The organism is Corynebacterium stercoris, assembly GCF_024160105.1.
In the GTDB taxonomy this organism is placed as follows: Bacteria; Actinomycetota; Actinomycetes; order Mycobacteriales; family Mycobacteriaceae; genus Corynebacterium; species Corynebacterium stercoris.
In genome coordinates, this window is sequence record NZ_JAMFTQ010000008.1 from 1 (window position 1) to 82,958 (window position 82,958).

Here is an 82,958-nt window from a genome sequence, read left to right on the forward strand (position 1 = left end):
CGGCATACACCCCCTCACCCGCTTCAACCCTGGCCAGCGCAGCCTGGCGCACATGCATAGGCGTCGAACGTCGACCCACAACAACCTCCCGGTCAGGTGGCGCATTCACCACATGACACCGCCATCGACTTTTTCACCATCTGACTGTGGGGGTATAGGCCAGCGGCCTCCGGGGCTGGCCAGCACTGGTCGCTGAGTCGGCAGGGCTCGCGCGTCCTCGGTCCCCTTGGTGCTCCGGGGCAGGTATTCCGGGGCAGGTATTCCGGGGCATACGTTTAGGGGCATGGGTTCCGGGGCATACTTGCTGGCAGAAGTTTTATTCAGTTTTCCGTAGACAATTGACCAATAAGCTGTCTACCAGGTGTTATGCCCCGGAACACCTGCCCCGGAGTTGACCTGCAGTTATGCCCCTGAGTGGCGACCCTTGTTGACCAGCGGAAACGCGGCGGCCGGGGACGGGCGCCGCGAGCCGCCAAGCCCCGCCGAGCCGCCGAGCCGCCCCGCCGCGCCGCGCGCCGCCCCGCCGAGCCCCCCGCAACGCCGCGCCCCAACGCCCCCCGCTGCCTACAACCCCAGCGCCGGCTTGATTACCTGGTCCCAGGACACGGCCAGGTCGTCGCGCCACAGCGGCCAGGAGTGCGTGCCCACCGGACGCTGGTTGAAGGTCACCGGCACGTCGAGCGACTTCAGCTTGGTGTGCAGGTCGTGGGAGCAGGCGTTCATCGCGCCCTCGATCGCGCCGCCCTCCACGTTGAGGGTCAGGGAGTTGGAGAGCGCCTGCGTCGAGGTCAGCTTGCGTACGTTTTTGAGGTAGCCGACCATGTCGGTTTCGGCGGCGAGGCCGGTACCGGACGACATGTAGATGTGGGTCCCGGTGCCGGCGAGCTTGTCAGCCATGACGAGGGCATCGTTGTAGCGGTTGTACTCGGAGCCGCGCGGACCCCACAGGTTCTCCGGGGTGATGTTGCCCTTGCCGGCGCTGCCGCGGTTCACGGTTAGGCCGACGAAGAAGCTCGGCAGCGGGGTGGAGGTCGCGGCGCAGCCGGAGAAGGAACCGACGGCCGCGTAGCGGTTCGGGTAGTGCTCGGCGAGCAGCAGAGACGAGGTCGCGGACATGGAGAAGCCGGTCACAGCGCGCAGGTCGTTGGCGCCGAGGTAGTCCTCGATGGCGTAGGGGAGTTCTTCGCCCAGGAATGTGGTCCACAGCTGCTTGCCGCGGTAGTAGATGTTCTCCTCCGGCACGGTGAGCCAGTCGATGTAGTAACTGAACGCGCCTTCCATCGGAATGACCACGTTCACGCGCTGGCCCTTGAACACGTCGCGAACGTTCTCCGGCGCCTGCACCAGCCAGTCAGTGTTCTGCTCGGAGCCGCCCGCGCCGTTGAGCAGGTAGTACGTCGGCGCGCCCTCGACACGCTGGCCGAATTCGTCGCGCGCCGGCAGCACCGCAACCGGAATGTCGCGCTTCATCGAGTCGGAGTACACGGACACGGCCTCGCCGCCGAGGGCGCGCACCTGGTTGAACCACGCCTGCGGCTTGTCCTGGTAATCCTTCGGCGCCTCGAACAGCCTGCTGACGTGCTCCTTGGTGGGGCGCTTGGAAGAATCGTCGGCAAGCGTGGGCATGTTCTCCATGGCGCCCTCGGGGGTGTCGCCGGTGAGCGCCTCGTCGACGGCGTTCGCGATCGCCTGCAGGTCCCCGTCCGGCACGGACGCGCCGTTGGGCTCCTTGCTTGCCGACGTCTGGGTTGCCACCACCGGGCTCGGAGCAGCCGCGCTCGTGGCCGAAACCGCGCTCGACGAAGCGCTCGTCACCGCGGCGGTCGTCGGCTGCGGCTGCAGCGAGGTGGTGACCGCGCTGCTCGCCGCCTGAACGAGAGCGGTGCGGGGCGCCTCGTCGCGGGACTGGGTGACGGCGGGGATGGCGACCGCGGCGAGGGCCACGGTGGCGACGGCAGCGGCGGCGGGGCGGGTCAGCTTCATGGGGCTTTACATTACTGTGCGGCCACCTCACCCGCCCTCGATCCCCGCAATGACAGTATCCTTATGGGCGTGACTAAGGAACATTTTGACGTTGTTGTCCTCGGCGCGGGCCCCGGTGGTTACGTCGCCGCTATTCGTGCAGCTCAGCTCGGCAAAAAGGTGGCCGTGGTTGAGAAGCAGTACTGGGGCGGTGTCTGCCTGAACGTGGGCTGCATCCCGTCCAAGGCGCTGATCAAGAACGCCGAGGTGGCGGAGATCTTCAACCACGAGGCGAAGACCTTCGGCATCAAGGGCGATGTGGAGTTCGATTTCGCGGATGCGCACAAGCGCTCCCGCAAGGTCTCCGAGAAGATCGTCGGCGGCGTCCACTACCTGATGAAGAAGAACAAGATCACCGAGATCCACGGCCTCGGTGAGTTCAAGGACGCCAAGACCATCGAGATCACGGACGGCGACGATAAGGGCAAGACCGTTACTTTCGACGATTGCATCATCGCCACCGGCTCTGTCGTCCGCACCCTCCCGGGCATTGAGCTTTCTGAGAACGTCGTGTCCTACGAGGAGCAGATCCTCAACCCGGAGGCACCGAAGACCATGGTCATCGTCGGTGCTGGCGCCATCGGCATGGAGTTTGCCTACGTGCTCTCCAACTACGGCGTCGACGTGACGGTCGTGGAGTACATGGACCGCGTCCTGCCGAACGAGGATAAGGACGTATCCAAGGAGATCGCGAAGCGCTACAAGAAGCTCGGCGTGAAGCTGCTCACCGGCCACGCCACCACCGCGGTGCGCGACAACGGCGACTCCGTCGAGGTGGACATCAAGAAGAACGGTTCCGAGGAGACCCAGACCCTCACCGTCGACCGTGTGATGATTTCCGTCGGCTTCGCCCCGCACGTTGAGGGTTACGGCCTGGAGAACACCGGCGTTGAGCTCACCGAGCGCGGCGCCATTGCTATTGACGAGCGTATGCGCACCAACGTCGAGCACATCTACGCCATCGGCGACGTGACCGCGAAGCTGCAGCTCGCGCACGTGGCTGAGTCGCAGGGCATCATCGCCGCCGAGACCATCGCGGGTGCTGAGACCCTCGAGATCGAGGACTACATGATGACCCCGCGCGCCACCTTCTGTAACCCGCAGGTTGCGTCCATGGGTTACACCGAGGAGCAGGCGAAGGAGAAGTGGCCGGACCGCGAGATCAAGGTAGCAACCTTCCCGTTCTCCGCTAACGGTAAGGCTGTCGGCCTGAACGAGACTGCTGGTTTTGCCAAGCTGGTCGCGGACGCGGAGTTCGGTGAGATCTTGGGCGCCCACTTTGTCGGCGCGAACGTCTCCGAGCTCATCCCGGAGGTCGTTCTGGCCCAGCGCTTCGACCTCACCGCAAGTGAGATCGCCCGCAGCATCCACATCCACCCGACGCTGTCCGAGGCGGTCAAGGAGATCGCGCACGGCATCGAGGGCCACATGATCAACCTGTAAAAGCGTTCGCTTTCCGCGTACCGACGTTCCATGGGAGCGTCGGTACGCTTGTTTTTATGGGCTTTTTCGATACTGTGCCGGCGCAACCGGCTGGCGGGCTTGAGCCCCTGGCAATCGACCGGATCCGCGCGATCTTCGACCGCAGCGGGATCAAGTACGGCGTCGATGATGACGGGGATCTGTTCGGCAGCTGGGAGCACGGCTTTTTCCACTTCATCGCAGCTGGCGATGGTAAGAACGTGTTCTGCCTTCGCGGGACATGGTTCGGGGAGCTGCCGCACGAGCGCCTCGACGAAGTGAACGCGTTCACCGCCGATTGGAACCGGGACCACTTCTGGCCGAAGGCATACCCGGTGGTGACGGAGGAGGGCATGGTCCGTGTGCTCTGCGAGCACGTCGTGGCCTACTCGTTCGGCCTGACGGTGGATCAGCTGGAAGACCACCTGGGCTGCGGCATTTCGACGGGTTCCGCGCTGTTCGAGGCGCTGAATGAGGCTTTCCCGGAGGCCAAGCGCGAGGACAATCGAGAGTGACCATGGACGCGATCGCTGAAACTCGCCGCGCCCTGCGGGCGCTCGACGAGATGCCGGACAGCGCCGCTCGCGTGCTGGCAGCCGATACTCTGGTGCGCCGCGTGCGCGAGCAGGGGCCGGAGGAGATGCTGCCGAAAGCTCTCCTGCAGCTGGTCCGCGCCTACGTCTTTGGCGCGGACGGCCAGGAGGTGTTCACGCCGTTCGCCGAGGTCTTGCGACTCTACGACACTCACCCCGAGTACTTCGACGAGGACGATACATTCAATCTGTTCTGGGCGTTCAAGTGGATCGGTGATTCGCTGACGCTGTTCCCCGAGGTTGACCCGGAGCTCGCGCGATGGCTTCTCGACGAGATGGAGCGGCGCTTCCGTCTCGCCGGGTACGGCATGGCCGCGGTCGCGAAGGCGCAGTACTCGTGGTCGGTCATGCACGGCGACCAGGCCGAAGCTGAGCGCGCGTGGAACGCGTGGAGCTCGGCTGGCGACGACATGGATTGCGCTCACTGCCGTCGCGCCGAAGCCCTTCACCGACTGGTGCGCCAGCAGCGGTACGACGAAGCGATTGCGCTCGGTGTCCTTGAAGGTGCGAGGTGTAACCGTCAGCCCGCCGGCATGCACCTCGAGCTGGCGAAGGCGCATCTGCACGTCGGCAACGCTGCCGCCTGCGACGCGCATCTTGGCATCTCCATGGCCACGCACGACTCCACCCTCCGGGACGTACAGCGCATCGGCGACTGGTTCGAGCTCCTTGCGCGCGGCAACAGGCTCGGGGACGCGCTCGGCATGCTCCGCACCGTTGGTGCCGGGGCCGTGAACGGGGAGGGTTCGCCCTTCCACCGGCTCAAGTTCTGCCTGGCGGTGCTGCGGGGCTTGCGCGCACACCCGGGCGCAGGCGAGCTGGGGACCGGCATCGCCGCGCTGCCCACCGTCGCCTCGCTTGCCGACGCTTGCGGGCGCGAAGCCGCCACCCTCGCCGCCGCCTTCGACCGCTCCGCCGGCAACTCGCGCTGGGCGGATGCCCTGGCCGCGACGCGGAAGTCGAGGGTGCTGCTGGACTTGACGGGGGTCGACGTTGCTGACACCGCAGTTAGGTCGCAGGCCGCGGAGGATGCGCAGGGCGCAGCGGTTGCAAGTGACCCGTTCACCGCAGCGGAAGTGCTGGCTCAGCAGGAGCTGTGGGACGAAGCCTCGTTGCTGTACAGGCAAGCCGCCTTCAAGCGCGAGACTGCCGGCGACATCCTGGGGGCCGGCGTGGCGTACGCGGAGGAGGCGCAGGCAGCGGCAATGACCGGGCACGTCGAAACAGCTGCCGCAACGTTCTACCGCGCATGGGAAAACCTCACCGCCGCGGGAGCCGACCCGGGTCTGCTCATCCAGGTTGCCTACGCCTGGGCAAACAGCGAGGCCCAAGCAGTGCAACGCCGCGGCGCGAACCTGATACCGGCGGGGCACAGCGTGCTGGATGCGATTGATCACCTCGCCGACGTGGACACCGATGCTGAATCTCAAGATGACGCGTTCCGCAGTGCGCAGGTCCACGACATCCGCGCCCGGTACCTGGCCTCCCGCGGCGAAACAGCCGAGGCCGCGGCGGAGGCAGTCGCAGCCGCAGAGCAATTCGGCACCTCCGGCGCGATCCGCGAGGCGGCGGATGCGTTCCTCATGGCGGCCCGGCTCCAGCGCGCGCTGGGCCGATACCGCGATGCCGAGTGGTCCTACGAGTCTGTGATCGAGGCGCGTGCGGCTACCGCGCAACGAAGCGCCGTGCCGGCAGTTCTCGAGGAATTCGTGGCGTTCCTCAAGGACACCGGCCAGCACGACCGTGCCGAGCGCGTGCTCAAGGAGCACATGGGGCTGGACTGAAAACGCAGGCTCTCGGGCACGGCGCATGCATGTGCGGCGTGCGGTTTCAGGCGGCCTTGAGATCCGCTGCGTACAGTGCGCTGCGGCGCTAGGCTCAAGCGGGAAAATACCCCGCAGAACACCCAGCCGTAACCACCAAAAAGGAGTATCCCATGGGCTTCTTCGATGCCGTGCCGGCGCAGAACGCGAACGGGCTCACCCCGCTGTCCATCGATCGCATCCGCGAGATTTTTGATCGCAGCGAGATCAACTACGGTGTCGACGATGAGGGCGATCTGCTCGGCGGCTGGGAGCACGGCGGGTTCAACTTCGTTGCCATCGGGGATAACAAGGACATCCTGTGCGTGCGCGGCACCTGGTTCGGCGAGCTGCCGGAGGAACGTCTCGGCGAGGCCAACGCCTTCACGGCCGAGTGGAACCGCGAGCGCTTCTGGCCCAAGGCCTACCCGGTGGTCACTGAAGAGGGCACCGTCCGCTTACTGTGCGAGCACGTGGTGGCATACCCCTTCGGGCTGACCCAGGAGCAGCTGGAGGACCATCTGAACTGCGGCCTGATGACGGGTAACTCGCTGTTCGAGGCGCTGAATGAGGCGTTCCCTGAGGCCGTCGAGGAAGCCCAGGTCGAAGAGAGCGGGGAGTGACGCTCGACCGCTTCCAGGTCAACCTGGGCGGGCTCGTCGAGGTGCTGTCGCAGCACCTGTATTCGGGGCCGCAGGTTTATCTGCGTGAGCTGGTGCAGAACGCGGCTGATGCGGTCGCCGCGCGGCAACTTGAGGACCCGGACGCGCCCGCCATGGTGCGGCTCGAGCCGTGGGTCGACGAACCTGGGCTGACGGTGACGGATTCAGGCATCGGCATGACGTTCGCGCAGGCTGAGGAGCTGCTGGCGACCATCGGACAGTCGTCGAAACGCGATGCTGTGTTCGGTGAGGGGCGCCAAGAGTTCGTCGGCCAGTTCGGTATCGGACTGCTTGCGGCGTTTCTGATCAGCGACACGATCGAGGTGCGCAGCCGCGCCGTAGGCCACCCGGCGATCCGCTGGGAGGGTCACAGCAATGGCACGTTCCGGCTCACGGAACTCGACGGCGATGAGCAGCCGGTCGGCACCCAGGTGCGCCTGCGCGCGTCGCAATACATGGAGGACTGGGTGGCCACGGAGACGGTCGTGCGCCTGGCCGCCGAGTACTGCTCGTTCCTGCCCGTCGATATCGCGGTGAAAGTGCCGGTGGGTGCGGGTCGCCAGTGGCGCCGCATCACAGAACCGGAGCTGCCCTGGTTGGCCGCATACACCTCGACCGGGGAGCGCGAGCGCGCATTGCGCGCCTATTGCGAGCGCACGTTTGGGTTCACGCCGCTCGCTGCGATTGACCTGGAGGTAGGCGTCACGGGCACCACCGGCGTGGCGTTCGTCTTACCGCACGCGGTGTCACCGAAGTCGGGCAGGCACCGCGTGTACACAAAGCGCATGCTTGTCGACGCCGCTGCCGATGCCGTCCTTCCTGAGTGGGCCTTCTTCGTCCGGGCGGTGCTCAACTCCGATGCACTCTCCCCGGTCGCATCGCGCGAGCAATTGCGTGACGACGCCACCCTAGCCCTGACCCGGGACGAACTCGGTGAGCAGTTGAAGCGGTGGGCGCAGGACACGCTCGTCGACAAGCACGAGCGGGCGAGACAGTTTCTTGAAGTGCACCACTTGGCGCTGCGGTCGATGGCGCTGGTGGATGACGACATGCTGGAGCTCGCCGCGCGGGTGCTGCCGTATGAGACGACGCTGGGCGCGATGACGCTCGCGCAGCTTTCCGCTGAGTCGGGTGTGGTGCGCTATTGCCCGACGACGGAGGCGTACCGCGCTGTCGCGCCGGTGGCGCGAGCGCAGCAGCTGGGCGTAGTCAACGCAGGGTACGTCTACGATGCGGACCTGCTCAGTCGGCTGGCGGCAAGGCCAGGCTGGAAAGTTGAGGTGCTGTCGTCGAAAAGCATGCACCAGGCGTTTACACCGGTGGGCCCGGTGCGGGAGGCGGAAACGCTGCTGGCCATAGACCGAATGACGGCAGAGCTGGGCGCTGATGACTGCGAGATCACTCTGCGCGAGTTTGCGCCCGCCGACGTGCCCGCGGTGCTGCTGCGTGACCCCGAGGCGGAGCGACGCCTTGAGCGCAGGCGCGAGCAGGCCGAGGCCGAGGGTGGGTGGCGTGCGCTGCTGGGGAGCTTCGACCAGGGCGACGAGCCGATTGTGGCCCGCACCTTGGTGCTCAACGACGCGAACCCGACCGTGCGCACGCTGCTCGCTGCGCACGACAGCCCGGAGCTGCCCGCGGCGTTTCGCACGATCTATTACTCGGCGGTGCTGCTTACGGGTGAGGGGCTCACGGCAAGCGATGCGGCGAGCCTGTCGGCTTCCCTCGGCGTGCTGCTCACCGCCGCGTTGACCGACTCGCAAGAAGGAACTCACGATGGACACGAGAACTGAAACCCGCAACGCGCTGAACACTCTGAACGGAATGCCGGACGGCCCCGCCCGCGTGCTCGCAGCGGAAGTGCTCGCGCGCCGGGTGCGCAACCAGGGCCCCGACGAGATGCTTCCAGAGGTGCTGGAGCATTTGGTGCGCGCCTACACATTCGGCGTGGACACCCCGGAGGCATTCGCCACGTTTTCTGAGCTGCTGCGCCTCTACGACACCCGCCCGGAGTACTTCGACGAGCACGACACCCACCTCCTGTTTTGGCAGTTCAAGTGGATCGCGGATGATTTGCCGGTCTACCCAGAGATCACCCGCGAGGTCGCGGAGGCACTGCTCGACGACATGGAGGCGCGCTACCGCCAGGCCGGCCACAGCATGGCCGCCGTGTCACGGGCGCGTTTCGCGTGGGCTTCCGCGAACGGCGACGAAGAGGACGCGGAGCGCTATTGGACGCAGTGGAACGCCATCGCCGGCGACGACCTGGACTGCGAGGCATGCCACCACAGCGACCTGATCCACCGCATGGTTTCCCTCGGGCGTTACGACGACGCCGTCAGGCTTGGTCCCCAAGACGCCACCTGCAACCGCGAGCCCGCCGGCATGTTTCTCGAGCTGGCGATGGCCAACCTGCACACTGGTGACGCCCGCGCCTGTACCGAGTACCTGCGATCATCAATTTCCCACCACGACCGCACCCTGCGCGACCCGGAGCGTATCGCCGGCTGGTTCGAGATCTTCGCCCGCGGCAATCAGCTCGATGAGGGCCTCGCGATGCTGAGCACCATCGGCCGCGACGCCGTGGAAGGCCAAGGCGCGCCCATTCACCGCCTGCGCTACTGCCTGGCGATGCTTCGGGGGCTGAGCGCCCACCCAGACGCCGGCGAACTCCCCACCGGTCTCGAGGCGTTCCCCACCGTCGCAGCGCTTGTCGACGCTTGCGAGCGCGAAGCCGCCGACCTTGTCGCCGCCTTCGACGCGCGGGCTGGCAAACCCCACTGGGCTGGTGTTCTGGCCGAGGCACGCCAAGCCCGTGTGCTGGCCGACCTCGGGGAGGCAGAAGAGCCGGTGGAGGCCGTCGAACCAAGTGCGGTACCTGATGACCTGAGCGCTGAAATCTCCCGATCCGCTTCCGTCCCCGACCCGTTCGCCGCCGCCGAGGAGTTTGCGAGGCGCGAACAGTGGCATGACGCCGCGCCTCTGTACGACCGCGCGGCGATGCAGCGCGAAGCGGCCGGGGACATCCTCGGTGCCGGCCTTGCTTACGCCGAGTCCGCGCAGGCCCAAACTATGGCGGGCCGTTACGTCGACGCCGTGAGTGTGTTCCAGCGAGCCTGGGATCGACTCATCGCCAGCGAAGCTCACCCGAATCTCTTGGTGCAGGTCGCCTACGCATGGGCAGCCAGCGAGGCGGAGCTGGAAGAAGCCGACGCGACCGGGGCCACCGTACGCGACGCTCTCGTCGGGATCCCGGACGTGGACACCGCCACCATGACCGGCGAACTGGCTGAGCAGGAGCAACGTGGTAACGCTGTGCGTCGCGCCCGGATCCACGACATTCTCTCCCGGCTCGCCGCCGCCCGCGGGGACGCGGCCGGAGCCGCGGAAGAGGCGATGCGCGCCGGCGAAGGATTTGGTTCAGCTGGTGAGATTCGCTTGGCTGCTGAAGCATTCCTGCTCGCCGCCCGCCAATTACACGAGGCGAAGCGTTACGACGACGCCGCGTGGGCCTACGAGTCCGTTATCGAAGCGCTCGTCGCTACCTCGCAGCGCAGCGCCGTGCCGTCGGTGCTCGACGAATTCGTGGCGTTGCTCAAAGCAACCGGCCAGCACGAGCGCGCCGAGCTCGTGCTCAAGGAGTACATGGGACTGAATTAAAGAGGCCGGCCCTAAGGGCCGGCCTTCAAACGTCGTCAAGCGTGGGCTTAAGCGCCAGCAACCGCCTCGGCGAGGGAGTCGAGGGACTTTGCCAAGAAGTCGTCGTCGAAGTTCTCGCTCATCTTGCGCACGTTGTCCAGCTCGATCTCGTCGCGCTGGTAGGTCAGGGTCACGCGGGTGTGGTCCGCGTCGACCGGCTCGAGCTCGTAGAGCCACTTGGCGCCGACCTTCACCTCGGCGGTGATGTTCTCGACGTTCTTCCAGCCGATCACGCGGTCCTCCTGGAAAGCGAAGACCTCGTTGACCGTCTGGTAATCGCCGTCCTCCTTGGTCATGTTCATGGTGAAGGTGTCGCCGACGGCCTTGATGCGCTCGCCGTGGTCGGCGGAGACGACCATGCCGGAGTTGTCGGTCTCGGCGTGGCGCTCCGGGTTGGAGAGGATGTCGAAGATCTCCTTGGCTGGAGCGTCGATCTGGCGGGATGCGGAGTTGTTGATGTTGTCAGTCATGGCGCCCACGATACAGAGATTTGAGTCACGCCGTCGTCGGCAAGCAATTGCCCCCGAAGCCCACGCAAACGCCCAGGTAAGGGCGTACTTACCAACCAAAGTTTGACACCCAAAGGGGTAGCGGGGGTGGCCGACGCGGTCCGATCGGAAATCGGTGGCGAACATCACACTTGGCGACGCGGCGATGTAAATCCCGTCGATACGCAATACTCCCCGCGCGCAGCTGGGCGCTCGCTGGGAGCTGACGCTTCTCGACGCACGCTGAAAATACGTGTAAAGGAGCCTGCAACCTTAAAGTGAAATCGACACTGGAGGTGCCATGACTGTACAAAACGCAGACCGTGAAGCCATTCGTCACGGAAAAATCACTGAGAAGCCGCTGCGCGAGCGGCCGTCCTACCCAACTTGGGCCGTCAAGCTGACCATGGCCATCACCGGCCTGATCTTCGGCCTGTTCGTGCTCGGCCACATGGTCGGCAACCTGAAGATCTTCATGCCGCTGAACGCGAACGGCGTGGCACCGATCGATGAGTATGGAGAGTTCCTCCGCACCATCGGCGAGCCGCTCTTCCCGCGCGAGGGCTTCCTGTGGATCCTCCGCATCATCCTGCTGGCCTGCCTCGCACTCCACATCTGGGGCGCGTTCACCCTGGCCGGCCGCTCCAAGCGCTCCCGCGGCAAGTTCGCCCGCACCAACCTGATGGGCGGCTGGCAGTCCACCGCGACCCGCTGGATGCTCGCCACCGGCGTCATCCTCCTGCTGTTCCTCGTCTTCCACATCCTCGACCTCACCATCGGCGAGGTCGTGGCTTCCGACGAGTTCGTCCACGGCGCTGTCCGCGACAACCTGCTCGCCACCTTCGCTCCGCACCGCTGGCCGGTGACCCTGTTCTACGTGCTGGCGATGGTTGCCCTGGCGCTGCACCTCACCCACGGCGTGTACCTCGCGGTCTCCGACCTGGGCTGGCTGGGTGAGCGCGGCCGCGGCCTCATGATCTTCCTGGGCTACGTCCTCCCGTTCATCGTCGTGATCGGCAACATCATCATGCCGATCGCCATCGCCCTCGGCTGGGTTCCGGGATTCACTCGGTAAGGCTGATTAGGAGAAACATCAATGACTACCGCTATTAACTCGAACACGGGCTCCGCAGGCGCTGAGCAGCAGACCGTGTCCGCTACCCAGGGTGCCGATGTCAACACGGGCTTCCGCCAGCCGGAATCCGTCGTCTCCGGTGTCACCCCGGGCGAGATCCTCGCTAACGCCGAGCCGAACCGCGACAAGGTTCGCATGCGCGACATGTGGGAGTACCAGAAGGACCACATGAACCTGGTCTCCCCGCTGAACCGCCGCAAGTTCACCGTCATCGTGGTGGGCACCGGCCTCTCCGGCGGCGCTGCCGCAGCGGCCCTCGGCGAGCTGGGCTACAAGGTCCAGGTTTTCACCTACCACGACGCTCCGCGCCGTGCGCACTCCATTGCTGCACAGGGTGGCGTGAACTCCGCCCGCGGCAAGAAGGTCGACAACGACGGCGCGTACCGCCACTGCAAGGACACCGTCAAGGGCGGCGACTACCGCTGCCGCGAATCCGACTGCTGGCGCCTGGCTGTTGAGTCCGTGCGCGTCATCGACCACATGAACGCCATCGGCGCTCCGTTCGCCCGCGAGTACGGCGGCACCCTGGCCACCCGTTCCTTCGGTGGTGTGCAGGTGTCCCGCACCTACTACACCCGCGGCCAGACAGGCCAGCAGCTGCAGCTGTCCACCGCGTCTGCGCTGCAGCGCCAGATCCACCTGGGCAACGTGGAGATTTTCACCCACAACGACCTGATGGACCTGATCATCACCGAGCAGGACGGCAAGAAGCGCTGCAACGGCATTGTCACCCGTAACCTGATTACGGGCGAGATCTCGCCGTTCACCGCTCACGCTGTGATCCTGGCCACCGGTGGTTACGGCAACGTGTACCACAAGACCACCCTGGCGAAGAACTCCAACGCATCCGCCATCATGCGCGCGTACGAGCGCGGTGCCTACCTGGCTTCCCCGTGCTTCGTGCAGTTCCACCCGACCGGCCTGCCGGTCAACGCGCAGTGGCAGGCGAAGACCACCCTGATGTCGGAGTCCCTGCGTAACGACGGTCGCATCTGGACCCCGAAGGAGAAGGGCGACGACCGCGATCCGAAGGACATCCCGGAGGAGGAGCGCGACTACTTCCTGGAGCGCCGCTACCCGGCTTTCGGTAACCTCGTGCCGCGTGACGTGGCGTCCCGCGCCATCTCCCAGCAGCTCAACGCCGGCTACGGCGTGGGCCCGCTGCACAACTCCGCGTACCTGGACTTCTCCGACGCCATCGAGCGCCTCGGCGAGGACACCATCCGCGAGCGCTACTCCAACCTGTTCGAGATGTACGAGGACTCCACCGGCGAGAACCCGTACCAGGTGCCGATGCGTATCGCCCCGACCGTCCACTTCACCATGGGCGGCCTGTGGACCGACTTCAACGAGATGACCTCCATCGACGGCCTCTTCGCCGCCGGCGAGTGCTCCTGGACCTACCACGGTGCGAACCGCCTGGGCGCGAACTCCCTGCTGTCCGCTTCCGTCGACGGCTGGTTCACCCTCCCGTTCACCATCCCGAACTACCTGGCTGACCACCTGGGCGAGGCGCTCATCGACATCGATGCGCCGGAGGTCCACGAGGCTGTCACCCGCACCCAGGACCGCATTGAGTTCCTGATGCGCATCGATGGTCCGGACCCGCACGGCCCGGAGTACTACCACGAGCAGCTCGGCGCGCTCCTCTACGAGTTCTGCGGCGTTGCCCGCACCGTTGAGGGCCTGCAGGAGGGCATCCAGAAGATCCGCGCACTGCGTCAGGAGTTCCTGGCGAACGTGAACATCCCGGGCAACCCGAATGACATGAACCAGACCCTCGAGGCTACGCTTCGTCTCTGGGACTACATCAACCTGGGCGAGCTCATGTGCGTGGACGCACTCGACCGCGACGAGTCCTGCGGCGCCCACTACCGCATGGACCACCTCACCGACGACGGCGAGGCCGAGCGTGACGACGAGAACTGGTGCTTCGTGTCGGCGTGGGAGCCAGCCGGCGAAGGTGAGTTCATCCGCCACGCAGAACCCCTGTACTTCGATTCGATCCCGCTGATGGCAAGGAACTACAAGTAATGAAACTGACACTTGAGATCTGGCGTCAGGCCGGACCCGACACCGACGGTAGCTTCGAGACCGTCCAGGTGGACGACGCTGTGCCGCAGATGTCCATCCTGGAGCTGCTCGACCACGTGAACAACAAGTACGTGGAGGCCGGCAAGGAGCCGTTCACCTTCGCGCACGACTGCCGCGAGGGCATCTGCGGCACCTGTGGCCTCTCCGTCAACGGCCGCCCGCACGGTGCCGGCCAGAACACCACCGCCTGCCTGCAGCGCCTGCTGAACTACAAGGACGGCGACACCCTGAAGATTGAGCCGTTCCGCTCCGGCGCCTTCCCGGTGATCAAGGACCTCGCGGTTGACCGCTCCGCCCTCGACCGCGTGATGCAGCAGGGCGGCTACGTCTCCGTCAACGCCGGTACCGCACCGGACGCGGACACCCTGCACGTCAACCACCACGACGCCGAGCTTGCGCTCGACTACGCGGCCTGCATCGGCTGCGGCGCCTGCGTGGCCGCCTGCCCGAACGGTGCTGCGCACCTGTTCACCGGTGCCAAGCTGAAGCACCTGAAGCTGCTGCCGCTGGGCAAGCAGGAGCGTGCACGCCGCGCCCGCAAGATGGTTGACGAGCTGGAGACCAACTTCGGCCACTGCTCCCTGTACGGCGAGTGCGCGGACGTCTGCCCGGCAGGCATCCCGCTCGACGCTGTCGGCGCGATCAACGCCGAGCGCGCTCGCGCTGCCTTCAAGGGCGGCGACGACTAAAACAAGCGCCAACTACCTCGCGGCAACTGGTGACCGCGCCCGCGCGGTGCCGTATAGTTGCCGTAAGTAGATGGTGTGTAATCCCACCCACCCCAGGAAAAGATTAAAGGACCTCAGTATGGCTTCCCACGCGGTTGCAGATATCTCCTCGGAGTCGTTCCCGGAGTACCAGTCGTCGATCCACGATTCCTACATCGAGGGTTATGATCCGGTCTCCCTGGCCGCGCCGCACTCCTCCCTGTCGCGCTACGCCACCTGGGTTGCCATGGGCTTCATCCTGGCCACCCTGTTCGGCCTGGGCATCCTGGTGTGGGGCCTCGGCGCCCACTTCGTCGGCTGGGGTGCACAGTCCCAGGACGCCTCGAACATCCTCATGATCCTCGGCGCAGCCGAGATGGTCGTTTGCATTGTCGCGGCAGCTATCCTGCTCGCCGTCGGCCGTAAGGATTACAAGAACTACCGCAAGACCACCGGTCGCGTGAACTAGTTCTAGCGGGCGTCGGCACGCATCTCCCTGCCCCTTGTGGGTGGGGAGATTTTTTGTTGCTTTAATCGTCGGTATGGCAACACCGCTCGCACCTATGCCCGGTCCCGCCAACGAGGCGGAGCGGCGGGACACGCTGCGCAAGTACAAGATCACCATGACCAGCCTCCTGGGCGTCATGGCGGTGATCTTCCTCGGCTGCTCCTGGTGGCAGTCCCACGGCACCGCGCCGCTGTGGGTGGGCTACGTGCGCGCCGCGGCCGAGGCCGGCATGGTCGGCGGTCTCGCGGACTGGTTCGCCGTCACCGCGCTGTTCAAGTACCCGATGGGCATCAAGATCCCGCACACCGCGATCATCCCCTCCAAGAAGGACCAGGTGGCGGATGCGTTGAGCGGCTTCGTCAGCGAAAACTTCCTCAACGCACGCACCATCACCGACAAGGTGATGCAGGCAGGCATCCCGGAAAAGGTCGGCGCATGGCTCAGCAAGGAGCAGAACGCCGAGCGCGTGAGCGCGGAGGTAGGCACCTTCGCCGTCCGTGTGATCGAGGGCATCGACCCGGAGGAAGCCGAGGCGGTGATCAACACCCAGGTCATCTCCCGCGTGGGCGACCCGGTGTGGGGCCCGCCGCTGGGCCGGATGCTCGAGGGCTTCATCGCGGACGGCAAGGTCGAGCCTGTCGTCGACGACGTTGTCGCCTGGGGCCGCCGCAAGCTCGGCGGGATGCAGCAGAGCATCATCACCATGATTGATGAGCGCATGCCCAAGTGGGCCCCGCAATTCGCCAAGGAACTGGTGGGGGAGCGCGTCTACCGCGAGCTCGTCGCGTTCATGGCGGAGGTGGACACGAATCCGGATCACGAGGCGCGCAAGGCGATCCGCCGCACCATCTACCAATTCGCCCAGGACCTGCAGTTCGACGGCGCCACCATCAGCCGCGTCGAGGAGCTCAAGGCGGACATCATGGGCTCGGACGCGGTCACTTCCGCCGCGTCCGGCATCTGGGAGCAGGTTTCGGCTTCGCTTATCGACGCTTGTTCCGATCCGGCCTCAACCTTGCGTCGGAAAGTGGCGGCGTCCGCCGCCGAGTGGGGCCGCAAGCTGGTGGACGACCCGGAAGTGCGCGCCACCGCCGAGCGCAACCTGGAGCGGGCGACGCACTTCGCCGCGACGAACGGCGCCGACCAGATCGTGGGGATCATCGCCGAGACCATTCAGCGCTGGGACGGGCAGGAAGCGTCGGAGAAAATCGAGCTCATGGTGGGCAAAGACCTGCAGTTCATCCGCCTCAACGGCACGATTGTCGGTGCGCTGGCGGGCCTAGTTATCTACACTGTGTCGCAACTCCTATTCCACTAAAACTGTGCCCGAGGAGGCCACCATGACTGAGACCCCGAACCACGACGAGAAGCTCAACGCCGAGGCTGCCGCAGCAGCCGCCAACGCCGCTGCCGCAGACGCGAACGCTGAGGCGAAGGAGGAAGAAGCCAAGGAGGAGGCCAAGGTCGCGCGCGACAACCTCCGCGAGGCGGGCGACGCTCTCCTGGCCGCCGGCTCCGCGCTGGGCGCGGCTATCGGCAAGTTCGCCGAGGGCCTGCCGGACCGTTTCAAGAGCGCGTCCGACACCGCGCGCGAGACCCTGAACCAGGCCACCACCGAGGGCGAGGTCCGCTCCGTGGCCACCAACTGGGTCAACGAGGCAGAGAAGGTGTTCAACAACCTCCGCGAGCGCGACCTGAAGTTCACGGACGACGCGAAGGAGTCCCTGCGCCGCTCCGTGGCTGACATCCGCGAGTCCTTCAACGAGCGCCTGGACAACGCCAACACCGACGGCGTTGAGAAGACCGTGGATGACCTCCGCTCCCGCTTCGACACCTTCGTGGACCGCCTGCAGAACCAGTTCGCCGCCGAGCCGAAGCCGACCGACACTGAGGCTGCCCAGGCTGACGCCGACATCATCGACGGCGAGGTCGTCGAGTCCGAGGCTCCGTACGTGGACACGGACGCGGACATCGCAGAGGACACCAAGTAGACTCCCCTGCATGGATTCATCCGCCGTCGAACAGGTCGTCACCATTATGCGCGTCCCTGGTCTGATCCAGGACGTGCTGTTCCGGCTCGTTGCGGCAGCCGGCATCGTCGGCGCCGTACTGGCCGGCACCACGCGTGCCGACGCATTCGAGGCGGCCAACCGCCAGCCGAAGATGGTGTGGGTAGCTATCCTCGCCTTCTCCGCGCTGGCGCTTTTGATCCCGCTGCCGTTCATCGCCTGGTTCGGCGCGGTGGCAGTGGGCATCTACTACTTTGATGTGCGCCCGCAGATCAACGATCTGCTGCGCGGCAACTACTACTAGTACGCCTGACGCAGTTCGCGCTGCAGCTCGTTGAAGTTCACGTTGCTGCCGCCCATCTCTAGGCGCAGGCCGCCGGGGATCACCGTCACGTCACGCACCTGCATGTTTCCGGTAACTTCTTGGCGCATACCTTCCGCCATCGCGCCCGTCAGAGCTTCGGCGACGCCGTCCGGCAAGTCGACACCGAAGAGCTGGGTGCTCGCGGCGGTGAAGCTCAGCTGACCGCCATTCGTCGAGGGGCGCAGCTCCACACCAGCAATGCCGCTGGTGAACATGATTGTGAAGGTGCCGTCAGTCGGATTCGTCACCACATCGGACACGCTGATGACGTTCTTTAGGAAGCGGTTGTCCCCGATCTGCTTGCGAATCTCGTGGTTGAGCACGGCGCGGAGGAAGTCATTGGGAAGCTCCGTCGTCACGTGAAAGCTCTCCGCAACGGGCTCGCCGCCTGCGATACGCACCTTGTCCAGCACTACCGTCGCCGCCGGGTCGCCGCTCACCTCGTCGCCGTTGACCTGCAGCGTGGACGGGGTGGTGATGGTCATGTGCGGGAAGGAGCCGCCGAGCAGGCCCAGGGTGATGGGCTGAGAGCCGAAATCAACCTCCGGCTCGGCCGTGGCCACCACACCGGGTTGCAGCGCTGCCTGCTCCTGGTAGGTCGAGGTGATCTGGTTCGCCACGAACATGCGAATGCCAGCCTCGGCGACGAGCAGGAGCACCAGCAGGGCGGCGAGCACCCCGACTATGACCTTCCACGCTTTATTCATGCGGCCTAGTCTACGTTCGGCGCGACGGCCTCCCAACCGACCGTGAACGAGTTGTCGCGCAGGCGGCGCCGCTGCGGCTCGAGCGGCCAACCCCGCCGGATCAGCTCCGCATGCGCTTCGCGCCAGCGCACCCGCGGGCCGTGGGGCGCCCAGCCGGCGGCGTGGTCCCAGGCGGCGTCGGCGTCGGCAAGCAGTGCGTGGATGCGCTCGCCGGGCACGTTGCGGTGGATCAATGCCTTGGGCAGGCGCTCCGCAACGTCGCTGGGGCGGGAAACGTCGTGCGGATCCCAGGAGAGCGTGAGCGTTTGCGGACCGGTTGCGTCGAGCAGCACCCAGGCGGCGCGGCGGCCCAGTTCGTCGCAGGTGCCCTCGATGAACACGCCGCCGGGTGCGAGCCGCGAGGTCACGGCATCCCACGCGGCCTCAACCTCGGCGACGTCGTACTGGCGCAGCACGTTGAACGCGCGCACGAGGTGCGGGGTGTAACCGGCGAGCTCAAACCCCCCGAGCTCGAAGCGGACGCCGTCGCGGGGAGGCAGGACGCGCGCCGGATCGATTTCCAGCCCAACGACCTCAACGCCCGGGTTGACCTGGCGCAGCCAGCGCGCCCACTCGACGGTGGTGGTGTGGGACGCGCCGTAGCCGACGTCGACCGCCAGCGGCGCGTCAACCGAGCGCAGCAGGCTGTTGATGCGCGGGTGGTACCGGGTCCAACGATCGCAACGGCGCAGGCGGTTCACCCCGGTCGTGCCGCGGGTGATCACCCCGTACGGCTTGCCCTGGCCCGCCTGCGCCCGCAGGTTGTGGTAGTGCGCCACGTATGTCAGCCCCGCCCGGCTCACGCGGGGCCGGGCCCTAAGAAGTTAGAGGTTGTCGGTGATCCACTGCTCGGTGAGCTTGGCCTCGTTTTCCACGATCTCCTCGAGCGCCTCGGCCACCTTCGGCTCGAGCGCGGCGCCCATGAACGGGATATCCACCTTGACCTCGTTGTCGTACGCCAGGATGGTGGCGTCGCCCTCGCCGGTCATCACAATCTCGCCGGAGAAGTCCACCGGGGTGCCCTTGATGTCGCCGGTGAAGGAGTGCTCCGCCTTGCCGTCTGCCAGCTCGCCGATGGTGACAACGCGCTTCAGCTTCAGGTCCTGAGAGATCAGCGCCTGCGCAGCTGCCGGGATGATGGACTTCGGCAGCACCTCGAACAGGGTCACGGTGGAGCCGGCGAACTCGTTCAGCTCGCCCGGCTCGGGGGAGAGGGTGGCAGCGATGTGCTCCCAGTACTCCTTGGATGCGTACGCCTCGGCCACCTTCTCAGCGGGGTGGTTGATGGTAACCGTAACTTCGCTACGTGCAGTCATGCCTAAGAGACTACCGTTAGTGCCGTGCCTGACTCATCATTCGCCTCCCTTACCACGCTGCGTGTTGGCGGTGCGCCGGCTGAGCTGATTCGCTGCACTACGGCTGCGGACATCGCCGCGACCGTTGCCCGGCTCGATGCGGCGGGCACCCCGCTGCTCGTCGTCGGCGGGGGTTCCAACTTGGTGGTGGCGGACGGCGCGCTCGACCTCACGGCTGTGCTCGTGGCCAACGAGGGCATTGAGCTTATCGACGACTCCACTCTCCGCGTCGCAGCCGGCACCACCTGGGACGAGGTTGTGGCCTACGCCGTTGCGCAGGGCCTCGGCGGCATCGAGACCCTCTCCGGCATTCCCGGTTCCGCCGGTGCCACCCCGGTGCAGAACGTCGGCGCCTACGGTTCCGAGATCGCCGACGTGCTCACCCGCGTGCGCCTCTACAACCGCGAGACCGGCGCCGACGAATGGGCCCCCGCTGACTCCCTCGAGCTGGCCTACCGCTACTCCAACCTGAAGTTCACCAACCGCGCCGTGGTGCTGGAGATCGAGCTCGCCCTCGAGCGCACCGAGCTTTCCATCCCGCTGCGTCACCTCGGCGGCGAGCGCCTCCCGTTGGCTGAGGCGCGGGAGAACATCCTCGCCACCCGCCGCGCCAAGGGCATGGTGCTTGACGACGCTGACTGCGACACCTGGTCCGCAGGGTCCTTCTTCACAAATCCCGTGGTGCCGTCGGCGCTCGCCGACGAGATCGAAGCGAAGGTCGGCGAGGCCGGCATGCCCCGTTACGCCGTCGGCGGGACTGAGGAAAAACTTTCCGCCGCCTGGCTCATTGAACACGCCGGGTTCCCCCGCGGCTACCCGGGGGAGGGTGCCCCAGCCCGCCTCTCCACCAAGCACACGCTGGCGCTGACGAACCGCGGATCGGCGACCGCCGCGGACATTGTTGACCTGGCCCGGGACGTGCAGGCGGGTGTGGAGGAGCAGTTCGGCGTGCGCCTCGTACCGGAACCAGTCTGGATCGGCTTCTAGGGTTCTACTTCCCGTCTGCGAGGCAGTGGAGCGCTGCCTCCAACTGGGGCAGGTGATTTTCAACGACATCTCGGATCACACTGATGTCGATGGAAAAATACTGGTGAACGAGGATATTTCGGAACCCGCGAATTTGCGTCCAAGGAACCTCGGGATATCGAGACGTCATCTCCACAGGCAGATGGCTTACCGCTTCTCCTAAGACTTGGAGGTTTCGCTCGATGGCATCCTCCGCCATCAAGGTTAAGGCGGGCTCCGCTTTTAGTTGGTCGTTGAACAATCGGCATCTTTCGATGGCCGTCAGTGCGTCGCTGATCCGGTCTTGAGGGTTGCGCGTCATAGTGCCTCCGCGTCCAGGCGGACCGACGCAGATACCTCTCGACTAAGCAGCTGCTCCGGGAAAATATCGACCGTCACGCCAGCGAGGAGACCTCGTACCTCTTCAGCAAGTCCCGACGCACGCATGAGGACATTTCCGTCCGCAGGGTCCATGTCGACGAGGATGTCGATGTCGGAAGCATCGGTGGCGGTACCGCGAGCGACTGAGCCGCACAGGCGCGGATTTTCAGCACCGTAAAGATCGAAGAGTTGCTGGAGTCGCTCGCGATACTCACCAAGAACATCCCGCAATCTTCGGGATGCGTGACTTTGCACAACGCTGGACATGCAACCCAGCTTAATAACGGGCTCAGATGCTGGCTAGCGCCCTACTTGCCGTCGGCGAGGCGCTCCAGGAGGGAATCGCGCACTTCGCGGCGGCGCACCTTGCCCATCTGGTCGCGGTCGAGTTCCTCAAAGTGGTAGAAGGTGCGCGGCACCTTGTAGCGCGTGAGGTTCTTGCGGGCGAAATCCTTCAACCCGTCCGGGTCGAGGGCCGCGCCGTCTTCGAGCACGACGCAGGCCACAACGTCCTCGGATCCGTCGTGGCGCGGGCGGCCCACAACTGCGACGTCGGTGATGTCCGGGTGCTGGCGCAGGACTTCCTCCACCTCGGCGGGGTACACGTTGAAACCGCCGGTGATGATGAGCTCCTTGATGCGGCTGACCAGCTTGATAAAGCCGTCTTCCTCCATCACGCCCATGTCGCCGGTGCGGAACCAGCCGTTGTGGAATGCGCGCTCGGTGGCTTCGGGGTTGTTGAAGTAGGTGGAGAACACCTGCGGGCCGCGGGCCAGGATCTCGCCGGCCTCGCCGTAGGGCATGAGCTCGTTCGGGTTCTCCGGGTTAACAATGCGGATCTCGGTATCCGGGAACGGCAGGCCGATGTAGCCCGGGCGGCGGTCGGCGGAGCGCGGGTTGCCGATGAGGATTGGCCCCGTCTCCGTCAAGCCGTAGCCCTCGACGAGGTAGCCGCCGGTGAGCGCCTCCCAGTCCTCGATCACCGAGGCCGGGAGCGAGGACGCGCCGGAGAAGCCGATCTCCACCTTGGACAGGTCGATGTTCTGCTGCTTCGCAGTGTCCACGATGCGCTCGAACAGGGTGGGCACGCCGGGAACGAAGGTCGGCTTGTCGTTCTTCAGCGCCTTCATCACCAGGTCCATCTTCGGTGCCGGCAGCAGGATCAGCTCAGAGCCGATGAGCACCGGCAGGGTGAGCGAGAACGTCAGGCCGTAGGCGTGGAAGAACGGCAGTGTAGCCAGCATGCGCTGGTCCTCGGTCTGGAGCTCCTTCACCCACGCGGCGCCCTGCACCGGGTTCGCCAAGAGGTTGGTGTGGGTGAGCACCGCACCCTTCGGGGTGCCCGTCGTGCCGGAGGTGTAGAGGATGAGCGCCGGGGACTCCGGGGTGATGCTCTCCGGAATCTCAAGATCCTCGCCGTTGCCGCCGATGGCGGCGCTGGTCAGCGCCTCCCACGGCACGGTGTTCTTCACCGACGCGGTGAGGGAGTTGCGGGCCTCCATGAGTTTGGGCAGCGGGATGCGCAGCGCGAACTGCTGGAGGCGGGGCATCGCCTTGGTCATGTTGACGCTGACGAGCGTCTCCAGCGCCGTGTCGCCGCGCAGCTCCTCGAGCGTCGCCGCAGTCTTGTCCCAGACGATGGCCACGCGCGCGCCGTGGTCAGCGAACTGGGGGCGCAGCTCGTTGGCTGTGTAGAGCGGGTTGTGCTCCACCACCACGCCACCGAGCAGCTGCACCGCGTAATAGGCGGCGACGTGCTGGGGGCAGTTCGGCAGCATGATGGCAACCCGGTCGCCCGGGCGCACGCCGAAGGCCTTCAGGCCCGCAGCGGCGCGGCGCACTTCGCGGTCCAGCTCGGCGTAGGTCTGCGATTTGCCGAAGAATTTCGTGGCCGGCTTCTGCGCGTTGCGCTCCAGGTTGGCCTGGTACATCTCCGGCAGCGTTGCGTCCCCGTACGTCAGCGGGGGCTTCGTCCATTCGGAGTAGTACTGAAGCCAGGGTTGAGTCTCGTTCGGGTCCGACGCAGTCATACGCACCACCCTACGCGCCCTTGTCCTTGCGAACGCTGCTACGCCAGGTCGCGCAGCAGGGCATCGCGCACCTCGCGGCGGCGGATCTTGCCGGTCTGGTCGCGCTGCAGCTCCTCGAAGTGGTAGAACGTGCGCGGCACTTTGTACCTGGTTAGGCGCTCGCGGGCGAATGCCTTCATGCCTTCGGGGTCGAGCGCTGCACCGTCGCGAAGCGTGACGCACGCGACCACATCCTCGGAGCCGTCGGGGCGCGGGCGGCCGACGACGGCGATGTCGACGACGTCCGGGTGCTGGCGGATGATGTTCTCCACCTCGTCCGGGTACACGTTGAATCCGCCGGTGATGATGATCTCCTTGATGCGGGCGACGAGGCGGATGAAGCCGTCCGGTTCCATCACGGCCATGTCGCCAGTGCGGAACCAGCCCTCGTGGAAGGAGCGCTCGTTGGCTTCCGGCTTGTTCAGGTAGCCGGCGAAGACCTGGGGGCCGCGGGCGAGCAGCTCGCCCGGCTCGCCGTCCGGCATCGTCTCGGCCGGGTTGGCCGGGTTGGCGATGCGGATCTCGGTGTTGGGGAAGGGCAGCCCCACGTACCCCGGGCGGCGGCGGCCGTCGAGCGGGTTGGCGGACAGAATCGGCGCAGTCTCGGTCAGGCCGTAGCCCTCGATGAGGCGCCCGCCCGTCGCTGCCTCCCAGCGCTCGATGGTGGAGGCCGGCAGCGTCGCTGCGCCGGAGACGGAGGAGTGGATGGAGGAGAGGTCGACACCGGTTTCCAGCGCCCAGTCGGTGATGCGGTCGTAGAGCGTCGGCACGCCCGGCAGCACCGTGGGGCGGGTCTTCACAATCGCCTTCTGGTACAGCTCCGGCTTGGGTGCGGGCACGAGCACCATCTGGGCGGCGTCGGTGAGCGCGAGTGCGTAGTTCAAGGTCAGGCCGTAGATGTGGAACAGCGGCAGCACCGCCAGCACCTTCTCCTCGACGGCGCCCCAGTTCTCCAGCCACTGCAGGCCGCCCTTGAGTACGGCGACGATGTTGCGGTGCGTGAGTGGCGCACCCTTCGGCTCGCCGGTGGTGCCGGAGGTGTAGAGGATGAACGCGACATGGTCCTGGGTGATGGACGGGCCCTTCACCGAGCCGCGGGCGTGTGCCAGGATGTCGGTCCACGCCAGGGTGCCCGGGGCGGGCTTGGACAGCTCCGCGCGCTTCTTCTGGATCGGCGGCAGCGGGAGCGAGAGCGTGGCTTGAAGCGTCCACGGCATCTCGTCGATCATGTTGACGGTGATCACCGTCTCCAGCGGGGTGTCCTTTGTCAGCTCGAGGAAGGTGTCCGCGCTGCGGTCGAAGACGATGGCCACTTTCGCGCCGTGGTCGAGGAACTGGCTCTTCAGCTCGTACGAGGTGTAGAGCGGGTTGTGCTCCACAACAGTCGCGCCGAGGCGCAGGATCGCGGTGACGGCGATGACGTGCTGCGGGCAGTTGGGCAGGGCCACGGCAACGCGGTCTCCCTCCGTCACGCCGAGGCGGGTCAGGGCGGACGCGGCGGAGCCGACCTTCTCGTTGAGCTGCTGGTAGGTCATTTCCTTGCCCATGAACCAGGTAGCGGTGTTCTTCGGCTCGGTGGCCACGCACTCGTTGAAGAGGCTCACTAGTGTGTCATCGCCCAGCTCAGGGTAGGGGTCAGTCCATTCGGCGTACTCGTTGATCCAGGCCTTGCTCTCAAACGCGCTCATGCGGCTCCTTCTTCATCCCACAAGGTTCGTATTGCAAAAGTAAGCAAAACTATAACCTACGGATTGGTAACTTCGCGTCGCCGCGCGCGAATCCGCATCGCAGACTAGGCTCAACCACGGGAAATTCGGGGAAAATTTTTTTTGGGGGGAATCCAACCTTGACCACGTTTCATGATGCCCAGCGGGACTCGCTCGACCTCGTGCCGCCGGCCGCACTCGACCAGAGCAACCTTGTCAATCCGGTGAAGCCGCCGCCGCGCCACGGGTGGCGCAAGCTCGTCCACGCGGCCAGCGCAGGCCGCATCAACCCCGGCGGCTCACGCAAGGAGCAGGAGGAACTTTCGCTTATCGACGCCATTTGTGCACCCCTTCGCGGCGACTACCGCATCGCGGTCATGAGCCTGAAGGGCGGCGTGGGCAAGACGACGACCACGGTGGCGCTCGGCGGCATCTTCGCACAAACGCGCGGCGACCGCGTCATCGCCATCGACGCCAACCCGGATCTGGGCACCCTGGCGCAGCGTTCCGCCGCGGGGACATCCGCAACCATCCGTGATCTGCTCGCCGCCGACGACACCACCCGCTACCCGCAGGTCCGTGCCTACACCACGCAGGCCGCGTCCCGGCTGGAAGTGATCGCCTCCGAGCGCGACCCGGCAGTCTCGGAGGCGTTCTCGGAGCTCGACTACCGGCGCGCCATCGACATCCTGCAGCACCACTACAACGTGATCCTCACCGACTGCGGCACTGGTCTCATGCACTCCGCAATGGCGGGCGTGCTTGACCTCGCCAACGCGTTGGTGCTGGTCACGTCCCCTGCGCTCGACGGGGCGCAATCCGCCGCCGCCACCTTGGACTGGCTGAACTTGCACGGATACGACCGCCTCGCCGCCAACGCTGTGGTGGTGATTTCGGCTTCGGCGCCGGGGAAGGCGACCGTCGATACGCATAAGCTCATTGCGCATTTCGAGGCCCGGACCCGGGCCGTGCAGCAGATCCCGTACGACCGGCACCTGGCCGAGGGGGCGGTGGTGGACCTCGAGCGTCTGCAACCCGCGACGCTGCGGGCGTACCAGCAGCTCGCGGCGACGGTGGCGGCGGACTTCGGCGCGTGGCACCGCCACGCCGCGGGGTAGCATTGGCACGCATGCGCGTCGCCATGATCTCCATGCACACCTCCCCGCTCGAGCAGCCGGGGACTGGTGATGCGGGCGGGATGAACGTCTACGTCGCCAATACCGCAACACAGCTCGCGCGGCTTGGCGTCGCGGTGGACGTGTTCACCCGCGCCACGCACCCTAGCCAGGGCGAAATTGTGGAGGTTGCACCCGGCTACCGCGTGATCAACGTCGTGGCGGGGCCGTATGAGGGCCTGGAGAAGGAGGATCTGCCGACGCAACTGACTGCGTTCGCGGGCGGGATCGTGCACTTCGTCCGCGAGCAGTCCGACGCGGGGCTGAAGTACGGCATCATCCATTCCCACTACTGGCTGTCGGGCCAGGTGGGGTGGCTGCTCGCCGATCTGGTGGGTGTGCCGCTGGTGCACACCGGCCACACGTGGGCCGCTGTGAAGAACGCCTACGGCACCGACTCGTCCGAGGGCGAGGCCCGCCGCATCTGCGAGCAGCAGCTCGTGGACAACGCCGACACGCTCGTGGTGAATACCCCCGACGAGACCGTCGAGCTCGCACGGTTCTACGACGTCGACGCGGAGAAAATCGCCGTCGTCAGTCCAGGCGCGGACACGGAGCTGTTCACCCCGGGCACGGACCGCAACACCGAGAAGGCCCGCCGCGAGCTGGGCGTGCCGGTGCACTCCAAGGTCATCGCGTTTGTGGGCCGGCTGCAGGATTTCAAGGGCCCGCAGGTGCTACTTCGCGCGGTGGGGGAGCTCACCCGCCGCGGCGTGGACGGCCCCCTGCGCGTTCTGGTGTGCGGCGGAGCGTCGGGCGCCGGCTCAAGCGTGGAGCACTACCGCGACATCGCCCGCGAGGAGGGCATCGGCGGCATCGTGCGCTTCCTCGGGCCGCGCCCGCCGCAGGAGCTGGTGCGCATCTACCAGGCCGCGGACATCGTGGCCGTGCCCAGCTACAACGAGAGCTTCGGGCTGGTGGCCATTGAGGCGCAGGCCGCCGGCACGCCCGTGGCGGCCGCGCGCGTGGGCGGCCTGCCCATCGCGGTGGCCGACGGCGAAACGGGAGTGCTCGTTGACGGCCACGACACGCGCACCTGGGCCGACGCGCTGGAGCGCCTGCTTACCGACGACTCCTTGCGCCTCTCCATGTCCCACGCCGCCGTCGCGCACGCCAGCACCTTCAGCTGGGCGGCCTCCGCGCGGAAACTCCGCGACGTCTACGAGGCCGCCCTCGACGGGTTCGTGCCCGGCGCGGGCACCCGCCGCCCGGGCGGGGTTTAGAGCAGCTTGCCCAGCTCGAAGGCGAGGGTGTTGCCGCCCCAGTAGGCGATCTCGGAGGCGTGCTGCTGCAGCAGCTCCTTGGCCTCGGCCGGGTTCACCTGGCCGCGCAGCGCCTGCTCGCCGAGGCGGACCGCGTCCTGCTGCGCAGCCGCAGTGGCCTTGTCCAGCTCAGCACGCGGGTTGGGCAGCTCGTAGCCCGGGTTCGCGGCGAAGAACTCTTCGTCGTTCTTCGCAAACTCCACCGCGTTCGGCACGAAATCCTCCGGCGCGGCGGTGGACTGGGTGACGGTGAAGTACTCGTTGACGTAGCCGTCCGGCGCGCCGGTGACATCCTCGATGATGCGGTCCACTGGCTGGGCCTTGCCCAGGGAGTGGCCGAACGCCTTCAGCGTGATCGAGGAGACGCCGAGGATCGCGCCGTCGCGCGGGTCGTAGTTCACGCCGCCGGAATCGCCCGGGGTGTAGTCGAGGCCGTAGCTGTACACGCCGTCACGGGTGCGTGCGAGCTGGGTGCCGCAGGTCCGTCCCGTGGTGCGGCCGTCCTTGCAGATGGGCTGGCCGAAGTTATCGATGGAGAACTCGCCCGGCGCCAGCGTGCGGAAATCGCGCACCGTGGTCAGCGCCACCGGCTCGCCCTTGGCTCCGCCGCGCACGTCCTGCGACTGGGTCAGTTTGGTGTCCACCACGCCGTTGTCGATGTGGACCACACCCCAGTCGTTCGTCCACACCGCCGAGTGCGGGTTGGAGAAGTCGTGCGCGCCGGGCAGCATCTGGGTGTGGGCGCCGGCCTCGCCGATCTTCACGTACTCGCCGTTGCGGGTGGCGTAGACCTCTTTCGCCAGCGGCTGCGTCCCCGGGACGGCGTTGACGCAGTGGGACACGGTGAGCATCACGCGCTGCTCGCCATTCGCGGTGCGCAGCATGCCGGTCGGGCCCTGCGAGCACGGGTACACAAAGTTGCTGCGCGGGACGTTGATTGTCTTGCCGGTGATATCCGTGAGGGTGGCCGGCGGGTTGGCGGGGAACATGCGCATCGGGCCGCCTGGTGCGGCCAGGGCTGGCTCGGCGGACGCGGCAGGAGCATTGACGACGGGGGAGATAACAGCTGCGGTAGCGGCGATGAGCGCCGCGGTGCGGGCGAAACGAGTGTGCATGCGGGAAAGCCTAGCGAGTGGTGCTGGGAAGCGTCGGAAAGCGAATGCCCACCTGCTGATTTCGTGGCATGCTTGGAGGTATGGGTAACGGAAAACTGATCCTGGTCCGTCACGGACAGAGCAATTGGAACAAGTCCAACCAGTTCACCGGCTGGGTCGATGTGGACCTGACCGAGCAGGGTGAGCAGGAGGCCGTCAACGCCGGCAAGCTCATGGTGGAGAAGGATGTCCTGCCGGACATCGTGTTCACCTCGCTGCTGCGCCGCGCCATCCGCACCGCCAACATCGCGCTGAACGCAGCCGACCGCCACTGGATCCCGGTGGAGCGCAACTGGCGCCTCAACGAGCGCCACTACGGCAAACTGCAGGGCTTGAACAAGGCTGAGATCCGCGAGGAGTTCGGCGAGGAGCAGTTCATGGAGTGGCGCCGCTCCTACGACACCCCGCCGCCGGAGATCGACCTGGACAACGAATACGCCCAGACCGATGACCCGCGCTACGCCTTCCTGCCCGAGGTGCCGCGCACCGAGTGCCTGAAGGACGTCGTCGAGCGTTTCCTGCCGTACTACATCGACAGCATTCTGCCGGAGGTGCTCGCCGGCAAGAACGTCATGGTGGCGGCGCACGGCAACTCCCTGCGCGCGCTGGTGAAGTACCTGGACAACATCTCCGACGAGGACATTGCCGGCCTGAACATCCCGACCGGCATGCCGCTGGTGTACGAGTTCGACGAGCACGGCAAGGTGCTCAACCCGGGCGGCACCTACCTCGACCCGGAGGCTGCGGAGGCTGGCGCCGCCGCAGTGGCGAACCAGGGCCAGAAGTAGGCGGCACGGGTAGCGCGTGACGCCGTACTTCGCCTTTGCCCTCGGTGTCGCGCTGACCGCGCTCGCCTACCCGCTGGTTCGGCGGTTCAACCGGTGGCGGGACCGCAACCGGGAGCACGACGGGGCCGAAGAAAGCCGGGTGAGCACCGTCAGCCAGCTGCTGCACCTGGCGGTGCAGGGCTCGCCCACCGGCATCGCGGTGATGGACCGCTCCGGGCGGGTGCTCATGTCTAACCCGCGGGCGCACGACATGTCGATCGTGCACGACCGCACCATCAACCCCGAGGTGTGGGACACCGCGCTGGTCGCGTTCGAGGATTTGGAATCCCACACCATCGACTTGGATCTGCCCCGCCGCGCCACCGGCAGCCGCATCCGCAACGTGAGTGTGGTGGTCAAGCCGCTGGCGCTCACGCACAACTCCTACGTGATCGCGTACGCCAGCGACGAGTCCGAGAATGTGCGCATGGAGGCCGCGCGCCGCGACTTCGTCGCCAACGTCTCCCACGAGCTGAAGACCCCCGTCGGTGGCATCTCGCTGCTCGCGGAGGCGCTGATGGAGGACCCGGACGACCCGGAGCTGGTGGGCTACTTCGGCGAGAAGCTGGTCAAGGAATCGCACCGCATGGGCGAGATGATCACCGACCTGATCAGCCTCTCCAAGCTCCAGGGAGCCGAGGCCCTGCCGGAGATGTCGCCGGTGCGTATCGACGACGTGATCGACGACGCGATCGCACGCAACCAAGTCACCGCCGACAACCGCGAGATTTCCCTCACGCGCGGCGCCCCGACCGGGCTCGAGGTGATGGGGGACCAGTCGCTGCTCACCGCGGCGGTGGCGAACCTGGTGAGCAACGCGATCAACTATTCCCCGAACGGCCAGCCCGTGAGTATCACCCAGAAGGTGGTGCGCGACTCGGTGTTGCTGGTCCGCGTCACCGACCGCGGCATCGGCATCGCCCCGGAGGACCAGAAGCGCGTATTCGAGCGCTTCTACCGCGTGGACAAGGCGCGCTCCCGGTCGACGGGAGGCACCGGATTGGGCCTGGCTATTGTCAAGCACGTGGTGGCCAACCACGGCGGTAATATCAAACTATGGTCTCGGCCCGGCACCGGGTCGACGTTCACCATCGAGCTGCCGATCTACCGGTCCGCGGCGGACACTGTCGAAGCCGCGGCTGCTGCGCAGGAAGGATAAGTACGGATGACGACAATTCTTATCGTTGAAGACGAAGAATCGCTTGCCGAGCCGCTGGCGTACTTGCTGCGTAAAGAGGGGTTTGAGACGCTCATCGCCCCAGACGGCCCGAACGCGTTGGAGCAGTTCGCCGGAGAAACCGTCGACCTCGTCCTGCTCGATCTGATGCTGCCGGGCATGAGCGGCACCGACGTGTGCCGCAAGCTGCGCGCCGAGTCCGACGTGCCCATCATCATGGTCACGGCCCGCGACAGCGAGATTGACAAGGTTGTGGGCCTGGAGCTGGGTGCCGACGATTACGTGACCAAGCCCTACTCCACCCGCGAGTTGGTGGCCCGCATCCGCGCCGTGCTGCGCCGCGGCCCCGAGGTGGAGGATGTCGAGGACTTCGACGACCAGATCCTCGAGGGCGGCCGCGTCAAGATGGACGTGGAGCGCCACACCGTGCTTGTCGACGGGCAGCCGGTGGCCATGCCGCTCAAGGAGTTCGACCTCCTCGAGTACCTGATGCGCAACGCCGGTCGCGTGCTCACCCGCGGCCAGCTCATCGACCGCATCTGGGGTGCCGATTACGTCGGCGACACGAAGACGCTGGACGTGCACGTCAAGCGCCTGCGCACCAAGATCGAGAAGGAGCCCTCCCGCCCCCGCCAGCTGGTGACGGTGCGCGGTTTGGGCTACAAGTTCGAGGCGTAAGCAGCCGGGTGGGTGGCTTTCACCTCCGCTGGCAGGGCCGCCCGCGCGTCGCAGTGCTTCGCCAGCACATCGTAAGGCTTATCGCCGATTAGGGCGATGAGCTCGTTTTTCATTGACTTGTAGACGGGTTGGATGCTGCCGTCGGCACGCGGTGCGTGGCAGGAGGGATCCGCGGTGCACCACCAGTCGAAGTCTTCGCCTCCGCCGCCCCACTGCCGACGGTCGTATTCTCCGATCGTCGTGCGGAGAATTTCCTGACCGTCGGAACGCTCCTGCCATTCGTCTTCGCGCGAGAACGGCACCTGCCAGCACACCTCGGGCTTCGAGCCGACGAGCGGAGCACCCGAATCCATCGCCCACTGGTGCAGCGCGCACCCCGGGCCAGTCTCGGCGCCCTCGCGGTTGGCGAAGATGCACGCGCCGTCGACCACCAGGGTTTTCAGATTCGGCTCGTCTTCGTCGTCGAACTCCAGCCACGGCTCGAGGATCACTGGATCGGCGTTGGCGATGTAGGAATCCACGTCGTCGGGGCGCAGCTGCCAGTAGCGTGCGGGCATCTCGGCGACGGCGTTATAGAGGTCGTCCCGGTCCGTCTCGTCGGACAGGTATGCCCCGTGGATGCAGCAGCCCACGACGGGCAGGGACGCGTCGATGCCGTGGCACTGCGGGGTGCCGAAACGGCAGGACCATGTCGACTCCGCCCAGGTGAGGTCGATGGAGAAGTAGTGGTGGGGGTCCTCCGGGTGCACGAACTCGAACCACTCGCGCGGGAAATCCGGGGTGGTCTCTCGCCCCGCGAGGATTGACTTTCCCGCAGGAGACTCTGCGGGAAATCCAAGGAAAACCGGTTTCGGGGCAGGTGAATTCACACTTTGGCACAGTAGACCCGTTACTCTGGCGGTGTGCGTTTAGGTGTATTGGATGTAGGCAGCAACACCGTCCACTTGGTGGCGGTGGATGCCAAAGCCGGTGGCCGCCCCACCCCGATGTCGGACTGGAAGCAGCCTCTGCGCCTCGTCGAGCTGTTGGACAAGGACGGCAACATCGAAGATAAGGGCGTCGACAAGCTCATCGACGCCGTTGAAGAGGCCGGCGACCTCGCCAACAACCTGAAGTGCGAGCAATTCCTCGCCTTCGCCACCTCCGCGGTTCGCTCCGCGACGAACTCCGACGACGTGCTCAAGCGTGTGGAGAAGAAAACCGGCGTGCGTCTGCGCGTACTTACCGGCGAAGAAGAGGCCAAGCTGACGTTCCTCGCGGCGCGCCGCTGGTACGGCTGGTCCGCCGGCCGCATCACCAACCTGGACATCGGCGGCGGCTCGCTCGAAATGTCCACCGGTACCGAGGAACTTCCGGATCTCGCCGTCTCGCTTGACCTCGGCGCAGGCCGCCTGACCCACGAGTGGTTCGACACCGACCCGCCGGAGCGCAAGAAAATCAACCTGCTGCGGGACTTCATCGACGCAGAGCTCGCCGGCCCCGCCGAGCAGTTCAAGGCGATCGGCGGCGACACTGCCCTGGCAGTGGGTACGTCGAAGACCTTCCGCTCTCTAGCCCGCCTGACCGGTGCGGCCCCGTCTTCCGCTGGCCCGTACGTGAAGCGCACCCTGACCGCGCCGGGTTTGCGCCAGCTGATCGCGTTCATCTCCCGCATGACCGCCGCCGACCGCGCGGAGCTCGAGGGCATCAACTCTGATCGCTCCCACCAGATTGTCGCCGGCGCTTTGGTCGCCGAAGCCGCGATGCGCGCCTTAAATATTGATAAATTGGAAATTTGTCCGTGGGCGCTGCGCGAAGGCGTAGTTCTGAAGTGGATCGACCAAGACCACGGCCAGGGCGACAACAAAGGAGACGATGCCTGATGGCTGAGAACAAGCAGCTCACCGTCGCGGAAATCCTGGCCAAGGCGCAGCAGGATAACCCGGAGGCGGGCAAGCGCCGCCGTCGCCGCCGCAGTCTCGAGGAGGGCGGTGTCTCCGTCGCCGAACTCACCGGCTCCCTCAAGAAGGTTGACGCCTGCCCCGTCGAGCCGAAGCACTCGAGCGTGCCCATCGACGGCCCCGAACCTGCCGCGCCGGTAAAGCCGGCTGCACCGGAAGCTGCGAAGCCGGCGTCGACGAGGATCACTCCACCCAAACCGGCCGCGGCGAAGCCGGAAGCTGCGAAGCCGGCTGAGGCTAAGACCACTGCCACCAAACCCGCGGCCCCCAAGGCCGCCGAGACTCAGCCCGCTGTGGTGAAGGTCGAGGTTGAGAAACCCACCGTCGAAAAGCAGCCCGCCCCGAAGCCTTTCCCGAAGCCCGAGGCGAAGAAGCCTGCCGCCCCGAAAGCAGAGGCCGAGGACAAGACCGTCGTGATGAAGGCGGTCAAGGACCGCCCCGCGGATGCCGAGAAGCCGGCGGACACTGCGAAGCTCGCCGCGCCGACTCCCGCCGCGGCGAAGCCGACTGAGACCAAGCCGACCGCGACCAAACCGGCTCCGGCGAAGCAGGAGGAATCGTTCGACCCGTTCGCGGAGGATTTCGTCGAGGTCAAACCGGAGGGCACGTTCGAGCGCGACTTCGAGCGCGACCCGAAGGACGAGCCGGCTGCGGCAGAGCCTGTTGTCGTGCGCGAGCGCGAGAAACTGGACACGGTGCCGGCGGATGAGATCGAGATCGAGGAAGATTCGATCAACCCGATTGTGCTGGTACTGCTCGTGTTCCTCGGCGTGGTCGTGGGCATCCTCGGATTCCTGCTGTTCCAGTGGGTGTGGGCGAACACCTCGGCAATCGTTGCCGCGATCATCGCGGCTGTCGTCGTCGCCGGCGTGGTGTTCGGCGTGCGCGCGATGCGCACGGGCCGCGACGGCCTCACGATGACGCTCGCAGGCCTCGCCGCAGCAGTCGCGGCGTTCGGTCCTGCGCTGCTCTAGGAGCTCAACGCACCGTCACTGCCCGTTTTTCGCCCCCGAGTCTTAGGCTTAAGGGCATGGAGAAAATTGCAATCATCGGCGCCGGCAACATCGGCGAGGCGCTGATCGCGGCGTTGGTCGGTGCGGGCACGGATCCGCAGACTATCGTCGCCACGAACCGCTCCGCGGAGCGCTCCCAGCAGCTGGCGGACCGCTACGGCATCGAAACCGCCGAGGACAACCGCCAGGCCGCGACGGATGCGGACATGGTGGTGCTGTGCGTGAAGCCGGCGCAAGTGCCGGACTTGCTCGACGAGATCGGCGAGGTAATCGCCGCGGCCGATGTGCACACAGTGATCGTCTCGATGGCAGCCGGCGTCACCCTCACCACAATGGAAGAGGTCGTGCCCGCGGCCGGCGCGCCGATCGTGCGCGTCATGGCGAACACCCCGATGCTGGTTGGCAAGGGCGTGCTCGCGGTCGCGTACGGACGCTACGTCGCGAACGATCAGCGCGAGGCCGTGCGCGAGGTGCTCGCCACGGCTGGGCACGTGGTCGAGGTAGAGGAATCCCAGCTCAGCGCGGTGACCGCCCTTTCAGGCTCCGGCCCGGCGTACTACTTCCTACTCACTGAGGCGCTCATCGACGCCGGCGTGTCCCTCGGTCTGCCCCGCGATCTGGCGAGCGAGCTGGCCCGCGCCACGGCCGCGGGTGCCGGCGCGATGCTGGAGCAGAAGTCGGATCCGGTGGCGCTCCGGGCGGGGGTGTCTTCCCCGGCGGGTACGACGGTCGCGGCGATCCGGGAGCTCGAGGAGTCCGGGCTGCGGGGCGCCGTGTACCGGGCGACGGAGGCGTGCAGCAAGCGTGCCGACGAGCTCTCGCAACGCTAGTCACATCCGATATCAGGAGAAAACACCAGCGAACTTTCAGCACTTTGTAAAAACAATGCCACTTAAGTCGCGACTGGCCCACCATTCACGCTAGGCTTGTTCAAGCACGTGCGTGTCCGTCCTGTGGGAGGGGAAGCCTACAGCGCGTTGACGTGCGAAAGGTTAAGTTAACAATGGCCAATGATGAAAAGGGCAAGTTCCTTACAGTTGCGGAAGTCGCGGAGATCATGCGCGTTTCCAAGATGACCGTGTACAGGCTTGTGCACTCCGGCGAGCTGCCGGCAGTCCGTGTGGGCCGCTCGTTCCGCGTCAGCGAATCAGCAGTGGGCGAATACCTGGAGTCCTCCGTCTACGACGTTGGATAGTTTCCGCCAGGAGCACGTGCAACGCAGCTGTAGCGCCGGCGCCGTCCCGTAACGGGGATGGCGCCGGACTTTTTTGTGCTCACTTCGGCGGGCTGTATGCTTTAGACCATTCTTGCTCGCGCGGCTTGGGCGAGTGTGCACCTCGGCCGAGCAATCGCGGTTCGGGTAACCGGCCGCCGCTTCACGCGCAGGCGAACAAGTACATGTACCTAGAGAGAAACGAGGCAACCCCATGGGTTCTGTGATCAAGAAGCGCCGCAAGCGCATGTCCAAGAAGAAGCACCGCAAGATGCTCCGCCGCACTCGCGTGCAGCGTCGTAAGCTTGGCAAGTAAGCCTCGCAGCACTCATTCAAGGTCCGTGCCGGTCACCCCGGCTGCGGGCCTTTTGTGTTTTCGCAGGTTAGGGTGGGCAAAGAGCGGGGGAGGTTTCCGGGGTACGTCGCCATGCAAGACATTTGCCACTTAAAATAGATCGTAGGTAACTGTCCTCGACACCTCCGAAAGGACCCTCACGTGACCACCGCGAACAACCCGCAGAACACCCCGCACAAGGACCCGAGCGAGATCTTCCAGCCCACCACTCTCGGCAAGGTGGAGCTGCGCAACCACTTCATCAAGGCCGCCACCTCCGAGGGCCGTTCCCCGGACGGCAAGGTCACCGATGAGCTCATCGCGTACCACGAGGGCTTCGCCGCCGGCGGCATCGGCATGACCACCCTGGCGTACTGCGCCACCTCCCCGCGCGGCTTCTCCGCCCCGGGCCAGATCCTCATGGAGCGCGACTCCCTGCCGGGCCTGAAGGACTTCACCGCCACCATGCACGCGCACGGCGCAAAGGCGTCCGCGCAGCTGGGCCACGCCGGCCCGGTGGCCACCCGCCCGCTGATCGGCGAGACCCCGTGGGCGCCGAGCAAGTTCATCAACCCGACCAGCTTCAACTACTGCAAGGGCATTTCCAAGAACGAGATTAACCAGGCGATCCGCGAGTTCGCCGACGCCGCCGAGCTGGCTGCCGAGGCCGGCTTCGATGCCCTCGAGCTGCACTTCGGCCACCTCTACCTGCCGTCGTCGTTCCTGTCCGCGTGGATCAACCGCCGCGACGACGAGTACGGCGGCAACATTGAGAACCGCTCCCGCTTCGTCCGCGAGATCTCCACTGCCGTGAAGGAGCGCGTGGGCGATGACGTCGCCATCATCGCCAAGATGTCCATGACCGACGGCATCCCGGGCTCCATCATCCTGCCGGATTCCCTGCAGACTGCTCAGATGCTGGACGCCGACGGCAACGTCGATGCCATCCTGCTCACCCAGGGTTCCTCCGTGCTGCGCCAGATGTGGCTGTTCCGCGGTGACGTGCCGGTGGACGGCTTCGCCCAGCACATGCCGTTCCCGTTCAACGTGGGTGTGAAGATGTTCGGCAAGCCGATGCTGGGCAACTTCCCGTACGAGGACATGTACATGTACAAGGATGCCCGCCAGTTCCTGGACAAGGTGAAGAACTCGAAGCTGATCCTGCTCGGCGGCCTGACCCAGCGCGAGCACTTCGAGAAGGGCTACGCGGAGGGCTTCGAGTTCTTCGAGATCGGCCGCGCGCTGCTGCGTGAGCCGGACATGATTCAGAAGATCGCTGCGAACCCGCAGTATCAGACGCTGTGCGACCACAACAACTACTGCATGCCGTCCGTGTTCGGCCGCACCCACTGCGTCTACTCGCCGGACTACGCGGCCACCCCGGCTGACCGTCAGATCCGTCCGGACGAGACCGCGTCCGCAACCGGCTCCATGTACGACGGCATGAGCGCCAAGGAGAAGGCAAAGTACGGCATGTAGGTCGCAGGCGCTAGCTGCGTTGGCGGCGCCGGCGCCTGAACACGATCCCCGCTGCTGCGACGACGGCCGCGGGGATCACGTATGCGCGCGCCATCTTGCGCATCGAGCGGTAGTCGCGCACCAGCCACCCTTGAGCTTTCGCGTGCCGACGCAAGTCCCGATCCGGGTTGATCGCCACCGGCGAGCCCACCATCTCAAGCATCGGGAGGTCATTGATGCTGTCCGAGTAGGCGGTGCACTTGGCCAAATCCAGCCGCTGGATCGCCGCGAGCGCCGCCACGGCGTGCTTCTTGCCGGGGCCGTGGAGGATGTCGCCCACCAGGCGGCCCGTGAACACGCCGTTCTCCTCCTCGGCCACGGTGCCCAGTGCGCCGGTGAAGCCGAGCCGCTCTGCAAGCGCCTGTCCGATCTGGACCGGCGTCGCGGACACGAGCCATACCTGCTGGCCTGCGGCGATGTGCATCGCCGCCAGCTCGATCGTCTCCTCATAGGCTTTGTTCAGCATCTGCCGGTCGACGATGTCTTTGCACAGCGCCTTGAGCTCTTCCACCGACTTCCCCTTCACGATGCTTAGGGCTTGCTCGCGCCCCGACGCAATATCGTCGGCGTTCTCGGAACCGGAGACGCGGTAGCGAATCTGTTTGACCAGGGCGGGCACGAGCTCGCGCATTGGGATGTAGCGTCGCTTCGCCAGCTCTTCGGCGAGCAGGATCAGGGAGGAGCCCTGGACCAGCGTGTTGTCGATGTCGAAGAACGCGGCCGCGCCGGCATCCTGCGGCACGTCCGGGTCCGGCTGCGTCAGCTTCGGGCGCCCCGCGGTGGCGAACGCCCCGCCCACGGAGTCGACGCCGGTGGAGAAATCGGCGATGTCGATGCCGAAGGTCTCCTGGATCGCAGCGGCGGCGGCGGCTTCGCCGGCGGCGCGCTGCGTGGTTTCGTCGATAGGCGGCAGCGCGAGGTCCTCGAAGAAACGGCGCAGGTTGCCGTGCGAGACGGACCAGTGAGCGAGCAATTCGTTGGGCTCGGCCATGCGGGGGCAACTGCCTTTCTCCGGGTGTTAGCGTCTTAGGGGTACGCGTGGTCATGGTACCGCGAGAAGGAGGTCCCACGGTGCGGTTGGTTGAGTTGATGGTGCGCGAGACGTGCGGGTCGTGTGCGAGGGTGGCTGAGCAGATTGCTCCGATCGTCGGCACGCATGATGCCCGGCTGGTGCTCGTGGACGTGGACAGCGACCCCGAGCTCGCCGCGGAGTTTGGCGACCGTGTGCCGGTGGTGTGCATCGACGGGGAGGAGTTCGCCTGCTGGGAGGTGGATAACGCGGAGCTGGCGGCGGAACTTGCCCGCTAGCGGGGTATCCTTTAGTTTGATATGCACCGAAACGGAGGGATTGCGTGAGCGTACTCGTCGTGGGGATGTCCCACAGGTCAGCGCCGGTATCGTTGCTTGAGCGGCTGAGTATGGATGACGCGGTGCAGCACCACACCAGTGAAGCGCTGCTGAAGCAGCCCTCCGTGTCCGAGGCGATGATCATCTCCACCTGCAACCGCCTCGAGATTTACGCGATGACGAACGCGTTCCACGCCGGCGTGCAGGACGTGCTCGAAGTGCTCTCCGATATTTCTGGGGTGTCCGAGGCGGAGTTGCGCACCTATCTTTATGTGCGCTACGCCGACGCCGCCGCGGAGCACATGCTCACCGTCGCTTCTGGCCTGGACTCGATGGTGGTGGGGGAGCAGCAGATCATCGGCCAGGTGCGCACCTCCTACCTGGATGCCGCCGAACGCGGCACCGTGGGCCCGACGCTGCACCTGCTCGCGCAAACCGCGCTGCACACCGGCAAACGCGTGCACACGGAAACGGGCATTGACGACGCCGGCAATTCCATGGTCACCTTCGCCCTCGACGAGGCGCTGAAGGTGCTCGGCGCGGAGTCTTTCGAGGGCAAGACGGCGCTGGTGCTGGGTGCCGGCGCGATGAGCTCGCTCGCGGCGACGCAGCTGGGCAAGCGCGGAGTAGCGAAGCTGATCATCGCCAACCGCACCCGTTCGCGCGCGGAGCGGTTGGCGGAGCACGCCCGCGAGGCCGGGGTGCCGGCGGAGGTCGTGGACTTCAACGCCCGCGCCGGGGCCGTAGCCAGAGCGGACATTACTGTCTCCGCCACGGCATCCGACGGCTTCACCATCACCGCCGAGGACCTCTCCGGCCCGGCCGTGCTCGTGGACTTGTCGCTGCCGCGCGACATTGCGGATGACGTTTCGCTGCGCGACGGCGTGCACCTCATCAACATCGAATACCTGCACACCACCCGCGGCGGCATGTCCGGCCAGGACGCCTCCGCGCTCGAGGCGGCGGAGCGCATCGTCGCCGAAGAAGTTGAGGCGTTCAGCGCGCAGCAGCGCGTGCGCGACGTCGCCCCGGCGGTGGCGAAGCTGCGCCAAACGGCGAGCGAGGTCCAGGACCTCGAGCTGGAGCGCCTCCGTGCGAAGCTCGCCCACGTGGACGATGACGACTTCGAGCAGATCACCCGCGCGGTGAAGAGGATCGTGGACAAGCTCCTGCACACCCCGACGGTGAAGATCAAGGAGCTCGCCGCCTCCGACGAGGCCGTGCGCGTGGATGCGGTCATCGAGCAGCTCTTCGGGCTGGATCGCGCCGCCATCGCCGTCGATGCCCAGCGGCTGCCGCTGCCGCAAGAACTGAACTAGCCGCGTGCTGCGCACGCAAGATAAAGGAGTCCTCATGTTGCGGATCGGCACCCGCGGATCCCACTTGGCCACCACCCAGTCCGGACACGTGCGCGACGCGATCACCGCCGCCGGGCACGAGGCCGAGCTGCAGATCGTGACCACCCCCGGCGACCTCTCCCAGGCTCCCGTCGAGCGCATCGGCGTGGGCGTGTTCACGTCCGCGCTGCGCGACGCGCTCTTCGACGGCACCGTCGACATCGCCGTCCACTCCTTCAAGGACCTCCCCACCGCGCCCGAACCGCGCGCGCACCTCATCGTGCCTGCGCGCGAGGACAACCGGGAGGCGCTCATCGCCCGCGACGGCATGCGTTTCGACGATCTCCCCCACGGCGCCCGCGTGGGCACCTCCGCCCCGCGGCGCGTGTCGCAGCTCCGCGCGCTGCGCCCCGACCTGGACATTCGCCCGCTGCGCGGCAACATCGAGACCCGCATGGGGTATGTGGAGAAGGGCGACCTGGACGCGATCATCCTCGCCTTCGCGGGCTTGAGCCGCGGCGGCTACGCCGAGCGCGCCACCGAGGTGTTCGCGCCCGAGGTGCTCATGCCGGCGCCGGCGCAGGGCGCGCTGGCGGTTGAGTGCTGCTCTGACGACGAGGCCACCCGCGCCGTGATCGACCCGCTGTGCTGTGCCAACTCCTACGCCTGCGCGGCGGCGGAGCGCCGCGTGCTGGCCACGCTCGAAGCTGGCTGCACGGCGCCGGTTGCGGCGTACGCGACGATCGATGCCGGGTCCATCACCCTCACCGCCGGCGTCTACGCCCTCGACGGCAGCGGCCAGCTGGTGGAAACGCAGCGCGGCACCGACGCGGACTCGCTGGGTGTGGAGGTCGCGGAGGCGCTGCTTGAGCGCGGCGCGGCGGAACTCATGCGCGAGCCGGCCGAGGGCTAAGCTGCTTAGCTCTTTTTGGTTTCAAGCGCTATCCACTTTAAGGTGGAGATACCATACGTCTTTTCGGTCTCGGCGTTACGGCGGGCCTGCGGGCTCCGCGTCGCCGGGATCACTCATTCGTGCCATAGAAAAGTGGTTCCATGACATCGCCCTCTACCACGCGCCCGCCGGGGAAGGTCATCTTCGTCGGTGCGGGCCCGGGCAACCCTGACCTGCTCACCATCCGCGCTCGCGAGGTATTGGAATCCAATGCTATCGCGTTGGTGGATCCGGAAGTGTCTCAGGGGGTCCGAAACGTCGTCGCCGCGCAGCTGCCGGTCCCGCAAACCAAGCTGGAGCAGGCGAAAGCCGAGTACGAAGCGATGGTTGCCGAGGCCAAAGAGGCCGGTGCCCGCCGCAAGCCAGCGAAGCCGGAAGATCCGACGGCTGCGGAGCTGGTTGAGGTTGAGACTGGTGAGGGTGCGATCGTCGACAAGCTCCAGGATGCTCTGGAGGCCTCCGCCGAGGCGATCGAGCGCGGCGAGGCCGGGGACGGCGATGTTATCCGCCTCGTGTGCGGCAACCCGCTGACCAGGGATTCCGTGATGGCTGAGGTGTCCGCCGTGGCCGCCGCCGGCCTGGAGTTCCAGGTGGTGCCGGGCATGTCCCTGCCGTCGACGGTGCCGTCGTTCGCCGGCATTGCGCTGGGCTCCACGTATACCGAGACTGACCTGGCCAACGAGTCCGTGGATTGGGATCAGCTGGCCACCGCCCCGCAGCCGCTGGTGTTCCAGGCTGCGCAGGAGCACCTCGCGGAGATGGCGGACCAGCTCATGCAGCGCGGCTTCGCCGGCTCCACCCCGGTGACGGTGACCACGCACGGCACGACCCGCCTGCAGCGCACCTTCGATGCCACGCTGCAGACCGTGGCCAAGCTCGACGCGGACCTCTCCGGCGCGCTGGTGGTCACCCTCGGCACGATTGCCGACGAAAGGGCCAAGTACTCCTGGTGGGAGAACCGCCCCCTCTACGGCTGGCGCGTGCTCGTGCCGCGCGCGAAGGAGCAGGCAGGGCCGATGAACGCCCGCCTGAGCTCCTACGGTGCGATTCCGCAGTCGGTACCGACGATCTCGATGGAGCCCCCGCGCAACCCCGCGCAGATGGACCGCGCGATCAAGGGCATCGTGGAGGGCCGCTACCAGTGGGTCGTGTTCACATCCACCAACGCTGTCGACGCGGTGTGGGACAAGTTCGAGGAGCTTGGCCTCGACGCGCGCTCCTTCGCAGGCGTGCACCTGGCAGCGGTGGGGCAAAAGACTGCCGACGCCGTCCGCGCCCGCGGCATGTTCCCGGAGGTGCTGCCGCACCGCACCAAGCAGAACGCAGCCGGCCTGGTCGAGGTGTTCCCCGAGTACGTCGAGGACATCGACCCGGTGTCCCGCGTGCTGCTGCCGCGCGCCGACCTGGGCACCGACGTGCTTGTCGACGGTCTCGTGGAGAAGGGCTGGGAAGTCGACGACGTGGTGGCCTACCGCACCGTCCGCGCCGCCCCTCCCGCGCCCGAGGTGCGCGACATGATCAAGACCGGCGGCTTCGACGCCGTGTGCTTCACCAGCGCATCCACCGTGAAGAACCTGGTGGGCATCGCGGGCAAGCCGCACCAGCGCACCATCATCGCCTGCATCGGCCCGATGGCCGCGGCAGAGGCTCGCGAGCAGGGCTTGCGTGTCGACGTTGTCCCCGAGGTCGCCGACGTGCCGCACCTGGTCGACGCGCTGGCCGCCCACGTGGCGGAGCTGCGCGCAGCCGGCCAGCTGCCGCCGCCGCGCAAGAAGCGCCGCGCGCGCCGCAAGCCTGCCGCCGCTGCGGACTCCGCGGACTCCACGGACGGCGAGTAGGTCGCTCACTGGGCTGGTCCTAAGATGGGGCGCATGGTGTTGGAACCGCAGACCCCCCAGGATCCCCAGCTCGACGCACAGCAGGATTACGGCCTGCTGCGCCGCCCTCGCCGCCTGCGCCAGAACCCGCAGCTGCGGGCGCTGGCGGCGGAGACCCGCCTCGACCCGGCGGACTTCATCCTCCCGCTCTTCGTGGCCGACGGCATTACGGAGCGCCGCGAGATCAGCTCCATGCCGGGGGTGTACCAGCACACCCCGGACAGCCTGAAGGCGATCTGCCACGAGGCCCTCGAGGCCGGCGTGACCTGCGTCGATCTCTTCGGTGTGCCGCTGGACGAGGACAAGGATGCCACCGGCTCCGTCGCATGGGACGAGGACGGGGTGCTTAACCGGAACCTGCGCCTGCTGCGCGAGGAGTTCGGCGACGACCTGCTCATCATGGCGGACACCTGCCTCGATGAGTTCACTGACCACGGCCACTGCGGCGTAGTCACCACAGACCGCTGGGGCCGCGAGGTGGTGGACAACGACGCCACCCTGCCGCTCTACCGCGACATGGCGCTCGCCCAAGCCCGCGCCGGTGCCCACATTGTGAGCCCGTCCGGCATGATGGACGGCCAGGTCGCCGTGATCCGCGAGGCGCTCGACGCCGAGGGGTTCCAGGACGTGGCCATCATGGCCTACTCGGCGAAGTACGCCTCCAAGTTCTTCGGCCCGTTCCGCGACGCGGTCGGCTCCTCCCTCAAGGGGGATCGCCGCACCTACCAGCAGGATCCGGCCAACATCCGCGAGTCCCTCCTGGAGACGCAGCTGGACATCGACGAGGGCGCCGACTTCGTCATGGTCAAGCCCGCCCTGCCGTACCTGGATGTGCTGACCAAGGTGGCGGAGATGTCTCCGGTGCCGGTGGCCGCGTACCAGGTCAGCGGCGAGTACGCGATGCTCAAGGCGGCGGGCCTCAACGGCTGGATCGACTTCGAGCCGACGATGATGGAGGCGCTCATCTCCATCAAGCGCGCCGGCGCGGACCAGATTCTCACCTACTACGCCATCGAGGCGGCGCGGGAGATCACCTCCGGGCGGGCCAATGGTTAGCCTCCCGCCCGTGAACCCCAATTCGGGCAGTCGTGTGGAACCGGCGGCTGTGAAAGAGCCGTCGAAAAGCAATGGTGCCCCGGAGTCCGTGCGCTACATGCTGGTTTGTTGGGCGGTGATGATCGCCGGCGAGCTGCTGCACCAGATCCTCACCGTTATTTCGGCGGTGCTGGATCCCTCGCCGCTGAAGGAGTCGGCGCGCAGCGCGGCCAAGGCGCGGGGGCAGGACATTACCGACGCAATGCTCAACACCGGCGTGTGGACGTCGGTGGCAATCATGGCGCTGATCCAACTCGCGTTCCTCGGGCTGTTCACCGCAGCCCTGGTGGCGCTGGCGCGGCGGAAGAAGTGGGCGCCGAACGCGCGCCGGGTACTGCAGATCTTCTCCATTTTCTTCGCGTTGCGGGCGCTCGCGCTGTTCATGATGCGCCCGGCATCGACTGCCGTGCCGATCGCGTTCTACGCTTTCGACGGCATTATCCAGATCATCCTCGCCGTGGCGGGCGTGTTGGGCTTGTTCTACGCTTCCCAGAAGGAGACGCTCGACTACCTGCCCGGCGATGAACCGCCGCGCGGGCGTGCGGGCGGCGCGTAACCCGCAAGAAGGAGCGTTTCGGACATGGCAGGCATGTTTCCGACGATGGTGGCGGACCCGAACGACAGGAACCGCCGCTACACGGACGGACCCGCGGAGGCGTGGCCCGAGTCGCTGCGCATCGGCTACTGGCTGGTGCTGCTCGCCGCGATTGTGATGCTGTTGACCAGCATGCTCATGTTCAAGGTGGGCGTGCCGGCGGAGATTGACCCGGACCTGCGCGGGTCCTTCACCTCGAACATGCGCATCGTTGCCGTGGGCAACATCGTGCTCGCGCTGGCGCTCGCGGCGTTCGCGTCCTACTTCGAGCGCGGCTCCAAGAACGCGCGCCGCTGGGCGTCCGGGATGATCGGCCTGACCATTTTCCTGAACTTCGCCGGCTTCTACGTGGGCGTGAGCGGCTGGTCCGCGTTCGTGATCGTGGTGCTGCTCGGTCTGGCGGTGTTCTTCATGTTCCGCCCCGCCGCGAACGCGTTTGTGGATCACCGCAGCGGCGACCTCTGGCAAGGCGTGGAGTAGCGCCGCCGTGCCCACCGATATCGCGAACGGCCGCCCCGGGGACGAGACCGCCCCGAGCGCCCTCACCAGTTCCATCGAGCAGGCGCGCGAGGCCGCCCGCCTCGCCGGCATCGAGCCGGACAGCGCCTGGCTTGCCGACGAAGGCTACTCCCGCGCGAACGCCTCCTACGCCTACGAGCTCACCGGCCTGCAGGACGGACCTCAGCTCGCGGACATCGAGGAAGCGCTCGAGGCGACCCCGGGTGTCTTGGCGCAACTGAACTACTCCAGCTCGATGGCGTGGATCACCGCGCCCGCGGAGTTGGACCCGGAGCGGCTCGAAGACGTTTTTCAGGCGTTCGGTGTCACCGCCACTATGACGGACGCCACCCTGCGCCGCCGCGCGCTGCGCGGCGAGATGGAGCGCCGCTCGCCGCGCTTGAGCACTCGCGGCATGTCGGGGCGCATCCGGAAGCGACGCAAGCACGCGCAGGAGGAAATCACCGCGGCCAGAGAGGCGGGCTTCGTCCGCCGCGCCACTCGTTCCGCTTCGAACTCGGACGTGCTCTTCACCGCGCGCGACCTGGTCACCCCCACCAGGTTGGTGATGGCGATTGTGCTCTCCCTGCCGGTGATCGTGCTCAGCTACGGCCCGGCGCTGCAGTTCCCGGGCTGGCAGTGGCTGTGCTTCGCGCTGGCCACGCCGGTGGCGCTGTGGTGCGCGCTGCCGTTCCACCGCGCGATGGCGGGCGGTGTGCGCCGCGGCATGTCGGCGCTCGATGGCGCGAGCTCGATCGCGGTGCTCGCCGCCTACGTGTGGTCCGCCGCGGCACTCCTGTTCACCGGCGCGGGCGAGATCGGCTGGACATCTTCCGGCGGCTGGATGCCCACGCGCCGCGGCGAGGACATCGAGCTCTTCCTCGACGTCGCGTGCGGCGTGACCATGCTGCTACTCGTGGGACGCTACAACACGAAGCGCGTCGGCGAGCGCCTCGTCGACCGCATGGAGCGCCTCACCCCGCCTGCGGAAACGGAGTACACCGTGACGCGCCGCGGCAAGCACACCGAGGAGTCGCTGCCGATCTCCGAAATCAACCGCGGCGACGACGTGCAGCTCGGCCGCGGGGCGATCGTGCCCGTCGACGGCGAGATCATCGGCGGCACCGCACTCGTGAGCCATTTGCTTTTCGACGATCCCACCCACACCAAGGTGAAGGTGGGCGACCGCATCGCCGCCGGCTCCCGCGTGGAGCGCGGCAACCTGAAGGTGCGCGCGGACCGTACGGGCCACGCCACGCGCTGGGCCGAGGTGAGCCGCTGGGTGGCGGACGCGACGAAGCGCCAAAACGCCGCGACGATGCTGTCCACCAAGTCCGCCGGCATGCTCATTCCGACGGCCTACGTGCTGGCGGTGCTGGACTTCGGCCTGTGGCTGCTGTTCACCGGCGATTACAACGCCGCCTTCTCCACCGCGCTGGCGATCCTGGCCGTGATCGCGCCGGTGGCGCTCGCAATCTCGCCGGCGCTGGCGACACGCAACGGCATCGAGGCCGCCGCCCGCAACGGCATCCTGGTCCGCGACGGCACCACGCTGCGCAACCTGGACGACGTGGACACGGTGGTGTTTAACCGCGTCGGCACGCTGGTTGAGCGCGAGATGACGGTGGAGACCGTCACCGCCGCCCGCGGCGAGGACTCGGAACTCGTCCTGCTCGTCGCGGCGGCGCTCTTGGTGGAGTCGAACCACCCGGCATCGCGCGCGATTGTGGCCGCCGCCCGCGAGGCCAAGGGCTTCGGCCTGCCGTGGCGCGTCGAGCCGGAATCCTCCAACATCCACGCCGACGGCCGCTGCGAGGGCCGCGTCATCGTGCGCCCGGCCGCCAACCACCACGAGAAGGCGGGCGAGGAGCAGACCACTTACCTGGACGCGGTGCTGTGGCGGCCCACGAACCTCTCGCGCCTCAGCGGCCGTCTCGCCATGGCGGCGACGACCGGCGGCGCGCCGATCGTGGTGCGCTGGAAGGGCAAGGACCGCGGCGTGATCACGCTGCACGACCCGGCGAAGGGCGACGCCATCGAGGCCGTGGACCGCCTCGAGGCGATGGGCGTGAACACCGTCATGCTCACCCGCGACACGTACGCGGTGGGGCGGCGCTTCGCGGACATGATGGGCATCACCTCGGTGCTGGCGGGCATCACGGCGCAGGACAAACCGGGCGCGGTGCGCCAGCTGCACACGCGCGGGGCGAACATGGCCGTCGTGGGCACGGCCAGCGTCATGGACGTGGTCGCGGTGGCTGACGTGGGCATCATCTACGCGGAGGACGAGTTCTTCGACCGCGGCTTCAAACGCGCCGAGACCGTCGCCGACGTGGTGCTGATCCGCGACGACGTCTCCGCCGTGCCCCAAGTCATCGAACACGGCCGCCGCGTGAGCCGGATCATCGACTCGAACATGATCTTCGCCAACCTGTACAACGTGGTGGCGGTGGGCCTGGCCGCGTTCGGCGTCATGCCGCCGATGGGCGCGACGCTGCTCATGCTGGGCAGCTCCCTGATCATCGAGTACCGCTCCATCAACGCGCGCCGCTTCCCGCAGTAGCGCCGCGCGTCGGCGACACGCGGCCGGTGCCGGAACGCGCCGGCGGTAGGCTTAGCAACCATGACCAGACGCGACCTGTCCAACGCCCCGCTCATCGAGGCCGCTTACGGCCGCACCCCCAGCCGCACCCCGGTGTGGTTCATGCGCCAGGCGGGCCGCTCGCTGCCGGAGTACCGCCAGGTGCGCGAGGGCATCGCCATGCTGGATTCCTGCTTCATGCCGGAGCTCCTCGCCGAGATCACCATGCAGCCGGTGCGCCGCCACGACATGGACGGCGCAATCCTCTTCTCCGACATCGTGGTGCCGCTCAAGGCCGCGGGCGTGGATGTGGAGATCGTGCCCGGCCGCGGCCCGGTGATGGGGGAGGCGATCCGGTCGAAATCGGACGTCGATAAGCTTCCTGTCCTCGAGCACAGCGTGCGGGAGGTTGCGGAGGGGATCCGGATCATCCTCGACGAGCTGACCGACACCCAGGCGCTCATCGGCTTCGTCGGCGCGCCGTTCACGCTGGCCAGCTACCTCGTCGAGGGCGGGCCGAGCAAGAACCACGAGAAGACGAAGGCCATGATGCACGGCGAGCCGGAGACGTGGCACGCGCTGATGCGCAAGCTCGTGCCCACCATCGTGGCGTTCCTGCGCACGCAGGTGGAGGCCGGCATCGACGCGATGCAGCTCTTCGACTCCTGGGCCGGTTTCCTCACCGAGGCCGACTACCGCGAGCACGTCCTGCCGTACTCGACTGAGATCCTCGAATCCGTCGCCGGCGAAATCCCGCGCATCCACTTCGGCGTGGCCACCGGCGAGCTCCTCGGCGCGATGTCCGACGCCGGCTCCGAGGTCATGGGCGTGGACTGGCGCGTGCCGCTCGACGTCGCCGCGCGCCGCTTCTCCTCCCCGCGCGTGCTGCAAGGCAACCTCGACCCCGCGCTGCTCTTCGCCGGCACCGACGTGGTGCGCAGGGAAGTCGCGCGCATCAAGGGCGAGGCGGGGCAAGCGCTTGCCGACGGTACCGCCACCGGCCACATCTTCAACCTCGGCCACGGCGTTCTGCCCACCACCGACGCAGACGCCATCACCGAGGCCGTCCGCATCATCCACGAGGAGGCGTAACCCATGCGCATCGCAATCATCGGCGCCGGCCTCGCCGGCCTGACCGTAGCCTACGAACTGCGCGATTCCGGCCACGAGGTGGACGTGTACGAGGCCACCGACCGCCTCGGCGGCAAGCTGTTCACCGTGCCCTTCGAAGCCGGGCCGACCGACATGGGCGCCGAGGCCTTCATGGCGCGGCGCACCGACGCGGTCGACTTCTTCACCGAGCTGGGCTTAGGCGATTCGCTGGTGGAACCCTCCGGACTGGGCTCGCTCGTGTACGTCGACGGGCGCCTGGAGCCGCTGCCGCGCGCCGGGATCATGGGCATCCCCGCGACCTCAGAGCCGGTCGCGCACCTCGTCTCCGCCGAGACCGCCGCGCGCATCGACGCGGAGGGCGAGCAACCCGGTTTCGAGTGGGAACCGGGCCAGGATGTGAACGTCGGCACGCTGGTGCGTCAGCGCTACGGTGACGAGGTGGTGGACAACGTCGTGACCTCGCTCTTGGGCGGCGTGTACTCCTGCGCGGCCGATGATCTCGGCGTACGCGCCACCATCCCGCAGCTCGCCGCCGAGTTCGACCGCTTGGCCGCCGACGGCCCCGTGCACCTCTCGCGCGCCGTGGCCAACCTGGAGCGAGCCCGCAAGGAGCTGCCGACCGGCCAGGGCGCCGTGTTCAACGCCTTCCGCGAGGGCTACCAGGAAGTGTACGAACTGCTCGCCGAGAAGTCCGGGGCGGACATCTACGTCGACGCGTTCATCTCGGGGGTGGAGAGGTTGAAACCTCTCCACGGGAATAAGGACCACGGGGAGGGCTTCACCCTCAAGGGCGGGGAGCGTGACGAGGACGGCAAGGACATTGTCTACGACCGCGTCGTGCTTGCCGTGCCCGCCCCGACCGCGTCGCTGCTGCTCAAGCAGATCGCCCCGGAAGCGTCGGCACGCTTGAGCTCCGTGAAGCTGGCGAACTCGGCCGTCGTGGGCATGCGCTTCGCCACCGACGAGGGCCTGCCGCAGAATTCCGGCATCCTCGTCGCGGCGGGGGAGGAAGGTGTGCGCGCGAAGGCGTTCACCCTGTCCTCGCGCAAGTGGCCGCACCTCGCCGAGCGCGGCGGGGCACTCGTGCGGGCGAGCTTCGGCCGCTTCGGCGACGACGTCGCGCTGCGCGCCTCCGAGGACGACCTCGTGGATTGGGCGCTCGACGACCTCGAGGCCATCACCGGCTTCGACGGGCGCGAGGCCGGGCTCGAGGAGATCTACGTGCAGCGCTGGTTCGGCGGCATCCCGCGTTACGACGAAACCCACCTCGCCACCGTCGCCGACGTCGCAACCGCGCTGCCCGAAGACATTGCCGTGGTCGGCGCGTGGGTCGGCGGCGTCGGCGTGCCTGCTGTGATCGCCCAGGCGCGCGCCGCAGCGCAGCAGCTGCGCTAAAACCCCGGTACGTTCGGGGGCATGCACACTTTGACTGCCACCGGCACTTTCGACGTCGACCTGGCGCCCGCCGAGGCCAGCGGCCAGCTCGGCCGCTTCCAGTTCACGAAGCACTGGCACGGCGGCCTCGCCGGCACCAGCGCGGGTGAGATGCTCTCTGCGGGCGACCCGAGCACCGGGACCGCGGCCTACACCGCGCTCGAGGTGTTCGAGGGCTCGCTCGACGGGCGGGCCGGCGGCTTCGCCTTCCACCAGTACGGCACCATGGTCGACGGGGCCGACGAGCTGCGCTACACCATCGTCCCCGCCTCCGGCTCCGGCGAGCTTGAGGGGATCGCCGGCGAGCTCGAGCTCAGCGTCGACGACGAGGGCACGCACGCGTACGCCCTGCGCTACGAGCTTCCCGCATAGCTTGACCCTCACGCGGCGTCATAGTTCAGACTGGCGCTGTGAAGATTTCTGAGGTCGCCGCGGCCGCCGGCTGCTCCGTGCGCGCGATCCGCCACCTGCACGAGACGGGCGCCGTCCCCGAGCCCGCCCGCACCAGCGGCAACTACCGCGACTACTCGGCCGCGGATCTCGCCGCCGTCCTCCGCGCGCGGGCGCTCATCGATGCGGGGGTCGCGGTTGCGGACATCCACCGGGCGGACGCGGTGGAGCGCTCCATTTCGCTTCTCGACGATCGCATTTCCCACCTCCAACAGCAGCGCAAGCGCCTCCTCGCCCTGCAGGCTGCCCCGCTCGGCGTGCCCGTAGACGTGCGCGAGGTGTTCCTTGCCGCTTTCGGCGATTCACCCTACGCCCGGGCAGAGCTCGAGCAGTTTGAACTCATGGCTGTTGCGGGTGTGGCCACCGAAGCTACTTGGCAGCAGTTGCGCGCGAACCTCACCGACCCCGCCTGCGTGGCGGCGACCAGGGAGTTCGCGAAAGTCTGGGCGGGTGAAATGAACGTCGAAAAGCGCAAAGCCCTGCTGCCGCAGACCGTGATGCGCGGGGTGGGGGAGACGCTTAAACCCGGGGACTTGCCGCTGACGCCTGCGGAGTTCGGGTTGCGCGGGGAGCAGCGGGCCGCGCTTGAGGCGCTGGCCGGGGAGTTCGATGCGTAGGGCGTGGGAGCTGGTGCAGCGCCACCCCGGTGTGCGGGCTGCGCGCTACGAGCTGAGCCTGTACCGGGATCTGGCTCGGTGGATGCGCGGGCGAGTTGAGGTTCCGGCTGGTGCGGCGGCGCTGCCGCACCAGCCCGGGCGGCTGCAGATGCTGGGGTTTCTTACGGCGATCATGCTCGTCGAGATCGTGGCGGTGCACCTGCTGCTGCCGCCGGGCACGGTGCGGATCGTAGCGTTCGTGGTGTCGGTGTGGGGCGTGGTGTTTGTGTGGGCGCTGGTGGCCAGCGAGCGGGTGCGGCCGAGCTACGTCACCGACGAGGAGATTGTGCTGCGCAGGGGTCGGAAGGTGTTCGCCGCGGTTCCCCGCGAGACGGTGGCGGCGGTGCGACGGGATCGGAGCTTCGCCTCCGATGTCGCGTTGGGCGACGGCGAGCTGGCCCTCGGCGGCCCGGCCGGCACGGACCTGTTCCTTGAGCTGCGAGAACCCGTGGACGCCGCGCACGACACCTACCCCTGGCAGAAGGTGCGCACCGAGCCGGTGACCCGGTTGCGTTTTTATGCGGGCGGGGTAGAGCTCTAAGGCGCAGGCTGCGCTACGTTGTTCACCTATGAGCGACAACCGCGACGCCGCGCACGCAGAGCCCGCGCACGAGCCCGCTGCACCCGGCACCTCGGCCGCCCCGGCCGAGCCGGCCGAGAAGGAGTGGTGGGAGGAAGACGGCCTGCCGTGGAACTCCAAGCCCACGAAAGAGGACTACTGGTGCCTGGGCTGGTTCGGCTTCGTCGGCCTGTTCGGCCTGGCGATGATCCCGCTGCGCGCGTGGCTGCTGGGCCTCGATCCGCCGATCATGCTGGCGCTGACGGGCTCGCGCATCGGCGCGGCATCTACCGGCGCGCTCGCCGCGGTGGGGGAGGCGCCGCACTGGCTGGCGTACTTACTCATCGGCTCCGTGGTGGCCATCAAGTTCGACTGGGTCTACTGGTGGGCCGGCAAACTGTGGGGCCGCGGCATCCTGGACGTGCAGGCATCCAACTCCCCGCGCGCGGCCAAGAACATCCAACGCGTCGAGGGCTGGGCGCACAAGCTCGGCTGGCTGGGCATCTTCCTCGCGTACGTGCCCATCCCACTGCCGATCGCGTTCGTGGTGTTTGTGCTCATGGGCATGACTGGGATGCCGCTGTGGAAGTTCATGGTGCTGGACTTCATCTCGAAGACGCTGTGGTCTTTGATGTACTTCGCGCTCGGCTGGTGGATCGGTGAGCCGGTGGTGTTCGTGCTGGAGCAGTACGCGAAGGTGGCGAACTGGATCGCGATCGGCCTGATGGTTGTGATCTTCTGGGGCATCTTCCGCAACCAGTCGAAGAAGCAGCGCGCCGAGGCGGAGGGCGTGGGCAACGCGATCAGCGCGGGCCAGTAACTGCCGGTGGCCTAGGATTGGGCCTTATGGCTGTGAATCAAGCGTCGTCAAGCAATACTGCCCGCTCGAAGGAGCTGTACCAGCGCGCGCTCGCGCTGACCCCGGGCGGGGTGAACTCGCCGGTGCGCGCGTTCGGCTCGGTAGGCGGGCAGACGCGCTTCATCGCGAACGCGCAGGGCTCGAAGCTTATCGACGTCGACGGCAACGAGTACGTCGACCTCGTCAACTCCTGGGGTCCGATGCTGCACGGCAACGCGCGCCCCGAAATCATCGAGGCTGTCGAGCACGCCCTGGTCAACGGCTTGAGCTTCGGCGCGCCGACGGAGGCCGAGGTCGAGATCGCCGAGATGATCGTGGAGCGCACCAGCGTCGAAGAGGTGCGCATGGTCAACTCCGGCACCGAGGCCACCATGAGCGCGGTGCGCCTCGCGCGCGGCTTCACGGGCCGGCCGAAGATTGTGAAGTTCGACGGTTGCTACCACGGCCACGTGGACGCGCTGCTCGCCGCCGCGGGCTCCGGCCTGGCCACGTTCTCGCTGCCGGACTCGCCGGGCGTGACGGGCGCGCAGGCCGCGGACACGATCGTGGTGCCGTACAACGACCTCGAGGCGGTGCGCCGCGCGTTCGAGCAGAACCCGGGCGAGATCGCCTGCGTGATCGCGGAGGCGGCCGCCGGCAACATGGGCACCGTCGCGCCGCAGGACAACTTCAACGCGAAGCTGAAAGAGCTCTGCCACGCGAATGGTGCGCTGCTGATCCTGGATGAGGTGATGACGGGCTTCCGCACCTCCTACTCCGGCTGGTACGGGGTGGACGGTGTAGCGGGTGACCTGACCACGTTTGGCAAGGTCATTTCCGGCGGCCTGCCGGCGGCGGCGTTCGGCGGGCGCCGCGAGATCATGGAGAAGCTTGCCCCGAACGGCCCCGTCTACCAGGCGGGCACCCTGTCCGGTAACCCGGTGGCGATGGCCGCGGGCATGGCGTCGCTGCGCCTCGCCTCCGAGGACATTTACCCGGTGCTGCTGCGCAACGCCGACACCCTCGAGGGGCTCATCTCCGACGCGCTGGCTCGCGAGGGCGTGGCCCACCACATCCAGCGCGCCTCCACCATGCTCTCCGTGCGCTTCGGCGAGGGCGAGGGCCACAACTTCGACGACATGAAGGCCGCCGACACCTTCCGTTACGCGCCCTTCTTCCACGCTCTGCTGGATAACGGTGTCTACGCCCCGCCGAGCGCGTTCGAGACCTGGTTCATCTCCACCGCGCTCACCGCGGAGGACTTCGGCAGGATCGAGGAGGCGCTGGTCCCGGCCGCGCGCGCTGCCGCGCAGGCAGGGGCCCACGCGTGACGACGATCGGAGCAACAACCACCGTGCACCTCGTCCGCCACGGCGAGGTGTACAACCCCAAGAAAGTGCTCTACGGCCGCATGCCGGGCTACCACTTGAGCTCGCGCGGCCGCTCGATGGCGGCGGCGACGGCGCAGTTCTTCGCCGGCCGCGACGTGGTCTACCTGGGTGCGAGCCCCCTGGAGCGCGCGCAGGAGACCGCCCAGCCGATCGCCGCGGTGACGGGCTTGGAGGTGGACACGGTGGCGGACGTCATTGAGTCCGCCAACACCTTCGAGGGCCTGCGCACCAAGGGGTGGCGCAGCCAGCTGATTAACCCGCTGCGCTGGCGGCACATGACCAACCCGCTCGAGCCGAGCTGGGGCGAGCCCTACGAGGAGATCCTCGCCCGCATGCTCGCCGGTGTCGAGGCGGCACGGAAGAAGGCCGAGGGCCGCGAGGCGGTGCTGGTGAGCCACCAGCTGCCGATCGTCATGGTGCAGCGCCACGTGCAGGGCAAAATGCTGCCGCACGTGAAGCGCGAGTGCGACCTCGCCAGCGTGACCTCACTTGTGTTCGACGGTGAGCGTGTTATTGACTGGTCGTACGCAACGCCAGCCGCGCACATCTAGCGCGCACGTTTTGTAAGGGAGCCCATTCATGCACCGGAGAACCGCCGCGCTCGCGTGCGCGGCACTCATCGCTGCCCCGCTCGCCGGCTCGCTGGCCGCGTGCGGCGGCGGGGGAGACGACGCCGGCACCTTCGCCTTCCACTCCCCGGGCGGCCAGGTGGAGATCTTTTACGAGGAGGCGGACCGCCTCCCGCTCGCGGACTTCGGCGGGGAATCTCTCACCGAGCCGGGCGAAGAGATTCAGCTCAGCGATTTCGCGGGCCAGGTCGTGGTGCTCAACGCGTGGGGGCAGTGGTGCGCGCCGTGCCGCGCGGAGGTGGATGACCTCCAGGAGGTCCACGAGGCCTTGCAGGCCGACGGCACCGGCACCGTGCTGGGCATCAACGTGCGCGACTACAACCCGGAGATCTCGCGGGACTTCGTCACCGACAGCGGCGTCACCTACCCCTCCCTCTACGACCCGCCGTTCAAGACCGCCGCCTACCTCGGCGGCGTGCCCAGCTCGGTGATCCCGACCACCGTGGTGTTGGACAACCAGCACCGCCCAGCCGCCGTGTTCCTGCGCGAAATCACAGCCGACGACATCCTCGAGGTGGTCAGCCGGCTGCGCGAGGAGGGCAACGCGTAAGTGGGCGAGCTATTCTCCAATCTGGCCGCCGAGGGCCCGCTGCTGCTCGGCCTGCTCGCGGCGGCGCTCGCGGGCCTGGTGTCCTTCGCGTCCCCCTGCGTGATCCCGCTGGTGCCGGGCTACATGTCCTACCTCACCGGCGTGGTCGGCGGGGAGATGACGTTCGACGACAAAGGCCCGCGCGTCACCAAGAAGCAGTGGGCCGTCACGGGCGCCGCCGCGCTGTTCATCCTCGGGTTCACGGTCGTGTTCCTGCTGGCCACGGTCTCAGTCTTCGGGGCGATCTCGCTCATCCGCCTCAACGCGGAGACTCTGATGCGCATCGGCGGCATCGTCACCATCCTGATGGGCATCGTCTTCATGGGTGCGGTCCCGGCCCTGCAGCGCGACACCCGCATGCAGCCGAAACGCTGGGCCACCTGGCTCGGCGCCCCGTTGCTCGGCGGCGTGTTCGCGCTCGGCTGGACCCCGTGCCTGGGCCCGACGCTGGCGGCCATTATCTCGGTGTCCGTCGGCACGCAAGGGCTCACGGCGGCGCGCGGCGTGCTGCTCGTTATTGCGTACTGCCTGGGCCTCGGCCTGCCGTTTCTCCTCATCGCGCTGGGCTCGGCGAAGGCTGTGCGCAGCATCGACTTCCTGCGCCGCCACTCCCGCGCGATCCAGATCGCCGGCGGCGTCGCGATGGTGATCGTCGGCATCCTGCTGCTCACCGGCGCGTGGGACGGCTTCATCGGCTGGACGCGCCAGCTCGTCTCCGGGTTCGGCGGCACGGTGATCTAAATGCGCACTGTCACCACCTGGGCCCGCCGCGCGTGGCACTGGCTCACCAGCATGAGCACCGCGCTCATCCTGCTGTTCCTCCTCGCGCTCGCCGCGATTCCCGGCGCGCTCCTGCCGCAGCGCCAGGTGAGCGAAACGCTTGTCGACGATTACTTAAAGGCCAACCCCACCATGGGGCCCATCTACGACCGCCTGCAGTTTTTCGACGTGTTCAGCTCGACGTGGTTTGTCGCCATCGTCACACTGCTCATGGTCTCGCTCGTGGGCTGCATCATCCCGCGCTCCATCGACCACTGGCGCGCCTACCGCGCGAAGCCCACGCGCGCGCCGAAGTATTTGTCCCGGATGCCGCTGCATGCGGAAGCGGACGTCGATAAGCCCATGTCCGAGGTGGACGCGCACGCGAGGGCGGTGCTGCGGCGCTGGAACGTGGCCGCGTACGCCCCGGAGGAGGACCGCGCGGGCGCGCACTCGATTTCCGCGGAGCGCGGCTACGCGCGCGAGCTGATGAACCTGCTGTTCCACATCGGGCTAGTGGGCATGATCGTGTTCTTCGCCGCTGGGCGCATGGTGTTCTACGAAGGCCAGGTCATCGTTGTCACCAACTCAGAGTCGGAGTACGCGGTGCCCGTGGAGCGCTCGCGCGAGTTCTGCAACACCTCGCCCGCGAACTTCGACGTGTTCCGGGCAGGTTCGCTTTTCGACGGCACCGGGCTCACCCCGTTCTGCTTCGAGAGCCAGAACTTCCGGGCTGAGTACTTGAACAACGGCCAGGCCAGCGGTTTCTGGTCCGACATCACCTACACCGACGACGTGGCGCGGCCGGTGAGCGAGTGGGAGCCGACGACGCTCGCCGTGAACCACCCGCTGCGTGTCGGCGGGGACCGCGTCTACCTGCAGGGCCACGGGTTCGCGCCGCAGGTGACCATCACCTGGCCGAACGGCGAGACCCGCACGCAGCTGGTGCAATTCAGGCCGACGGACGTGAACTCTTTCCTGTCGTCGGGAGTCATGCGCTTCGACCCGCCCGCCGGCATGTACCCGGACCTCGCCGAGCGCCGCGCGCACCAGATCGCCGTCGAGGGCGTGTTCGCCCCCACCGCCCGCTGGACGGGGCCGAACGGCGACCTGCTGCAATCCGCGTTCCCCTCCATGCAGGACCCGGCGATGGCTGTGGAGATCTATGTCGGCGACGCCGGCCTGGACACCGGCCGCCCGCAGAACATCTTCGTGCTCGACCAGGGGCTGATCGCGGACGGGCGCCTGCAGAAAGTCGACCGCGTGCAGCTCGGCCCGGGCGAGGAGGTCACGCTCGGCGCCGACGCCGGCGGCGTGACCGTGCGTTTCGACGGCGCCGCCGAGTACGCCAACTACCAAATCTCCCGCGACCCCTTCCAGGTGTGGGCGCTCGCGGCGACTGTGCTGATGCTGACGACGCTCGCGCTCTCGCTGACCATCAAGCGCCGCCGCGTGTGGGTGCGCCTCACCCCGCTCGAGGGCGGCACCCGCGTCGAGATCGCCGGCCTCGCCCGCACCGACCGCGCCGGCTGGGGCAGCGAATTCGACGACATCGTCGAGGCCATTCTCGGCGGCCCGGAGGTCCTCGAAGATGACGATGACCTTGGTTAGCCCCGCGGCGGTGGGGTAGGTTAAGCACCATGCTGGTGGATTCTTCAATGGCGGCGTTGTCGGATCTCACGTTCCGCACCGCGTTCGTGGTTTACATCGTCGCCCTGCTCATGTCGTGCATCTACTACGGGCGGCTGCTGGGCGTCATCGACCTGCGCCGCGAGCGCGAGGAGGCGGCGTCCGCCCGCGCCGCGCAGAAGGTCGCCGTCGGTGCTGGCGGGGGCTCCGAGCTTATCGACGTTCCTTCGGCGAGCGAGGATGCGCGAGCCGTGGATTCGGGAGCCGTGGACACGGGAGCTCTCGACGCGGAGTACGAGAAGCGCGTCGCCGGCGCGCGGAAGTGGGCCGGCATGACGCAGGGCCTGGTGTGGTTCGGCATCGGCCTGCATGTGGCGGCGTTTGTGACGCGCGGCCTCGCCGCCGGCCGTTTTCCGCTGGGCAACCTGTACGAGTACATCCTGTTCATGACGGCCGTGATCATGGTCGTCGCGGCGGTGGTGGTGCAGCGCAAGAACTGGCACTCGATCTGGCCGTGGCTGCTGTTCCCCATGGTCATCGCCATGTTCCTCAACTCCACCGTGTTCCACCTCAAGGCCGCGCCCGTAGTGCCGGCGCTGCAGTCCTACTGGATGCCGGTGCACGTGTCCACGGTGTCCATCGGAGCGTCGATTGGCGTGGTGTCCGGCATTTTCGCGCTGCTGTACCTGCTGCGCATGTGGCAGCCGAAGGGCGAGGAGCACGGCTTTTTCGGTGTGCTGGCTAAGCCGCTGCCGAGCGCCAAGACCCTCGACGTGATCACCTACAAGACCGCCGTGATCACCGTGCCGCTGTTCGGCATCGGCATCGTGTTCGGCGCGATCTGGGCCGAGGTTGCCTGGGGCCGGTTCTGGAACTGGGACGCCAAGGAAACCGTCTCCATGATCACGTGGGTGCTCTACGCCGCCTACCTCCACGCCCGCGCCACCGCCGGGTGGAAGAACTCCAAGGCCGCGTGGATCAACGTCTTCGCGCTCGCCATGACGGTGTTCAATATGATGTACGTGAACTTCGTCTCCGCCTCGCTCCACTCCTACGCGGGCCTGAACTAAGGAAACTCCTCTCATGAAGGTGCTCATCACCGGCGGTGCCGGCTACATCGGTTCCAACATCGCCTCCTGCTGCGCGGATAACGGCATCACGCCCGTGATCCTCGACGACTATTCCACCGGCCTGCGCGTCTTCGCCGAGCGCTTCGACCACTACGAGGGCGACATCGCGGACACCGAGCTGCTCGCTCGCATCACGCAGGAGCACCCGGACATCGACGCGGTGATCCACTGCGCCGCCAAGATCGTGGTGCCGGAGTCCGTCTCCCACCCGCTGGCGTACTACGACAACAACGTGGGCAAGACCGTCACCCTCCTCCAGGCGCTCGAGGTTGCCGGCATCACCCGCTTCATTCTGAGCTCCTCCGCGTCGATGTATGAGCCGGGGCCGGACTACATGGTGGATGAGGGCAGCGCGGTCAACCCGCTGAGCCCCTACGCAGCGTCGAAGCGCATGGTGGAGCGCGTGCTCGAGGACGCTTGCGCCACCGGCCGCCTCACCGCGCTCAACCTGCGTTACTTCAACCCCATCGGCGCGGACCCGCAGCTGCGTACGGGCTTGCAGAACCCGCACCCCACGCACGCGCTGGGCAAGATGATCGAGGCGCACACCGCGGGCGCGCCGTTCACCGTCACCGGCGTCGACTGGCCCACCCGCGACGGCTCCGGCCTGCGCGACTACATCCACGTCTGGGACCTCGCGCGCGCACACGTCGCGGCACTTTCGCTTCTCGACGGTTGCGCCCCCGGCACCTACGATGTCATCAACCTCGGCACCGGCCGCGGCACCACCGTGTTCGAGCTGGCCGAGGCGTTCGGCGAGGCCACCGGCACGCCGTTGGAGGTGCGCACCGCCCCGCCGCGCGACGGCGACGTGGTCGGCTGCGCGTCGCGCAGCGACAAGGCCGCCGAGGTGCTCGGTTGGCGCGCGGAGCGCACGATTGCCGACGGCGTCCGAGACTCCATCGCGTGGGCTGAGAAGTTGCCGGCGGTGCTGGCGTCGGAAAGCGGGCGCTAGTGCCGCCCCGTGTCAAGCAGGGCAAGGCCGCGAGCGACGACCCAGTGCTGGTCGCGTTCGGCGAGCAGATCGCAGAGCGCCGGCGCGCCACCGGCCGGCTGCAGCAGGAGGTCGCGGACGCGGCCGAGGTGTCGCGCTCCACGCTGCACACCATCGAGCACGGCGGGGCAGGCGTGCGCTGGGAAAAGGTCGTCGCCGTCGCGCGCGAGCTGGGGCTGAAGGTGCAGTTCGTCGAGGCCTAAGCCTCGCCCTCGCGGCGTTTGCGGCGCTCCTCTTCTTCACGACGCTTGCGTTCCGCCTCTTCCTTCGCCCTCCGCTCCTTGAAGCGGTTCTTCTCGATGTTCCAGAGGAACTCCTCATCGTCGTCCGGGCCCTTGATAGCCGGGCGCTGCTCCTGCTGCACACTGCCGTAACGCTGGTTGGAGCCGGGGCCGAACGCACGCCACATGAGGTACGCGGCGAGGATGACAAGAAGGATGAGGAGGACTCTGCCCATAACTACCAACATTACTTGCTGGGCCGTTATGGTTGGAAGCCGTGACTGAGCACACCGATCCGCGTCCCACCCGCCCCGGCCCGCCGGAGGTAGACCCGCAGGCGCGGGCGCGGGCCAACAAGGCCGCCGCCGTCTACGGGCTGTACCGGCTGGTGCTGTTTATCGTGCTCACCGTGGTGATCCAGGGCCTGGCCGTGCTCATCGGCGCGCCCGTACCGCTGATCATGTCCGCGCTGCTCGCCCTGCTGGTGGCGTTCCCGCTGTCCATGCTGATCTTCACCAAACAGCGCGTCGAGGCCACCCAGGCGCTGGCTGCGTGGAAGGAGCAGCGCGCGGCTCGCAAGGAGTGGATCCAGTCCGAGCTCGCCGAGCGCTAGCTAACCGCCGAACAAGTACGCGATGCCCAGCATCGCCGGCAGCGACAGGAACGTGGTGATGAACACCGTGTCTCGCGCGATGACCTCGCCCGCCCGGTACGTGGCGGTGTAGTTGTAGACGTTCTGCGCGGTGGGCAGCGCCGCGAGGATCACCGCCGCGTAGAGTTCCCCGCCCGTGAGCCCCAGCGCCGCGCCGCACGCCCACGCGATCGCCGGCATCCCGACGAGCTTGAGCGCCGATGCCGTGACCGTCGGCATCGGGTCCTCCTGCAGCACTTTGTCGCCCTTCAGCGACGCGCCGAAACTCATGAGGATGAGCGGGATCGACGCGCCGCCGAGGATCTCCAGCGGCGCCATCACCGGCTCGGGCACCGTCCAGCCCGCCGCCGAGATGACGAAGCCGACCGCCGCAGCGAGCACCATCGGCGCGGTCAGCCCCGCGATGATGGCCTGCCGCGTCGAGCCTTTCTCCGCGCCGCCCCAGTTCAGCCCGGTGATGATGATCGGTGTCAGCACCGCCACCTGCAGCACCAGCGCCGGGACGACGTACGTCGGGTCGCCGATGACGTACATGGCAATGGGCAGGCCGATGTTCACCGAGTTGTAGTAGCTCGAGCTCGCTGCGCCTGCCATGGTCTCGGGAATTGAGCGTCGGAAAGCGAGAGTGCTGAGCAGCCAGTACGCCGCCATCGTCGCCACCGAGGCGATGGCGATCACCAGCACGACGGGGGAGTAGAACGCCGCGGTGTCGGACGTCGCCACGCGGTGGAAGATCAGCGAGGGCGTAGCCACGTAGAACGCGATCTGGTTCAGCATCAGCCGGTTTTTCTGCCCGATGACGCCCTTCTGGGCGAGGAAGAACCCAGCTCCGATGACCACGAAGATGATCGAGAACCCAGTCAGGACGTCCAGCATGAAACTTGAGTGTATGCCTGCCCGATGGTTCCCTCAGTTTTGCGCATCATGATGTACACGCGAGCCCTTCCGGCCGGGGCGCGCGCGGGTTAGCGTCGGGGGCATGAATCTGATGTCGTTCCTCGAGGCCGCCGCCGGCGATGCGCTGGCGATGCTGGCCGGGTTCGACATGGAACAGGCCGTCGCGTTGGGCATGCAGCCGAACAGGGCACGCTCGCTTGCCGACGTTCATTCCACTTACCTCGCACCCACCCACGCCCACAAACAGCAGGCGAAGGCCGTGTCGCTGGTGCGCGAAGCCGGGTTGTCGCTGGACCACCTGGTGTACTTGGAGGGCTATCTCAAACAGCTGCCGGTGCGCGAGCGCGGGGCGAAGCGCCTTGAGGCCCTGGACGCGGTGGCGAAGGCGCGGCCAAAGAACTACAACGCGTTTACCCGCACCGTGAAGGCGGCGGTGCCCATCGAGCAGAAGCCGCCGGAGGAGACGGCGAAGTTCGGCCGCGGCCGCATGGGCCTGGCGCCGATCCTGCTGTGGATGGACGAGCACGACGCCGCCGACATCTACCACGCCGCCAGCGAGCACACAGACCCGGACAAGCCGCTCGGCCCGCAGCTGCTCAAGAACTTGGTGGGCATCTTCCGCGCGAACACCGGCGAGGGCGCGGAGGGCGCGATGCCGGTGCCGTTCTCGGTGCCGCGGCCGATCGTGAGCGTCCCGCTCGCCGACTGGGTGGCCATCCACGAGGGCGAAGGCGACGAGGTCACGCTCGGGCTTTCCGACGGCACCACCATGACCGGCGCCGAATTCATCGAGCGTTTCGTCGCCACCGCCGAGAACCACCTGGAAATCGCGCTGGTCAAGCCGGGCTACGGGGCGGTCAACCTGTACGACACGAGCCGCTTCGCCAACGACAAGCAGCGCACCCTAGCCAGCCTGGTGAACCCGGTGTGCCCGTGGCCGGGGTGCAAATCGCCGGCGGCGCGTAACCAAGCCCACCACGTCACCCCCTGGAAGCAGGGCGGGCCCACCAACTTAAGCAACCTGGTCATGGTGTGCAGGTACCACAACTACGTCAATGATGATGACGTCGGGAAGCAGAAGCGCGGACGAATAGAGATCCGCGACGGCGAGGGGGTGTGGGTGTCGCCGGGCGGAGTCCCGGTCTCAAACGATTACCACCCCTACGGCGTCATGCGCACAGTTTAGAAAAACGGCAGGACCGGCACCGCGGCGTACGGCACGGGCTGACCCAGCCGGAACCCGCCCCACGCGAGCGCTGCGGCCGTGAGCACGGCCCAGATCAGCATCGCGCGCCCGTTCATGCCCAACACCGGAATCAGCTCGCGGCCGGTCGCGCCGCGGCGCACTGTGAGGATCGACGCCACCGCGAAGGGCAGGGCGGCGAATGCGATGAGCGTCGGGAAGAAGCCTGGTGCGAGCACCAGCGACACCGCGAACGGCGCCAGCGTGAGCACCGTGAACAGGGTGCGCGCGGAGTGATCGCCGAGCTTCACGGCGAGCGTCTGCTTGCCGACGGCAGCGTCCGTCTCAATATCCCGAATATTATTCGCCAGGTTGACTGACGCGGAGATCGCGCCGATCGCGACGGCACACAGGAAGCCCTCGAGCGAGACCATGCCCGACTGCGTGAACTCCGTGCCCATCACCGCGACGAGGCCGAAGAAGACGAACACCGCGATCTCGCCGAGGCCGGAGTAGCCGTAGGGGCGCGTGCCGCCCGTGTAGAACCAGGCCGCGAGGATGCACGCCGCGCCGACGATGATGAGCCACCACGAGCTCATCACGGCGAGAATGATGCCGAAGACCGCCGCCGCCGCGAACGCCGCGAACGCCGCGAGCTTCACGTCCTCCGGGCGCGCGAGGCCGGAGGCGGTGAGGCGGGTGGGGCCGGAGCGGTCGTCGTCGGTGCCGCGGATCCCGTCGGAGTAGTCGTTGGCGTAGTTGACACCCACGATCAGTGCCCAGGCCACGCCGAGCGCGAGCAGCGCCTTGCCCAGGTGCGGGGAGCCCCAGAATGCGGCCGCGCCCGTGCCGGCGATGACCGGCGCGAACGCGTTCGGCCACGTGTGCGGGCGGGCGGCCTGCCACCAGTCCTGGAAAGTGGCGGCGTTGCGGGGTGCGGTGGGTTCCTGCGGTTGCGTCATGCCCACCATCATGCCCCTTCAGGGTCTAGAACGGGCGGATGAACGGTCTGCGCTGCTTGTGGCGGTAGCGGGCCGGCTGGTGCAGCATCGCGGTACCGGGCTGGAGGTGGGAGGTAAGGGTCGTGGCGTACTTCGGATTCGTGGTCTGAGTTTTCCTGTGGAGCGTCTCGGTCCTCACACCCCCTGATTATCGCGAGAATTACACCGTTGTGAGTAAGACGCACACGTCACACGGTTGAACTTTCGGTGAATAGAATCTGCCACATGAAACGGAAGAGACTCATTGGGGCAGTTGTGGCGGCCAGCCTGCTCGCGCAGGTGCCCTCGCCGGCGAGTGCGACGCAGGGATCGGCGGAGCGGTTGAGCAGCGCGGCCGACGAGGCGCGCTACCGCCAGCAGCCGCTGTTCTATTTCGGCGGCTTCGCGATCTATCCGTGGGTGCTCGCGCGCGTCGTCGGCGTGGGGGCGCTGGTGGCCGCGGTCATCGCAGGCCTCGTTGAGGCGGCCAAGGCTGGCGGGCAGGGCAGCAGTTAGAACAGGTTGCGGGCGGCCGCGCGGTCGAGCTTGCCGGGGCCGAGCAGGGGCAGCTCGGCGACCCGCCTGATGTCTTTGGGAACCTGCCAGCGGGCGAGTTCGCCGGCGTCGACGAGGTCGTCGAGCGCGTCGAGCACGTCGGCCACCGACGCGGACCCGGTGTACGCGGCGCAGATGCGCTCGCCCAGCCGCGGGTCGGGGATGCCGACGACGCAGGCGTCGGAAATGCCGTCGATACGCAAAAGCCACCGCTCCAGCACCTCGGGGTGGAGCTTGAGGCCGCCGGAATCGATGACGTTGTCGATGCGCCCGGAGATGTGAAGGCGGCCGTCGATAAGCGAGCCTGCGTCGGAGGTGCGGAACCAGCCTCCGGCGAGGTCGTCGGCGAACGGGAGCGCGTCGGCGTTCCGGTACCCGCGCGCGACCATCGGGCCGCCGAGGTGGACGCGGCCGCCCTGGATGCGGATTTCGGCGCCGGGAATGGGCACACCGTCGTAGACGCAACCGCCGGCGGTTTCGGAGGCGCCGTAGGTGGTGACGGGGTTGATGCGCAGGCGGCGGGCGGCGTCGAGCAGCTGCGGGTTCGCGCTCGCGCCGCCGACGAGGACCGCGGTGAAGCGTCGTAAAGCGTCGATGCCCGCGAGCGTCGACATGGCTTTGTCCAGCTGCATCGGGGTGAGCGCGGTGTAGCAGCGGTCGCCGGTGCGGGAGAGCTCCGCGGCGCGCGCGGCGAATTCGGCGACGTTGAAGCCGCGCGTGAGGTCGAGCGCCGCCGGCTCGACGCCCGCGACCATCGAGCGCACCAGCACCTGGATCCCCGCGATGTACGCGGCGGGCATCGCGAGCAGCCACTGCCCCTCGCCGCCGAGCGCCTGGTGCGTCGCGTCGGCGCTGGATACCAGGTTTGCGGTGCTCAGCAGCGCGCCCTTCGGGGTGCCGGTGGAGCCGGACGTACTGACGACGACCGCAACATCCGCCTCCACCGGCGCCCCCGGCGCGAGGGTGTTGCGCAGCAGGTTCGCACGCGCGGGGTCGTTCGCGGGCACCGGCAGGATGGTGCGGCGCCCGGTTAGCGCCTCCTCGAGCACGGGCATGAGCGCCAGCGGATCGCGCGGGTCGACGTAGGCGAGCTCGAGGAGGTGTGTCACGGACTAGAGAGTAGAGCTAGTGCTTTCCGACGGCACCATCCGCCGCTCAGCGGCACTAGTAGTAGTAGGGGAACTGGTCCCAGTTCGGCGGGCGCTTCTCAAGGAAGGAGTCGCGGCCCTCGACGGCTTCGTCGGTCATGTAGGCGAGGCGGGTGGCTTCGCCGGCGAAGACTTGCTGGCCCATGAGGCCGTCGTCGGTGAGGTTGAACGCGAATTTCAGCATGCGCTGGGCGGTGGGGGATTTGGTGTTGATCTCCCGCGCGGCCTGGATTGCCTCGGCCTCGAGCTCGCCGTGGTCGGCGACGATATTCACCGCGCCCATGCGCTGCATCTCCTCGGCGTTATACGTGCGGCCGAGAAAGAAAATCTCGCGCGCGAACTTCTGGCCCACCATCTTGGCCAGGTAGGCGGAGCCGTAGCCGGCGTCGAAGGACCCGACGTCGGCGTCCGTCTGCTTGAAGCGCGCCTCCTGGCGCGAGGCGATGGTCAGGTCGCACACCACGTGCAGCGAGTGCCCGCCGCCGGCCGCCCACCCGTTCACCACGGCGATGACCACCTTCGGCATCGTGCGGATCAGCCGCTGCACCTCGAGGATGTGCAGGCGCCCGCCTTCGGCCTTCACGCGCGCCTCGTCGACACCGTCGGCGGTGGCTGCCGCGTCGTCGCTGTCGTGCGCCACCGCGTACTGGTAGCCGGAGCGCCCGCGAATGCGCTGGTCGCCCCCGGAGCAGAACGCCCACCCGCCGTCCTTCGCGCTGGGCCCGTTGCCGGTGAGGAGCACGGTGCCTATCGACGGATCCTTCCGAGCGTCGTCAAGCGCTGAGTACAGCTCGTCGACGGTGTGGGGCCGGAAGGCGTTGCGCACCTCGGGGCGGTTGAAGGCGATGCGGACGATGCCGTCGGCACGCGTGGTGCCCACGTGGCGGTGGTAGGTGATGTCCGTGAAGTCGAAACCCTCGACCGCGCGCCACTGGCTCGGGTCGAAGGGCTGCTCGGTGGAGTACGTCATGCCCCCGATGCTACGTGGCCAGCACAAGCGCGATCGCCCCCGCGCCCAGCGCCAGCACCGCCGCGGAGAGCACGGTCACGCGGGCGAGCGCGGGGGCGACGCGCTCGTCGCGGATGCCGCGCACCTCGCGCAAGTAGTCCGCGCGGTTGGACAGCACCACAAACGCGCTCGACGCCACCAGCCCCGCGATCAACGCGAGCACCCCCACCCCGTACACGTCGGCCCAGCGCAGCAGGATCAGCGACACCACCAGCATCGAAATCGCCGTGCGCGACCACGACATGGAGGTGCGCTCCGGCTGCAGTCCAGGGTCGGCGTGCACGGCCTACACCAGAATCATCACGGCCGTGACCGCGAGTGCGACGAACACGATCAAGGACAGCACGGGCACAATCGCCGGCACCGGCAGCGGACGGCCGCGGCGCATCGCGCGCTCCACGTGCACCCAGCGCACCGCGGCCCCGGCGGCGATGCACAGACCGCCCAGGATCACCAGCACCGCCACCGCCTTCTGGTGCTGCGGGTGCACGCCGTGGATGTCGAACGCCCCCAGCGCGATCCCGCCGGCCAGAAACGCCAGCGCGGTGCGCGTCCACGCGAGGTACGTGCGCTCGTTGGCCAGGGTGAAGCGCGGGTCCGGCTCGTCGCCGTCGGGGAAGACGCGCCGGGCGAACCAGCCGCGTGCGTCATCGGTGCTCATGGCAGCCAACGCTACGCTGGCCGGCATGCACGTGCCCACCTTGGAGGACATCCTCGACCGCGCCCACGTCGTCGCCCTGCCCATGGCGGTGCGCTTCCGCGGCGTGACCACCCGCGAGGCCCTGCTCATCGACGGCCCCGCCGGCTGGGGCGAATTCTCCCCGTTCCTCGAGTACGCGCCGCGCGAGGCCGCCGCGTGGCTCAACGCCGGCATCGAGGCCGCCTACCTGGGGCTGCCCGCCGCCGAGGGCGCGGTGGAGGTCAACGGCACCGTCCCCGCCGTGCCCGCAAGCGAGGTCGAGGCGGTGCTCGCGCGCTTCCCCGGCGTGCGCACGTTCAAAATCAAGGTCGCGGAGCAGGGGCAGACGCTTGCCGACGACATCTCCCGCGTCAACCGCGTCCGCGAACTGCGCCCCGACGCGGTGCTGCGCGTCGACGCGAACCGCGGCTGGACGGTCGCCGAGGCCGTGGAGGCCGAACGCGCGCTGAGCGCCACCGGCCCGCTCGAGTACATGGAACAGCCGTGCGCGAGCGTGGCCGAGCTCGCCGAGCTGCGCAGCCTGGTTGCTACCCCCATCGCGGCCGACGAGTCCATCCGCCGCGCCGCCGACCCGTACGAGGTTGCGAGGCGTGAGGCGGCGCAGATTGCCGTCGTAAAGCAAGCGCCCCTTGGAGGGGTGCGCAACCTCGTGCGCATCGGCCGCGACCTGGGGCTCGAGCTCACCGTTGCAAGTGCGCTGGACACCGCCGTGGGCATCGACGCCGGACTCGTCGCCGCGAAGCTCACCGGCTCGCGCGCCGCGGGGCTGGCCACGCAGCGGCTGTTTCTCGAGGACGTCGCGCCGGAGCGCACGCTTGCCGACGGCTCCTTGCCCGTCACCCGCACCACCCCCGAACCGGAACGGTTGCACGGCCTGCGGGCTGCAAACGAGCGTCGGGAATGGTGGTTCGAGCGGGTGCGCGCGTGTTACCCCCTGTTACGGGGTAATACGGAAGTGGTTTCGGACGCAAATGGGTAATAGCCGTTTCTCCGGCGGGGGTGGCGCATTACAGTTTTATGCGTACCGGCGGTGATTGCCGCCAAAAATCGCTGTGAGCAAGCTGGAAGGAAGGGGACTGACGTGTCGACTCCCGTGACCCACGAGTCGTCCGCGCTGTCGGACGGCGACCTTGCCAAGAGCCCGGAACCGGGCGAGTGGCGCCGCCAACTCATCGGACTCATTGCGGGTGTGGCCCTGGCCATTCTCGTGTACTACATCTTCCCGGCCGGCGCGGGCGACACCGTCGCCGCGTCCCCGGGCGCCAAGGAGGGTGTCGAGTACACCTCCGAGGCCATGCGAGTCGTCGCGGCCGCGACCGTGCTCATGGGCGTGTGGTGGATGACCGAGGCCATCCCGCTGGCCGCGACCGCCCTGCTGCCCATCGCCATCTTCCCCGTCATGGGCGTGGCGCCGTTCAAGGAAGTCGCGTCCCCGTACGCCGCCTCCACCATCTTCCTGTTCATGGGCGGCTTCCTCATCGCCCTCGGCCTGCAGCGCTGGAACCTGCACCGCCGCCTCGCGCTGGTGGTTGTGAAGATCGTCGGCACCAGCCCGAAGCGCATCATCCTCGGCTTCATGCTGGCCACCGGCTTCATGTCCATGTGGGTGTCCAACACCGCGACCGCCGTGGTCATGCTCCCCATCGGCATGTCCGTGCTCATGCTCACCGCCGATTCCGTCGGCGGCATGGGGAACCAGAAGCGCTTCGCCACCGCCCTCATGCTCGCGATCGCGTACTCCGCCTCCATCGGCTCCCTGGGCACGCTGATCGGTACCCCGCCGAACGCCCTGATGGCCGGCTACATGAAGGAAGCGCACGACATCACCATCGGCTTCGGCCAGTGGATGCTCGTCGGCCTGCCTGTCGCCGTCATCTTCACCTTCATCGCGTGGTGGGTGCTGATCACCATCTTCAAGCCTGAGGTGGATCAGATCCCGGGCGGCAAGGAGCTCATCGACAACGAGATCAAGAAGCTCGGCCCGTGGACTTTCCCGCAGGTCATGGTCGGCATCATCTTCCTGCTCGCCGCAGTGAGCTGGATCGTCATCCCGCTGCTGCGCAACCAGCTCGACCTGAAGTTCCCGTACGACGACGCCATTGTGGGCATCATCGCCGGCCTCCTCATGTTCATCATCCCGGCGAAGAAGGACGGCAAGCGCCTCCTCGACTGGGAGACCGCCAACGAGCTGCCGTGGGATGTCCTGCTCCTCTTCGGCGGCGGCCTGTCCCTGTCCGCAATGTTCACCGCCACCGGCCTGTCCCTGTGGATTGGTGAGGCGGCGAAGGGCCTCGCAGTCCTGCCGATGTTCCTGCTGATCCTGGCCGTGGCCCTGCTGATCATCTTCCTCACCGAGCTGACCTCCAACACCGCGACCGCCGCGACGTTCCTCCCGATCATGGGCGGTGTCGCCGTGGGTATCGGCCTGACCGCCTCCACCGAGATGAATGTGATGCTGCTCTGCATCCCGGTCGCGCTCGCCGCGACCTGCGCGTTCATGCTCCCGGTGGCCACCCCGCCGAACGCGATCGCCTACTCCTCCGGCTACGTGAAGATGGGCGACATGATCAAGGGCGGTATCTGGCTGAACATCATCGGCACCATCCTGATCTCCCTGGCGACGTACTTCATCGCCGTGCCGGTGTTCGGGCTCGTGATCTAGCCGCCCCGCCCCTCGAAGCGCTGAGACCCCGCTGAAGGCCTCAGCGCTTTTTGCTGCGTTCCGACGGCACCGCGATACGCTACACAGCATGGATAACCAGACGCCCCGCCAGCGCCCCAAGCAGGTTTTCCCCGACCAGCAGCCGCGCTACGAGGAGACGCAGTACGAGCAGCCGCGCTACGAGCCGCAGTACCAGGAGCCGTACTACGAGCCCTACGCCCCGCCGGCCCCGGAGCCGCAGCAGCGCGACAACGTGCCGGCGATCATCCTGGGCGTGCTCTTCGCCATCGCGGCGGTGGCGGCGACGGTGCTGTTCTTCCTGTGGCGGGGAGCGGCGGCGGAGGCGAACAAGCCGCCGGTGACTGTCACGCAGACGCAGACGCAGATGGTCACCACGACGGAGACAACGACGAAGCGCCCGTCGATCTTCGGCCGCGACGAGACCGCCGCCACGGCCCCGCGCGAGCCGTCCCCGCAGGACCCGCCGCAGCCGCCGTCGTTCGAGCTGCCGCAGGATGTCCGCGACGCGCTCAACGACCTGCGCGACGAGGCCGAGTCCATCTTCCAGGGCCAGTAGGGTGAGGCGAATGGATTCGATCGCTCTCGCCGCCCGCGTCGCGGAGGTCCTCGCGCGCAACGTCACCGACGTCGTCTTAAGCCCGGGTTCGCGCAACTCGCCGCTGGCCTACGCCCTGCTCGCGCGCGGGGACATCCAGGTGCACGTGCGTATCGACGAACGTTCCGCAGCCTTCACCGCCCTCGGCCTCGCCCGGGTGCAGCGCCGCCACGTGGCGGTGGTCATGACGTCGGGCACGGCGGTGGCCAACACGTACCCGGCGGTGATCGAGGCGCACATGTCGCACACGCCGATCGCGGTCGTGAGCGCGGACCGCCCGGAGCGCCTCGTCGGCACGGGCGCGAGCCAGACCATCTGGCAGCAGGGCATCTTCGGCCGCTACGCCCAAACGCAGCAGGTGGCCACCCTCGAGGACGCCGATGCGATCTCGTTCGCCGCGGACCAGGTGCACATCAACGTGGCGCTGGATACGCCGCTGGTGCCTGAGGCGCTGCAACCGAGCGTCGGCACGCGGCGGCGCGTGGGCCCGGGGCGGCTGGATACGGCCCCGACCTGGGTGGACCACGGCGAGGTCGCGGTGGATTTGAGCCGCGACACGCTGGTCATCGCGGGCGACGAGGCGTGGGACGTGCCGGGGCTCGAGCACGTGCCGACGATCGCGGAGCCGACCGCCCCGACCCCGTTCCACCAGGTGCACCCGCTGGCGGCGCGCTTCTTCGCGCAGTCTGAGGTCGCGATTTCGCACGACGGCGGGGATTTCGCCGCGTCGACGAAGCCGGAGCAGGTGATCGTGGTGGGGCACCCGACGCTGCACCGCGACGTGATGGCGCTGCTCTCAGATCCTGCGATCGAGGTCATCGGCATCACGCGCACGGCGACGGTGACGGGCGCGCCGGATCGCGTCGGCAGCCGCGTCAAGGCGACCGGCCAGCCGAGCGACACGTGGCTGAAAATCTGCGAGGCCGCCGGCGATGTCGGAGCCGAGACCGTGCGCACCACGCTTGCCGACGCCGCTTTCGGCCTCACCGGACTCCACGTCGCCGCCGCGGTGTGCGACACCCTCGCGGTGGGGGACACGCTGGTGCTGGGGGCATCGAACCCGGTGCGCGACGCCTCACTGGTGGGCATGCCTTTCGACGGCGTGGACACCTACGCCCCGCGCGGCGCCGCCGGCATCGACGGCACCGTCTCCCAGGCCGTCGGCGCGGCGCTGGCGACGCAGGCCCTGCGTGCCGACGAAATCCGCGCCCCGCGCACCGTCGCCATCATGGGGGACCTCACCTTCCTCCACGACATAAACGGGCTCCTCATCGGCCCGGACGAGCCGCGGCCCGGCAACCTCACCATCGTGGTGGCCAACGACAACGGCGGCGGGATCTTCGAGGCGCTCGAGCCTGGGGCCGAGGCGCTGCGCGGCCAGTTTGAGCGGGTGTTCGGGACGCCGCACGGGGCGAGCGTCGAAAAGCTTGCGGAAGCGTACGGCGCGGCGTACCGGAAGGCGGAGACCCTGGCCGAGCTGACGCAAACCCTGGGGGATCTGGAGGCTGAGCCGGAGCCGATCGCGGTCGTGGAAGTGCCCACGACGCGGGCGACGCGGCGCGCGATGGCGGAGCGCTTGAATAAGTAAAAATTCACGTCCCATTCACGTTTCGTTGCCGAAACGTTTCCGCAGGCTTGCAACACTGGCGCATTATGCGTGTGGGAATTGTTGCCGAATCCTTTCTGCCCAACATCAACGGCGTGACCAACTCGGTGCTCCGCGTGCTCGAGCACCTCAAGCGCGAGGGGCACGAGGCGATCGTGATCGCGCCGGGCGCACGCGAGTTCCAGGAGGAAGTGCCGGACTATCTCGGGTTCGAGATCGTCCGCGTGCCCACGGTGCGCATCCCGCTCGTCGATTCCCTGCCGGTGGGCGTGCCCACCACCACCGTCACCGCGGCGCTGGCCGAGTTCAAGCCCGACGTGATCCACCTGGCCAGCCCGTTCGTGCTCGGCGGCGCGGGCGCGTTCGCCGCGCGCCAGCTCGACGTGCCGGCGGTGGGCCTGTACCAGACCGACGTGGCCGGTTTCGCCACGAAGTACCACGCCGCGATGGTGGCGTCGATCGCGTGGGATTGGACCCGCACCATCCACAACATGTGCGAGCTGACGCTGGCGCCGTCGTCGGAAGCCATCCGCGAGCTCGAATCCCACGGCATCAACAACGTGCGCCACTGGGGCCGCGGCGTGGACGCGGAGCTGTTCACGCCGGAGCGCCGCTCTGAGATGCTGCGCCGCCAGTGGGATCCGTCGGGGGAGAAGAAGGTCGTCGGCTTCGTCGGCCGCCTCGCCGCGGAGAAGAGCGTGCACCGCCTCGCGCCGCTGGCCGAGAACCCGGGGATTCAGCTGGTCGTCGTCGGCGACGGCCCGGAGCGCCCCGCGCTGGAGGAGGCGCTGCCCGGCGCGGTGTTCACCGGGGCGCTGTCCGGCGAGCAGCTCGCCCGCGCCTACGCGTCGCTGGACCTGTTCGTGCACACCGGCGAGTTCGAGACGTTCTGCCAGGCAATTCAGGAGGCGCAGGCCTCCGGCGTGCCGACGATCGGCCCCCGCGCCGGCGGCCCCATCGACCTGATCAAGCACGGCGTCAACGGCCTGCTGCTCGACGTGGACACCTTCGAGGAGGAGCTCCCGGACGCGGCGACCTGGATCCTCGACGACGCCCGCCTGCCGGAGCTGAAGGCCACCGCCCGCGAGTCCGTCTCCGACAAGACGTGGGACGCGCTGTGTACCCAGCTCGTCGGCTACTACGACGAGGTCATCCGCGGGTACAACCGCAACGTGGTCAACCTCTTCGGCCGCGATGTCGCGCTGCCGGGCTGGGCCCGCATTCCGCGCCGCCGCGGCGCGTGAAGAGCACGGCGATAGAGATCACATCCCGTTGTCTTCAGTTTCAGCGCTTCTGAACGTAGGCTTGCTTGTGTAAAGTAAACCTAACTTCAAGGAGTGCTGATGGCGGGCGTGACGGAGCGCACGCTTTTCGACGTTCCCGTCGGCGGCCAGGCAGTCATCGCCGCCGCCATGGTCGACGCAAAGCTGGACCGCCGCCTGCGTGAGCTGGGCCTTCGCGGCGGCGCGGCGGTCACCGTCCTGCAGAAGACTGCCGGCGGCGGCCGCGTGGTGAAGGTGCGCGACACCCACTACGCCCTCGACGCCTACGCGCTGAAGCACATCCTGGTGGATTCCGAGGAGCAGGACCGATGAGCACGCCCGTTACCCCAGGCTCCGGCCAACTGCCGGCTGATGTGGACCCGAACGCCGGTAATGGAGCGTCGGCAAGCGCTTGCTCCCACTGCGGTGCCGCGGCGAACGAGGTGTCCCACGGCGCGCCGACGATCGCCCTGGTGGGCGCCCCGAACGCGGGCAAGTCGACGCTGTTCAACGCGCTGACCGGCGCGGGTGCGACGATGGGCAACTACCCAGGGACCACCGTGGAGATCTCCCGCGGGGTGTGGCACACGCACAAAGCGTTCCGACGTTCGAGCCAGCGCGGCACCGAGTACAACGTCATCGATTTTCCGGGCGCGTACTCGCTCGACCCGATGAGCCCGGACGAGGCGCTGACCAGCGACCTTTTGCTGCACAACTCCGGCCCGAACCGCCCCGACCTGATCATGGTGGCGGTGGATACCTCCAACATCGCGCGCGGGCTGTACCTGGCGGCGCAGATCGCGGAGCACCCCTACCGCGTCGTGGTGGTGCTGACGAAGGGCGACGTGGCGCAGCGCCAGGGCCTCGAGGTGGACGCAGATGCGCTGTCGCGCAGCTTGGGCATGCCGGTGGTGGCCATTGATCCCCGCCGCCGCGACATGTCCACACTCGCCGAGACGGTCGCGGCCGAGCTGCAGCGGCCTGCCCGGGTGATCCGCCCGGTCGACCTCGCCGCGCACGCCCACCTCGAGGGCAACGACCTCGAGTTCGCGGCCGCCGACGCCCGCTTCGAGTGGATCGATGACGCCGTCGCCGCCGCTACAGTGCGCGACGAGCAGCAGGCGTCGACCACCGAGAAGATCGACCGCTTCGTGCTCCACCCGGTGCTGGGCCCGGTGATCTTCCTCGCCGCGATGTGGCTGGTCTTCCAGATCACCACCACCGTCGCCGCGCCGTTCCAGACCCTGCTCGAGGACTTCTTCACCGGCCCCGTGTCCAGCTGGGGCGAAGCCTTGCTCACCGCCGTGGGCTTGGATTACCCGTTCATGCACGGTTTGCTTATCGACGGCATCATTAACGGCGTCGGCATGGTACTGACCTTCGTGCCGCTCATGGCGCTGATGTTCCTCTGCCTCGCTGTGCTGGAGGATTCCGGTTACATGGCCCGCGCCGCCGTGGTGGCGGACCGCGTGATGCGCGCCATCGGCCTGCCGGGCAAGGCGTTCATCCCGCTCATCGTGGGCTTCGGCTGCAACGTCCCGGCGATCTCGGCGACGCGCGTGCTCGGCTCGCCGCAGCACCGCCGAATGACGGCGCTGCTCGTGCCCTTCACCTCCTGCTCGGCCCGGCTGACTGTGTACGTGATGCTGGCCAACACCTTCTTCCCGGACCACGCGGGCACGGTGGTGTTCGCCATGTACGTGGTGTCGATCCTCTTGGTGGTGCTCTCCGGCCTGCTGCTGAAGAACCTGCTGTGGCGCACCATGGGCGCTGACCCGCTGGTCATCGACCTGCCGGTGTACCAATGGCCCACTGCGCGCCTCTCGCTGTCCGTCATGTGGGCGCGCCTGCGCGGCTTCCTGCAGACGGCGGGCGGCATCATCGTCGCCACCGTCGTGGCCATCTGGTTCCTGCAGTCCACTCCGGCGGTGGCCGGCCACACCTGGGGCGACGAGGAGCTCGCGCCGCAGGACTCCGTCTACGGCGTGGTGTCCGACGCGATCGCCCCCGTCTTCGAGCCGGCCGGCTTCGGCTCCTGGTCGCTCACCGGCCCGCTCATCACCGGCTTCCTGGCCAAGGAGGCGTTGATCTCCACGTGGGCGCAGACGTACGCGCTGGAGGATCCTTCCGAGGGCACCGGACAAGAGCAGGGCGAATCCGACCTCGCGCGTGCCGTGCGCGCGGACTTCGACCAGACCTCCGGCGGCCATCCGATCGCCGCGATCTGGGCGTACATGATCTTCCTGATGGCCTACACTCCGTGCGTCGCGACGCTTGCCGCCCAGCGCAGAGAAATCGGGTGGAAATGGACAATGCTCGGCATGGTGGGCCAGCTCGCGCTCGCGTGGGCGCTGGCGGTGGGCACGTTCCAGCTGCTGCGGCTGTTCTTCTGATGCGTCCGATGGAGGCGGTGACCGCCGCGATCCGCGAGGGCGCGCGCAGCCGCGCCGAGATTCGGGAGCGCACCGGTCTGAACGCGTCGACGCTCGATGCCGTCATCCACCACCTCGAGCGCACGGGGCGACTCACGCTGGAGGAGCTCGGCTCGGCGTGTGCGGGCGGCAGCTGCAATTCCTGCATCGCGGCGAAGGCGAACGGCGCCACGTGTGCGACCCGCGGCAACGGCCCGGTGGCGCTGGTGCTGACGAAAAATCCCCCCGCGTAGACTGCCTAAGCATGGCCAAGGCAGACCTGGAGAAGAAGCCCTTCGACGTTGCGGGGATGTTCGACGACGTGGGCGAGAAGTACGACATCACGAACACCGTGCTGTCCTTCGGCCTGGACAGGACGTGGCGGCGCCGCACCCGTGAACGCCTCGACCTCAAGCCGGGGGAAAAGGTGCTCGACCTCGCCGCCGGCACCGCGGTGTCCACCGTCGAGCTGGCGAAGTCCGGCGCGTGGGTCGTGGCCTGCGACTTTTCCCAGGGCATGCTGGCTGCCGGTCGGGACCGCGACGTGCCCAAGGTGGCTGGCGACGCGATGCACCTGCCGTTCGCGGACGACACGTTCGACGCCGTCACCATTTCCTACGGCCTCCGCAACATCCACGACTTCGAGGCGGGGCTGCGCGAGATGGCGCGGGTGACCAAACCGGGCGGGCGCCTGGCGGTGAACGAGTTCTCCACCCCCGTCATCCCGGGCTTCCGTCGCTTGTACAAGGAGTATCTGCCGATCGCGCTGCCACGGGTGGCGCGCGTGTTCTCCTCGAACCCGGAGGCCTACGAGTACCTCGCCGAGTCCATCCGCGCGTGGCCGGGACAGGAAGAGCTGGCGAACGCGATCGAGCGCAACGGCTGGGAAGACGCCGGCTGGCAGGACCTGACCGGTGGCATCGTGGCGCTGCACAGCGCCGTCAAACCCGCTTAGGCCACGTCCCAGAGCGGGGCGTTGCGCGGGGCGGCGCGGCCGGCGGCCCGCCACGCGCGGGCGATGACGTCGGTGTCCTCGTCGGTGATCAGGTTGCCCATGAGCCGCGCGGCGGCGGGCATGAGGTAGCGCCCGCCGATGCCGCGCATCGCCAGCGGCCCCACCGCCGGCAGGAATTGCGGGTAGGTGAGCAGGCGCGCCGCGGTGCGGGCGAGTGCAAAAGCGTCGCCGTAGGCCTCGCGCAGTAGCAGCGGCCACGCGAGTGTGAGATCCCCGCCGTCGGCTATCAGCTCCACGGCCATGGCGGCGGTTTCCATGCCGTAATCGATGCCCTCGCCGTTGAGCGGGTTCACGCAGGCGGCCGCGTCGCCGATCAGCGCCCAGTTCGGCCCGGCGACATTGGAGACGGCCCCGCCCATCGGCAGCAGCGCCGAGGTGACGTTTCGCTCCGGCCCGAGCTGCCACGCCTCGCGCTGCTGCGCGGCGTAGCTGGCCAGCAGCTTTTTCGTGTTCACCTTCGCCGGCCGCGCGTCGGTGCTGAGCGCCCCGCAGCCCAAGTTCACCGCCCCCTCGCCGTCCTCGCCCGCGCCGAGCGGGAAGATCCACCCGTAGCCGGGTTGCACGGCACCGTCGGCATCGCGTAGTTCAACGTGGGAGTGCATCCACTCTTCGTCGGCAAGCGGGGTGGCGCAGTAGGAGCGCGCGGCGATGCCGAACACCTCGCCCTTGTGCCACTGCCGCCCCAGCAGCTTGCCGAAGGGGGAGCGCACGCCGTCCGCCACGATCACCCACCGCGCCCGCACGGGGCCCTTGTGCGTATCGACGCTCGAAATCAGCCCCCCGGCAAACTCCGCACCCGTCGCCGGGCAGTTGTGCCAAACTTCGGCGCCGGCGGCGCGGGCTTCGTCGACAAGCAGTGCGTCGAAGACGGCGCGCGGGGAGGCGGAACCCACGGTGCCGTAGGGGGAGTCCGGCCACGGAGCGGTGACGTCGCCGCCGAAGCCGTGCAGCTTGAGGCCGCGGTTGCGGTACGCAGGGAGAACGTCGTCGAGCCCGAGTGTGCGCAGCACGTGCACCGCGCGCGGGGTGAGGCCGTCGCCGCAGGTCTTGTCGCGGCGCTCCGGCTGGGCGTCGATGAGCAACGTGTGCAGGCCGGCGCGCTGCGCGGCGATAGCCGCGGTGGAGCCTGACGGGCCTGCGCCCACAACAATGCAATCGAACGCCTGGGAATTCACGCGCCTCATTGTGCCAGAGTCGCCCCCGCGGCCCTGCTGCTGTGCGCTCGCCTGCGGTTCGACTACGGTTGAACTGTCATGTGCGCGCCGCCGCGCACCGTTTCTTTTGTCTCGACCTGCAAGGACGCCCCAGATGACCAACGGCACCACACCGTCACCGCGCAACGGGTTCACGCTCGACCTCGGGGATGAGGCGCTGACGAAACGCGTCGCCGACGGCATGGTCGACGTCGAGGCGCTGTTGCGCGAGCGGCTGAACTACGGCGAGGACTTCATCACCGAGAAGGTCAACCACTTGGCGTTCGCTGGCGGGAAGCGCTTCCGCCCGGTGATGGCGCTGTTGTGCAGCGAGTTCGGCCCCAACCCGGGCAACGAGAACGTGGTCAAGGGCGCGGTGCTCACCGAGATGGTGCACCTGGCCACCCTGTACCACGACGACGTGATGGATGAGGCCGACCGCCGTCGCGGCGTCGAGTCCGCCAACGCGCGCTGGAACAACTCCGTGGCCATCCTCGCCGGCGACATCCTGCTGGCGCAAACCTCGCGGCTGATGTCCGAGATTGACACCGAGACCGTCGCGTACTTCGCCAACACCTTCCAGACACTGGTGACGGGCCAGATGCGCGAGACCGAGGGCGCGCGCGGCGCCGACGAGGTCGAGCACTACCTCAAGGTGGTGGAGGAGAAGACAGGCGTGCTCATCGCCTGCGCCGCCCACCTGGGCGCGCGCCACGCGGGTGCCGACGAAAGGGTAGTGGCCTGCTGCGAGCGCATGGGCGCTGCGGTGGGCGTTGTGTTCCAGATCGTCGACGACATCATCGACATCTTCTCCGACCCCGACGAGTCGGGGAAGACCCCCGGCACGGACCTGCGCGAGGGCGTGTTCACCCTCCCGGTGCTCTACGCGCTGGAAGAGGACACGGAAGCTGGCCAGGAGCTGCGCGGCCTGCTCACCGGCCCGCTCACCGAGGACGCGGACGTCGAGCGTGCACTGACCCTCCTGCGCCAGACCCGCGGTCGCGAGCGAGCGCTGGAGACGGTGCGCGAGTACCTCGCCGCCGCCGAGCGCGAGCTCGACGCGCTGCCCGCCGGCCCCGCCAACGATGCCCTGCGCGCGCTGACGCAGCTCACTGTCCACCGTGTGGGTTAGCCCGCCTGAGCTGCCGGTTTGCGCGCAGGCGCATGCGGTGATGTAGAGTAATCCACGCACTTCAAGTGCTCGCCAGGTTGCCCGAGCGGCCAAAGGGAGCGGACTGTAAATCCGTCGGCATTGCCTACAGAAGTTCGAATCTTCTACCTGGCACCCTTGTTTGAAACCCCGTACCCCACCCAGGGTGCGGGGTTTCGTGCATCCCGGGGTGGTAGCTTTCGTCGTCAAGCAAAATGCCCAAAAACAGGCTCTCTGCTGGCGATTTGTGTTCTGAAAGTACATCGGGTTAATCTTTCCAAGGCTTCAACGGAGCGGGTTGCACGCAAGAGCGGCTCACAACAAAGAGGCTGTGCCCCCTTAGCTCAGTCGGCAGAGCGTTTCCATGGTAAGGAAAAGGTCATCAGTTCGATTCTGATAGGGGGCTCTGTTGTTTGCTTAGGCAGGCACATGGCGGTGTAGCTCAGTGGTAGAGCAAGCGACTCATAATCGCTGTGTCGAGAGTTCAATTCTCTCCATCGCTACTCACCTCGATCGGGCGCATTCGGGCCCGTGATAGGGTCTAGGTGCATCCAGTGCGGTGCCCTAGGGGCGTGGCGCAATTGGTAGCGCAACGGTCTCCAAAACCGTAGGTTGCAGGTTCGAGTCCTGTCGCCCCTGCCAGACAATGAAGTTGGAGGAGTTCTTTTGACTAATCCGAACGGTCAGACCCCCGCGCAGCCGACCGGTAAGCGTCAGCTGCACGGGGCTTCTCCTGTTTCCGCCTCCACTTACGAGGCTAAGCGCACCCCGGCCACCCAGGAGCGCGACCCGGACGAGCACACCGGCGGCGGCATCGCGGCGTTCCCGGGCGAAGTCGCCTCCGAGATGAAGAAGGTCATCTGGCCCACTGGCCGCCAGATGGTGAACTACACCCTGATCGTGTTTGCGTTCCTGATCGTCATCACCGCCATCGTGTGGGGTACTGACATTCTCTCCGCCAAGCTGGTTGAGTGGATCCTGATCCGGTAGGTATACTGCAGCGCGTACGTTGTTCCCGCCACCTCGAAGCACCGAGGGAGGCGGGATCTTTTTGGCCCGCGCACGATTTATCGTCGGTACGCTGGTGCACAAAACAACGCACACTGACCGATAAGGAGATCCCGGCCATGACTGAAGCCAACAAGGATGCCGAAGCCACCGTCGAGAACAACGAGCAGGAGATGATCGACGAGGGCGCTCCGGTGGAGCCGGAGACGGACCCCGAAGCCAAGGAGTCCTAACGGGCTCGCGCCTTGTGGGCGCGGGATCTCCGCCAAGGAGAGGGAAGTGAGTATGGACAACGAAAATATGTCCGAGCTGGAGGTAGCGGCCGAGGCCGGCTACGTAGATGAGGCCGCCGCTGACGCTGCCGGCGAGGCCGCCGGTGAGGCGGAAACTGTTGAGGAGTTCGCCGCGGAGATCGAGGACAACCAGGTCATGATCGACGAGGGCGCCCCCGTCGAGCCGGAGACCGAGCCGCTGCTCGAGGCAACTGAGGCAACCGAGGGTGAGGAGCTGGCCGACGCTGCGGAGGAGTCGACCGACTCGGAGTACCGTCGCCGCCTGCGCGAGTACACCAAGGAGCTGAAGAAGCTGCCGGGCGAGTGGTACATCATCCAGTCCTACTCGGGCTACGAGAACAAGGTGAAGACCAACCTGGACATGCGCATCCAGACGCTCGAGGTGGAGGACTCCATCTTTGACGTGGTGGTGCCCATCGAGCAGGCCGTGGAGCTCAAGGACGGCAAGCGCAAGCTGGTCAAGCGCAAGCTGCTGCCGGGCTACGTGCTCGTGCGCATGGAGATGAACGACGCCGCCTGGTCAGTGGTCCGCGAGACCCCGGGTGTGACCTCCTTCGTGGGCAACGAGGGCAACGCGACCCCGGTGAAGCACCGCGACGTGGCCAAGTTCCTCATGCCGAAGGTCGAGCCCACCGCGGGCGAGGCCGCGAAGGCGAACGAGGACGGCGAGACCGTCATCGCCATGCCGGAGCAGGAGGAGAAGCCGAAGCTCGCGCACGACTACCAGGTCGGCGAGGCCGTCACCATTCTCTCGGGCGCGCTGGCGTCTGTGTCGGCCACCATTAACTCGATCGACCCGGAGACCGGCAAGATCCAGGCTCTCGTGTCCATCTTCGGCCGCGAGACTCCGGTGGAGCTCACTGCGGATCAGATCGAACGCATCGTGTAAGGAGGCGTCGGGAAGCATTTTGCTTTTCGACGTTTGCCCCGCGTACACTCAACCGTCGCGCCTGCCTAACCGCAGGTGCGACGGTTTTGTTCGTTTCTCCCCGGTGGCTCCGAGGATGGGGCATCCGGAAGTCTCGCGGCTAGCATCGTGGCCGCGAAGCTGTACCAAGGAATTGAGGTAATTCGATGGCAAAGAAGAAGGTCACTGGCCTGATCAAGCTGCAGATCCAGGCGGGTATGGCTAACCCGGCCCCGCCGGTTGGCCCGGCGCTTGGTGCGCACGGCGTGAACATCGTCGAGTTCACCAAGGCCTACAACGCTGCGACTGAGTCCATGCGCGGCAACATCATCCCGGTTGAGATCACGGTCTACGAAGACCGCTCCTTCGACTTCGTGCTGAAGTCCCCGCCGGCCGCATCGCTGCTGCTCAAGGCCGCTGGCCTGCAGAAGGGCTCCGGCGTGCCGCACACCCAGAAGGTCGGCAAGGTCACCTGGGAGCAGTGCAAGGAGATCGCCGAGACCAAGAAGAACGACCTCAACGCCCGCGACATCGAGGCCGGCGCCGCGATCATCGCCGGTACCGCCCGTTCCATGGGCATCGAGGTCGAGAAGTAAGACCCCTGCGGCAGCGCCACCTGCGTGCTGCCCGTGGTAGGGCCAGCCAGGCCCGCCCCCACCACACCCTTGCGGATGCTGCCGCCAGCATCCGCACGACACATAAGGATTGAACATGGCAAAGAAGTCCAAGCGCTACGAAGAGCTGCTGGCACAGGTTGACCGCGAGCGCGTGTACCACCCGCTCGAGGCTGTGAAGCTCGCGCAGGAGACCTCCTCCAAGAACTACGACTCCACCATCGACGTGGCGATGCGCCTCTCCGTCGACCCGCGCAAGGCTGACCAGCTGGTCCGCGGCACCGTCAACCTGCCGCACGGCACCGGTAAGACCGTCCGCGTGGCAGTCTTCGCCGAGGGCGAGAACGCCACCAAGGCGCAGGAGGCTGGCGCAGACATCGTCGGCACCGACGAGCTGATCGAGCAGATCAACGCAGGCCAGATCAACTTCGACGTGGCAATTGCTACCCCGGACCAGATGGCCAAGGTCGGTCGTGTGGCCCGCGTGCTCGGCCCGCGTGGTCTGATGCCGAACCCGAAGACCGGCACCGTCACCCCGGACGTCGCCAAGGCTGTCCAGGACTCCAAGGGCGGCAAGATCGCCTTCCGCGTGGACAAGGCTTCCAACCTCCACGCCCTGATCGGCAAGGCCTCCTTCACCCCGGAGCAGCTCGCCGAGAACTACGGCGCTCTGCTGGACGAGGTGCTGCGTCTCAAGCCGGCATCCGCCAAGGGCATCTACCTGAAGAAGATCACCATCTCTGCAACCCAGGGCCCGGGCGTCCCGGTCGACCCGTCGGTGCAGAAGAACTACTCCGTGCAGGCGTAACGCCACAACGGTACGTACACCCCGGTTCGGACTCGTGCGACGAGTCTGGGCCGGGGTTTTTCTTGTGCGTCTCCGCTCGCGCACGCGCGATTTGGATTCGGGCGGGCACGCGCGCTAAGGTTGCTCTCCGAAGTTTGAACGGGGTGAAAGCCCCGAGCTCAAGTTTCACCGAAGACCGTCGGCCACTCCCTTGCGGAGTCGAAGGTATCCCACCCCAGGGATCGGCCCACGCAGGAGAAACGTGGCACACCTTTCACGGATGCCTCGTGCTTCTGCACGGGGCATTTTTCAATGCTCCGGGCGGATACAAGGACATGAAGTTATTGGAAGGAGGCGTGTGTCATGGCAAACCCGAAGAACGTTGCGGAGCTGGCTGAACTGAAGGACAAGTTCGCTGACTCCAGCGCTGTGTTCCTCACCGAGTACCGCGGTCTGACCGTGAGCCAGCTGCAGCAGCTGCGCGGTGAGCTCGGATTTGATGTTGAACTGCACGTCGCCAAGAACACCCTCGTCAAGATCGC

Annotated in this window: 86 protein-coding genes and 4 tRNA genes; 69 read left to right on the forward strand and 21 right to left on the reverse strand. The window is 67.3% G+C overall.

Annotated elements, in window-relative coordinates:
* Positions 1-564: 564 nt before the first annotated feature.
* The gene (locus tag M5J20_RS07335; RefSeq protein ID WP_253578052.1) at positions 565-1,983 is read right to left on the reverse strand and encodes an alpha/beta hydrolase; all 1,419 of its coding nucleotides are present in this window, start codon (positions 1,981-1,983) and stop codon (positions 565-567) included.
* 63 nt (positions 1,984-2,046) lie between these two features.
* Between M5J20_RS07335 and lpdA the strand changes: the two genes are divergently transcribed.
* From lpdA to M5J20_RS07365, 6 genes are all read left to right on the forward strand, one after another.
* The gene (gene lpdA, locus M5J20_RS07340; RefSeq protein ID WP_253578054.1) at positions 2,047-3,465 is read left to right on the forward strand and encodes a dihydrolipoyl dehydrogenase; all 1,419 of its coding nucleotides are present in this window, start codon (positions 2,047-2,049) and stop codon (positions 3,463-3,465) included.
* Between the two features lie 56 nt (positions 3,466-3,521).
* The gene (locus M5J20_RS07345; RefSeq protein ID WP_253578056.1) at positions 3,522-3,998 is read left to right on the forward strand and encodes a type III secretion system chaperone family protein; all 477 of its coding nucleotides are present in this window, start codon (positions 3,522-3,524) and stop codon (positions 3,996-3,998) included.
* 2 nt (positions 3,999-4,000) lie between these two features.
* Positions 4,001-5,860 (forward strand): hypothetical protein, encoded by a 1,860-nt coding sequence (locus M5J20_RS07350; RefSeq protein ID WP_253578058.1) that lies wholly within the window; start codon positions 4,001-4,003, stop codon positions 5,858-5,860.
* 152 nt (positions 5,861-6,012) lie between these two features.
* Positions 6,013-6,501 (forward strand): type III secretion system chaperone family protein, encoded by a 489-nt coding sequence (locus M5J20_RS07355; protein WP_253578060.1) that lies wholly within the window; start codon positions 6,013-6,015, stop codon positions 6,499-6,501.
* Positions 6,498-8,330, forward strand: coding sequence for an HSP90 family protein (locus M5J20_RS07360; RefSeq protein WP_253578062.1), 1,833 nt, complete (start codon positions 6,498-6,500; stop codon positions 8,328-8,330). The genes M5J20_RS07355 and M5J20_RS07360 overlap by 4 nt, the downstream gene beginning before the upstream one ends.
* On the forward strand, positions 8,314-10,197 hold the full coding sequence (locus M5J20_RS07365; RefSeq protein ID WP_253578064.1) for a hypothetical protein: 1,884 nt from the start codon (positions 8,314-8,316) through the stop codon (positions 10,195-10,197). Before M5J20_RS07360 ends, M5J20_RS07365 begins: the two co-directional genes overlap by 17 nt.
* A gap of 47 nt (positions 10,198-10,244) precedes the next feature.
* Here M5J20_RS07365 and M5J20_RS07370 read toward each other — a convergent pair whose 3' ends face one another.
* Positions 10,245-10,706, reverse strand: a complete 462-nt coding sequence (locus M5J20_RS07370) for an SRPBCC domain-containing protein (protein ID WP_253578066.1) — start codon at positions 10,704-10,706, stop codon at positions 10,245-10,247.
* A gap of 319 nt (positions 10,707-11,025) precedes the next feature.
* On the opposite strand from M5J20_RS07370, the gene M5J20_RS07375 reads away from it, so the two are divergent.
* The 7 genes from M5J20_RS07375 (at position 11,026) to M5J20_RS07405 (ending at position 17,481) form a co-directional block, all read left to right on the forward strand.
* Positions 11,026-11,799, forward strand: a complete 774-nt coding sequence (locus M5J20_RS07375; RefSeq protein WP_253578068.1) for a succinate dehydrogenase cytochrome b subunit — start codon at positions 11,026-11,028, stop codon at positions 11,797-11,799.
* 21 nt (positions 11,800-11,820) lie between these two features.
* Entirely contained in the window at positions 11,821-13,893 is a 2,073-nt protein-coding gene (locus tag M5J20_RS07380; RefSeq protein ID WP_253578070.1) for a fumarate reductase/succinate dehydrogenase flavoprotein subunit, read from the forward strand.
* A complete protein-coding gene (locus M5J20_RS07385) occupies positions 13,893-14,642 on the forward strand; it encodes a succinate dehydrogenase/fumarate reductase iron-sulfur subunit (RefSeq protein WP_253578072.1) in 750 nt (249 codons plus the stop codon). The genes M5J20_RS07380 and M5J20_RS07385 overlap by 1 nt, the downstream gene beginning before the upstream one ends.
* A 118-nt stretch (positions 14,643-14,760) precedes the next feature.
* Positions 14,761-15,129 (forward strand): hypothetical protein, encoded by a 369-nt coding sequence (locus tag M5J20_RS07390; RefSeq protein ID WP_253578074.1) that lies wholly within the window; start codon positions 14,761-14,763, stop codon positions 15,127-15,129.
* Between the two features lie 73 nt (positions 15,130-15,202).
* The gene (locus M5J20_RS07395; RefSeq protein WP_253578076.1) at positions 15,203-16,486 is read left to right on the forward strand and encodes a DUF445 domain-containing protein; all 1,284 of its coding nucleotides are present in this window, start codon (positions 15,203-15,205) and stop codon (positions 16,484-16,486) included.
* Between the two features lie 22 nt (positions 16,487-16,508).
* A complete protein-coding gene (locus tag M5J20_RS07400) occupies positions 16,509-17,159 on the forward strand; it encodes a CGLAU_01105 family protein (protein ID WP_253578078.1) in 651 nt (216 codons plus the stop codon).
* A 46-nt stretch (positions 17,160-17,205) separates the two neighbouring features.
* A complete protein-coding gene (locus M5J20_RS07405; RefSeq protein WP_253578216.1) occupies positions 17,206-17,481 on the forward strand; it encodes a DUF2516 family protein in 276 nt (91 codons plus the stop codon).
* Here the strand turns inward: M5J20_RS07405 and M5J20_RS07410 are convergent.
* Genes M5J20_RS07410 through M5J20_RS07420 form a run of 3 tightly spaced genes read right to left on the reverse strand, consistent with a single transcriptional unit; the run spans position 17,478 to position 19,603 of the window.
* Positions 17,478-18,248, reverse strand: a complete 771-nt coding sequence (locus tag M5J20_RS07410; protein WP_253578079.1) for an LmeA family phospholipid-binding protein — start codon at positions 18,246-18,248, stop codon at positions 17,478-17,480. The two genes, M5J20_RS07405 and M5J20_RS07410, sit on opposite strands and share 4 nt — an antisense overlap.
* A gap of 5 nt (positions 18,249-18,253) precedes the next feature.
* On the reverse strand, positions 18,254-19,066 hold the full coding sequence (locus M5J20_RS07415; RefSeq protein WP_253578082.1) for a class I SAM-dependent methyltransferase: 813 nt from the start codon (positions 19,064-19,066) through the stop codon (positions 18,254-18,256).
* Positions 19,067-19,111: 45 nt separating this feature from the next.
* Positions 19,112-19,603 (reverse strand): DUF2505 domain-containing protein, encoded by a 492-nt coding sequence (locus tag M5J20_RS07420; protein ID WP_253578090.1) that lies wholly within the window; start codon positions 19,601-19,603, stop codon positions 19,112-19,114.
* 24 nt (positions 19,604-19,627) lie between these two features.
* Between M5J20_RS07420 and M5J20_RS07425 the strand changes: the two genes are divergently transcribed.
* Positions 19,628-20,629: a UDP-N-acetylmuramate dehydrogenase gene (locus tag M5J20_RS07425; protein ID WP_253578092.1), complete on the forward strand. Its 1,002-nt coding sequence runs from the start codon at positions 19,628-19,630 to the stop codon at positions 20,627-20,629.
* A 4-nt stretch (positions 20,630-20,633) separates the two neighbouring features.
* Here M5J20_RS07425 and M5J20_RS07430 read toward each other — a convergent pair whose 3' ends face one another.
* Genes M5J20_RS07430 through M5J20_RS07445 form a run of 4 tightly spaced genes read right to left on the reverse strand, consistent with a single transcriptional unit; the run spans position 20,634 to position 24,785 of the window.
* Entirely contained in the window at positions 20,634-20,969 is a 336-nt protein-coding gene (locus M5J20_RS07430) for a HepT-like ribonuclease domain-containing protein (RefSeq protein ID WP_253578094.1), read from the reverse strand.
* Entirely contained in the window at positions 20,966-21,295 is a 330-nt protein-coding gene (locus M5J20_RS07435) for a nucleotidyltransferase family protein (RefSeq protein WP_253578096.1), read from the reverse strand. Before M5J20_RS07435 ends, M5J20_RS07430 begins: the two co-directional genes overlap by 4 nt.
* 41 nt (positions 21,296-21,336) lie before the next feature.
* Positions 21,337-23,058 (reverse strand): long-chain-fatty-acid--CoA ligase, encoded by a 1,722-nt coding sequence (locus tag M5J20_RS07440; protein WP_253578098.1) that lies wholly within the window; start codon positions 23,056-23,058, stop codon positions 21,337-21,339.
* A gap of 38 nt (positions 23,059-23,096) precedes the next feature.
* Entirely contained in the window at positions 23,097-24,785 is a 1,689-nt protein-coding gene (locus tag M5J20_RS07445) for a long-chain-fatty-acid--CoA ligase (protein ID WP_253578100.1), read from the reverse strand.
* A gap of 158 nt (positions 24,786-24,943) precedes the next feature.
* Here M5J20_RS07445 and M5J20_RS07450 point away from each other — a divergent pair, with 158 nt between their 5' ends.
* Both M5J20_RS07450 and mshA read left to right on the forward strand, forming a co-directional pair.
* Positions 24,944-25,921 (forward strand): MinD/ParA family ATP-binding protein, encoded by a 978-nt coding sequence (locus tag M5J20_RS07450; protein WP_253578102.1) that lies wholly within the window; start codon positions 24,944-24,946, stop codon positions 25,919-25,921.
* Between the two features lie 11 nt (positions 25,922-25,932).
* Positions 25,933-27,201, forward strand: a complete 1,269-nt coding sequence (mshA, locus tag M5J20_RS07455) for a D-inositol-3-phosphate glycosyltransferase (RefSeq protein WP_253578104.1) — start codon at positions 25,933-25,935, stop codon at positions 27,199-27,201.
* Here mshA and M5J20_RS07460 read toward each other — a convergent pair.
* On the reverse strand, positions 27,198-28,355 hold the full coding sequence (locus M5J20_RS07460) for a chymotrypsin family serine protease (RefSeq protein WP_253578106.1): 1,158 nt from the start codon (positions 28,353-28,355) through the stop codon (positions 27,198-27,200). The genes mshA and M5J20_RS07460 overlap by 4 nt on opposite strands.
* A gap of 80 nt (positions 28,356-28,435) precedes the next feature.
* Here M5J20_RS07460 and M5J20_RS07465 point away from each other — a divergent pair, with 80 nt between their 5' ends.
* Genes M5J20_RS07465 through M5J20_RS07475 form a run of 3 tightly spaced genes read left to right on the forward strand, consistent with a single transcriptional unit; the run spans position 28,436 to position 31,076 of the window.
* Positions 28,436-29,182, forward strand: a complete 747-nt coding sequence (locus tag M5J20_RS07465; RefSeq protein WP_253578108.1) for a phosphoglyceromutase — start codon at positions 28,436-28,438, stop codon at positions 29,180-29,182.
* Positions 29,183-29,198: 16 nt separating this feature from the next.
* A complete protein-coding gene (locus M5J20_RS07470) occupies positions 29,199-30,380 on the forward strand; it encodes a sensor histidine kinase (RefSeq protein WP_253578110.1) in 1,182 nt (393 codons plus the stop codon).
* A gap of 6 nt (positions 30,381-30,386) precedes the next feature.
* A complete protein-coding gene (locus M5J20_RS07475; protein ID WP_253578112.1) occupies positions 30,387-31,076 on the forward strand; it encodes a response regulator in 690 nt (229 codons plus the stop codon).
* On the opposite strand, the gene M5J20_RS07480 is transcribed toward M5J20_RS07475, so the two are convergent.
* The gene (locus M5J20_RS07480) at positions 31,058-31,945 is read right to left on the reverse strand and encodes a DUF3109 family protein (RefSeq protein ID WP_253578114.1); all 888 of its coding nucleotides are present in this window, start codon (positions 31,943-31,945) and stop codon (positions 31,058-31,060) included. The two genes, M5J20_RS07475 and M5J20_RS07480, sit on opposite strands and share 19 nt — an antisense overlap.
* Positions 31,946-31,978: 33 nt before the next feature.
* Here M5J20_RS07480 and M5J20_RS07485 point away from each other — a divergent pair, with 33 nt between their 5' ends.
* The 6 genes from M5J20_RS07485 (at position 31,979) to M5J20_RS07510 (ending at position 37,055) form a co-directional block, all read left to right on the forward strand.
* The gene (locus M5J20_RS07485; RefSeq protein WP_253578115.1) at positions 31,979-32,938 is read left to right on the forward strand and encodes a Ppx/GppA family phosphatase; all 960 of its coding nucleotides are present in this window, start codon (positions 31,979-31,981) and stop codon (positions 32,936-32,938) included.
* Complete coding sequence (locus M5J20_RS07490) at positions 32,938-33,990, forward strand: Rv0497 family membrane protein (RefSeq protein WP_253578117.1); 1,053 nt, start codon at positions 32,938-32,940, stop codon at positions 33,988-33,990. Before M5J20_RS07485 ends, M5J20_RS07490 begins: the two co-directional genes overlap by 1 nt.
* 56 nt (positions 33,991-34,046) lie before the next feature.
* Positions 34,047-34,859 carry a pyrroline-5-carboxylate reductase gene (gene proC, locus M5J20_RS07495; RefSeq protein ID WP_253578119.1) on the forward strand — a complete coding sequence of 271 codons (813 nt, stop codon included), beginning with the start codon at positions 34,047-34,049 and terminating at the stop codon, positions 34,857-34,859.
* Between the two features lie 173 nt (positions 34,860-35,032).
* Positions 35,033-35,224, forward strand: coding sequence for a helix-turn-helix domain-containing protein (locus M5J20_RS07500; protein WP_253578121.1), 192 nt, complete (start codon positions 35,033-35,035; stop codon positions 35,222-35,224).
* A 232-nt stretch (positions 35,225-35,456) separates the two neighbouring features.
* On the forward strand, positions 35,457-35,558 hold the full coding sequence (locus tag M5J20_RS07505) for a 30S ribosomal protein bS22 (RefSeq protein WP_003855542.1): 102 nt from the start codon (positions 35,457-35,459) through the stop codon (positions 35,556-35,558).
* 180 nt (positions 35,559-35,738) lie between these two features.
* On the forward strand, positions 35,739-37,055 hold the full coding sequence (locus tag M5J20_RS07510; RefSeq protein ID WP_253578123.1) for an NADH:flavin oxidoreductase: 1,317 nt from the start codon (positions 35,739-35,741) through the stop codon (positions 37,053-37,055).
* Between the two features lie 10 nt (positions 37,056-37,065).
* Here M5J20_RS07510 and M5J20_RS07515 read toward each other — a convergent pair whose 3' ends face one another.
* Entirely contained in the window at positions 37,066-38,085 is a 1,020-nt protein-coding gene (locus tag M5J20_RS07515) for an HAD-IB family hydrolase (protein WP_253578124.1), read from the reverse strand.
* Positions 38,086-38,138: 53 nt separating this feature from the next.
* On the opposite strand from M5J20_RS07515, the gene M5J20_RS07520 reads away from it, so the two are divergent.
* The 22 genes from M5J20_RS07520 to M5J20_RS07625 all read left to right on the forward strand — a co-directional run bounded on the left by M5J20_RS07520 (position 38,139) and on the right by M5J20_RS07625 (position 59,750).
* Positions 38,139-38,402: a glutaredoxin family protein gene (locus M5J20_RS07520; protein ID WP_253578218.1), complete on the forward strand. Its 264-nt coding sequence runs from the start codon at positions 38,139-38,141 to the stop codon at positions 38,400-38,402.
* Positions 38,403-38,446: 44 nt separating this feature from the next.
* Positions 38,447-39,760 (forward strand): glutamyl-tRNA reductase, encoded by a 1,314-nt coding sequence (locus tag M5J20_RS07525; protein WP_253578126.1) that lies wholly within the window; start codon positions 38,447-38,449, stop codon positions 39,758-39,760.
* 34 nt (positions 39,761-39,794) lie between these two features.
* A complete protein-coding gene (gene hemC / locus M5J20_RS07530) occupies positions 39,795-40,691 on the forward strand; it encodes a hydroxymethylbilane synthase (protein ID WP_253578128.1) in 897 nt (298 codons plus the stop codon).
* A gap of 140 nt (positions 40,692-40,831) precedes the next feature.
* Positions 40,832-42,568: a bifunctional uroporphyrinogen-III C-methyltransferase/uroporphyrinogen-III synthase gene (locus M5J20_RS07535; protein WP_253578130.1), complete on the forward strand. Its 1,737-nt coding sequence runs from the start codon at positions 40,832-40,834 to the stop codon at positions 42,566-42,568.
* A gap of 33 nt (positions 42,569-42,601) precedes the next feature.
* Positions 42,602-43,663 carry a porphobilinogen synthase gene (gene hemB / locus M5J20_RS07540; RefSeq protein ID WP_253578132.1) on the forward strand — a complete coding sequence of 354 codons (1,062 nt, stop codon included), beginning with the start codon at positions 42,602-42,604 and terminating at the stop codon, positions 43,661-43,663.
* Positions 43,664-43,673: 10 nt separating this feature from the next.
* A complete protein-coding gene (locus tag M5J20_RS07545) occupies positions 43,674-44,258 on the forward strand; it encodes a hypothetical protein (protein WP_253578134.1) in 585 nt (194 codons plus the stop codon).
* A gap of 24 nt (positions 44,259-44,282) precedes the next feature.
* Positions 44,283-44,777 (forward strand): hypothetical protein, encoded by a 495-nt coding sequence (locus M5J20_RS07550; RefSeq protein WP_253578135.1) that lies wholly within the window; start codon positions 44,283-44,285, stop codon positions 44,775-44,777.
* A gap of 7 nt (positions 44,778-44,784) precedes the next feature.
* Entirely contained in the window at positions 44,785-47,358 is a 2,574-nt protein-coding gene (locus M5J20_RS07555) for a heavy metal translocating P-type ATPase (protein WP_253578137.1), read from the forward strand.
* A 60-nt stretch (positions 47,359-47,418) separates the two neighbouring features.
* Positions 47,419-48,468: a uroporphyrinogen decarboxylase gene (hemE, locus tag M5J20_RS07560; protein ID WP_253578139.1), complete on the forward strand. Its 1,050-nt coding sequence runs from the start codon at positions 47,419-47,421 to the stop codon at positions 48,466-48,468.
* A 3-nt stretch (positions 48,469-48,471) separates the two neighbouring features.
* On the forward strand, positions 48,472-49,884 hold the full coding sequence (locus M5J20_RS07565; RefSeq protein ID WP_253578141.1) for a protoporphyrinogen oxidase: 1,413 nt from the start codon (positions 48,472-48,474) through the stop codon (positions 49,882-49,884).
* Between the two features lie 21 nt (positions 49,885-49,905).
* On the forward strand, positions 49,906-50,295 hold the full coding sequence (locus M5J20_RS07570; protein WP_253578143.1) for a DUF3224 domain-containing protein: 390 nt from the start codon (positions 49,906-49,908) through the stop codon (positions 50,293-50,295).
* A 38-nt stretch (positions 50,296-50,333) separates the two neighbouring features.
* Positions 50,334-50,990 carry a MerR family transcriptional regulator gene (locus M5J20_RS07575; protein ID WP_253578146.1) on the forward strand — a complete coding sequence of 219 codons (657 nt, stop codon included), beginning with the start codon at positions 50,334-50,336 and terminating at the stop codon, positions 50,988-50,990.
* On the forward strand, positions 50,983-51,570 hold the full coding sequence (locus tag M5J20_RS07580) for a hypothetical protein (protein WP_253578148.1): 588 nt from the start codon (positions 50,983-50,985) through the stop codon (positions 51,568-51,570). Before M5J20_RS07575 ends, M5J20_RS07580 begins: the two co-directional genes overlap by 8 nt.
* 28 nt (positions 51,571-51,598) lie before the next feature.
* Positions 51,599-52,408, forward strand: coding sequence for a DedA family protein (locus M5J20_RS07585; RefSeq protein ID WP_253578150.1), 810 nt, complete (start codon positions 51,599-51,601; stop codon positions 52,406-52,408).
* Between the two features lie 26 nt (positions 52,409-52,434).
* Positions 52,435-53,757 (forward strand): glutamate-1-semialdehyde 2,1-aminomutase, encoded by a 1,323-nt coding sequence (gene hemL, locus M5J20_RS07590; RefSeq protein ID WP_253578152.1) that lies wholly within the window; start codon positions 52,435-52,437, stop codon positions 53,755-53,757.
* Positions 53,754-54,368, forward strand: coding sequence for a histidine phosphatase family protein (locus tag M5J20_RS07595; protein ID WP_253578154.1), 615 nt, complete (start codon positions 53,754-53,756; stop codon positions 54,366-54,368). The genes hemL and M5J20_RS07595 overlap by 4 nt, the downstream gene beginning before the upstream one ends.
* Before the next feature lie 28 nt (positions 54,369-54,396).
* On the forward strand, positions 54,397-54,996 hold the full coding sequence (locus tag M5J20_RS07600) for a TlpA family protein disulfide reductase (protein WP_253578155.1): 600 nt from the start codon (positions 54,397-54,399) through the stop codon (positions 54,994-54,996).
* A complete protein-coding gene (locus tag M5J20_RS07605) occupies positions 54,997-55,776 on the forward strand; it encodes a cytochrome c biogenesis CcdA family protein (protein WP_253578157.1) in 780 nt (259 codons plus the stop codon).
* Positions 55,777-57,405, forward strand: coding sequence for a cytochrome c biogenesis protein ResB (locus tag M5J20_RS07610; RefSeq protein WP_253578159.1), 1,629 nt, complete (start codon positions 55,777-55,779; stop codon positions 57,403-57,405). It begins immediately after the preceding gene.
* A gap of 29 nt (positions 57,406-57,434) precedes the next feature.
* Positions 57,435-58,493 carry a c-type cytochrome biogenesis protein CcsB gene (gene ccsB / locus M5J20_RS07615; RefSeq protein WP_253578161.1) on the forward strand — a complete coding sequence of 353 codons (1,059 nt, stop codon included), beginning with the start codon at positions 57,435-57,437 and terminating at the stop codon, positions 58,491-58,493.
* A 13-nt stretch (positions 58,494-58,506) separates the two neighbouring features.
* The gene (gene galE / locus M5J20_RS07620) at positions 58,507-59,508 is read left to right on the forward strand and encodes a UDP-glucose 4-epimerase GalE (RefSeq protein WP_253578162.1); all 1,002 of its coding nucleotides are present in this window, start codon (positions 58,507-58,509) and stop codon (positions 59,506-59,508) included.
* The gene (locus M5J20_RS07625) at positions 59,508-59,750 is read left to right on the forward strand and encodes a helix-turn-helix domain-containing protein (protein ID WP_253578165.1); all 243 of its coding nucleotides are present in this window, start codon (positions 59,508-59,510) and stop codon (positions 59,748-59,750) included. Before galE ends, M5J20_RS07625 begins: the two co-directional genes overlap by 1 nt.
* Here M5J20_RS07625 and M5J20_RS07630 read toward each other — a convergent pair.
* Positions 59,747-60,004 carry a hypothetical protein gene (locus tag M5J20_RS07630; protein ID WP_253578167.1) on the reverse strand — a complete coding sequence of 86 codons (258 nt, stop codon included), beginning with the start codon at positions 60,002-60,004 and terminating at the stop codon, positions 59,747-59,749. The two genes, M5J20_RS07625 and M5J20_RS07630, sit on opposite strands and share 4 nt — an antisense overlap.
* Positions 60,005-60,045: 41 nt before the next feature.
* Between M5J20_RS07630 and M5J20_RS07635 the strand changes: the two genes are divergently transcribed.
* A complete protein-coding gene (locus M5J20_RS07635) occupies positions 60,046-60,381 on the forward strand; it encodes a DUF4229 domain-containing protein (RefSeq protein ID WP_253578169.1) in 336 nt (111 codons plus the stop codon).
* On the opposite strand, the gene M5J20_RS07640 is transcribed toward M5J20_RS07635, so the two are convergent.
* Entirely contained in the window at positions 60,382-61,296 is a 915-nt protein-coding gene (locus M5J20_RS07640) for an AEC family transporter (protein WP_253578171.1), read from the reverse strand.
* Between the two features lie 103 nt (positions 61,297-61,399).
* Between M5J20_RS07640 and M5J20_RS07645 the strand changes: the two genes are divergently transcribed.
* Complete coding sequence (locus tag M5J20_RS07645) at positions 61,400-62,503, forward strand: HNH endonuclease signature motif containing protein (protein WP_253578173.1); 1,104 nt, start codon at positions 61,400-61,402, stop codon at positions 62,501-62,503.
* Here M5J20_RS07645 and M5J20_RS07650 read toward each other — a convergent pair.
* Together M5J20_RS07650 and M5J20_RS07655 are read right to left on the reverse strand one after the other, a co-directional pair.
* Entirely contained in the window at positions 62,500-63,471 is a 972-nt protein-coding gene (locus M5J20_RS07650; protein ID WP_253578220.1) for a 1,4-dihydroxy-2-naphthoate polyprenyltransferase, read from the reverse strand. The two genes, M5J20_RS07645 and M5J20_RS07650, sit on opposite strands and share 4 nt — an antisense overlap.
* A 16-nt stretch (positions 63,472-63,487) precedes the next feature.
* Positions 63,488-63,640, reverse strand: a complete 153-nt coding sequence (locus M5J20_RS07655) for a hypothetical protein (RefSeq protein WP_253578175.1) — start codon at positions 63,638-63,640, stop codon at positions 63,488-63,490.
* Positions 63,641-63,726: 86 nt separating this feature from the next.
* On the opposite strand from M5J20_RS07655, the gene M5J20_RS07660 reads away from it, so the two are divergent.
* Positions 63,727-63,996, forward strand: coding sequence for a hypothetical protein (locus M5J20_RS07660; RefSeq protein ID WP_253578177.1), 270 nt, complete (start codon positions 63,727-63,729; stop codon positions 63,994-63,996).
* On the opposite strand, the gene menE is transcribed toward M5J20_RS07660, so the two are convergent.
* The 4 genes from menE to M5J20_RS07680 are packed head-to-tail and all read right to left on the reverse strand — an operon-like array spanning position 63,993 to position 66,853.
* Positions 63,993-65,144, reverse strand: coding sequence for an o-succinylbenzoate--CoA ligase (gene menE, locus M5J20_RS07665; RefSeq protein ID WP_253578178.1), 1,152 nt, complete (start codon positions 65,142-65,144; stop codon positions 63,993-63,995). The two genes, M5J20_RS07660 and menE, sit on opposite strands and share 4 nt — an antisense overlap.
* 55 nt (positions 65,145-65,199) lie before the next feature.
* The gene (locus M5J20_RS07670) at positions 65,200-66,153 is read right to left on the reverse strand and encodes a 1,4-dihydroxy-2-naphthoyl-CoA synthase (RefSeq protein WP_253578180.1); all 954 of its coding nucleotides are present in this window, start codon (positions 66,151-66,153) and stop codon (positions 65,200-65,202) included.
* Between the two features lie 10 nt (positions 66,154-66,163).
* Positions 66,164-66,475 carry a DUF202 domain-containing protein gene (locus tag M5J20_RS07675; RefSeq protein WP_253578182.1) on the reverse strand — a complete coding sequence of 104 codons (312 nt, stop codon included), beginning with the start codon at positions 66,473-66,475 and terminating at the stop codon, positions 66,164-66,166.
* Positions 66,476-66,478: 3 nt separating this feature from the next.
* A complete protein-coding gene (locus M5J20_RS07680; protein ID WP_253578184.1) occupies positions 66,479-66,853 on the reverse strand; it encodes a YidH family protein in 375 nt (124 codons plus the stop codon).
* Between the two features lie 25 nt (positions 66,854-66,878).
* Between M5J20_RS07680 and M5J20_RS07685 the strand changes: the two genes are divergently transcribed.
* The 9 genes from M5J20_RS07685 (at position 66,879) to M5J20_RS07725 (ending at position 76,404) form a co-directional block, all read left to right on the forward strand.
* A complete protein-coding gene (locus M5J20_RS07685) occupies positions 66,879-67,871 on the forward strand; it encodes an o-succinylbenzoate synthase (protein WP_253578185.1) in 993 nt (330 codons plus the stop codon).
* A 102-nt stretch (positions 67,872-67,973) separates the two neighbouring features.
* The gene (locus tag M5J20_RS07690; RefSeq protein ID WP_253578187.1) at positions 67,974-69,554 is read left to right on the forward strand and encodes an SLC13 family permease; all 1,581 of its coding nucleotides are present in this window, start codon (positions 67,974-67,976) and stop codon (positions 69,552-69,554) included.
* 88 nt (positions 69,555-69,642) lie between these two features.
* Complete coding sequence (locus M5J20_RS07695; protein ID WP_253578189.1) at positions 69,643-70,131, forward strand: hypothetical protein; 489 nt, start codon at positions 69,643-69,645, stop codon at positions 70,129-70,131.
* A gap of 10 nt (positions 70,132-70,141) precedes the next feature.
* The gene (gene menD / locus M5J20_RS07700) at positions 70,142-71,758 is read left to right on the forward strand and encodes a 2-succinyl-5-enolpyruvyl-6-hydroxy-3-cyclohexene-1-carboxylic-acid synthase (protein ID WP_253578191.1); all 1,617 of its coding nucleotides are present in this window, start codon (positions 70,142-70,144) and stop codon (positions 71,756-71,758) included.
* A gap of 65 nt (positions 71,759-71,823) precedes the next feature.
* The gene (locus M5J20_RS07705; RefSeq protein WP_253578193.1) at positions 71,824-73,020 is read left to right on the forward strand and encodes a glycosyltransferase family 4 protein; all 1,197 of its coding nucleotides are present in this window, start codon (positions 71,824-71,826) and stop codon (positions 73,018-73,020) included.
* A 99-nt stretch (positions 73,021-73,119) separates the two neighbouring features.
* Positions 73,120-73,371 carry a FeoA family protein gene (locus tag M5J20_RS07710; protein WP_253578195.1) on the forward strand — a complete coding sequence of 84 codons (252 nt, stop codon included), beginning with the start codon at positions 73,120-73,122 and terminating at the stop codon, positions 73,369-73,371.
* Positions 73,368-75,431, forward strand: a complete 2,064-nt coding sequence (gene feoB, locus M5J20_RS07715) for a ferrous iron transport protein B (RefSeq protein WP_253578197.1) — start codon at positions 73,368-73,370, stop codon at positions 75,429-75,431. The genes M5J20_RS07710 and feoB overlap by 4 nt, the downstream gene beginning before the upstream one ends.
* Positions 75,432-75,439: 8 nt before the next feature.
* On the forward strand, positions 75,440-75,703 hold the full coding sequence (locus M5J20_RS07720) for a FeoC-like transcriptional regulator (RefSeq protein ID WP_253578199.1): 264 nt from the start codon (positions 75,440-75,442) through the stop codon (positions 75,701-75,703).
* Positions 75,704-75,714: 11 nt separating this feature from the next.
* Positions 75,715-76,404: a demethylmenaquinone methyltransferase gene (locus tag M5J20_RS07725; RefSeq protein ID WP_253578201.1), complete on the forward strand. Its 690-nt coding sequence runs from the start codon at positions 75,715-75,717 to the stop codon at positions 76,402-76,404.
* Here M5J20_RS07725 and M5J20_RS07730 read toward each other — a convergent pair.
* A complete protein-coding gene (locus M5J20_RS07730; RefSeq protein ID WP_253578203.1) occupies positions 76,401-77,648 on the reverse strand; it encodes a geranylgeranyl reductase family protein in 1,248 nt (415 codons plus the stop codon). The two genes, M5J20_RS07725 and M5J20_RS07730, sit on opposite strands and share 4 nt — an antisense overlap.
* A 124-nt stretch (positions 77,649-77,772) precedes the next feature.
* On the opposite strand from M5J20_RS07730, the gene M5J20_RS07735 reads away from it, so the two are divergent.
* The 10 genes from M5J20_RS07735 to rplJ form a co-directional block, all read left to right on the forward strand.
* A complete protein-coding gene (locus M5J20_RS07735; RefSeq protein ID WP_253578206.1) occupies positions 77,773-78,789 on the forward strand; it encodes a polyprenyl synthetase family protein in 1,017 nt (338 codons plus the stop codon).
* A gap of 71 nt (positions 78,790-78,860) precedes the next feature.
* Positions 78,861-78,942 (forward strand) — tRNA-Tyr (locus tag M5J20_RS07740).
* Between the two features lie 198 nt (positions 78,943-79,140).
* Positions 79,141-79,213, forward strand: a tRNA-Thr gene (locus M5J20_RS07745).
* 25 nt (positions 79,214-79,238) lie between these two features.
* Positions 79,239-79,310: transfer RNA gene (locus M5J20_RS07750), tRNA-Met, on the forward strand.
* A 63-nt stretch (positions 79,311-79,373) separates the two neighbouring features.
* Positions 79,374-79,449: transfer RNA gene (locus tag M5J20_RS07755), tRNA-Trp, on the forward strand.
* A 24-nt stretch (positions 79,450-79,473) separates the two neighbouring features.
* Complete coding sequence (gene secE / locus M5J20_RS07760; protein ID WP_253578208.1) at positions 79,474-79,797, forward strand: preprotein translocase subunit SecE; 324 nt, start codon at positions 79,474-79,476, stop codon at positions 79,795-79,797.
* A gap of 303 nt (positions 79,798-80,100) precedes the next feature.
* The gene (nusG, locus tag M5J20_RS07765) at positions 80,101-80,997 is read left to right on the forward strand and encodes a transcription termination/antitermination protein NusG (protein WP_253578210.1); all 897 of its coding nucleotides are present in this window, start codon (positions 80,101-80,103) and stop codon (positions 80,995-80,997) included.
* A 185-nt stretch (positions 80,998-81,182) separates the two neighbouring features.
* Positions 81,183-81,611, forward strand: coding sequence for a 50S ribosomal protein L11 (rplK, locus tag M5J20_RS07770; protein ID WP_253578212.1), 429 nt, complete (start codon positions 81,183-81,185; stop codon positions 81,609-81,611).
* 115 nt (positions 81,612-81,726) lie between these two features.
* Positions 81,727-82,437: a 50S ribosomal protein L1 gene (gene rplA, locus M5J20_RS07775; protein ID WP_253578214.1), complete on the forward strand. Its 711-nt coding sequence runs from the start codon at positions 81,727-81,729 to the stop codon at positions 82,435-82,437.
* A gap of 342 nt (positions 82,438-82,779) precedes the next feature.
* A partial coding sequence (rplJ, locus tag M5J20_RS07780) for a 50S ribosomal protein L10 (protein ID WP_253578222.1) occupies positions 82,780-82,958 on the forward strand: 179 nt, incomplete at its 3' end.

Excerpts from the sequence above, each read along its gene's own strand:
- M5J20_RS07335 (WP_253578052.1), bottom strand. The coding sequence starts at position 1,983 with ATGAAGCTGACCCGCCCCGCCGCCGCTGCCGTCGCCACCGTGGCCCTC.
- lpdA (WP_253578054.1), top strand. The coding sequence starts at position 2,047 with ATGGGCGTGACTAAGGAACATTTTGACGTTGTTGTCCTCGGCGCGGGC.
- M5J20_RS07345 (WP_253578056.1), top strand. The coding sequence starts at position 3,522 with ATGGGCTTTTTCGATACTGTGCCGGCGCAACCGGCTGGCGGGCTTGAG.
- M5J20_RS07350 (WP_253578058.1), top strand. The coding sequence starts at position 4,001 with ATGGACGCGATCGCTGAAACTCGCCGCGCCCTGCGGGCGCTCGACGAG.
- M5J20_RS07355 (WP_253578060.1), top strand. The coding sequence starts at position 6,013 with ATGGGCTTCTTCGATGCCGTGCCGGCGCAGAACGCGAACGGGCTCACC.
- M5J20_RS07365 (WP_253578064.1), top strand. The coding sequence starts at position 8,314 with ATGGACACGAGAACTGAAACCCGCAACGCGCTGAACACTCTGAACGGA.
- M5J20_RS07370 (WP_253578066.1), bottom strand. The coding sequence starts at position 10,706 with ATGACTGACAACATCAACAACTCCGCATCCCGCCAGATCGACGCTCCA.
- M5J20_RS07375 (WP_253578068.1), top strand. The coding sequence starts at position 11,026 with ATGACTGTACAAAACGCAGACCGTGAAGCCATTCGTCACGGAAAAATC.
- M5J20_RS07380 (WP_253578070.1), top strand. The coding sequence starts at position 11,821 with ATGACTACCGCTATTAACTCGAACACGGGCTCCGCAGGCGCTGAGCAG.
- M5J20_RS07385 (WP_253578072.1), top strand. The coding sequence starts at position 13,893 with ATGAAACTGACACTTGAGATCTGGCGTCAGGCCGGACCCGACACCGAC.
- M5J20_RS07390 (WP_253578074.1), top strand. The coding sequence starts at position 14,761 with ATGGCTTCCCACGCGGTTGCAGATATCTCCTCGGAGTCGTTCCCGGAG.
- M5J20_RS07395 (WP_253578076.1), top strand. The coding sequence starts at position 15,203 with ATGGCAACACCGCTCGCACCTATGCCCGGTCCCGCCAACGAGGCGGAG.
- M5J20_RS07400 (WP_253578078.1), top strand. The coding sequence starts at position 16,509 with ATGACTGAGACCCCGAACCACGACGAGAAGCTCAACGCCGAGGCTGCC.
- M5J20_RS07405 (WP_253578216.1), top strand. The coding sequence starts at position 17,206 with ATGCGCGTCCCTGGTCTGATCCAGGACGTGCTGTTCCGGCTCGTTGCG.
- M5J20_RS07410 (WP_253578079.1), bottom strand. The coding sequence starts at position 18,248 with ATGAATAAAGCGTGGAAGGTCATAGTCGGGGTGCTCGCCGCCCTGCTG.
- M5J20_RS07420 (WP_253578090.1), bottom strand. The coding sequence starts at position 19,603 with ATGACTGCACGTAGCGAAGTTACGGTTACCATCAACCACCCCGCTGAG.
- M5J20_RS07430 (WP_253578094.1), bottom strand. The coding sequence starts at position 20,969 with ATGACGCGCAACCCTCAAGACCGGATCAGCGACGCACTGACGGCCATC.
- M5J20_RS07435 (WP_253578096.1), bottom strand. The coding sequence starts at position 21,295 with ATGTCCAGCGTTGTGCAAAGTCACGCATCCCGAAGATTGCGGGATGTT.
- M5J20_RS07440 (WP_253578098.1), bottom strand. The coding sequence starts at position 23,058 with ATGACTGCGTCGGACCCGAACGAGACTCAACCCTGGCTTCAGTACTAC.
- M5J20_RS07445 (WP_253578100.1), bottom strand. The coding sequence starts at position 24,785 with ATGAGCGCGTTTGAGAGCAAGGCCTGGATCAACGAGTACGCCGAATGG.
- mshA (WP_253578104.1), top strand. The coding sequence starts at position 25,933 with ATGCGCGTCGCCATGATCTCCATGCACACCTCCCCGCTCGAGCAGCCG.
- M5J20_RS07460 (WP_253578106.1), bottom strand. The coding sequence starts at position 28,355 with ATGCACACTCGTTTCGCCCGCACCGCGGCGCTCATCGCCGCTACCGCA.
- M5J20_RS07465 (WP_253578108.1), top strand. The coding sequence starts at position 28,436 with ATGGGTAACGGAAAACTGATCCTGGTCCGTCACGGACAGAGCAATTGG.
- M5J20_RS07475 (WP_253578112.1), top strand. The coding sequence starts at position 30,387 with ATGACGACAATTCTTATCGTTGAAGACGAAGAATCGCTTGCCGAGCCG.
- M5J20_RS07490 (WP_253578117.1), top strand. The coding sequence starts at position 32,938 with ATGGCTGAGAACAAGCAGCTCACCGTCGCGGAAATCCTGGCCAAGGCG.
- proC (WP_253578119.1), top strand. The coding sequence starts at position 34,047 with ATGGAGAAAATTGCAATCATCGGCGCCGGCAACATCGGCGAGGCGCTG.
- M5J20_RS07500 (WP_253578121.1), top strand. The coding sequence starts at position 35,033 with ATGGCCAATGATGAAAAGGGCAAGTTCCTTACAGTTGCGGAAGTCGCG.
- M5J20_RS07505 (WP_003855542.1), top strand. The coding sequence starts at position 35,457 with ATGGGTTCTGTGATCAAGAAGCGCCGCAAGCGCATGTCCAAGAAGAAG.
- M5J20_RS07515 (WP_253578124.1), bottom strand. The coding sequence starts at position 38,085 with ATGGCCGAGCCCAACGAATTGCTCGCTCACTGGTCCGTCTCGCACGGC.
- M5J20_RS07520 (WP_253578218.1), top strand. The coding sequence starts at position 38,139 with ATGGTACCGCGAGAAGGAGGTCCCACGGTGCGGTTGGTTGAGTTGATG.
- hemC (WP_253578128.1), top strand. The coding sequence starts at position 39,795 with ATGTTGCGGATCGGCACCCGCGGATCCCACTTGGCCACCACCCAGTCC.
- M5J20_RS07535 (WP_253578130.1), top strand. The coding sequence starts at position 40,832 with ATGACATCGCCCTCTACCACGCGCCCGCCGGGGAAGGTCATCTTCGTC.
- hemB (WP_253578132.1), top strand. The coding sequence starts at position 42,602 with ATGGTGTTGGAACCGCAGACCCCCCAGGATCCCCAGCTCGACGCACAG.
- M5J20_RS07550 (WP_253578135.1), top strand. The coding sequence starts at position 44,283 with ATGGCAGGCATGTTTCCGACGATGGTGGCGGACCCGAACGACAGGAAC.
- hemE (WP_253578139.1), top strand. The coding sequence starts at position 47,419 with ATGACCAGACGCGACCTGTCCAACGCCCCGCTCATCGAGGCCGCTTAC.
- M5J20_RS07565 (WP_253578141.1), top strand. The coding sequence starts at position 48,472 with ATGCGCATCGCAATCATCGGCGCCGGCCTCGCCGGCCTGACCGTAGCC.
- M5J20_RS07570 (WP_253578143.1), top strand. The coding sequence starts at position 49,906 with ATGCACACTTTGACTGCCACCGGCACTTTCGACGTCGACCTGGCGCCC.
- M5J20_RS07580 (WP_253578148.1), top strand. The coding sequence starts at position 50,983 with ATGCGTAGGGCGTGGGAGCTGGTGCAGCGCCACCCCGGTGTGCGGGCT.
- M5J20_RS07585 (WP_253578150.1), top strand. The coding sequence starts at position 51,599 with ATGAGCGACAACCGCGACGCCGCGCACGCAGAGCCCGCGCACGAGCCC.
- hemL (WP_253578152.1), top strand. The coding sequence starts at position 52,435 with ATGGCTGTGAATCAAGCGTCGTCAAGCAATACTGCCCGCTCGAAGGAG.
- M5J20_RS07600 (WP_253578155.1), top strand. The coding sequence starts at position 54,397 with ATGCACCGGAGAACCGCCGCGCTCGCGTGCGCGGCACTCATCGCTGCC.
- M5J20_RS07610 (WP_253578159.1), top strand. The coding sequence starts at position 55,777 with ATGCGCACTGTCACCACCTGGGCCCGCCGCGCGTGGCACTGGCTCACC.
- ccsB (WP_253578161.1), top strand. The coding sequence starts at position 57,435 with ATGCTGGTGGATTCTTCAATGGCGGCGTTGTCGGATCTCACGTTCCGC.
- galE (WP_253578162.1), top strand. The coding sequence starts at position 58,507 with ATGAAGGTGCTCATCACCGGCGGTGCCGGCTACATCGGTTCCAACATC.
- M5J20_RS07630 (WP_253578167.1), bottom strand. The coding sequence starts at position 60,004 with ATGGGCAGAGTCCTCCTCATCCTTCTTGTCATCCTCGCCGCGTACCTC.
- M5J20_RS07640 (WP_253578171.1), bottom strand. The coding sequence starts at position 61,296 with ATGCTGGACGTCCTGACTGGGTTCTCGATCATCTTCGTGGTCATCGGA.
- M5J20_RS07645 (WP_253578173.1), top strand. The coding sequence starts at position 61,400 with ATGAATCTGATGTCGTTCCTCGAGGCCGCCGCCGGCGATGCGCTGGCG.
- M5J20_RS07650 (WP_253578220.1), bottom strand. The coding sequence starts at position 63,471 with ATGGTGGGCATGACGCAACCGCAGGAACCCACCGCACCCCGCAACGCC.
- M5J20_RS07660 (WP_253578177.1), top strand. The coding sequence starts at position 63,727 with ATGAAACGGAAGAGACTCATTGGGGCAGTTGTGGCGGCCAGCCTGCTC.
- M5J20_RS07670 (WP_253578180.1), bottom strand. The coding sequence starts at position 66,153 with ATGACGTACTCCACCGAGCAGCCCTTCGACCCGAGCCAGTGGCGCGCG.
- M5J20_RS07680 (WP_253578184.1), bottom strand. The coding sequence starts at position 66,853 with ATGAGCACCGATGACGCACGCGGCTGGTTCGCCCGGCGCGTCTTCCCC.
- M5J20_RS07685 (WP_253578185.1), top strand. The coding sequence starts at position 66,879 with ATGCACGTGCCCACCTTGGAGGACATCCTCGACCGCGCCCACGTCGTC.
- M5J20_RS07695 (WP_253578189.1), top strand. The coding sequence starts at position 69,643 with ATGGATAACCAGACGCCCCGCCAGCGCCCCAAGCAGGTTTTCCCCGAC.
- menD (WP_253578191.1), top strand. The coding sequence starts at position 70,142 with ATGGATTCGATCGCTCTCGCCGCCCGCGTCGCGGAGGTCCTCGCGCGC.
- M5J20_RS07705 (WP_253578193.1), top strand. The coding sequence starts at position 71,824 with ATGCGTGTGGGAATTGTTGCCGAATCCTTTCTGCCCAACATCAACGGC.
- M5J20_RS07710 (WP_253578195.1), top strand. The coding sequence starts at position 73,120 with ATGGCGGGCGTGACGGAGCGCACGCTTTTCGACGTTCCCGTCGGCGGC.
- feoB (WP_253578197.1), top strand. The coding sequence starts at position 73,368 with ATGAGCACGCCCGTTACCCCAGGCTCCGGCCAACTGCCGGCTGATGTG.
- M5J20_RS07720 (WP_253578199.1), top strand. The coding sequence starts at position 75,440 with ATGGAGGCGGTGACCGCCGCGATCCGCGAGGGCGCGCGCAGCCGCGCC.
- M5J20_RS07725 (WP_253578201.1), top strand. The coding sequence starts at position 75,715 with ATGGCCAAGGCAGACCTGGAGAAGAAGCCCTTCGACGTTGCGGGGATG.
- M5J20_RS07730 (WP_253578203.1), bottom strand. The coding sequence starts at position 77,648 with ATGAGGCGCGTGAATTCCCAGGCGTTCGATTGCATTGTTGTGGGCGCA.
- M5J20_RS07735 (WP_253578206.1), top strand. The coding sequence starts at position 77,773 with ATGACCAACGGCACCACACCGTCACCGCGCAACGGGTTCACGCTCGAC.
- nusG (WP_253578210.1), top strand. The coding sequence starts at position 80,101 with ATGGACAACGAAAATATGTCCGAGCTGGAGGTAGCGGCCGAGGCCGGC.
- rplK (WP_253578212.1), top strand. The coding sequence starts at position 81,183 with ATGGCAAAGAAGAAGGTCACTGGCCTGATCAAGCTGCAGATCCAGGCG.
- rplA (WP_253578214.1), top strand. The coding sequence starts at position 81,727 with ATGGCAAAGAAGTCCAAGCGCTACGAAGAGCTGCTGGCACAGGTTGAC.